The sequence below is a fragment of the Chryseobacterium defluvii genome (assembly GCF_014204415.1).
Taxonomy (GTDB): domain Bacteria; phylum Bacteroidota; class Bacteroidia; order Flavobacteriales; family Weeksellaceae; genus Chryseobacterium; species Chryseobacterium defluvii_A.
In genome coordinates, this window is the sequence record NZ_JACHLE010000002.1 from 115344 (window position 1) to 230686 (window position 115343).

General features: G+C 38.1%; 94 protein-coding genes and 3 tRNA genes (2 of these 97 cut by a window edge). 54 read left to right on the top strand and 43 right to left on the bottom strand.

Annotation, left to right across the window (positions count from 1 at the left end):
• Positions 1-2091, bottom strand: partial view of a putative LPS assembly protein LptD gene (locus tag HNP38_RS09000; RefSeq protein ID WP_184188041.1) — the 5' portion only. It extends 498 nt beyond the left edge of the window; the window shows 2091 of its 2589 coding nt (coding positions 1-2091); its start codon is at positions 2089-2091; its stop codon lies off the left edge, out of view.
• Positions 2092-2144: 53 nt separating this feature from the next.
• Between HNP38_RS09000 and HNP38_RS09005 the strand changes: the two genes are divergently transcribed.
• From HNP38_RS09005 to HNP38_RS09030, 6 genes are all read left to right on the top strand, one after another.
• Complete coding sequence (locus HNP38_RS09005) at positions 2145-3434, top strand: N-acetylmuramoyl-L-alanine amidase (protein WP_184188044.1); 1290 nt, start codon at positions 2145-2147, stop codon at positions 3432-3434.
• A gap of 57 nt (positions 3435-3491) precedes the next feature.
• A tRNA-Glu gene (locus HNP38_RS09010) sits at positions 3492-3563 on the top strand.
• Positions 3564-3576: 13 nt separating this feature from the next.
• Positions 3577-3897: a hypothetical protein gene (locus HNP38_RS09015; RefSeq protein WP_184188047.1), complete on the top strand. Its 321-nt coding sequence runs from the start codon at positions 3577-3579 to the stop codon at positions 3895-3897.
• A gap of 67 nt (positions 3898-3964) precedes the next feature.
• On the top strand, positions 3965-4219 hold the full coding sequence (rpsT, locus tag HNP38_RS09020) for a 30S ribosomal protein S20 (protein ID WP_100377227.1): 255 nt from the start codon (positions 3965-3967) through the stop codon (positions 4217-4219).
• Positions 4220-4229: 10 nt separating this feature from the next.
• Positions 4230-4301, top strand: a tRNA-Glu gene (locus HNP38_RS09025).
• A 105-nt stretch (positions 4302-4406) separates the two neighbouring features.
• A tRNA-Glu gene (locus HNP38_RS09030) sits at positions 4407-4478 on the top strand.
• A 258-nt stretch (positions 4479-4736) separates the two neighbouring features.
• Here HNP38_RS09030 and HNP38_RS09035 read toward each other — a convergent pair.
• Genes HNP38_RS09035 through HNP38_RS09050 form a run of 4 tightly spaced genes read right to left on the bottom strand, consistent with a single transcriptional unit; the run spans position 4737 to position 19172 of the window.
• Complete coding sequence (locus HNP38_RS09035; RefSeq protein ID WP_184188050.1) at positions 4737-5303, bottom strand: hypothetical protein; 567 nt, start codon at positions 5301-5303, stop codon at positions 4737-4739.
• A gap of 10 nt (positions 5304-5313) precedes the next feature.
• Positions 5314-5883 (bottom strand): hypothetical protein, encoded by a 570-nt coding sequence (locus HNP38_RS09040; protein ID WP_184188054.1) that lies wholly within the window; start codon positions 5881-5883, stop codon positions 5314-5316.
• Positions 5884-5903: 20 nt separating this feature from the next.
• Positions 5904-18605, bottom strand: a complete 12702-nt coding sequence (locus HNP38_RS09045) for a hypothetical protein (RefSeq protein WP_184188057.1) — start codon at positions 18603-18605, stop codon at positions 5904-5906.
• A gap of 12 nt (positions 18606-18617) precedes the next feature.
• Positions 18618-19172: a hypothetical protein gene (locus HNP38_RS09050; RefSeq protein ID WP_228461019.1), complete on the bottom strand. Its 555-nt coding sequence runs from the start codon at positions 19170-19172 to the stop codon at positions 18618-18620.
• A 480-nt stretch (positions 19173-19652) separates the two neighbouring features.
• Between HNP38_RS09050 and HNP38_RS09055 the strand changes: the two genes are divergently transcribed.
• On the top strand, positions 19653-20504 hold the full coding sequence (locus tag HNP38_RS09055) for a helix-turn-helix domain-containing protein (RefSeq protein WP_184188063.1): 852 nt from the start codon (positions 19653-19655) through the stop codon (positions 20502-20504).
• A 71-nt stretch (positions 20505-20575) separates the two neighbouring features.
• Here the strand turns inward: HNP38_RS09055 and HNP38_RS09060 are convergent, their stop codons facing one another.
• The 14 genes from HNP38_RS09060 to HNP38_RS09125 all read right to left on the bottom strand — a co-directional run bounded on the left by HNP38_RS09060 (position 20576) and on the right by HNP38_RS09125 (position 35405).
• Complete coding sequence (locus HNP38_RS09060) at positions 20576-21250, bottom strand: superoxide dismutase (protein WP_184188078.1); 675 nt, start codon at positions 21248-21250, stop codon at positions 20576-20578.
• Positions 21251-21277: 27 nt separating this feature from the next.
• Positions 21278-21958: an SCO family protein gene (locus HNP38_RS09065; RefSeq protein ID WP_184188083.1), complete on the bottom strand. Its 681-nt coding sequence runs from the start codon at positions 21956-21958 to the stop codon at positions 21278-21280.
• Complete coding sequence (locus HNP38_RS09070) at positions 21945-22220, bottom strand: YHS domain-containing protein (RefSeq protein ID WP_184188086.1); 276 nt, start codon at positions 22218-22220, stop codon at positions 21945-21947. Before HNP38_RS09070 ends, HNP38_RS09065 begins: the two co-directional genes overlap by 14 nt.
• An 85-nt stretch (positions 22221-22305) precedes the next feature.
• Complete coding sequence (locus HNP38_RS09075; RefSeq protein ID WP_184188089.1) at positions 22306-22665, bottom strand: hypothetical protein; 360 nt, start codon at positions 22663-22665, stop codon at positions 22306-22308.
• Between the two features lie 180 nt (positions 22666-22845).
• Complete coding sequence (locus tag HNP38_RS09080) at positions 22846-24801, bottom strand: heavy metal translocating P-type ATPase (RefSeq protein WP_184188092.1); 1956 nt, start codon at positions 24799-24801, stop codon at positions 22846-22848.
• A gap of 44 nt (positions 24802-24845) precedes the next feature.
• A complete protein-coding gene (locus HNP38_RS09085) occupies positions 24846-25265 on the bottom strand; it encodes a Fur family transcriptional regulator (protein WP_184188095.1) in 420 nt (139 codons plus the stop codon).
• Positions 25266-25276: 11 nt separating this feature from the next.
• Positions 25277-26494: an efflux RND transporter periplasmic adaptor subunit gene (locus HNP38_RS09090; RefSeq protein WP_184188098.1), complete on the bottom strand. Its 1218-nt coding sequence runs from the start codon at positions 26492-26494 to the stop codon at positions 25277-25279.
• A 1-nt stretch (position 26495) separates the two neighbouring features.
• Positions 26496-30860, bottom strand: coding sequence for a CusA/CzcA family heavy metal efflux RND transporter (locus HNP38_RS09095; protein WP_184188101.1), 4365 nt, complete (start codon positions 30858-30860; stop codon positions 26496-26498).
• A 210-nt stretch (positions 30861-31070) separates the two neighbouring features.
• Positions 31071-31394 carry a DUF6660 family protein gene (locus HNP38_RS09100; RefSeq protein ID WP_184188104.1) on the bottom strand — a complete coding sequence of 108 codons (324 nt, stop codon included), beginning with the start codon at positions 31392-31394 and terminating at the stop codon, positions 31071-31073.
• Between the two features lie 365 nt (positions 31395-31759).
• Positions 31760-32080, bottom strand: coding sequence for a helix-turn-helix domain-containing protein (locus tag HNP38_RS09105; RefSeq protein ID WP_184188107.1), 321 nt, complete (start codon positions 32078-32080; stop codon positions 31760-31762).
• 50 nt (positions 32081-32130) lie between these two features.
• Complete coding sequence (locus tag HNP38_RS09110; protein WP_184188110.1) at positions 32131-32568, bottom strand: transposase; 438 nt, start codon at positions 32566-32568, stop codon at positions 32131-32133.
• Positions 32565-33146 (bottom strand): sterol desaturase family protein, encoded by a 582-nt coding sequence (locus HNP38_RS09115; RefSeq protein ID WP_228461020.1) that lies wholly within the window; start codon positions 33144-33146, stop codon positions 32565-32567. The genes HNP38_RS09110 and HNP38_RS09115 overlap by 4 nt, the downstream gene beginning before the upstream one ends.
• 320 nt (positions 33147-33466) lie before the next feature.
• Complete coding sequence (locus tag HNP38_RS09120; RefSeq protein ID WP_184188117.1) at positions 33467-34762, bottom strand: hypothetical protein; 1296 nt, start codon at positions 34760-34762, stop codon at positions 33467-33469.
• A gap of 115 nt (positions 34763-34877) precedes the next feature.
• Positions 34878-35405 (bottom strand): hypothetical protein, encoded by a 528-nt coding sequence (locus HNP38_RS09125; protein ID WP_184188120.1) that lies wholly within the window; start codon positions 35403-35405, stop codon positions 34878-34880.
• A 215-nt stretch (positions 35406-35620) separates the two neighbouring features.
• On the opposite strand from HNP38_RS09125, the gene HNP38_RS09130 reads away from it, so the two are divergent.
• Both HNP38_RS09130 and HNP38_RS09135 read left to right on the top strand, forming a co-directional pair.
• Positions 35621-36610, top strand: coding sequence for a helix-turn-helix domain-containing protein (locus tag HNP38_RS09130; protein ID WP_184188123.1), 990 nt, complete (start codon positions 35621-35623; stop codon positions 36608-36610).
• 29 nt (positions 36611-36639) lie between these two features.
• The gene (locus tag HNP38_RS09135; RefSeq protein ID WP_184188126.1) at positions 36640-37050 is read left to right on the top strand and encodes a type II 3-dehydroquinate dehydratase; all 411 of its coding nucleotides are present in this window, start codon (positions 36640-36642) and stop codon (positions 37048-37050) included.
• A 110-nt stretch (positions 37051-37160) separates the two neighbouring features.
• Here HNP38_RS09135 and pckA read toward each other — a convergent pair whose 3' ends face one another.
• The 9 genes from pckA to HNP38_RS09180 all read right to left on the bottom strand — a co-directional run bounded on the left by pckA (position 37161) and on the right by HNP38_RS09180 (position 51432).
• A complete protein-coding gene (gene pckA, locus HNP38_RS09140) occupies positions 37161-38783 on the bottom strand; it encodes a phosphoenolpyruvate carboxykinase (ATP) (RefSeq protein ID WP_184188130.1) in 1623 nt (540 codons plus the stop codon).
• A 127-nt stretch (positions 38784-38910) separates the two neighbouring features.
• The gene (locus HNP38_RS09145; RefSeq protein WP_184188135.1) at positions 38911-39816 is read right to left on the bottom strand and encodes a GYDIA family GHMP kinase; all 906 of its coding nucleotides are present in this window, start codon (positions 39814-39816) and stop codon (positions 38911-38913) included.
• A 10-nt stretch (positions 39817-39826) separates the two neighbouring features.
• Positions 39827-40702: an ACP S-malonyltransferase gene (gene fabD / locus HNP38_RS09150; RefSeq protein ID WP_184188139.1), complete on the bottom strand. Its 876-nt coding sequence runs from the start codon at positions 40700-40702 to the stop codon at positions 39827-39829.
• Positions 40703-40765: 63 nt separating this feature from the next.
• Entirely contained in the window at positions 40766-42691 is a 1926-nt protein-coding gene (locus HNP38_RS09155) for a LysM peptidoglycan-binding domain-containing protein (RefSeq protein WP_184188142.1), read from the bottom strand.
• Between the two features lie 38 nt (positions 42692-42729).
• Entirely contained in the window at positions 42730-44316 is a 1587-nt protein-coding gene (bshC, locus tag HNP38_RS09160) for a bacillithiol biosynthesis cysteine-adding enzyme BshC (RefSeq protein ID WP_184188145.1), read from the bottom strand.
• A gap of 13 nt (positions 44317-44329) precedes the next feature.
• A complete protein-coding gene (locus HNP38_RS09165) occupies positions 44330-46270 on the bottom strand; it encodes a putative porin (protein ID WP_184188148.1) in 1941 nt (646 codons plus the stop codon).
• Between the two features lie 145 nt (positions 46271-46415).
• Positions 46416-47216 (bottom strand): hypothetical protein, encoded by an 801-nt coding sequence (locus HNP38_RS09170; RefSeq protein ID WP_184188151.1) that lies wholly within the window; start codon positions 47214-47216, stop codon positions 46416-46418.
• A gap of 24 nt (positions 47217-47240) precedes the next feature.
• Positions 47241-48653, bottom strand: a complete 1413-nt coding sequence (locus tag HNP38_RS09175; RefSeq protein ID WP_184188154.1) for a RagB/SusD family nutrient uptake outer membrane protein — start codon at positions 48651-48653, stop codon at positions 47241-47243.
• 13 nt (positions 48654-48666) lie between these two features.
• Positions 48667-51432, bottom strand: a complete 2766-nt coding sequence (locus tag HNP38_RS09180) for a SusC/RagA family TonB-linked outer membrane protein (RefSeq protein ID WP_184188157.1) — start codon at positions 51430-51432, stop codon at positions 48667-48669.
• 133 nt (positions 51433-51565) lie between these two features.
• On the opposite strand from HNP38_RS09180, the gene HNP38_RS09185 reads away from it, so the two are divergent.
• Together HNP38_RS09185 and HNP38_RS09190 are read left to right on the top strand one after the other, a co-directional pair.
• On the top strand, positions 51566-53479 hold the full coding sequence (locus HNP38_RS09185; protein WP_184188160.1) for a S8 family serine peptidase: 1914 nt from the start codon (positions 51566-51568) through the stop codon (positions 53477-53479).
• Between the two features lie 37 nt (positions 53480-53516).
• Positions 53517-54161, top strand: coding sequence for a hypothetical protein (locus HNP38_RS09190; RefSeq protein WP_184188163.1), 645 nt, complete (start codon positions 53517-53519; stop codon positions 54159-54161).
• A gap of 107 nt (positions 54162-54268) precedes the next feature.
• Here HNP38_RS09190 and infB read toward each other — a convergent pair whose 3' ends face one another.
• The 3 genes from infB to rimP form a co-directional block, all read right to left on the bottom strand.
• Positions 54269-57199: a translation initiation factor IF-2 gene (gene infB / locus HNP38_RS09195; RefSeq protein WP_184188166.1), complete on the bottom strand. Its 2931-nt coding sequence runs from the start codon at positions 57197-57199 to the stop codon at positions 54269-54271.
• Positions 57200-57279: 80 nt separating this feature from the next.
• Positions 57280-58515, bottom strand: a complete 1236-nt coding sequence (gene nusA / locus HNP38_RS09200) for a transcription termination factor NusA (RefSeq protein ID WP_184188168.1) — start codon at positions 58513-58515, stop codon at positions 57280-57282.
• Positions 58516-58531: 16 nt separating this feature from the next.
• Positions 58532-58999 (bottom strand): ribosome assembly cofactor RimP, encoded by a 468-nt coding sequence (rimP, locus tag HNP38_RS09205; RefSeq protein ID WP_184188171.1) that lies wholly within the window; start codon positions 58997-58999, stop codon positions 58532-58534.
• Between the two features lie 215 nt (positions 59000-59214).
• On the opposite strand from rimP, the gene HNP38_RS09210 reads away from it, so the two are divergent.
• The 32 genes from HNP38_RS09210 (at position 59215) to HNP38_RS09365 (ending at position 90904) form a co-directional block, all read left to right on the top strand.
• A complete protein-coding gene (locus HNP38_RS09210; RefSeq protein WP_184188175.1) occupies positions 59215-60540 on the top strand; it encodes a UDP-glucose dehydrogenase family protein in 1326 nt (441 codons plus the stop codon).
• Entirely contained in the window at positions 60527-61450 is a 924-nt protein-coding gene (locus HNP38_RS09215; RefSeq protein WP_184188178.1) for a glycosyltransferase family 2 protein, read from the top strand. Before HNP38_RS09210 ends, HNP38_RS09215 begins: the two co-directional genes overlap by 14 nt.
• A gap of 1 nt (position 61451) precedes the next feature.
• Entirely contained in the window at positions 61452-62711 is a 1260-nt protein-coding gene (locus HNP38_RS09220; RefSeq protein WP_184188182.1) for a hypothetical protein, read from the top strand.
• A complete protein-coding gene (rfbB, locus tag HNP38_RS09225; protein ID WP_184188186.1) occupies positions 62708-63787 on the top strand; it encodes a dTDP-glucose 4,6-dehydratase in 1080 nt (359 codons plus the stop codon). Before HNP38_RS09220 ends, rfbB begins: the two co-directional genes overlap by 4 nt.
• Before the next feature lie 13 nt (positions 63788-63800).
• Positions 63801-64661 (top strand): glucose-1-phosphate thymidylyltransferase RfbA, encoded by an 861-nt coding sequence (gene rfbA / locus HNP38_RS09230; protein ID WP_184188189.1) that lies wholly within the window; start codon positions 63801-63803, stop codon positions 64659-64661.
• A 25-nt stretch (positions 64662-64686) separates the two neighbouring features.
• Complete coding sequence (locus HNP38_RS09235) at positions 64687-65874, top strand: UDP-N-acetylglucosamine 4,6-dehydratase (protein WP_184188192.1); 1188 nt, start codon at positions 64687-64689, stop codon at positions 65872-65874.
• 4 nt (positions 65875-65878) lie between these two features.
• A complete protein-coding gene (locus tag HNP38_RS09240; RefSeq protein WP_184188195.1) occupies positions 65879-67027 on the top strand; it encodes a LegC family aminotransferase in 1149 nt (382 codons plus the stop codon).
• On the top strand, positions 67027-67668 hold the full coding sequence (locus HNP38_RS09245; RefSeq protein WP_184188197.1) for an acetyltransferase: 642 nt from the start codon (positions 67027-67029) through the stop codon (positions 67666-67668). The genes HNP38_RS09240 and HNP38_RS09245 overlap by 1 nt, the downstream gene beginning before the upstream one ends.
• Positions 67665-68495: a hypothetical protein gene (locus tag HNP38_RS09250; protein WP_184188200.1), complete on the top strand. Its 831-nt coding sequence runs from the start codon at positions 67665-67667 to the stop codon at positions 68493-68495. Before HNP38_RS09245 ends, HNP38_RS09250 begins: the two co-directional genes overlap by 4 nt.
• Positions 68492-69550 carry an N-acetylneuraminate synthase family protein gene (locus tag HNP38_RS09255; RefSeq protein ID WP_184188203.1) on the top strand — a complete coding sequence of 353 codons (1059 nt, stop codon included), beginning with the start codon at positions 68492-68494 and terminating at the stop codon, positions 69548-69550. The genes HNP38_RS09250 and HNP38_RS09255 overlap by 4 nt, the downstream gene beginning before the upstream one ends.
• Positions 69550-70593 (top strand): nucleotidyltransferase family protein, encoded by a 1044-nt coding sequence (locus tag HNP38_RS09260; protein WP_184188206.1) that lies wholly within the window; start codon positions 69550-69552, stop codon positions 70591-70593. Before HNP38_RS09255 ends, HNP38_RS09260 begins: the two co-directional genes overlap by 1 nt.
• The gene (locus tag HNP38_RS09265) at positions 70590-71027 is read left to right on the top strand and encodes a YhcH/YjgK/YiaL family protein (protein ID WP_184188209.1); all 438 of its coding nucleotides are present in this window, start codon (positions 70590-70592) and stop codon (positions 71025-71027) included. The genes HNP38_RS09260 and HNP38_RS09265 overlap by 4 nt, the downstream gene beginning before the upstream one ends.
• Entirely contained in the window at positions 71020-71826 is an 807-nt protein-coding gene (locus HNP38_RS09270) for a cytidylyltransferase domain-containing protein (RefSeq protein WP_184188223.1), read from the top strand. The genes HNP38_RS09265 and HNP38_RS09270 overlap by 8 nt, the downstream gene beginning before the upstream one ends.
• Positions 71819-72802, top strand: a complete 984-nt coding sequence (locus HNP38_RS09275; protein WP_184188226.1) for an N-acetylneuraminate synthase family protein — start codon at positions 71819-71821, stop codon at positions 72800-72802. Before HNP38_RS09270 ends, HNP38_RS09275 begins: the two co-directional genes overlap by 8 nt.
• Positions 72799-73446, top strand: a complete 648-nt coding sequence (locus HNP38_RS09280; protein WP_184188229.1) for an SGNH/GDSL hydrolase family protein — start codon at positions 72799-72801, stop codon at positions 73444-73446. Before HNP38_RS09275 ends, HNP38_RS09280 begins: the two co-directional genes overlap by 4 nt.
• Complete coding sequence (locus HNP38_RS09285; RefSeq protein WP_228461021.1) at positions 73439-74281, top strand: ABC transporter permease; 843 nt, start codon at positions 73439-73441, stop codon at positions 74279-74281. The genes HNP38_RS09280 and HNP38_RS09285 overlap by 8 nt, the downstream gene beginning before the upstream one ends.
• Positions 74282-74301: 20 nt before the next feature.
• On the top strand, positions 74302-75543 hold the full coding sequence (locus HNP38_RS09290) for a polysaccharide ABC transporter ATP-binding protein (RefSeq protein WP_184188232.1): 1242 nt from the start codon (positions 74302-74304) through the stop codon (positions 75541-75543).
• A gap of 7 nt (positions 75544-75550) precedes the next feature.
• Positions 75551-77032, top strand: a complete 1482-nt coding sequence (locus tag HNP38_RS09295) for a hypothetical protein (RefSeq protein WP_184188235.1) — start codon at positions 75551-75553, stop codon at positions 77030-77032.
• Positions 77033-77041: 9 nt separating this feature from the next.
• Positions 77042-77752, top strand: a complete 711-nt coding sequence (locus HNP38_RS09300) for a CatB-related O-acetyltransferase (RefSeq protein ID WP_228461022.1) — start codon at positions 77042-77044, stop codon at positions 77750-77752.
• A gap of 21 nt (positions 77753-77773) precedes the next feature.
• On the top strand, positions 77774-78622 hold the full coding sequence (locus tag HNP38_RS09305) for a glycosyltransferase family 2 protein (RefSeq protein WP_184188241.1): 849 nt from the start codon (positions 77774-77776) through the stop codon (positions 78620-78622).
• A 71-nt stretch (positions 78623-78693) separates the two neighbouring features.
• A complete protein-coding gene (locus HNP38_RS09310; RefSeq protein ID WP_184188243.1) occupies positions 78694-79662 on the top strand; it encodes a glycosyltransferase family 2 protein in 969 nt (322 codons plus the stop codon).
• A 27-nt stretch (positions 79663-79689) separates the two neighbouring features.
• Entirely contained in the window at positions 79690-80358 is a 669-nt protein-coding gene (locus HNP38_RS09315; RefSeq protein ID WP_184188246.1) for an NAD-dependent epimerase/dehydratase family protein, read from the top strand.
• Between the two features lie 11 nt (positions 80359-80369).
• Complete coding sequence (locus HNP38_RS09320) at positions 80370-81290, top strand: glycosyltransferase family 2 protein (RefSeq protein ID WP_184188249.1); 921 nt, start codon at positions 80370-80372, stop codon at positions 81288-81290.
• Between the two features lie 82 nt (positions 81291-81372).
• Positions 81373-82290: a glycosyltransferase family 2 protein gene (locus HNP38_RS09325; RefSeq protein WP_184188252.1), complete on the top strand. Its 918-nt coding sequence runs from the start codon at positions 81373-81375 to the stop codon at positions 82288-82290.
• A complete protein-coding gene (locus HNP38_RS09330; protein ID WP_184188255.1) occupies positions 82280-82969 on the top strand; it encodes a GNAT family N-acetyltransferase in 690 nt (229 codons plus the stop codon). The genes HNP38_RS09325 and HNP38_RS09330 overlap by 11 nt, the downstream gene beginning before the upstream one ends.
• Complete coding sequence (gene rffA, locus HNP38_RS09335; protein ID WP_184188258.1) at positions 82956-84080, top strand: dTDP-4-amino-4,6-dideoxygalactose transaminase; 1125 nt, start codon at positions 82956-82958, stop codon at positions 84078-84080. Before HNP38_RS09330 ends, rffA begins: the two co-directional genes overlap by 14 nt.
• A 9-nt stretch (positions 84081-84089) precedes the next feature.
• Positions 84090-84875 carry a class I SAM-dependent methyltransferase gene (locus HNP38_RS09340; RefSeq protein ID WP_184188262.1) on the top strand — a complete coding sequence of 262 codons (786 nt, stop codon included), beginning with the start codon at positions 84090-84092 and terminating at the stop codon, positions 84873-84875.
• Positions 84876-84878: 3 nt separating this feature from the next.
• A complete protein-coding gene (locus tag HNP38_RS09345; protein WP_184188265.1) occupies positions 84879-86456 on the top strand; it encodes a hypothetical protein in 1578 nt (525 codons plus the stop codon).
• Positions 86457-86462: 6 nt separating this feature from the next.
• The gene (asnB, locus tag HNP38_RS09350; protein ID WP_184188268.1) at positions 86463-88259 is read left to right on the top strand and encodes an asparagine synthase (glutamine-hydrolyzing); all 1797 of its coding nucleotides are present in this window, start codon (positions 86463-86465) and stop codon (positions 88257-88259) included.
• Positions 88259-89197, top strand: a complete 939-nt coding sequence (locus tag HNP38_RS09355) for a glycosyltransferase family 2 protein (RefSeq protein ID WP_184188272.1) — start codon at positions 88259-88261, stop codon at positions 89195-89197. The genes asnB and HNP38_RS09355 overlap by 1 nt, the downstream gene beginning before the upstream one ends.
• 8 nt (positions 89198-89205) lie before the next feature.
• Positions 89206-89934, top strand: a complete 729-nt coding sequence (locus HNP38_RS09360) for a DUF1796 family putative cysteine peptidase (protein ID WP_184188275.1) — start codon at positions 89206-89208, stop codon at positions 89932-89934.
• A gap of 25 nt (positions 89935-89959) precedes the next feature.
• On the top strand, positions 89960-90904 hold the full coding sequence (locus HNP38_RS09365) for a glycosyltransferase family 2 protein (RefSeq protein ID WP_317166717.1): 945 nt from the start codon (positions 89960-89962) through the stop codon (positions 90902-90904).
• On the opposite strand, the gene HNP38_RS09370 is transcribed toward HNP38_RS09365, so the two are convergent.
• The 12 genes from HNP38_RS09370 to HNP38_RS09425 are packed head-to-tail and all read right to left on the bottom strand — an operon-like array spanning position 90901 to position 102256.
• The gene (locus tag HNP38_RS09370; protein WP_184188278.1) at positions 90901-91824 is read right to left on the bottom strand and encodes a hypothetical protein; all 924 of its coding nucleotides are present in this window, start codon (positions 91822-91824) and stop codon (positions 90901-90903) included. The genes HNP38_RS09365 and HNP38_RS09370 overlap by 4 nt on opposite strands.
• Positions 91825-91826: 2 nt before the next feature.
• The gene (locus HNP38_RS09375) at positions 91827-93242 is read right to left on the bottom strand and encodes an MBOAT family O-acyltransferase (protein WP_184188281.1); all 1416 of its coding nucleotides are present in this window, start codon (positions 93240-93242) and stop codon (positions 91827-91829) included.
• Positions 93243-93270: 28 nt separating this feature from the next.
• Positions 93271-93984 (bottom strand): SDR family NAD(P)-dependent oxidoreductase, encoded by a 714-nt coding sequence (locus HNP38_RS09380; protein ID WP_184188284.1) that lies wholly within the window; start codon positions 93982-93984, stop codon positions 93271-93273.
• Positions 93981-94379 carry a MaoC/PaaZ C-terminal domain-containing protein gene (locus HNP38_RS09385; RefSeq protein WP_184188287.1) on the bottom strand — a complete coding sequence of 133 codons (399 nt, stop codon included), beginning with the start codon at positions 94377-94379 and terminating at the stop codon, positions 93981-93983. The genes HNP38_RS09380 and HNP38_RS09385 overlap by 4 nt, the downstream gene beginning before the upstream one ends.
• A gap of 1 nt (position 94380) precedes the next feature.
• Positions 94381-94617, bottom strand: coding sequence for an acyl carrier protein (locus tag HNP38_RS09390; RefSeq protein WP_184188290.1), 237 nt, complete (start codon positions 94615-94617; stop codon positions 94381-94383).
• A 13-nt stretch (positions 94618-94630) separates the two neighbouring features.
• Positions 94631-96373 (bottom strand): HAD-IIIC family phosphatase, encoded by a 1743-nt coding sequence (locus HNP38_RS09395; protein ID WP_228461023.1) that lies wholly within the window; start codon positions 96371-96373, stop codon positions 94631-94633.
• A gap of 48 nt (positions 96374-96421) precedes the next feature.
• Positions 96422-97363 carry a hypothetical protein gene (locus tag HNP38_RS09400; protein ID WP_184188294.1) on the bottom strand — a complete coding sequence of 314 codons (942 nt, stop codon included), beginning with the start codon at positions 97361-97363 and terminating at the stop codon, positions 96422-96424.
• A gap of 3 nt (positions 97364-97366) precedes the next feature.
• Positions 97367-98800, bottom strand: coding sequence for an MBOAT family O-acyltransferase (locus HNP38_RS09405; RefSeq protein WP_184188298.1), 1434 nt, complete (start codon positions 98798-98800; stop codon positions 97367-97369).
• Positions 98801-98812: 12 nt separating this feature from the next.
• Positions 98813-99043 (bottom strand): acyl carrier protein, encoded by a 231-nt coding sequence (locus tag HNP38_RS09410; protein ID WP_184188301.1) that lies wholly within the window; start codon positions 99041-99043, stop codon positions 98813-98815.
• A gap of 17 nt (positions 99044-99060) precedes the next feature.
• A complete protein-coding gene (locus HNP38_RS09415) occupies positions 99061-100026 on the bottom strand; it encodes a hypothetical protein (RefSeq protein ID WP_184188304.1) in 966 nt (321 codons plus the stop codon).
• Positions 100027-101460, bottom strand: coding sequence for an MBOAT family O-acyltransferase (locus tag HNP38_RS09420; RefSeq protein ID WP_184188307.1), 1434 nt, complete (start codon positions 101458-101460; stop codon positions 100027-100029).
• 25 nt (positions 101461-101485) lie between these two features.
• The gene (locus tag HNP38_RS09425; protein ID WP_317166718.1) at positions 101486-102256 is read right to left on the bottom strand and encodes a class I SAM-dependent methyltransferase; all 771 of its coding nucleotides are present in this window, start codon (positions 102254-102256) and stop codon (positions 101486-101488) included.
• A gap of 100 nt (positions 102257-102356) precedes the next feature.
• Between HNP38_RS09425 and HNP38_RS09430 the strand changes: the two genes are divergently transcribed.
• From HNP38_RS09430 to HNP38_RS09480, 11 genes are all read left to right on the top strand, one after another.
• The gene (locus tag HNP38_RS09430; RefSeq protein ID WP_184188313.1) at positions 102357-102899 is read left to right on the top strand and encodes an acyltransferase; all 543 of its coding nucleotides are present in this window, start codon (positions 102357-102359) and stop codon (positions 102897-102899) included.
• Between the two features lie 7 nt (positions 102900-102906).
• Positions 102907-103746, top strand: a complete 840-nt coding sequence (locus HNP38_RS09435) for a glycosyltransferase family 2 protein (protein ID WP_184188315.1) — start codon at positions 102907-102909, stop codon at positions 103744-103746.
• 1 nt (position 103747) lies between these two features.
• Positions 103748-104902, top strand: coding sequence for a glycosyltransferase (locus HNP38_RS09440; protein WP_184188318.1), 1155 nt, complete (start codon positions 103748-103750; stop codon positions 104900-104902).
• The gene (locus tag HNP38_RS09445) at positions 104899-105462 is read left to right on the top strand and encodes a DapH/DapD/GlmU-related protein (protein ID WP_184188321.1); all 564 of its coding nucleotides are present in this window, start codon (positions 104899-104901) and stop codon (positions 105460-105462) included. The genes HNP38_RS09440 and HNP38_RS09445 overlap by 4 nt, the downstream gene beginning before the upstream one ends.
• A gap of 3 nt (positions 105463-105465) precedes the next feature.
• Complete coding sequence (locus HNP38_RS09450) at positions 105466-106614, top strand: glycosyltransferase (RefSeq protein ID WP_184188324.1); 1149 nt, start codon at positions 105466-105468, stop codon at positions 106612-106614.
• Positions 106615-106625: 11 nt separating this feature from the next.
• Positions 106626-107180 (top strand): serine acetyltransferase, encoded by a 555-nt coding sequence (locus tag HNP38_RS09455; protein ID WP_184188327.1) that lies wholly within the window; start codon positions 106626-106628, stop codon positions 107178-107180.
• Between the two features lie 424 nt (positions 107181-107604).
• Entirely contained in the window at positions 107605-112218 is a 4614-nt protein-coding gene (locus tag HNP38_RS09460; RefSeq protein WP_184188330.1) for a T9SS type A sorting domain-containing protein, read from the top strand.
• A gap of 333 nt (positions 112219-112551) precedes the next feature.
• Positions 112552-113220 carry a carbonic anhydrase gene (locus HNP38_RS09465; RefSeq protein WP_184188334.1) on the top strand — a complete coding sequence of 223 codons (669 nt, stop codon included), beginning with the start codon at positions 112552-112554 and terminating at the stop codon, positions 113218-113220.
• A gap of 20 nt (positions 113221-113240) precedes the next feature.
• Positions 113241-113540: a hypothetical protein gene (locus HNP38_RS09470; RefSeq protein WP_184188337.1), complete on the top strand. Its 300-nt coding sequence runs from the start codon at positions 113241-113243 to the stop codon at positions 113538-113540.
• 144 nt (positions 113541-113684) lie between these two features.
• Entirely contained in the window at positions 113685-115277 is a 1593-nt protein-coding gene (locus HNP38_RS09475; protein ID WP_184188340.1) for a SulP family inorganic anion transporter, read from the top strand.
• A 42-nt stretch (positions 115278-115319) separates the two neighbouring features.
• Positions 115320-115343, top strand: the 5' portion of a protein-coding gene (locus tag HNP38_RS09480; protein WP_184188343.1) for a carbonic anhydrase. The gene runs 612 nt beyond the window's last position; the window shows 24 of its 636 coding nt (coding positions 1-24); it begins with the start codon at positions 115320-115322; its stop codon lies beyond the right edge, outside the window.

The following is a 115343-nucleotide window of genomic DNA, read 5'->3' on the forward strand; positions in this document are numbered from 1 at the left end:
GAAATCCTCGGTACGGATCCCCGTATCCTGTCCCGGAAGGTATATGGTCTTATAAGGATCCAGTGACAATCTTGTATTGACACTTAATTTATTATCAAAAAAGGAAGACTGTCCGTTAAGGGTGATCATAGACCACGGATGGTCTTTAGCCGCAAAGTTATAATTCGCATTTAAAGTCAATGACTCGAAAAGTTTTATTTTCTTCATTCCTGTAGAGTCTTTTTTAGACTTCACCTTCATTTCTACATTATTTCCTATCGTCAGCCCTAATGCTCCCATCATACCGCTGGTCGGGCTGCCTACAATTCCCTTTTCAAAAATCGAATAAGGGGTAAGCTCTCCATTGGCATTATAATAATTCCTGTAGTATCCGAACTTGGAATCCCCAAAATCCGGTGAATAGGTAAAGCTGATCCCCGGTGTCATCATATGGCGTACGGCTTCTATTTTGGAACCTTTTTTAAATTTAAGCATTCCATATAGTGTCGTCTGTATGCTTGCCGATGTAGAGAACGTGGAATATCCTGATATATTTTTGTCCACCTCATCTACCACTGCACTTTTCACAGGGTCATAATACCTGTTCAGGGTTTTTGTGGTTAATGCATTGTCTATATTGGCTCCCAAGCTGAACGTGAAATATTTTGCAACTGTAGTATTGGTATTCAGGCCGATATTGTTTTTAAGGCCGGTCTGCATTTTCTCCCACATTTCTTTTTTGAAAAGCTCACCTTCTTCCGTATTTACAAAGTTGGTCAGGTTAAGCCCGGTATTTACAGTAATATTCTCCAAGAGCCCCTGTCTCATACCTGTTTTCGATTTGAACAGATAAAACTGATTGATCGCTACGTTCATCTGAGGGAGACGCAAATCTGCAAAACCCGTAGCAAAGTTCTGGGAATAGGAAGCAGTACCTGTGATCGTTGCCGGCAGCTTCAGGAATCTTTTGGTCACTGTCACCGTAGAATTCTGCTGGGTATTCAGTACATTCTGATTGAATATATAATTATTATTGATAGTATTATTATAGAACTTTGTGCTTACAATATCCACCGAAGCTGAAAACGTCAGAAAAGGATTGGCCTTGGTATCCTGAGTGTGTCTCCAGGCAATTCTGTAGGTTCTGTTTTTGGTATAATCATCCAATCCTTTTATTCCCCGTACCGTGGTTCCCACATCTGCTGCAAAGTTCCCGGAATAACGGTATTTTTTCACATAATTCATTTCCGGCCTTAAATTCCAGCTTCCTTTGGTATAGATGTCTGCAAGTACTTTGAGGTCAAAATGTTCCCCTATTGGCTGGTAATACCCCAATCCGTTCAGGAAAAAGCCTACATCTTCCCTCTCACCAAAACTCGGGATCAGGATTCCCGCAGATCTTTTGTCTGAAAACGGCAAAATAGCAAAAGGCATAATTAAAGGAGTAGGTACTCTTTCTATATACATCTGTATGGGGCCTGTAACGACCTGGGTCTTGTTCTTCCCTTTGATCAGTTTAATATTAGATGCCAACAGATGGTAATCAGCAGCGGTATCTTTTTTCTTGATGAAGTATTCGTCCGTAGTATATATACCGTGCCTCATGGCAAAAACAGAGTCATTGTATTTTTTGGTTTTGTTGGCTACGATTACCCCTTCGCTTTCTTCCGTCCTTGCATTATAAGCAATCGCCTGTCTGGTTTTGGTATTGTATTGAAACTCGTTTGTTTCGTATTTTTTACCGCCTTGTGTGGTAATCACCGGTTCTATTATTTTTCCAAGAGAATCCAGCTTACCCCGTGCATAGATCAGATTTTTGTTATCATCTATAGAAATATAGTCTGCATCAATCTGCATGTCTTGGTATTTCACCTGGGCATTCTTAATCAGGAATGTCATTCTTTTAGGAACATCTCTCCTCTGGTCATCCGCTTTTGTACGCAGTATATCTTCCAGTGCTTCTTTTTTTACAACAATGGTATCCTTTTTGGAAATAGTATCATTAATTACCAGATTTTCACGCAATTTTTCAGGAGTTTTCTGTGCTAAAAAATTGTTAAAAATTAGGATAATTAAAATTTGTAATATATTTTTGAAGACGGTTTTGTCCAATGTTATTCTATATAATTAAGGCTCAAAATTAATATAATTTTTAAAACTGTAAGATGTACAAACAAAATTTTAAAATAATTTTATCATTTCTCCTTATATTTCTTAACACTATTGTTTTCTCACAAAAAAAGTTTACAATCGTTCTGGATGCGGGACATGGGGGAAGTGATCATGGTGCCAATAGAACTTACAGCGATATTGGGCGAATTGCCGAGAAAGACATCACTCTTGCTATTGTCCTTAAAATAGGAAGAATGCTTGAAAAAAATAAAGACTTCAAAGTGATCTATACCCGTAAATTTGATGAATTTCCTTCTCTTTCAGACAGAACCAATCTGGCGAACAGAAGCAAAGCAGACCTTTTTGTTTCCGTGCACTGTAATTCATCTGTAAGGCCTACCGCTCAAGGAACCGAGACATATGTACAAGGGCCTGATCAGAATGACACCAATCTTGAGGTGGCCAAAAGGGAGAATGATGTGATCTACCTGGATGAGAAAGATAAGCAGACCTTCGGATCTTATGATCCCAGCTCACCAGAGTCTTTAATTGCGTTAAAACTGCAGCAAAGTAAATATCTGGAATCCAGCCTTTTGTTAGGGGGCCTGGTAGAAGATTATTTTGTGAATAAAGACAAAAGACTTTCAAGAGGGGTTTTCCAAAAAAACCTGCATGTTCTACGTATGAACGCAATGCCTTCGGTTCTTATAGAGACCGGCTTCATCAATCATCCTGAGGAAAGCCATTACCTGGCTTCCGAAAAAGGCCAGGATGAGATTTCCGAAAGTATCTTTAATGCGATCATAGATTATAAGAAAGCTGTTGACAGAAAATCAGGCGGAGCTATTGCTACGAAAAAACCTGAGCCTGAGAAGCCCGTAGAAGTTCCGTTAAAGAATGATTTCAGGATCCTGCTCATGAGCTCTCCTGTGAAACATAATGACAATGATCCTGCCCTGAAAGGTTTAAATTACATTCTGCCTATCAAAGAGAACGGACAGTATAAATACTATTATGGGGTAACGAATATGGCCTCGGTGAGGGATATTAACCTTAAAACGGCCAAAGATGCGGGATTCAGGAATGCTTTTGCCGTTGGTTTTATGCCTAATCAGAAGCTAAGCAGCGGTTATTATACTATTGAAGTTGCTACGGGTAAGGATAAACTCAGCAGCAATTCTTTTATTCTCCAGACTTTAAAAGATGTGGAAAGGACAAAAGAAAACGGCATTTTCTATTATACCTACGGAAAAGTCTATACCCTGGAAGATGCGGTAAGGCTTCAGAAAGACATGGAAAGTAAAGGCATCAAGGATACTACCATTCAGAAAGTTTATAAATAACGGATAAATAATTTTGAACTTCAAAAGTTTATCATTACTTTTGCGTCCTCAAAATTCGGCCTATTCGTCTAGTGGTTAGGACTCAAGATTTTCATTCTTGCAACAGGGGTTCGATTCCCCTATAGGCTACTAAATTTGTATCATGCCGGATTTAAAAATACAGGAAGCAAAATTGCTTTTTAATAAAATCCACTCTAATCCAAAAAGTTATGATTTAAAAATCAATGGGGATGGTATAACAGGCAGGGATGATAAAATTAGTTTCAGGTTTTATAGAAGTGGAGAAAGAGGAACTTTCGAGGTTACTATTGATGGACTTACTTTCACCAATACTACTGGAGAATGGAACAATGCTATGATCATGTTAGAAAACACGATCAGAAAAATAGAGAAAGAAAAAGAAAATTTAAAAATAGAACAAGCAATCGATAAACTTAGAAAATACCTGTCCGAAGAAAATTAATTTTTTAAAAAAATAAATTTGGCAGATAAAAAAAAAGTTTGTAATTTTGCACTCACATTTGAACGATATGGCAAATCATAAATCAGCATTAAAAAGAATTAGACAAAACGAGGCAAGAAAACTTCGTAACAGATACTACCACAAGACTGCTAGAACAGCTATGAAAGTATTGAGAAATGAAGAGGATAAAGCTGCTGCTGCAGAACAATTGCCAAAAGTGATCTCTTTGTTGGATAAATTAGCTAAAAAGAATATTATCCACAAAAACAAAGCGGCTAACTTAAAAAGCAAATTAACTAAGCACGTTAATAAATTAGCGTAATAGTATAGTAGGCCCGTTCGTCTATCGGTTAGGACCTCAGATTTTCATTCTGGTAAGAGGGGTTCGATTCCCCTACGGGCTACACAATTAAACCACAAGATTATATGTGGTTTTTTTTTAAGAGTTGTTAAACTTATTAAAAACAAAAAACTAACACACTAAGATTAAAATTAGTGGAATGGTAGAGGGCCCGTTCGTCTATCGGTTAGGACCTCAGATTTTCATTCTGGTAAGAGGGGTTCGATTCCCCTACGGGCTACGGAAGAGTTATGAATATTCATAGCTCTTTTTTTGTTTACTGAATAGTATCATCCTCTGATCAGATACTCCAATAATTCTGCTTCAATAAGGAAAGCTCAACTCAACATGTGTGATCATTGAATAAAGACCGGAATATAAGAAGTTTCACGTGTATTTTAGCGATAATTATTTATTTCATGACTTCTAACCCTTAAAACAAAAGTGAGCGGGTTTTCACCCGCTCACTTCTTATTTACATCAATTATTCTATTCTCTATTATTTTACTACAAATAAAACATTAATATGCGCACAGCTTCCCGGTGCTGTATTTGAATCATAGGTGAGAACCCCTGCGGAGGTTATTGCCAGATTGGTCAGGGAACCATCCGTATGGGTCACAAAATAATTAAAATCACTACTGCCGTAGGGAACCAAGCCTGCAGCAGACGGATTGTGCAGGACAGCCATAGCTGATGCATCACTGAACTGCTGCTGATACACCTGATACAAATCTATGGAGCCATTCGTCCCTCCTGTAACAGCTACTCCGGGAGCATAATAGTACCTGGTTATAGGCTCTTTCATATTTGATACGGCTTCCCAGCTTCCCGAAACATACTGATAGATCGTATTTACATCCGTATCATATACCATCAGGCCTTCTGCCGGTGTGGCAATGAGATTTCTGTCTGCAGTGCTTAAGCGTGGGAACAATACTCCTTTATCATTCACATTTACATGCAACAGAGCACTGGGATCACCTGACGGTGCACCTATTGTTACCTGTGCTGCGATATTGCCGGAAATAATAATTCCTATAAGGGTTGCGATATATTTTTTCATCTTTTTAAAATTATTTGACTTCAAGTACTACGGTTATAGATGCACAACTTAAGCTCCCTGATGCCAGCGGAGTATAAGTAATGATACCGGTATCACTGATCCCGTCAATAGTAATTTCCGAGGAATCGTAACTGACAATATAATAATTCAATTCATTCACAGCATAAAAAGGAACCGAAGCTGCTGCTGAAGGGTTTTTCACTGCAGGAGCATTCAACAATGCCTGATACTGATCATAAATATTATACGTTAACTGGGTAGACCCTGTAGACGGAAGAGCAATACTGGGTGCATAAAAATATCTATTATGCTTATTAGAGGTCAGACAATTCCAATCAGGAGTTGTAGGGTTACCCAGATTAATCTCAATACACTTTTTACTGGTATTGTAAACCAATAAACCTGTTGCAGGGTTTGCAACTACTGTTCCTGAAGCCACTCTCGGCAGTAAAAACCCTAAGGTAGTGCTCGTCATGTCCAACGAAGCTGACGCATGAGGAGTGGCAGTCCCTATGCCGGTCTGAGCCTTAAAAATGCTAAAACTCATCATCAGTACTGCTATGGTAATTATATTTTTCATTTTATTGATCATTACGGCAGTTATTTTATTTTTCTGGTCAAAGAAGGATTAGTAATAATACATTTCGGACCACAGCTGAAATACAATGCTTCTACAAAGTCATAAACACCATTTCCGTTTAGGTCTAAAGGAGTTTTGTATGCGTTACTGTTCGGTGTAAAGATATTTCCGTTGGCATCGCTTATCACTATACCCTGCGTATTTACTGTTACAGCTCCGTTTCCTAATCTTCCGTTACCATCCATATCTGTGAATCCTGCTTCTGTAACGTCCGAACATCCGTCATTATCACTGTTAAGGTCTATATAATCAGGGTTGTCTGTAGCATCCGTATTCGGAATAGCTGAAAGAGGTTTTGCCCCTCCTGCTACTGAACCTGAAGTTGTGCTGGAGTCTATTGATGACAACAATCCGTCATAGTCTGCTTCATTACCGTCTGCCCTTCCATCATTGTCGGCATCTTCATTAGAGGCTTTATTGTTATCCCCTTCCAATACATCATAAATTCCATCGTTATCAGAGTCCAGATCCAGATAATCCATGATACCATCACCATCTGAGTCCACCGGAGTGATTCCTGATCCCGCCACAGTGGAAATACCATTAGGCTGGGCCGGTGATTCGGCATTAATGATGATACCCACCTGTGCTCCTGAATCTGCCGCGATCACTGCTGCATTTCCACCTTCCAACAGGTCACTTATTCCATCATTATCGGAGTCAAGATCTATCCTGTTATACATGATATCGTTATCAGAATTCAGGTTCGAAGGATCAGGTCCTCCTTCCAGAGTATCAAGTATTCCATCATTATCATCATCAAGATCTATTTTATCAAAAATACCATCTTTATCAAAGTCCGGACAGTTGCTAGAGCTTGCTGCTACAATTGCATAGGTATTATAGTTAGTCAGATAATTAGTGATGGCCACTCCGCTATCCGGGGCTGTTTCCAGATGGTCCGCAAAACCGTTGGTTCCATAAGGGCCTGCTGCCTGTGGGAAGCTGTTTCTTCCGTCATTTGGAGGGTAAACATTTGCTTCTGATAAATCAGGACATAGCAGATAGTTAGGTGAGTTATCAGGAGTATCACTATCCAGGTCAAATCTATTTACGATACCGTCAGCATCATCATCACAATCTATCGGTAATTTAATATTGATAGCGTAAGCAACCGTATTAGCAATAATTCTTGATAGGTTTCTGGTAGCCAGATCTGCATTGGTAACATTGAGTCCTGACATTCCGGCTCCTCCAGGAAGCACACTGTTATTAATCTGTGTAGCATCACTCAGAATAATATCATTATAAGGAATAGATCTTGAGATGGAAGATCTTCCGTAATAATCATTAAATAGTACGTCTAATCCCGCTCCACTGAATGTATTCTGTATTGTACCCTGCTGGTCAAACGTAGTAACTTCACCAAAGTTGGATCCCGTACCATAGAGAGAGAATCCGTTAGCTATTTTCACGTTACTGTTCACATTATTGTCATTCACATCAAAATCATAGAACCATGCCGCATTCTGAACTGAGAACACCAGGTTATCCACTTCATCATCCGACCAGTCTAAAATAGCACCCATCTGTGCTGCTGTCGCTGTTTCTCCCGCAGTACAATCTGTAGAAGGTAAGCCAGGCAAAGGTGCGTTAGTACACGGACTTGCACTTGAACCTATAAAAATCATATCTATATTCTGAGCAATAATATTTGCTTTTGTTACAGGATTGATTGCTACCCATTGTACTGTATATTTCATTGTACCGCTTGCTCCGAAGTTTCTTGGATCCAAAGTTACATTCTGCATATTGGTTAAGCTATTCAATGGTACTGTACCTGCCACATAACCTATTCTGAAGACAGAACCTCCGCAATGCTGGCTTTCTATAACATCTAAAATACCATCATTGTCATCATCAATATCAAGTACATCAGGAACACCGTCTGCATCAAAGTCAAGACATTTAACGAATTGAGACTTATTGGCATACAGGTCATACGTTTGAGAGTAATTAATGATACCGCTGTCTACTGCTGTCTCAACAGAGTCAGCCAATCCGTTTGCACCATAAGGCCCCGGAATAATTGAAGTTGAAGGGGTTGCTCCGGTTACATTGGATTCAAAAGCATCACTACAATTATCATCATCGCTGTCTGTATCTAATAAATTAGGACTTCCACAGGTTGGTTTAGGGTGTTCTCCCGGAACATACCCTCCAAATACCGGTACAATTTCCTGCATTATGTTGGTCGTTGTAGTTCCTGTTACTCCCAAAACTCTGTATTTAAAATATGAGGTTGTATTACTCAATGCGTTGATGACAATACTGGTGGTTCCTATCTGGCCCTGTGTATTATTATCAGTTGGCGTTGTCTGGGATGTTACTGTAACATTTCCTGTTAAGTTTACCCAGTTTATACCATTCCATCCGTCCAGGTGAACAATTGCTCCCGCACTTAGGAAAGACTGTCCTGCCACATCCATTGGGATTACCAATCTGGTAATGGCGGCTGTTGTAACCAAGTCTATTTCAAATATTGTTAGTCCTGCAATAGAGGTGCCTGCAGTCGTAAAGTTACCTCCCACAGTAGGTGTTGTATCCGGGAATCCTGATGACCCGTTTTCATAGATGGTATTAGACAACCTGTCTTTATTAGTAATAGGGAAATCAGAAAGGATCTGCGTAGGCTGTATTACTTCTACATAAGAGTAGAAACATTCAGGAGATTCAACACTATCCGGAACGCCATCATTATCATCGTCAAGGTCTTTTAAATCTCCTACGTCATCATTATCTGAGTCTATACATAAGTTACCTACCGCAGATAATGCATATGCTGCGTAAGTAGGCAAGAAATTGATTACTCCGCTATCCGGTGCAGATTCTAAACTATCTGATAATCCATTGGTTCCAAAGCTACCGTCAGCCAGTGTAAATGTTTCTTTGGTTTTAACAGTGGTTGCACCACCTTCATAGGAATCAAAACATCCATCCCCGTCACTGTCTGTATCTCTGTGGTTTACATTTCCATCATTATCCTCATCTTCCGTACACGTAGGTTTAGGGTGCTCACTTGCAATATAATTGATTATCGTATAAGTTATTTCCTGCATAGTGTTCGCAGAGCTATTTGCCGCGCCACCTAATCCATACAGCCTGTATTTAAAATAATTACCCATATTTATAGCTGGGGTAAAGATCTCAGCATTACCTGTAGCCGTTGCATCATAAGCTGTAGGTACAGTAAGGTCTATCCAGGTATATCCGTTCCATCCCTGCAATTTAGCCTGAGAGCTTGCTGTAAAGAAACTTGTAGTACTCGACATACTTACTGTTATTGTTCCTATCTGTACTGCATCAGGGAATGATAACTCAAAGATGCTTTTATTGGCTAATAACTGTGCTCCGGTAAAGGTTGCTGTCGTAGCAGGATTACTATCCATTAAATTGGCCAGTGTTCCTGTACTGAAAGTAAGTACCGATGATAAGGTAGGTAATAACTGATCTGAAGAATAAAAACAGTTTGTAGATTCTACAAAATCCGGAATACCGTCATTATCATCATCTATATCTTTACCATCCGCTATACCATCAGAATCATAATCGCCGCCGCATAATGTAATGCTTGACTTCAATGCATAAGTGGCATAAGTGGAAGTATAATTAATAATTCCATCATCAGCAACGGTTTCTAAAGAATTATATAAACCATTGGTTCCTACTGTTCCTGCAGGTAATACATTACTTGTAGTTGCTCCGCCTTCATAAGAATCCAGACATCCGTCGCCATCACTATCAGTATCCAGAGTATTGATAGTTCCGTCACTATCCGTATCCAGTGTACAGGTCGCTTTAGGGTGTGCTGCAGGATTATAAGGTGTAGATAATACCGGCACTATATCTCTCATATTATCCGTATTATCATTGCTTCCGGAAACACCAACAATCCTGTATTTAAGATATTGAGCTATATTCTGATTAAAGATCAGATTAACCTGGCTGTCTGCTTCCGTAGCTGTTGCCACGTAATTAGATGACATTACACTTACCCACTGATTGCCATCCCATCCTTCTACTTTTAAATTCGCCCCTGCATTGAAAGGATTGGCAGTAGTATTTAAATTGATATTAAGTTGGGACAACTGTATATAAACAGGGAATGTAAGTTCAAATATTATATTATTTATATATGTATTTGCTGTCGAGAAGTTAGCCACCGAAAGGATATTTCCATCGGTAAGGTTTACTAAACTTGCATTATTATTATTGGCTGTTGATGAAGCATATGCAAATGTATAAGGACTGGTTAATGTAAATGCTGTTGCTTCTTCCTGTAAATAATAACAATCTGGAGCTTCAATATTATCAGGGATACCATCATTATCATCATCAACATCTTTTAAATCTCCTACACCGTCCGCATCTGTATCTGTACATAGGTTTAAGGAAGATAAGTTAGCATAATGACCATAAGTAGATGCATAATTGATCGTACCGCTATCCGCTGTTATTTCCAAAGTATCTACCAATCCGTTAAGGCCTACTGATCCTGTAGGTAAAGCATTGCTTGTTGTAGCTCCTGCTTCATAAGAGTCTAAACATCCGTCACCGTCACTATCAGTATCCAAGGTATTGATGGTTCCGTCACTATCAGTGTCTACCGTACAGGTTGTTTTAGGATAATCCGATGCATTATAATTAGTAAATACCGGAATTAAATCTGTAATGTTATCGGTAGCATCCATTGAGCCTGATACCCCAAAGATTCTGTATTTCGTATATCTTCCTTCGTTTTGATTGACAGTATAAGTAACAATTGCATCTGCTTCAGCATTGGCAACAGGATTGTAATTAGCTGTCATTAAACTAACCCATGAGTTTCCGTTCCAGCCTTCCAACCTGGTCACTGAAGACACCGCCTGGCTGGTAATAAAGAATGGATTAGCTGTACTCAGTAAGTTCACATCTAATGCTGAAAGCTGAACGGCTGTAGGGAATGTAAGCTCCAGTACTGTGTTACTATTTAATACCTGTGCTGCTGCCAGATTCATATAAGTAGCAGGATTTCTATCGGCTACATAAGAAACGTTACCTCCCGCTACCGGTACGAAATCCCATGCATAATCACTGACTACCGTGAAAGCTGAGGCTTCGGCCTGCGTATAATAGCAGTCAGGAGCTTCAACAGCATCAGGAACCCCATCATTATCATCATCAATATCCTTTAAATCTCCTACTCCGTCTGAGTCACTATCCGCACATCCGCTTAGTGAAGCAAACAATGCTATTGTATCGTATGTTAAACTGTAATTACCTATTCCACTGTCTACAGAAGTTTCCACAGAGTCTGCCAAACCATTAGCTCCTACAGCTCCTGTCAACAATACATTGGTGTTGGTAGCTCCTCCTTCATAAGAATCTAAACATCCGTCACCATCACTGTCCGTATCCAAATGATTGACTGTTCCGTCACTGTCCGTATCATTCGTACAGGTCGGTTTAGGATAATTGGAAGAATGATAAGGAGCAAACGTAGGTACCAGTTCTGCGAAGTTGGTTCCGTCTGCCAATCCTGATACTCCGTAAATTCTGTACTTTATATATCTTCCTGCATTGGTCGTTACTGCATAATTCACTGTTCCCGCTGCATCACTCGCAGGGTTATAGTTTGTACTTAAAGGCAGCCATGCACTTCCATCCCAACCTTCTAATCGGGTGATTGAGGATATCGCAGGACTCGTTACATAGAATGGATTCTGGGTAACATGCACGACAGCCAGGTTAGACAATTGAACAGGGGTTGGATAGGTCAGTTCAAAGAATGTTTTACCTGTTACACTAACTGCTCCGGCAGGGCTAAATGCGGCATACGTAGCGGCATTGTTATCTTTCAGGTTGGTATCCAAAGTACCGCCGCCTCCGGTAAAGGTAAAGCCGAAACTACTGGTCGTTGTATATACTGAGGCTTCTGCCTGGGTGTAGAAACATCCCGGAGACTCATGATGGTCTACAATACCGTCATTGTCATCATCAATATCAGTATAATTATTTACTCCGTCAGTATCTGTATCTATACATTTACTTAATGTACTGATCAAAGCTACTGAGGTGTAAGTGGAATTGTAATTCAATACTCCGCTGTCTGCAGAGGTTTCCAATGTGTCGATCAATCCATTAACGCCTACTGATCCTGCAGGTAAAGCATTGCTTGTTGTAGCTCCTGCTTCATAAGAGTCTAAACATCCGTCACCGTCACTATCAGTATCCAAGGTATTGATAATGGTATCTCCGTCTGTATCAACAGTACAAGCGGTAGATTTAGGATATTCTGAGGCATTGTAGCTGGTAAATACAGGAACCAGATCTGTAATGTTTTCAGTATTATCCATTGAACCGGATAAACCGAATATTCTGTATTTTACATATTTTCCTGCATTCTGATTAACGGCATAGGTAATAACCATATCTGCCTCACCGTTTGCTGTTGGATTATAATTGGCCGACATCAGACTGATCCATGCATTTCCGTTCCAGCCTTCCAATCTCGTTACGGAGGAAGTGGCCTGGTTGGTCACAAAGAAAGGATTGGTGGTGGTATTCAACAGGTTCACATCCAATGCTGAAAGCTGAACGGCTGTAGGGAATGTAAGCTCCAATACCGTATTATTATTTAATACCGGTGCAGGAACTAAATTCATATAAGTGGCCTGGTTGCCATCTGCTACGTAAGAAAGGGCTCCGCCTGCTACAGGAACAAAATCCCATGTGAAGTCACTGGTAACCGTGAATGCCGAAGCTTCTGCCTGGGTGTAATAACATGCCGGCGCTTCTGTAGCATCAGGAACTCCGTCGTTATCATCATCAAGATCTTTCAAATCTCCTACTCCATCCGAATCGCTGTCAGGACAGGCATTAAGGGTTGTTAAAAGAGCAACGGTATCATAAGTGGATGTATAATTTCCTATTCCACTATCTACAGAAGTTTCCACAGAGTCTGCCAAACCATTAGCTCCTACAGCTCCTGTCAACAATACATTGGTGTTGGTAGCTCCTCCTTCATAAGAATCTAAACATCCGTCACCATCACTGTCCGTATCCAAATGATTGACTGTTCCGTCACTGTCCGTATCATTCGTACAGGTCGGCTTAGGATAATTGGAAGAATGATAAGGAGTAAACGTAGGTACCAGTTCTGCGAAGTTGGTTCCGTCTGCTAATCCTGATACTCCGTAAATTCTGTACTTTATATATCTTCCTGCATTGGTCGTTACTGCATAATTCACTGTTCCCGCTGCATCACTCGCAGGGTTATAGTTTGTACTTAAAGGCAGCCATGCACTTCCATCCCAACCTTCTAATCGGGTGATTGAGGATATCGCAGGACTCGTTACATAGAATGGATTCTGGGTAACATGCACTACGGCCAGGTTAGACAATTGAACAGGGGTTGGATAGGTCAGTTCAAAGAATGTTTTACCTGTTACACTAACTGCTCCGGCAGGGCTAAATGCGGCATACGTAGCGGCATTGTTATCTTTCAGGTTGGTATCCAAAGTACCTCCGCCTCCGGTAAAGGTAAAGCCGAAACTACTGGTCGTTGTATATACTGAGGCTTCTGCCTGGGTGTAGAAACATCCCGGAGACTCATGATGGTCTACAATACCGTCATTGTCATCATCAATATCAGTATAATTATTTACTCCGTCAGTATCTGTATCTATACATTTGCTTAATGTACTGATCAAAGCTACTGAGGTGTAAGTGGAATTGTAATTCAATACTCCGCTGTCTGCAGAGGTTTCCAATGTGTCGATCAATCCATTGGTTCCTACTGATCCTGCAGGTAAAGCATTGCTTGTGGTGGCTCCTGCTTCATAAGAGTCTAAACATCCGTCACCGTCACTATCAGTATCCAAGGTATTGATAATGGTATCTCCGTCTGTATCAACAGTACAAGCGGTAGATTTAGGATATTCTGAGGCATTGTAGCTGGTAAATACAGGAACCAGATCTGTAATGTTTTCAGTATTATCCATTGAACCGGATAAACCGAATATTCTGTATTTTACATATTTTCCTGCATTCTGATTAACGGCATAGGTAATAACCATATCTGCCTCACCGTTTGCTGTTGGATTATAATTGGCCGACATCAGACTGATCCATGCATTTCCGTTCCAGCCTTCCAATCTCGTTACGGAGGAAGTGGCCTGGTTGGTCACAAAGAAAGGATTGGTAGTGGTATTCAACAGGTTCACATCTAATGCTGAAAGCTGAACGGCTGTAGGGAATGTAAGCTCCAATACCGTATTATTATTTAATACCGGTGCAGGAACTAAATTCATATAAGTGGCCTGGTTGCCATCTGCTACGTAAGAAAGGGCTCCACCTGCTACAGGAACAAAATCCCATGTGAAGTCACTGGTAACCGTGAATGCCGAAGCTTCTGCCTGGGTGTAATAACATGCCGGCGCTTCTGTAGCATCAGGAACTCCGTCGTTATCATCATCAAGATCTTTCAAATCTCCTACTCCATCCGAATCGCTGTCAGGACAGGCATTAAGGGTTGTTAAAAGAGCAACGGTATCATAAGTGGATGTATAATTTCCTATTCCGCTATCTACAGAAGTTTCCACAGAGTCTGCCAAACCGTTGGCTCCTACTGAACCTGATGGTAATGCATTACTTGTTGTGGCTCCTGATTCATAGGAGTCTAAACATCCGTCGCCATCACTGTCCGTATCCAAATGATTGACTGTTCCGTCACTGTCCGTATCGTTCGTACAGGTTGGCTTAGGATAGTAAGAAGCGTTAAAAGGTGCAAAGGTAGGCACCAGTTCTGCGAAGTTGGTTCCGTCAGCCTGTCCTGATACTCCATAAATTCTGTATTTGATATATCTTCCTGCATTGGTCGTTACTGCATAATTCACTGTTCCCGCTGCATCACTCGCAGGGTTATAATTTGTGCTCAACGGTTGCCAAGAGTTTCCATCCCAGCCTTCTAATCGGGTGATTGAAGAGTTTGCAGGACTGGTTACATAGAATGGATTCTGGGTAACATGCACTACGGCCAGGTTAGACAATTGAACAGGAACAGTATATGTTAATTCAAAAAATGTTCTTCCCGTTACATTGGTAGCACCTGCGGGGCTAAATGCGGCATACGTAGCGGCATTGTTATCTTTCAGGTTGGTATCCAAAGTACCTCCGCCTCCGGTAAAGGTAAAGCCGAAACTACTGGTCGTTGTATATGAAGATACTTCTGCCTGGGTATAAAAACATCCCGGAGATTCTATCGTATCATTTACTCCGTCATTATCGTCATCAATATCTATAAGATCGCTCACTCCATCAGTGTCTGTATCTATACATTTATTAATGGTATTGGACAGGGCTACGGTAGTATAGGTGGAATTGTAATTCAATACTCCACTGTCTGCAGTTGATTCTACCGAATTATCAAGACCATTTGTCCCAACTGCCCCTAAAAGCAATGCATTAGTGTTGGTAGCACCTGCTTCATAAGAATCCAGACATCCGTCACCATCACTGTCGGTATCCAGATGATTTACCGTTCCATCACTGTCGGTATCATTAGTACAGGTTGGTTTAGGATAATAAGCAGGCACATAAGTTGAATAAACCGGTGTTACTTCTACAAAATTAGCTCCGTCAGCCAACCCTGAAAGACCTACAATTCTATATTTGATATATTTTCCCGCATTGGTACTTACATTGTAATTACGCGAAGTATCTGCTGTATTATTGGCAGGTGTATAAGTAACACTTAAAGGCAGCCAGGAATTTCCGTCCCAGCCTTCCAGTCTGGTCACCGAAGTGGTTGCTGCTGTTCCTGCAAAGAACGGGTTTCCTGAAGCTCCGAAAACAACATTTACATCAGATAACTGAATAGGAATGGTATAGGTTAATTCGAAGAAAGTTCTGCCTGTAACATCCACGTTTCCTGCAGGATTAAAGGTGGCAGTAGTAGCCGTATTGTTATCTTTAAGGTTAGTATCTAAAGTAGCTCCTCCTCCCGTAAACGTAAAGCCAAAACTACTGGTGGTGGTATAAGAAGATGCCTCTGCCTGGGTATAGAAGCACCCAGGAGACTCCTGATGGTCTGTAGAGCCGTCATTATCATCATCAATATCGTCATAATTGTTTACTCCGTCTGAATCCGAATCTATACATTTGCTGATATTGTTTTGTAAAGCAAGCGGAACATAAGTAGAATTATAATTTAATACTCCACTATCTGCAGCTGTTTCTACTGCATTGTCAAGCCCGTTCGTTCCAACAGTGCCCAATAATAATACATTGCTGCCTGTAGCTCCTGATTCAAAAGAGTCTAAACATCCGTCCCCGTCACTATCTGTATCCAGATGGTTAACTGTTCCGTCGCCATCTGTATCATTGGTGCATGTAGGTTTTGGGAAAGCTGTTGGAGAAAAGGCGCTCATTGTTACAACAATATCTGAGATCGATATTCCATCTGCCATTCCTGAAATACCATAAATCCTATATTTGATATATTTACCGGCATTGGTTGTAACGGCATATGTCTGTGTTACGGCTGTATTATTAGCAGGATTATAAGTGGCACTCAAAGGTAACCATGAATTGCCATCCCAACCTTCTAATCTCGTTACTGATGAAACAGCTGCACTGGTTATATAGAATGGATTTCCGGTAACCATTACCACACTTACATCTGATAATTGCACCGGAGTAGCGTAGGTAAACTCAAAGAAAGTTTTCCCTGTAACATTAGTAGCTCCTGAAGGGCTAAACGTAACATAAGTTGCAGTACTTCCGTCTTTAAGATTGGTATCCAAAGTTCCACCACCGCCTGTATAGGTAAAATTAAAATCACTGGCTGTGGTATACTGAGAAATTTCTGCCAAAGTATAGAAACAGTTTGGAGACTCCTGATGATCTGTGGCTCCATCGTTATCATCATCTATATCATTATAATCGCTCACCCCATCATTATCTGTATCTGTACATTTATTCACATTGGCAGTCAGAGCAACTGAAGTATAGGATGAATTGTAGTTTAATATTCCACTGTCTGCAGATGATTCTACTGCATCATCCAGTCCATTGGCTCCCACTGTACCGGAAAGCAATACATTGGTGTTAGCAGCTCCTGCTTCATAAGAATCAAGACATCCGTCACCATCACTGTCTGTATCTAAATGGTTCACTGTTCCGTCACTGTCTGTATCATCGGTACAGATAGCTTTCGGGTAGTTACTGGAATTAAAATTGGAGGCCATTACTGGTACAACATCCGTAAAATTGGCCCCGTCAGCTAATCCAGAAACCCCTACGATCCTATATTTTATATATCTTCCTGCATTGGTGGTTACTGAGTAACTGCGAGAAGTATCCGAAGTATTATTTGCGGGTGTGTAAGTAACACTTAAAGGCAGCCAGGAATTTCCGTCCCAGCCTTCTAATCTGGTTACTGATGTAGTAGGAGTAGGTGTTGTATAGAACGGGTTTCCGGAGGTTCCGAAAAGAACATTCACAGCCGATAATTCAACCGGTATATTGTATGTTAATTCGAAGAAAGCTTCTCCCGTTACATCTACATTTCCTGCCGGACTAAAGGTAGCGGTCGTCGCTGTATTATTGTCCTTAAGGTTAGTATCCAAAGTACCTCCACCTCCTGTGAAGGTGAACGCAAAATCACTGGTAGTAGTATATTGTGCAGCTTCTGCAGGGGTATAAAAACAGTTCGGAGATTCCTGATGATCCGTAGAACCATCATTATCATCGTCAATATCTGTAACATTATCTACACCATCACTATCTGTATCTGCACATTTGTTTATGCTATTTGATATAGCTACCGGAGTATAGGTGGAGTTGTAATTAACTATTCCGCTGTCTGCTGAAGTCTCCAGAGAATTATATAAACCATTGGTTCCTATAGTTCCTGAAGGCAAAGTATTGCTTGATGTGGCGCCACCTTCAAAAGAATCCAGGCAGCCATCATTATCACTATCCGTATCTAAATGGTTTGGAGTTCCGTCCCCATCGGTATCATTGGTACAGGAAGGTTTCGGGTAAAGACTTGAATTAAGCGGGGAAAGAACAATATCTTTAAAAACATTGGCTGTAGTGTTTGTTGAACCCAATGTTCCGTAAACTCTGTAAAATTTATATTTTCCCTGATTCTGATTGACCGTGAAATTCACAAAATAATCAGATTCCGTTGTGGTAAGGAGATCTCCTACCAGGTTGAGGCTTGTCCACGAGGAACCATTATTTGAACCTTCCAGCCTGAAAGTACCGTTAAAGTTTGATGCTGTACCTACAGTATGGATATTAATTCCCGTAAGTTCAACAGGGGTTACAAACTCCAATGTTAAAACTTCTGAAGGAGACGTCAGATAATTGGCATGTGCTACAGAAAGGTTTCCTCTGGTATTATCTTTTCCATCGGTTAAGTTTGTTGCCGCACCTGCGGACAGTCCTATGGAACTTGTAAGGATAAATGCTTTCAGTTCTGCCTGTGAATAAAAGCAGCCCGGGCTTTCTACAGCATCCGGTATCCCGTCATTATCATCATCTATGTCATTAACGTTCAATATTCCGTCTCCATCAGTATCTTGCGCATAAGAAAAGCACGGAGTCAACAATAGTAACAGGAAAATAAAACACACAATACTTCTGTGGGTTCTAAAAGAATGTTTCTCTTTCATTTCATTTGGTTTTTATTTGACTACAAAAAGCACGTTAATGACTGAACATTCCGTAACCGAGTTGCCAATCACATTATAAGTCAGGACACCATCATCTGTAAGCGATAACCCGCTCATGAGATTAGAATCGTAGTTAAGGACATAATAATCCAGTTCTGTCTTCGCATAAACGGGGATTGTTCCTCCGCTCGTGGCTGAAGGGGAACCAAACTGGTTTAAATATTGCTGATACAGATCTACCTGCTGATTATTTGCAATAACAGATAAATCAATCGCTATGCTGGGAGCATAAAAGTGTTTTAAAACTTTATCTTGCCGAGACAACACACAGTTCCATACGGGACTGGTATCTGTTCCTGAATTTTGCTCCATGCACTGGTTGTCTCTGTTCCAGATCACCAAGCCATGTGCAGGGCTTGCAATGAGGTTTCTCTCGGAAGTTAGCATTCGGGGAACCAATACTCCATGATTTTTTGCGGGATCTGAAATTGACTTTTCAGAGACATGTAAAGCGGCACTTGGATCAGGATTATTAGTTCCTATTCCAATCTGAGCTTGGACATTCAACAAAAAAAGGAGTGTGAAAAAAAGCAGTAAATTTCTCATCATATTTGAACCTTAGGGTTAAGAAGTTTTTGAATAAAATGTTCATTTTATTTAACATAAAATATAGCATCTCTTATTCTATGCATTAAAATTACATTGAAAGGATTGAATAATTGTTGAAAGTTTAAAGCATTTTATAAAAATACCACTCTACAAACAAACAGTTCTGAATTACAATACTTTACATATAATAACTCTAAAAAACGCAGTGTTAAATTCAGTATTTCAACTTATTTTATTTTTGTTTCAGTTTATTTTATATTTTTGTTTGGTAAGCACTTTAATTGAGTAAACTTAAAAAAACACAACCCTCAAATGTCAGTAAAAGAGCAAATACTACAAGAGAAATCCAGCTACAGATACAATTATCTACTGTCTATTCTGTCCATTTTTTTCTGTTGTTCCGTAGTAGCTTATATAAGTAATGAGAAAATAGTTGCCTTGAGTATACTCATTGGGTTTCTTTTAATCATCGTTCTTTCATTTTTAGTCGTAAACAGTGAACATACTTATGATATATCAACAAGCAAACGTTTCTCCGTCATATTAAATATAATACTGCTGTTCTATATCATTAACTGGTGGAATGATATCCCGGTACTGATGGTATTTTTTGTAATAGCATCCTCCAGCTATGTAAGTATCTACTCTTTTAAAACCACTGTATTATTAACAGCTGTTCATTGTATGATCATGATTTTTCTTCCTGTACTGGATACATTTTATGATCTGAGAATACTTGATGAATACGCTCCTCTTGCCCCGTCATTCATTAAAATACAGACCATACTTATTTTAATATTTTCAACGGGATTATTGCTGTTAAATATTTACCATTATACAAGAATATACAGGCTGGAGATCTTATTGGAAATAAAGGGAGACCCTTCTAATGAGGAAGAGAACACACCCTTTCAGCCTATAGAAAAAATTGAAGATCCGAAATTTGATCTTATCTATAATGAAATCCTGAATTATTTTGATACTTACAAGCCTTATCAGGATCCCGATTTTAACCTGGCAAAACTGGCAAGAGCCGTCAGTTCCAATACCTATTATGTATCTGTGGCCTTAAATCAAAAATCAAAAATGAATTTTAAATCCTTTTTAAATACCTACAGGATAGAGCAGGTGAAGGAAGAACTCAAAAACAGTAAGCATAAAAAATTCACTTTAAAGCATATTTATACAAAAGCCGGATTTACCCATCAATCTACATTTAACAGGATATTTAAACAAATTGAAGGAATTTCTCCCAATGAATTTATAAAACAAATAGAAATCGCCGGATAATTTCACATCACTCATAAAAACAGCACGGCTATTACATTAGCGTGCTGTTTTTTGATTTACAAATGGAATATTTACTTTTTAGATAAGGCCTCTTCGTACCTTTTACTTACCTCTTTCCAGTTGATCACGTTCCAGATCGCAGCAAGGTAATCTGCCCTTTTATTCTGGTATTTTAAATAATAAGCATGCTCCCAGACATCTATTCCCAAAACCGGAGTACCTTGTTCTTCCACAACATCCATTAATGGGTTATCCTGATTAGGGGTGGAAGAAACAAATAATTTCCCGTTTTTATCTACGGAAAGCCATGCCCATCCCGATCCGAAACGGTCAGCTCCTGCTTTACCCAGTTTTTCTTTAAACGCTTCTACACTTCCAAAGGAGTCATTGATGGCCTTTGAAAGCTTTGCGGATGGCTGTGTATTTTTTTCGGGGGTAAGGATAGTCCAGAAAAGTTCATGGTTATAATGCCCACCGGCATTATTTCTAATCGCAGGGCTCAAAGTGGAAACCTTAGAGAGGATCTGATTTAAATTTTCTTTTTCCTGCGGTGTTCCTGCAACAGCCTTATTGAGATTAGACGCATAGGCTGCTCCATGCTTTGAATAATGAATTTCCATAGTCTGGGCATCAATAGAACCTTCCAAAGCATTATACGCATACAGTAACGGTGCCTGTTTAAACTGAGCAAAAGTAAATTGCGCTATAAATACCGCGCTTAAAGCAGCTACTTTCAAAATATTCATACAATTTTGTTTTATGGTTTAACAATATTATTTTAATAATTTCCTGATGTCCTCAATCAGGGTTTCTCTGTCAGGATGATACTTTCCTGTAAGTTTGGGTATTTTTCCTTCCGGGTCTTCATAATTCAGTCCTGAATAATACAAGATCGGCGTATTGTCTTTATTATATCGGCAACGGATATTCCCGTCTTTATCTACAAGAGCGATCATCCCGCTATGATTAAGACTTTCTCCTTCATCTTCTTCATCCCCTACATAAATATTAAAGTTATCGGCAAGGTTTCCAATATACGTTCTGTCTCCGGTCAGGAAATGCCAGTTAGATGATTTTACTCCTATTCTTGCGGCGTGCCGACGTAAAATTTCAGGAGTGTCATTCTGCGGATCAATACTGATGGAAATTATCCCGAAATCATTGTCATTGATCTCCTTTTCTATGGCTTTCATATTGGTATTCATTACCGGACAGATCGTAGGACACTGACTAAAGAAAAATTCTACAAGATATACTTTTCCCAACATATCCTTATTGGTGATTTTCTTATTATTCTGATCTGTAAGCTCAAAATCCGGAATTTTCATTACAGTATAAAGACTTTTTTTAAAATAGCGCATTCCAATACCAATTCCCAGAAAAATAAGGCCAAAAACCACAACCGGGATCATTATTTTAAGCTTCGTATTGGCTGTCTTTTTATTTTTGGACATATTTTCCGGGGGTTTTCCTGAATTCTTCTTTGCAATAGGCACTGCAAAAACCATACACTTTATTTTTATATACAGCAGTATCTTTTAAATATTCAGCCGTTTTCATATGGCAGATCGGGTCTTCCGAATTCACTGTTCTTACGTTTTTTATATTCCCTTTGGATGAATTCATAGTCTGTTTATGTTTTACTTTAGGTGTTTCCTGAGCACAGGACATTAGTGATACAGACAGCAACACCATCAAAATGATTTTAGATTTCATTAAAAATGATAATTGAAATTAATGATAAATGAATGTGAGTTCCTGATTCTAAGATCAAAAACCGAAACGTAAATTAAATATCTACCTAAACTAAAGGAGGATGAAATATCTGAGAAGAATATTCCGAAGTATAGAAATAAAAATAATCCGGAGTTGAAGTTCTTATCAGGTAATCAAAATTTTCATTAGTAAATGATAGGATGTTCTCCGAAAGGAATGTATCTAACCCTATCATTTTAATCGTTTGAGGAGTATTGGATTGCTTCTCTGCCTGAGCCAGCTCTTTTTCAACATAACATTTCCCATTACATGTTGATTGGGGTCTGCTCCTGTTCTCACAGAGATTTTTAACAATATATTCGTAATTCACCACGTAATTCACTAATGGCAGCACAGGACGTATTGCGATCATAAAAATGATGAATATGGAAATGAAAAACTTCAATGTTAAGTTTTGTATTACAAATATAACCTTCAAAATTATTGCATACTTCATTTATGATGAAAGTCATTGATATCTTTTTTTGAGTTACCACAGATTACACGGATTAACACAGATGTTTATGTTTTATTTTTGATTTGTGAAAATCTGTGTAATCTGTGGTATGTATATAATTCTTTATATTCAAAACTTCATTCTTTGAATTCTTACAGCATTTAAAATAGCCAGTAAGGCAACTCCTACATCAGCAAAGACGGCTTCCCACATCGTTGCTAAACCTCCTGCTCCCAGGATCAATACAATTCCTTTGACAACAAAGGCTAAAATGATATTTTGCCATACAATCTTCTTGGTCTGCTTACCGATGTTAATCGCCATTGGTATTTTGCTCGGCATATCATCCTGAATCACTACATCTGCGGTTTCAATAGTAGCATCGCTCCCCAATCCTCCCATTGCAATTCCTACATCACTTAAAGCTACAACAGGAGCATCATTCACTCCGTCGCCTACAAAGACAACACTTTGATTTTTCGACTTAATCTCTTTTACTTTATTTACTTTATCTTCAGGAAGTAAATCTCCGTAAGCATTCTGAATTCCCAATGCATCTGCAACGTATTTTACTACGGAAGATTTATCTCCGCTTAGCATTGTCGTTTTTACATTGAGTCCTTTCAGCTTATTTATGGTTAATTGCGCATCTGTTTTAATACGATCTGCAATGGTAAGATAACCTATAAACTTCTTATCAAAGGCCACCGCTATTAAAGTATAAACAATATTCTCAGGCTTCATATCATAGCTGATATTAAATCTATCCATCAGCTTAAAATTTCCTACCAACAATTCTTTTCCATTAATACTTGCCTTTAAACCATGTCCTCCAATCTCCTCTACATTTTCCAATGGAACAGTGTGATCTATTTCTCCGACATAATTATGAATAGCCGTAGCAACCGGATGGGTGCTTTTACTCTCCAGGACATTCACAAATTTCAGTATTTCATTCTTATCAAATTCATTTTTGAAATTTACTTCCTGAACCTGAAAAACGCCTTCCGTCATGGTTCCTGTTTTATCCATCACCACATTCTGAACGTTTGCCAATATATCTAAGAAATTGCTTCCTTTAAATAAGATCCCATTTCTGCTTCCGGCACCGATTCCTCCGAAATACCCTAGCGGAATAGAGATCACCAAAGCACACGGACAGGAAATCACAAGGAAGATCAATGCTCTGTACAGCCAGTCTTTAAACTGGTAATCAGCTACAAAAAAGTAAGGCAGCAAAGCAATTCCAATCGCCAGAAACACTACGATCGGGGTATATATTTTTGCGAATTTTCTGATGAACAGCTCCGTTGGCGCTTTTTGTGCCGTTGCATTCTGAACCAATTCCAAAATTTTACTCAGCTTACTGTCCTGATAAGCTGTAGTCACTTTTACCTGGGAAATGGTATTCAGGTTGATCATTCCGGCTAAAACAGTTTCTCCTTTTGACTTCGTATCAGGCTTGCTTTCCCCGGTAAGCGCAGCAGTATTGAACGATGCGGTTTCAGATAAAAGCTCTCCATCTAACCCTAATTTTTCACCGGATTTTAATTGAATAATCTCTCCGACATTCACTGCTTCTGCCTTTACCGTCTGCGGCTGTCCGTCTTTTATAACGGTAACCTCATCGGGTCGCTGATCCAGCAATGCCTTGATATTACTTTTTGCCCTTGTAACAGCCATTGCTTGGAAAACTTCTCCTACTGAATAAAAAAGCATGACAGCAACACCTTCAGGATATTCTCCAATGGCAAATGCCCCGATTGTGGCAATTCCCATTAAGAAAAATTCTGAAAATACATCTCCTTTAATGATACTTTGCCCGGCTTCTTTTAATACAGGGAAACCTACCGGAGCATAGGACACTAAATACCAAATCAAACGTACCCATCCTGAAAACCATTCCTGCTTTATATAATTGTCCAAGGCAATTCCTATCAACAACAACCCTAAAGAAATAATTGCCGGAAGAAACATCTGAAACGCAGACTGTTCTCCGGTATCATGAGAATGGTCATGATTATGGCCATCACCTTCAACATGGTTATGTTCTTTTTTCGGTTTTGTATTACAACATTCTTCCATAATTGATAATTTTCATTAAATTTAGTTGTATCATAAATGCAATGCTATTGCAAACTTTCCAGACAGTTTTCACAAATCCCTTTCGCAAAAAGCCTGATCTCATCAATCCTGAAATTCGTTTTAATGTTTTCCGGGAATGAAATATCTTCTTTACATGTCGTCTGCTTACAGATCTTACAGTAAAAATGCAGATGCCAGTCTTTATGGGTCTGCTCGTCACAACCATCATGGCAAAGTTTATATTTTGTGGTCGTATTTTCCTGTATACTGTGGACAATCCCTTTTTCTCCAAACGTTTTCAGTGTCCTGTAAATGGTGGTTCTATCAGCATTTTCAAAATGGTTTTCTATTTCGGAAAGCGATGATGCCGCTTCCTGGGAACTTAGAAAATCATACACCAGGATTCTCATACTTGTTGGTTTGGTGTTTTTATCCATCAGTTTATTTTCAATGTCTTTTTTCATGATTTCAAGTATTAATGTTCATGACCTCCGGAATTTACCAGCTTAGCATTAATAAAAAATGCTCCTTTTATGGCAATTTTAGCCCCCTGAGGAATGGTTTTCACAGGTGTAATGGCAGTATATCCCATTTCCGAAGTACCTCTTACGACTTCTATTCTTTCAAAGTTAACGGTTTTTCCGTGGGATTTTTCTTCTTTTGAATGTTGTTCTTCCGAATGTTCCTCTTTATTGCTTACAAGGAATATATAATCTTTTCCGTCTGCGCTTGTAATGGCACTGTTCGGAACAGCGGGCATCAGTTGATTGCTTAAACTTACAACCGCTGTAGTATTCATCCCGTCGATCAGGTTCGTTTTATTTCCTTTAACTTTACAATGGATAGGAACTGTTTTGCTTTGATTTTCAAATGCACTTCCAATGCTGTACACCTCAGCATCATATTCTTCAATGGGATTATTCGTTAAGGTAAAATGAATCTTCTGACCTACTTTTATCAATGGAAGATCTTTCTCAAAAACCTGCAAATCCAGGTGTAATGAGCTGTTATCTACAATTTCGGCAACTGGTGTGGAAACGTCTATGTAACTTCCAATCTGCAGAAAAACATTGCTGATTGCTCCACTGATGGGAGCTGTAACAGCAAGACCGGATCTAAGGTTTTTATTGGAAATTCCGGCAGGACTTATTCCCATCATCTGAATTTGCCTTTGAAGGGAAGCTCTTCTTGTTCTTAATGTTTTTAATTCTGCTTCTGCATTTTGGAGGTTCTTTTTGGCACCTGCGTCATTATCAAAAAGCTCTTTCTGTCTTCTGTATTCCTGCTCTGCAAAGGTGATACGGCTTCCTGTTGTGAGATAATCTTCCTGCAGCTGTATGAATTCAGGATTGGCAATAGTAGCAATTACCTGCCCTTTCCTCACAAAATCTCCTACCTGAACATTTAATGTTTTGATTACCCCTCCATAGAGAGAAGTGGCATTGGCCTTATTGTTATTGGGAACACTCAATGCTCCGTTGGCTTTGATGGTTGCTGTAAGTTCTTTCATTTCGATCTGTCCTAAAGAAACACCTACTGCATTCATTTGCTCCTGAGTAAGTGCTGCCAATTCTGAATCCTCATGCTTCGAATGTTCTTCTGCTTTTTGTTTTGTTTCCGTTACACTTTCCTTCTTTTCACAACTTACAAGAAATAAAGCCAGAAAAGCCAGGATAATTATATTTAATTTCATTTTACCTGTTAATTAAAGAGTTAATATTGATCACAGTCTGGTTAACCTGCTGAATGGATTGAAGATATTTCAATTCTATATCCGTAGCTGTCTGAAGAGCAAACAAATATTCCACATAGGAGATTTCTCCTGTTCTGTATCCCAACTGAGCTGCTTTCACAATACTTTTGGCATTGGGAACAGCCTGATTGAGATAATATTGGTACTGCTGAAAATCCTGCTGATACTGAATCAACGAATTCTTTAGTTGAACCTCCAGTTGCTGCTGTTGAAATCTTGCATTATTTTCTTCCACCTGCTTTTTATATTCCAAAGATTTTATCCTCGCTTTTGTAGCACCGAATGTCAGGGGAATGGCAACTCCCACATTGAAGGCATTGAACCTGTTTCCTGCTCCAAAGTATTTTTCCTGCCCGTTCAAAGTATGGAAGCCAATGAGTGACTGATTGGTGTATCCGATACTGAAATCCGGTAAACCTTGTGCTTTTTCAACATTTTTATTTTTTTCCAGCACTTCCATATTTTGTTTGAAGATCTGCACGGAGGGATGATTGGCTACTGTTTCGCTATCAAGCAGATTATCGGCTTTTAAAGGTTCATAATTTTGAGAATAAGGGATGGAAATTTCTTCATCCGTATTCAACAGAACTTTTAAATTTTTATAGGCATTATCCAAATAGATTTTATTCTGCTGAAACAGAAGATTGATCTCTCCTTTTTGGGTTTCGGCAGTATTGATCTCTATTTTTTTAATGTCCCCTGCTTTAAATCTCACGGTTGCAATTCTTATGAAATCCCCGTACAAACTGTCCAGATATTTAAGTTTGGCCTGATTATATTGCAAATATTCTATCTGGTAAAAGTAAGTCCTGATCTGTTTTACCAATTCATTTTCCGTTACCTGTTTTTCAATTTTTCTGATCTTGATCTCTTCCTGTATTAATTCTTTTCTGGCTTTGAATAATGTGGGAAACGGAATGCTTTGGGAGATTGAAAAAGACTGGTCAAATTTCGGGCTGTTATATTGTCCCAGCTGTGCATTGAAATCCAGTTTCGGGAGTTCTTTTGCTGTTGGCACTAATGCTTCTGATGACTGGATGTTCAGATCCTTCGCTTTTACGGAAGGATTGTTTTCCTGCATCATTTCTATAGCTTCCTGCAATGATACTGTTCTTGTATTTTGCGCTTTTACACCTTGTCCCAGAAATAAAAATCCAAATAAAGCCAATAGGGTTAAAGACTTTATGTTCAATTTATTTTTAAAATTAATTTTAGAATTAAAGATAATGTACAACATGGGCAGTACGAATAAAGTAAGGAATGTTGCGGAGATCAGCCCGCCTATTACTACGGTTGCCAAAGGTTTCTGAACTTCTGCACCTGCACTTGTACTGATCGCCATCGGTAAAAATCCGAGAGAGGCAACAGTAGCTGTCATTAAAACAGGACGTAATCTTGTTTTTGTTCCTTCAAGAACCCTTTTTATAACATCTGAAACGCCCTCTTTTTCCAATTGATTGAAGGTTCCTATCAAAACTATTCCATTCAATACCGCAACACCGAACAATGCAATAAATCCTACTCCTGCACTGATACTGAAAGGCATTCCCCGCAATAGAAGCGCAAGTACACCTCCGATAGCACTCATCGGGATGGCTGTAAATATTAATGCAGCCTGTTTAAAAGAATGAAATGTAAAGTATAATAACATGAAAATAAGAAGTAATGATATGGGAACTGCGATCATAAGGCGCTGGCTGGCTTCTTTCAAATTTTCAAACTGACCGCCATACGTAAAATAATACCCCGACGGAAGTTTTACTTCTTTTGCCAGTTTTTCCTGAATATCTTTTACTACACTTTCCACATCTCTGCCTTTTACATTAAAGCCTATAACTATTCTGCGCTTGCCTGCTTCACGGCTGATCTGAGCAGGACCAAGCTTGTATTCTATATTCGCGACCTGTGATAAAGGAACCTGTGTTCCGGTATTGGTAGGGATCATCAGATTGCTTACATCATTAATATTACTTCGGTAAATACTGTCTAATCTTACGACCAGATCAAAACGTCTTTCATTTTCAAAGATCTGACCGGCGGTTTTTCCGGCAAAAGCAGTGCTTAAAACGTTATTGACGTCTTCAACATTGAGTCCGTAATTCGCAATCCTCGTTCTGTCATAGGTCACATTGATCTGTGGAAGTCCACTTACTCTTTCTACCTGAGGAGAAGTAGCTCCATCGACACCTTGGATGACTTTGTTCACTTTATCTGCATAGATAGAAAGGGTGTCCATATTTTCCCCAAATATTTTTACGGCTACATCCTGTCTTATCCCGGTCATTAATTCATTAAAACGCATCTGGATCGGCTGATTTTTTTCAAAGAAAACTCCCGGAATAACTTCAAGCTTCTCTGTGATCTCCTCCGCAAGTTCTGCATAAGATTTTTTGGATTTCCATTCATCCTGAGGTTTCAGGACGATAATTAAATCGGTAGCTTCCGGCGGCATCGGGTCCGTAGGAACTTCGGCGGATCCTGTTTTACCAACTACCATTTTTACCTCATCAAATTGCCTGATAATTCTTGAAGCCTGCATAGAGGTTTCGATACTTTGGCTTAATGAGCTTCCCTGTGGCAAAATACAGTGGAATGCGAAATCTCCCTCCTGCAATTGCGGGATAAATTCCCCTCCCATCCTGCTAAAAATAAGGGCGGAAATACTGAATAAAACAATGGTAATTCCCACTACCGCGTATTTTACTTTGATGGCTTTTTGTAATAACGGCTGATATTTCTTCTGTAGCCAGTTCATCATCCTGTCTGAGAACGTTTCTTTGTGCGATGTTTTCTTCGAAAGGAATAACGCACACATCATAGGAATATAGGTCAGTGAAAGAATTAATGCTCCCAGAATTGCAAAACCTACTGTTTTAGCCATTGGTGAAAACATTTTACCTTCAACACCTGCTAAAGTAAGGATCGGAATGTATACGATAAGAATAATAATTTCTCCGAATGCCGCACTTCCCCTGATCTTTGAAGCTGATAAAAACACTTCTTCATCCATTTCCTGCTGAGTAAGCTTCTGCATAGATTTTCGTAATCCCAAATGATGTAAAGTAGCTTCAACAATGATCACCGCTCCGTCTACAATCAATCCGAAATCTATTGCGCCCAAACTCATCAAATTGGCACTTACCCCGAAAACATTCATCATTCCTAAAGCAAATAACAGTGATAAAGGAATAGCCGATGCAACGATCAATCCGGCTCTGAGATTTCCGAGAAATATAACCAGAACGAAAATAACGATGAGCGCACCTTCTACAAGGTTCTTTTCTACTGTACTTATAGCACGATCAACCAGGTCTGTTCTGTCCAAAAACGGCTCAATTATGATATCTTCCGGTAAAGATTTCTGAATAGTCGGGATCTTTTCTTTGATCCTGCTCACCACATCATTACTGTTGGCTCCTTTCAGCATCATGACGACTCCACCTACTGCATCGGTTGTTCCATTGTAAGTCATTGCTCCGTAGCGGATTGCATTTCCAAAACGGACATCGGCTACGTCTTTAATAAAAACAGGAACAGTTCCCGTATTTTTTACGGCAATATTTTTAACGTCTTCTAATGAGGTAGCCCAACCAATACCGCGAATAAAGTAGGCATTTGGTTTTTTATCTATATAGGCTCCACCGGTATTCTGATTGTTTTTTTCAAGGGCTGTAAAAATATCGGTAACACTTACTCCCATCGCTTTTAAACGATCAGGACTTACGGCAACCTCATATTGTTTTAATTCCCCCCCGAAACCGTTTACTTCTGCGACTCCTTCTGTTCCATAAAGCTGCCTGGCAACAATCCAGTCCTGCATAGTACGAAGGTCTTTCGCGTTGTATTTATTTTCACTTCCTTTTTTGGGATGCAAAATGTATTGGTAAACTTCACCAAGCCCCGTACTCACAGGAGCCAATTCAGGAGTTCCAATTCCTTTCGGGATATTTTCTTCTGCTTGTTTTAGTTTTTCGTTGATCAATTGCCGGGCGAAGTAAATGTCTACTTTGTCTTTAAAAACAACAGTAATTACTGATAATCCGAATCTTGAAATACTCCTTGTTTCTTCTATATCGGGAACATTGGCAATGCTTTGCTCGATGGGAAAGGTAACAAGCTGCTCCACTTCCTGTCCTGCTAATATGGGACACACCGTAATAATCTGTACCTGATTGTTGGTAATATCGGGTACGGCATCAATAGGCAGCCTGGTTGCACTCCAGGTTCCCCAAATGATGAGCAACAAGGTCATTATACCGATAACGATCTTGCTTTTGATACTGAATTTTATGATTTTATCTAACACAAATTGTGATTTAATTTGTGATTGCTTTTTGCCACCGCTCCTTGTTTTTAAGATTACAAAGGCTCCTGCTTGGCAAGGTTAAAAAAAGCAACCATTAAAATGTTATTGAAATATTACTTAACTCTCATTAAAAAATGACAGCTTGCAAAAATATCATGAAGAACCGTGCAACAGTATTGCAAAGTTTCAGATATAAAAAATCAATATCAATTAAATCTTAGGGGGTTGCCAGATATGATCGTAAACCTGATAGGCAAAGTTATTTTTCTGAAAAAGAATCTTCTTCGAAAAATAGGTTTGAATTTGTAAGGGAACTTTAATCAGAGGTTCCATTTTAAATGCTGTAACAGTCATCTGACAGCAATTACAGATGCATAATGGTGAACAGATATCTCCTTTGTCTTTGGAATGTGACTCGTCAATATGTATAGACAATTCTGTTTTACCTGAACCTGATTGTTGATGCACATCTGCACATGGTATTAAAGATAATACCATGAAATAGAATGCCAAAATCAATCTGAACATGTTCATATGGACAAAGGTAGAGTTTTTTTGTCAACGAAAGTCCGGTTTTGACCAATTTAAATTTAAACCTGTTTAAACTTATCAAAAAGAATTGACCACAAAAGGCATGAAAGTTTTTTAGACACTTAAGTTATATTATAAAAGGCCCAAAAAGTGTATTTAAATATGTATCAGTTTTTGAAAATCTTTGATTTTCTTCTTACATGAAGTTTTCTTTAAGCTCATTTAAAAACTTTTGTGACTTTTGTGGTTTTAAAATGAAAGCCACTGCATACTCATACAGTGGTTTTCCGGGATTAAAAAATCATATTTTAAGATGATTTTCTATTTATTTGCACGGAACGATGAACAACTATACCTTTGATCAGCATTTATACAGTATATAGTTTTTTCCATTTGGCAAGGGAATTTCTGCTTAGCTTAAACTGATTGGCAACCTGCATGTTACTTAATTCATTTTTCTTCTGATATTTTAAAATTTCCAAAATGGCAGACTGATCATAAGAACGGTGCTTCTGATTAGACCGCAATTGATCTTTATATCCGAAAATGAGGTGATTCAATTTAATGATATCTAAACTGGACAGATCATGCTTTTGCAATATCATATTGCAGTTATCCAACTTTTCAGGATATTTTTTCAGGATCATATCTGTATAGATTCTTCTATAATCCGGGATTAATTTTTCCATAAGACTATTCTATTATTTGTTATTTTAATATTAAGAGTCGAATACCGTTATTATTCATTCCTATTTTTTTGATCGTATTTGCTTATCCATTTATACAAGGTGGTTTTGGGGATCTTATATTCACTGATGACCTGCTGTTTTGTTTTTTCGCCGGTGTTCAGCATTTCCAAAACAAAATCAATGATCTCCATGGTATATACATTTTTGCGGAATTGCAGCGGAGCTATTTTCCTGGGCTTGGAAATATGATTGCCCGGCGGCGAAAAAAGGATGAGATGCTGAGAGTATATCCTGAAAAAATCATATTTCAACAGCTTGCTCCATTTGAGAACAATTTCAGTATTCAGGCTTTTCTGATCATACATTAACTCGATCTCATTTTCTGAATCCTCAAAATAGTTACATATCCGGTCTGTGGAAATCCCCCGTTCTTCCACCATCTTTTTTATACATTTTCCAATGTGAATATCTTTAAAATCAGATTTCATTGTGTTTTTTGATTATCAAACCTTTTACTTTGAATTTTATCATACTCTTCCTCATAGGAAGGATTCTCAGTCTTCATGATCTTGTCCCAGAATCTGAAATACAATCCGTAATTTCCACGGAATTTACTGTGATGCAGGTTATGGTACACTGAAGAATTAAGTACCTGGAAAAGAAATGAGTTTCTAAACCATTTCGGGGCAATCTCATACCCTAAATGCCCGTAAGCATTAATTAAAAACCCTGCCACTATAAAGCAATAAAGGCTTATAGGATGAAAGGGAATGATAAATAATAATACGGGAACAATCAGCCCTTCTCCTATCGCTTCCAGAAAATGAAAGGAATACGATGCAAACGGGCTGGGATTATGGGACTGATGATGTACAAGATGTGCATACCTGAATATTCTTCTGTGGTGCAACAACCTGTGAAGCCAGTAAAAATAGGTATCATGAATAAATATTCCCGATAATATGCTCAAGGGAAGCCACCAGACCGGATAGTCCTGAATGTTTTGATACCATTGAGTATACTTCACCCAATCCGACTCCAGTATAATAAAAATTATAACTGACATTATAACCGAGGCCAAAACCGAATGCCTTATTTCCCTCTTAATATCTTTTCCTACAATTTCCTTATTCTGTATCCTAGCATTTTTTAAAGTTTTCTTGTATAAAATATAGCAGACAACGTAATAACTCCCCGCAACAATAAAGTACTTTGAAATACCAAAAATGCTAATACTAAAAAATTCTTTTATTGAGTCCATTTTGTGATAATTAGTTTGTTTTTATCTTATTTCATGGTAATCAGACTTTAATTAAAACTGGAAAGAGCGGTTTATATAAACTACCCTTTTCCAGAAAATCAGTTATAATATGAATGTTTAAACGGCTAATACAGTCTTTGGATGGATAAATATATATCCCTTGTATCATCCGCTGTTGCCGCAGTATTTTTATTATCTACAATCGGGAAATAATATATCCTGTACCATCTGCCATCTAATGAAAGGTCCATAGTAAGTACCTCCTGGTTTGCACCCGCCCCGCTGCCTGTAACCCTAGGTGTGGATACTCCTACTATATCATTAAATCCTAAATTATAATAAATACCGTTATCCAGTTCTAAATAAGCAGAAGGAGCAAGAGAGGTCCCGGAGCCGGTAGGCGTACTGGGTGCCAGCAAATAATTACCGGCATTGAACCTGTCGACTGTGGTTAAGGCACTAAACCATAATTTCACAGGTGATGATGAAGTATTTACCAATCTCGGATACATGGTAACACTACCATCACCCTGACTGGAATTGACATTAAAATAAGCATCCAGCCTCAACTTGCCCCTTAAAACAGGCAAATCCAATGCATAAGCACTTAACCATACCCCCGAAGGGTTTGAAGGAATGCTTGCCCTATAGTATATTAATTCCCCCAGCTTAATATCATCTCCAGCCCCTACTGTAGCATTACAGGTTTGCCCTCCGATATTCAATGGGAATGTTGTAGTCGTCGGACTGCTCACTGTGGGTGTTCCTGATATGGTGTAAGTAAGAGTACCTGCCCCTGAATTAAAATTTCCCGCGGACAATGTCGCTGTAAGTCCATTTACAGGCCCTACAGTTTGTGAAGCATATACTCCGCCATTTCCTCCTGTGTATGGAACGTTCATTGTTCCTACATAAGGCACGCCGGCGGTATAAGTTCCTGCAGAAAGGGTAACACCATTACAGGTAATTCCGCTTACAGTGCCGGGAGCAAGAGAATTATTGTTAAGGGCTCTCCATTCAGTTCCGTTCCAGAATACATACCCATTATAGGCAAGCCCTCCGGTACCTAAATTATACACCAGCAATCCTGTGGCCGGTGAAGGTATGGTCACCTGGTCTGTTTGGGAACTCAGTGCGGCTTTAGGACCCAGAAACCCTTTCTTATTGCCTGAGGCAAGCCCGTCTACATTCACATCCAGAATGGCTGAGGTATTGGGGAGATTAGTCCCTATGCCTACACTTCCATTTGAGGTCACAGTAAAATCATTGGCTTGTTGTGCAGTAGTAGGAATTCCTGTTACGGCATTATCTTTAGATCCGTCTACATTAAAAATCCCCTGTGGATTTGCAGTATTGATTCCAACCTGAGAGTAAGCCGAAGTAAAGGCTATACACGTAATTAATAATATTATTTTCTTCATTTGTAACAGTTTTAAAAGTTTTATAAATTGGAAAGAGGTTTTATAAGGATCTCTTTCAAAAAGTATTTCATTTGTGAGTTTATTAAGAGATTTGTGTTTTATTTTGAATATATATTTAAATCCGTGGCGGAGGCCTGATAAAGGAGGTTTCATCAATAAAAAAAACACATCTGCTCTTTTCGAATGTCTTAATGATTTTCTTCTTTTCTAAGAATAGCCGGATTGGCAGGTGGTAGTCAACAATATCTGAATAATTTGATTTATGCTCGTTTTCAGCTATTGCCTTCAGCTCTTTGGAAAAGCCGAATGAATATTTTTCTTTCGTGCCCTTATCTGATAGCTCAGTTTTCTCCCCCGCAGGCTGTCGGGAATTTTTTAGTTGATCCCGAATCTTAGCGGCTCGTTTTTCGTATTTCTTTAAAAACTTTTTTTTCTGAGCTCTGTAAGTATTCCTGATATTTTTTTCTTCTATGATATCCAATCTTACATCTGGTATTTTTTCAATCCCTGAAATAACAGTTCCTTCTGCAATAAAAATCGTAGATACTTTTACATTTTTTTCAATACTTTTGTTATCTGATGAATCGTTCCTCTTCACGGCCTGCATAAAAAAGAATGCTGCCACCAATAAAGTGCAGGACATTTTTTTTATTATAAGAGGACAATTCATTAATTCCATTTTTTGATAACTTCTTACATGCAAAATTATTTGTACTGATAAATCAAAAAAGAACCGGATAAATGAGAATCCTGAAAATGATTTAAATCTTATTATAAAACTGAAAATGAATTAATTACAAAAGTCATTTACAAAAATTCACTGATATTTCCCTAACATAAATGATTTAAACGCCTGAATTGAACACAAAAGAAATACAGATAGAAAACCTAAAGCAGGAATTGATGGACAGATATACAATTCTGATGATCCTTATTTTAGGAATTTATACCATCATTTTTACTTTCTTTATTGATGATAAGATAATGCTCTGGTATCTGATTGGGGGGATTGTTTTTATCGGCTACAGCTATACACTTATGCGGAGAAGATATTCTAAAAACCTGATCGTTCATTCTTATTTAATTATTGCTCCTTTATATAACTTTTATGTGATGCTTGCTTTTTGGGACAACTCTGTGGCAAGTTTCTGCTGGCTGTTGCCTATTCCATTAGGAGCTTATATCTTTTTTTCTAATAAAACCGTATTATGGTATATTACCTATACGTTTTTACTTATTGTTATCGGTTATATTATAGCCAATACCTTTTCATTTGACTTCCCGAAACATTCTCAGAAAGAAGTAATATTTACGGATACTATTCTGATCATTTCCAACATCCTGGTCGTTTCCCTGCTGATTTTTTACAAAGACAAAATCAGAAAGCTGGAAATATTATCACAGTTCGAGCAAAAGGAATTGAAAAAGATCCAGAAGAATAAAGGCGATGAAGCAGAAGTTTCTTCGGACAATAGCGAGCAGGATTCTGAAAATATGGAAAAACTATTTACCAAGATAGAAACGGCCATGACAGAAAGAACACTCTTTAAAGACGAGAACTTTAATCTGGCAAAGCTAAGTGTAGCCCTGAACATTAACAGCACGTACATTTCCAAAGCTATCCGCTTTAAGGGATATCCTAATTTCAACAGCTATCTTAATACCTACAGGATCAGCCATGTAAAAAAGCTGTTCATGGAAACAGATTTCGAAAAAGCAACCTTAATGTATGTTTATACGGAAGCGGGGTTTTCTAATCAGTCTACGTTCAACAGGGTATTCAAACAGATTGAAGGCATTACTCCTTCAGAATATATTCAGAATCTGCATAAGAATACAGACCAATAAAATTATTAAATTTGAATAAAATCTCTTTCATGGAAATACTGATCATCAACGGACCAAACCTCAATTTATTAGGAACCAGAGAACCTGAAATCTATGGTACTATTTCCATGGAAAACTATTTAGATGCACTGAAAGCCGAATTCCCTGCTCACCAGCTCCGGTATTACCAGTCTAATGTGGAAGGAGAGCTGATTAACCGGCTTCAAAAAGACAATTTTGATGCTGTCATTATTAATCCAGGCGCGTTTACTCATTATTCTTACGCTATTGCCGACTGCCTGAAAAATATTCAAAAGCCTAAAATTGAAGTTCATATCAGCAATATTTATAAAAGAGAGGAATTCAGGCAAAAATCAGTGACAGCAGCATGTACAGATGCTGTATTATCCGGGTTTGGTATGGAAGGATATAGATTAGCTATTTTAAGTTTAAGATTTTAACCACAGATCACACAGATGTTTGGGTTTTATTTCTGATGTGTGAAAATCTGTGTAGCCTGTGAGAAAAATGAATAATATAAAAAAGCCTCATCGCTGATGAGGCTTTTGCTTTATTTAATAATTGTTTGTTCTTGTAACTGAGGTCCTGAAGTAACCAGTTTTTTACCTTCTTCAGTATCACAATACTGTTCAAAGTTCTTGATATATCTTGAAGCAAGATCTTTTGCTTTTTCTTCCCATTCATTAGCATCACCATATGTTTCTCTAGGGTCTAAAATTCCTTCGGAAACATTTGGTAAAGAGGTAGGGATCTCAAGATTCATGATCGGGATTCTTGTTTTCGGAGCGTTTTCTATGGAACCATCAATGATAGCATCTATAATCGCTCTCGTGTCTTTTAAAGAAATTCTCTTTCCGGTTCCGTTCCATCCCGTATTTACAAGATATGCTTTGGCACCGTGCTCTTTCATTTTTCCGATCAATGTTTTAGAGTACATTGTAGGATGTAATGTAAGGAATGCCTCACCGAATGCAGGTGAAAAAGATGGTTCCGGTTCTGTAATTCCTCTTTCCGTACCTGCTAATTTGGAAGTATATCCACATAAGAAATGGTACTGTGCCTGGTTTTCATCCAAAATAGAAACCGGAGGCAATACTCCAAAGGCATCGGCAGAAAGATAAACGATTTTCTTAGCATGCCCGGCCTTGGATGGCAGAACAATTTTATTAATATGATAGATCGGGTAAGAAACTCTCGTATTTTCAGTGATAGATCCATCCTTATAATCGGAAACCCCATTGTTCACCACCACATTCTCTAAAAGCGCATCTCTTTTGATTGCTCCGAAAATATCCGGCTCTTTTTCAGCAGACAGATCAATTACTTTGGCATAGCATCCTCCTTCATAGTTGAATACCCCGTTGTTATCCCAACCGTGCTCGTCATCCCCGATCAGATATCTTTTTGGATCAGCTGACAAGGTTGTTTTTCCTGTTCCGGAAAGACCGAAGAATAATGCTACATCGCCTTCTTCTCCTACGTTGGCAGAACAGTGCATAGAAGCCATTCCTTTTAACGGAAGATAATAGTTCATCATCGCGAACATTCCTTTCTTCATTTCTCCTCCATACCAGGTACCCCCAATGATCTGTAGCTTTTCAGTAAGATCGAACATGATGAAATTTTCAGAGTTGAGTCCCTGGGCTTCCCAATCAGGATTGGTTGTTTTGGAACCGTTAATTACCGTAAAATCAGGTTCACCAAAGTTCTCCAACTCATAATGAGAAGGGCGGATGAACATATTGGTAACGAAGTGAGCCTGCCATGCAACTTCTACGATGAATCTTACTTTAAGCCTCGTATCTGCATTTGTTCCGCAGAAAGCGTCCACTACATAAATCTTCTTTGCTTCAGAAAGCTGATTCAACACTAATCCTTTACAAGACTGGAAAATTTCCGGGGTTGTAGGCAGATTTACTTTCCCGTCCCAGAAAATTGTATCTCTTGTAACATCATCCTGAACAATATATCTGTCTTTAGGAGAACGACCTGTGAAAATTCCTGTTTTTACTGATACTGCACCAGATTCTGTAAGCTCAGCGCTCTCAAAGCCTTGATTTTCAGAAGATACTTCAGCCTGATATAATTCTTCGTATGAAGGATTATAAATGACCTGGTAATCTCCTTTAATCCCTAATTTTTGTAAATCCTGGACGATTTTAGCGTTTTTCATTTTACTTATATTTTCTATTTCTTTTTTGGGTTCAACAAAATTAAATATTAATTAATTGTTAAAGGTGGTTAAATATAATGATATAAGTCAGAATCACAAAGAAAAAAACAGGGATATAAACAACTGACTACAAGCTAATTATATCATCCCATTCAAAAACAGTGGTAAAACCTTTTCCCCAAAAATAGTCTCTAAAGCCTTCAAATTTGGCACTCATTACAAAATCTCCGCCCCATGCTCCCAGACTTTTGACAAAAGAGGGGCAATCTTCAAAAAACCGACTCTTAACTGTCGGAATTTCAAGAAAATCAGATATTTTTTGCTCATGAATCATCATTAGCTCCGAAAATTTTTCTAATTCATTACAAAATAAAATTTTCATTGTAAGATTTGAAAACTCGGAAACCAGCTCCCGGGACTTTTCTTTGGATCTGTAAAAACCAATTCCTTCGCGGCTGTCCTGTTTCTGATTTAAATGGATAAAGATCAGCTCATTTTTGAAAGCAGGGCTAAAATCTGCTTTCTGGTATCTGATCTCAGGTTTGTTTTGATAAAGAACGGCCGTCTTTTCTTTTGCGACTGCAATATCATAACCACTCCCGCCTAAACTGGCTTCATTGAGATGAAAGGGATCTATCTCTGCCCACTCGGCAAGATTATTCATCAGTGTAGAACTGCTGCCTAAACCATAATCGGCGGGAAACTGAAGATTGGTTTTTAAATGATAGGTAAAAGTATTTTTGAATTTAGTGTCTGAAAGCTGCTGAACATTTTTTAAAGTTTTTACAATAAATTCAGCATTTGCGGGAAGATTGGCCTCTATAATCTGCCAGGTTTTATAATCAATGACGGCTTCCAGCCAGAATTTGTTTTGATGATAGGCCTTCCAGAAAATTAAAGATCTACCATCATCCGTTTCTTCATAGAAAAACTCTTGTCCCAGCCTGGTAGGTACCGCTAAGACAAGAGCTCCGTCTATTGCGAAATATTCGGAAGTAAGCATCAGCTTTCCTGGTGAAAATATTTCGCCCATATTGTTTTATTTAGATAGCGGAAGCAACTTCTGCAACACTGTCAATTTTTTTGATCAGCCCCTGAAGTGTTTTTCCCGGCCCTACTTCCACAAAGTTGGAAGCCCCGTCTTTGATCATATTCTGCACAGATTGTGTCCATTTTACAGGACCTGTAAGCTGCGCAATAAGATTCTGTTTGATCTCATCAGGGTTTGTAACTGCTGTAGTTGTAATATTCTGGTATACGGGAATCGTTGCTTTTCTGAATTTAGTCTTCTCAATAGCCGCCGCCAGTTTTTCTTGTGCCGGCTGCATTAATGGAGAATGAAATGCTCCGTTCACAGGCAGCAATAAAGCTCTTTTTGCCCCGGCTTCTTTTAAGAGCGCACAGGCTTCTTCCACTGCTACAGTTTCTCCGGAAATAACCAATTGACCCGGGCAGTTATAATTGGCAGGAACCACAATTCCGCTGATCTGCGCACAGATCTCTTCAACTCTGGCATCCTCCAATCCTAAAATGGCAGCCATAGAACTTGGGTTGGCATCACAGGCTTCCTGCATTGCTTTTGCTCTTTCGGCAACCAGTTTCAATCCGTCATCAAAGGATAAAACACCGTTGGCAACTAATGCTGAGAACTCTCCTAAAGAGTGTCCTGCAACCATTTCTGCTCCAAGACCGTTTATTGCCTTAAGAGCTGCTACTGAATGTATAAATATTGAAGGCTGTGTAACCTCAGTTTTCTTAAGATCCTCATCTGTTCCGTTAAACATGATGGAAAGTATATCGAAACCTAAAATTTCATTGGCAGATTCCATCATGTCCTTTACATCCTTTCGGGAATCATATAATTCTTTTCCCATTCCAACGAACTGAGAGCCTTGGCCAGGAAATACTAGTGCTTTCATGTATTAATTTAAAATATTATGCAAATATAAATATAATGTTGAAATATATTAAGCAATTTATCACTACGGGACTAATCTGATGACACGGAATCCGGTATTTACATAGGCTCCGTTAGCTTTAGATTTTACAAACTCAAATTTGGTAGCCAACTGAGTCTGAACTTTATTTATCTGCTTAAAGATTTCTCCTTTTTTGTTTTCTCTGGTTAACATATCATTGACCACATCAAAACCTATAATGGCATATTTAGGAGGTGTTTTGCAGTATTTGTTTTTGTAGGCGGCAAGAATTTCTTTTTCAAAGCTTCCGTCCGTATTAATTTTTCTGTCCATCAGGTACACCAGGTTAGCCTGGCTGAGGTCATCTACTTTTTTCTCAAAGCTCGGAACATAATACATGCTGAATGCTTTTACACCCTGCACTTCTTTGGACAAGGCAATGATCTTATTAGAAAATGCTTCGCCGGCTGTATCATTATCGCTTGCCAGGATAGCAATTACCGGAGCAGACTGCCCGGTCATCATATTCTGATCCAGCTGAATATCTGCCGGAGAATTTACAATCATCACATTCGGATTCTTAACTGCTTTTTCAAGGCCTGCCTTTATGTAATTGGCATTTTCTTTTCTGTTGTCTGCAACGATATAGATCTTCTGATCGGAATATACTGTTCTGACCTCATCGACAATCTTATCTGCATAGGTCTGATCATTGGTTTCGATAATTATAAGATTGCTGTAGTTATACAATTCCGGGGAATTGGCAAACGGGGCAACAACGGGAATTTTCTGATTTTTGGTAAAATCCAGTACATCTACGACATTGGACTTGAAGAAAGGCCCTATAATAAGGTCGGTATTATTAGGATTTATCTGGGTTAATGAGTTTTTAAATGTCGCCTCATTCCCGGAATCTACAATCTTTATATCCAGTTTTTGTCCGTTTCTGGCATTCCTTTCAATGGCTAATTTAGCGCCGGTTAAGAAATCTGTTGCCATACTTCTGTATTGTGTTTCATTGGTACTATACCCGAAAGGAAGCATTAATACAACACTTAAAGCGTCTCCGCTTTTCTTTACATAGGCAGGATCAAGCTTTTTAATTTTTAAAACCATGCCAGCCTTAAGACCGTTTGATAATTCCGGATTAAGGGCAATAAGTTCATCGATGGTTATCCCGAACTTATTGACAATGGAGAACACTGTATCTCCTTGCTGAACGGTATAGTTTACATATTCATCAGCAGAAATATTCCCCGATGAAGCTGTTGAATGAGTTTTTTCCGTTTCAGGATCTATTTTCGCTTTCGTACCAGTTTCTTCAGTAACTGTTTTCCCTGGGTATTTTTTAATTTTAATGGTTTCTCCCGGCTTCAATCCTCTTTCTTCCAATCCCGGATTAAGAGCAAATAGTTCCTGCTGGCTGATCCCAAACTGCTTTGAAATTCTGTAATAATTATCCTTGGACTGAATGATATAGGTTTCTCCGTCCGAAGAAGGAGTTGTGGTTTCTATAGAAGTTACGGCCGGCTTTGCATCCGTTGTGGCTAATTGCTGAGCACCTCCATATTTCCTGATATTCTCAAGAGGCAAAGTAATTTCATCCCCTATTTTCATGTGGGAATCCAGTTCCGGATTAAGTTTTCTAAGATCGGTTTCAGAAATATGGTATTGTTTGGTGATCCCATAAACAGTCTGTTTAGGCTGTAAAATAATTTTTCCCACCTGAGAACCCATAGGTTTAGTTTCAGATACTGTAGGCTTAATCCCTGATACAGCTTTTTTATCAGATTTAATTGTAAGAACGTCCCCGATTGCCAGCTTCCCGTCTTTAAACTTTGGATTCATTTTCAGCAATTCATCCACGGTCATCCCATATTTTTTGGCAATATTGTAAGGATTATCTCCTTTCACAACGGTGTGAGATTTTTGGGCATACACTCCCAAAACCATACATAAACCGGATAAAATAAAAAACCTTTTTATCATTTTCGATAATTATAATGTACAAAAATACTCCTTTAAAATTAAATGGCAACAATTATTAATCTGGATTCCTGAGCCACCATCTCCTCTAAACAAGTTTCAAGCCATGAATACCCTTCATCGGCAAAAAATACACTAAAATTATAAATTCTTTCCTGCCACGTTCTGGAAGGATGCATATCTAAAAAAAGATTTTCGAGTCTTTGAAGCAACTCGTTTTGTTTTATCTTTTCCGCATGCAGAAGACGCTTTTTCATTCTCCCGAAAGATTTAAGCTGACGTACTTCTTCTGCTTTCACCATATTCCCAAAGGATTTTTCAGTAGTTTCCGCAACTGATCTTAGTTCAGAAAAATTATGAACAAGCTGATTTTCCTTTTCTTCCAACAGTTTCAGAACTGCACTGTCATTAAGGATCTTATTATTGATAATGGTTGTAAAGTTCCCGAAGAAGTCTTCTATTTTCAGATCCAGCTTCTCCATTTTCTTCAATGTTTTTTCCTTTACAAAAAGCATTGAGTTTCTTGGGATAAGAATGGGAAACGGAATATTAACGGCCGAAAAGTAGTCTTTCAGCTCCAGCCAGTACATAATTTCTGCATTTCCCCCGATGTATGCCATATTGGGTAGTATTTTTTCCTGATAGACCGGGCGCATCAGGGCATTAGGGCTGAATTTCTCCGGATAGTTTTCCAACTCATATAAGATCTCATCCCGGGTGAACTGAATGTCTTTATCTACCACAATGTATCTTTGCCCGTCAAAATCGATCCTGTCTCTTGTTTCTGAAAGATAAAACAGGTTTATTTCTCTTGGATTCACCTGAACCTTGCCATACTGCCGGGCCAGAAGTTCTACTTTTTCTTTTGAATTTTTGTATAACCCGGAATGAAGGAGCTCTTCTTTGAAAATATCCCGGATCCCGGATTTCAATTCTTTAGAATCACCATCGAGGATCAGCAGGCCAAGATTTGAAAAAAGCCTGTTCACAAGGGTTTTTATAGCTTCCGAGAGGGTATATCCTGCTTTATAGGCTTCCTTGAGCATTAAAATAAGCTCTGTTCCGAAAACAGAATCTTTAAATTCTTTTTCGAATTCTGAAATAAAAAAGGTATCTGTAATCTTTATCCTGCCAACAGGCCCGCCGGATCTTTCATTAAACTCGTAATATCCGTTTTCCGTTTTAAAATGATTGATCTCTGCAAAATCATGGTCTTCCGAAGCCATCCAATATACCGGAACAAAATTAAAATCCGGAAAATTTTCTTTCAGATAGGTACAGGTTTTTATGGTCTGCAGGATCTTGTACACAAAGAAAACCGGCCCTGAAAATAAATTGAGCTGGTGCCCGGTGGTAATGGTAAATGTATTGTGCTGTTTTATATTTTCCAAATGTTCTTTCTGCCTGGCAGAGAGGGGAAGAGATGAAAGCTGTTTTTCAAAAGCGTTATGTAAGGTCTCTCTTTGTTCTAATGCAAAAGCTTCCTGTTTGAGATAAATCTGCTTTCTAAAGTTTTCTAAGGAAAACGTGTGCTCTTCGAAACCCTCAATGTTATGATCCAGAAAATCTTTGATCAATTGAGGTATGCTTTCTATATCATTAAATGATATTTTATTAATTGTTTTCAACCCTGATCTGCTTTTAGTTGAACAAATACCATACAATTCCGATATTCAGCCTGAAATCATATACCGGATAATGCGGAAATGCATATGCCTTATTATGGGAAAGAAGCGTACCTATCTGCTGCCCTTCTATGAAGAAGAACATTTTTTTGACTTTCATATTGAAGTAAACATCCACAACAGGCTGCCCGCCAATGGAGAATGAATTGGCATTGGGAAGTATGTATTCGTTAAGTACCGGGAAATAATCCCTCGACGCAAATTTGGAAAAGTAATATACTTTTATCCCTGTCTGAATTTCCGCAGCCTTTTTAAATGCCTGAGCCTGGTAGAAAATATTGGCTCTTCCGATAAAGCCCGGCATTGGATATAGCTCTTTATTGCTTAAAGCATTCTGGAACTGCAATCTTGTATTCAAATGAAAGTTGCCATAGCTGAAAGTAGCATCTCCTCCGATTTGGGAGATATTTAAAGAGCTTTCGCTTTGCCTTGGCATAGCGCTACTGTCAAAATAAGTATAATTGTCAATTCTGAAATAATTGGCAAACAGTTCGGTTTTAAACCATTTCAGGTTGATACTTCCTCCTATTTCAGTAACGGACTGATTTTTAGCACCCTGTAAATAGTAATTGAAATTTTTATATACCGATGTATTAAGCAGGTAATTGAATGTAGGATACACACTCTGGAAGTTTACTTTGGCATTCACAAAATATTCCTTAATCGGTTCGAATTTCAATTGATTGGTTGTTTTCAAGTAGTTTCCGAACTGGCTCCCGTTTGAAAATTCAAGAAATGAGTTCAGCCGTACCTTATCCCATAATTTCACCTGCAGGTTTCCTAATGCTCCCAATCTGTTTTCCTTAAGCTCGGTGGGATATGGAACATCATTTACAATAACTCCTTCTTCAATACCGAACTTCAGCATCTGATAGCGAACTCCCGCATCAAGTCTTATTTTTTCATTATCTAAAACAAGGCTAACGGTATTGCTTAAGTTATCAGAATATTTCTTTGTAGAAAGAGGAAATCCGCCTATCAATTCATTCTGATTAGTGTACCAATAAGGCTCTAAACCGTCCTGACTGTAAAAGTATTTATTCCCCTGATGAAAAATGGTATGCCTTATCCTAAAGGGAAATTTTTCCGAATTGAAAGGGGTAAACTGATGGCTCAGATAATATCTTCTATAGGAAAACTGGGAACTTGTGGAAGCCAGGTTAACCTGGGCATTCTGCCTGTTCCTGTAATCACTGTCCCCGCTTTGGAAAAGATCGTCTTCAAGAATCCCACCATTTTCCTGATTGTTTACATTCTGATGCAAGTAGTGGGCAAAAATCTCATAATTGCCTTTTTTTGTAATATAATGCCCTGAGAATAATGTATTATTATTTGAAGCCAGAGAATTCCTGTAAAGCCCCTGTGAACGGAGTCCCATATATTCCACTGCAAAATTGAACCTTTTCCCGATATTTTGCGTGTAGGTTGATTTCAAGGTAGCACCGTTTCTCATAGAGTTATGATAAACAAATGCTGCCGTCGGAGTTTTTACATCGTAATAAAGGATGTCATTTACTCCCAAAATCCCATAAGATTTATTGGTGGGAAGCAAGGCCAGATTCTGTTCAGCATTGGTCTCATAAGACAGCGGGTTGAATCCCGATCCTACATTGGCAAATTGGATCCTGCCAAAATTATCCCTGTTATTATACTGTGAGAAGATGTACGTCTTATCAAAGGTCATTACGGTATCGAAAACCTTCTTTTCAGAAAACTGGGTCTGATATTTATAATCTTCAATTGTCGGTTTAAATATTTTTAAGGAATCTTTTTTACCTGAGTCTATGACTAAAGTATCTTCTAATTTCTGCGCAATTTTATTTGAGTCTGTTTTATTTACGACTTGTGCATTGGCAATAAGGCCAAAGAAGATTGCTATAAGAAATATGTATTTCATGTGTTCATGTATATCATTCAAAAAAGTCACATGGAGCCTTAAGATTCCATTATCAAATTTTGTAAGGCAAAAATAAGAAATAAAAGGAAAATAAAAAGCCCCGTCTAGGAAACGGGGCTTTTATTTTAGAAAGAACTATTAATTATTATATTCCTTGGAATACTTCTTTTTGATTACCGAATGTTCCTGCAGGAACATAGTAGTTCATATAAACAGTCAGCTTTCTGGTACAAGGATTGAAACTTGAAACTAAAGCACCATCAGTAGAAGATTTAACTTTAATCATTCCATAGGAAGGGTGAATATATCCTGTTTCCTGACCTTCAGGAACACTAACAGCAAAAGTTGTAGGATTATAGTTTAAAATTAGATCATACCCAACATCAAAGAAATCATCAATGATTAACTGATTTGCAACACTAGGATTCTCTTTTATTTCAAATTGTCCACCAGGAGCATTATACCACCAAGTTTCAGTATTATCAAATATACCTACAAAATTGGCGATAGGGCATGTTAGAGACATATTCAATTTATATGTCTGATCAAAACCGGCATTTGGTAAAGAACCTGACTGTAATTTAAATGTTGCTGTTTTTCCATCCTGAGTTGCGGGAGCCTTATAAATTCTAATGGTAAACTCACCACCAGTTTCACCTGCTCCTAAATCATCAGTATCATCCAAAATATCAAAATCAGTTCCCAGAACAGCTGTAGATTGGGTAGCATCAAATACTAACTTAACCTGGTGGCTTCCTTCAACAGCCTTGATACTTCCATAGCTTATTTTATAATCACTATAAGTTTGGGAATTAAGTACAAATCCGTTACCAGCAACTCCTTTGTTAAAGTTTAACATGGAATCACCTTCATAATTATCTGCCTCAGCTTCTCTACAAGCAAAAAACATTAAGCAGCCTATTAGTAAAAACAATATTTTTTTCATTTTATACAAATTTAAGAATTAACATTAGTATCCAGGGTTTTGCTGAATATTTGGATTAGCCTGAGTTTCAGCCGTGGGGATTGGATAAGTATATCTGTTTATATCACTCAAAGTCGCAATTGGATTCAATGGATATATATCAACACCTTGTCTTGTAATAAGTTTTCCATTTCTCTTTAAGTCAAAGAAACGTGATCCTTCCCATGCAAATTCCTTATATCTTTCATCTAAAATTTTAGTAATTGCATCATTCTGATCTGTAAAAGCTACTGAAGTTCCAGCATTTCTAGATGTTCTTAGGGTAGAATATGCAGTGAAAGCAGCAGCAAGATCAGGAGATGCTTTTCTTGCATTTGCTTCAGCTAAGATCATATAAAGATCTGCTACTCTGAAAACTTTAGCATTGTTTACTCCATAATTCCCAGTAGTACCTGGATATTTATTAACTATAAAATTGTTATATGGGCTTGCTGCTGTCCCTGCAAAATATCTTGACCTTCTAAAGTCAGTAGCTGTAAATTTACCATATAATGTTACACTTGGACTCCAGTAAATTCTTCCTCCACTCGCTACTGCATTTGTAGTAAATAATGTTCCCGGAGCAGAAGAAGCTGAATTAGGGATATTAGTTTGGAAGAAAATCATTTCCGTTGTGTTAGTATCTGTCCATATTGCCTGAACTGTAGCTGCAGTATTCGCTAAGGTACTGTTAAATGCCAATGCCTGATTTGCATAGGTAATAGCCTGATCAAAATTATCCATTTCAAGAGCTATATATGCCTGTAAAGTTCTAATAGCACCCTGATTAAATCTGTTCTTAACAGTGACGCTTGCTAATAGAGGATAAGCAGCATTACAATCATCTATAATGGCCTGATAAGTAGCCTGCATTGTAGGCCTAGATGGCTGAGCATAAATATCGTCAGTAACTACATAAGGTACTCCTAAAGCACTTGGGTTATATTTCGGAGAAAATGATCTCACTAATAAAAAGTGATTAAATGCTCTAAGAGCTAATGCTTCTCCTTTTAATTGATTTTTTAAATCTATATCTGCGGGAGTAGTAGCCTGAATTTTATCAAAATTCAGTAATAATTTATTTGCACTTGATATAGATCCATATGCTCCGTACCAAACACCTGCAAACTCACCTGTTCCTGATGTGAAAGTCCAAGAATGAACTTCTTTTCCCTGTCCATCATTATTAATACCAAATTTTAATTCGTCAGTAATTAATGCTTGAGCATATATATTAGAGCCTAACGGCATTTTTGAATACGCTCCTAAAATAACCTCTTCAGAATGTTTAACAGTTTTAAATACATTCTCCTCAATTACTCCATCAGGATCTAATTGATCTTCAACTAAATTGGTACAACTGAACATACATAATGATGCTATACCTACTAAAAAAATTCGTATCTTATTGTTTGTCATAATTTTTCAGATTTTAAAAATTAAATTTACATCCAAATGTAATTGTTCTTGAGAACGGATATTCATAAGAACCTATATTGTTACTATCGTCCGGATCTAAGCCTGTCCATTTTGTCCATGTATATAGATTGTTTCCAATCGCAAATATATCTATCCCGTTCATAAATCCTAAGAAATTCCCTGAAATATGATAGTTTAATCTTACTTCTTGTAATCTTAAGAATGAAGCATCTTCAATATCTTTGGAACTAAACTGTCTAGGGAACTGGTAACTTTGAACATCAGTAACCTGACCAGGAGTAGTCCACATATTGTTCATTACAGTAGATTGGTTATACTGCTGTGCAAAGTTTGGATTTTCCATGAAATAAGACTCATTATTGAATCTAAAGTATTTAGCTTTGTATCTGAAGTTTGCAGTAGCTGTAAACCCTTTGTACTTAAATTCAGCACCAAATCCACCAAATATTTCAGGTTTAAAAGATCCCCAATTTGCAGTAGCATTAGAATCAGAATATACATTCGTTACATTTCCATTAGCATCATAGTATAATGGTTGTCCGTTCGAAGAATCTACTCCTGCCCAACCTACTATATAATGAGACCCATATGGAAGACCTACACGAATAATTGATGTACCCTGTTCAAACTCTGTAACTCCTCCTAAAGAAGTAATTTTGTTCTTAACTTGGCTAAAGTTTCCAAATAATGATAATGAAGTATTTTGAGTACGTAAAACATTTAAATTAAGGTTAATTTCATACCCTTTATTCTCCATTTCTCCTCCATTATAGTTCTCAATAGTTCCGAAACCTGTTGTTCCAGACAAACTATAGTCTATATATAAATCTGAAGTTTTTCTAGTATAGTAGCTCAAACTACCTGAAACTCTATTATTCCATACTGCAAAGTCTAAACCAAGGTTCAATTCTTTTGCAACCTCCCATTTATAATTATCATTTCCAGGAACAGTTGGAACTAAAGTAGAACCTCCTGCATAGCTACCACTACCGTAGTATTGTGAAGTCTGATATGGACTTATTTGTTCAATATCAATTTGATTTCCAGCCTCTCCATAAGTAATTCTTGGTTTCAATTCATTTATAAATCCAATTGAACTCATAAAGTTTTCTTTATGCATTAACCAAGCACCTCCTATACCATAAAAAGTACCCCATTTAAAATTGGTTCCAAAGTTAGACGCACTTTCTCTTCTTATACTACCATTGAATGAATACTTTCCATCATAAACATAGTTCACATTTCCCATGAATGCTACTCTGTGATAATTTGTTTTACCTCCTGTTACAGTTGGAAGGAAATCAGCAGAAACTAAAATAGCTGCCGGGCTATTATAATATAAATCATTTAATCCAAATCCTGTATAACCAAAAGTTCTTACTGTTTTAAAGAAATATTCATAAAGAGCTGTTGCCGCTAAATCATGCTTTTCACCAAAAGTATTTTTATAACTTAATGAAGTATTATTAATAATACTTGAAATCTGGTTATTTGCTCTTCCTAATGATCCTCTATTTCCAGTTACTCCATTCATTCCTAAATATGTATTAGGATCAACAAATGTTTCTGTATTATAAGATGTATGGTCAACACCAACAAATTGTCTTGCAGAAAGGTTTTTGAAAATCTGATAGGTTCCAGTTAAGCTTGATACCAATTTCAACTCTTTTCTATTACCAATTCTGGTATTCATCGTTTGTAGAGCATTACCCCCAACATGTGAAGCACCAGTGTTATATTGACCGTCTGGTAAATATGGATCATCACTAGGAGGAGCAAGGAACATACCCACTACCGGGTTGTTCAAGTTTATAGCACCTTCCGAACTAACCGTATTTCTATCCCCATAAGCAAAAGTATTATTAAACTGTAAAGTAAACTTTTCGCTTGGTTTAGCAAATAAATTAATCACTGCAGAAGTTCTTTCATAATCAGATTCTCTGATAATACCTTCCTGATTTAAGTATCCTATTTGAGTAAAGTAATTGAATGTATCTGAACCTCCTGTTACAGCAAAATCGTGCTGACTGAATGTTCCATTTCTAAATATTAATTTTTTCCAATCAGTATTCTTTGTAGAAAGTGCAGCAATTTCCTGATCTGTATATGGAGCATTTGTATAAATATTATTTAATCCCATACTTCTTCGGAACGTATGCCATTCATTAGAATTCATCAAAGAAACTTTATCGTTAGCTCTTGTAGAAACTCCATACTGACCTGTATAGGTAACCAATGCCTTTTGTCTAGCACGACCTTTTTTACTGGTTAAAAGTACAACCCCAGCACCTCCAGATGCTCCATATTGAGCAGCAGTAGCAATATCTTTAATTACACCAACTTCTTCAAAAGAGTTAGGATCTAACAATTGGAAAGCATTTGATGAAATCGGAACTCCATCTAAAACATATAATGGTGTAGTTGTTCCATTGATAGTGTTCGTACCACGAATATCAACTCTAAAATTAGAAGAACCTGGCTGACCTGAACCAAAAGAAATGTCTACCCCAGCAAGCTTTCCTGTTAAGGCCTGTTGAACTGTAGCACCTGGAGTACTCTCAATATCCTCCGCTTTTACGGAAGCAACATCACTCGTGGTATTTTCTTTCTTCATCTTCGTGTAACCTAAATTTACGATTACTACCTCTTCTATATCTTTGATAGTATCTTTTTTAGGTTTTGTTTTTTGAGCGGTAACCAATTGCCCTCCAATAAAGAACAAGACACCCGCACTCAGCATACGTAATTTAACATTCATATTAACAAATATTTAATATTATTTGGTGCAAATATGTTAATAATTATTAAAACAGCCAAATTTTTTAACTTTTATTTTGCTATAAAATATATAATAAGAGAATTTATATATATTTGCTTAAATTTGTATTAAAATGAAAAAATGTGTTTATTTATTAGGAAGTTTGTTAATCATTCCGTTTTTTTCGAAAGCCCAAACTTTGGAGGATCGAAGAAAAATAGCATCCTATTCAAATCAGATTGAAAATCAAAAGCTTTTAAAGTATCTAAGTACAGAAGATAATCTACGTAAAATCAGATTGGAAAATTTTCTAAACGAAAACCCGGATTTTAAAAAGACCATTATATCAAGGAACAATGGAATTCAAGAATTAATGGATGTTTTGCTTACTGGTGAAAAAGTATATGCCAGAACTGATAATTTTGGTGCCTCCATTACAGCTAGAGCAGATAACTTATATAATGGAGGAAGTCTAGGAATAAATATCCAGGGTCAGAATATGACAGCAGTTGTTTGGGATGGAGGAAATGCTAGAGATACTCATCAGGAGTTCATGGTAGGGGGTGTGAGCAAAATTACATTGGCTGATGGTATTAATTATCAAGATCATCCAACCCATGTCACCGGTACCATCTGTGCACAAGGAATTAGTTCATTAGTCAGAGGACTTGCATTTAACTCATCTGTAACATCATATGACTGGACTTCTGATTTAAGTGAAATGTTAACGGAAGCATCAACAGGTTTATTAGTTTCTAACCATTCATATGGCATTGGACAACTTGGTAGTGTTTGGTTTTATGGAGCTTATGATAGTAGAGCACGCCAAATGGATAATATATGTTATAATAACCCATATTATCTTCCTGTAGTTTCCGCAGGAAATGATCGTAATTCTACTGATGCTCCCGGTTCTACTCAGATTGTAAACAAAGGAGGTTATGATATGATCTTCGGTCATGGAAATGCCAAAAATGTGATAACAGTGGCAGCTGTAGGTCAAGTTTCAAATTACACGGGACCATCAAGCGTAGTTATGTCTTCGTTTAGTAGTTGGGGACCATCTGATGATGGAAGAATCAAACCAGAGATATCTATGAAAGGGGTTAGTGTAAGATCTACATTATCTACTTCAGATACCGCAACAGGTATAATGTCTGGAACATCTATGGCTTCTCCAGGTGTCACAGGTGTTGTTTTACTTTTACAACAATATTATAATCAGCTTTATAGTGGCTTTATGAAGGCTTCAACTGTAAAGGGCTTAATTTTACATACAGCAGATGAGGCAGGAGACTTTATAGGTCCGGATTACCAGTTTGGATGGGGACTTATTAATGCACAAAAAGCAGCGATTGCTATTCGGGATAGAAATAATACCTCGGGTACAAAAAGCATAATACAAGAATTAAATTTAAGTAATGGAGCCACTTATACTAAAACTATTACAGCCAGTGGTATAAATCCATTAAAGGTTTCAATTTCATGGACAGATCCACAGGCAACCACTTCTAATAATGGTACCACTGATCCTTCCACAAAATATCTGGTCAATGATCTTGATGTAAAGGTTACAAAAGAATCAAACACCTATTATCCTTGGAAATTACAGGGAATGGGAGCTCCTTATGATTCCGCAAGCAATACTACAACTAATGATGTTGATAATTTTGAAAGAGTAGATATAGATAACCCTTCAGGAACCTATACTATTACTGTAACTCATAAAGGTTCATTATCCGGTGGAAGCCAAAACTTTTCGTTAATTACGACTTCTGATAACCTTACCAGTTTATCAACGGTAGAAACAAGTCTTCTTGAGCAAGGAGTAACTTTTTACCCTAACCCTACTAAAGACTACATCAATATCAATGAAAAGGATAAAAACTTAAATATATTTGTTTATGATGTTTCAGGAAAATTAGTGATTAATTCAATAGTTTCTGACAATAAGATTAATGTTAGCAAATTATCTAAAGGGAACTACATACTTAAATATACTGATAAGGAAGGAACAAATAAGACCTTCAAATTCATTAAAGAATAAGTGGACTAATAATTGATAATTTAAAAAAACTTATTTTATGAAAAATATATTTTATTTATTTCTACTGGTAAACTCTCAGCTTTGTTTTGCTCAAATTGGGCTAGGAGTTAATGCACAATCTTTTTATGAAAGACTTTATTTTAAAAATAATCAGTATGATTACAAGGATATTAAAGGGAGTCCATACTTAAACACTGAATTCCAATTAGCCCAAATAGGTGATTATAAAGATATCCCTGCAAGGTATAATAGCTATACGGATTCTTTCGAATTCAAAAAAGATGGGCAAACTTATATTGTTCCAAAAGAGGATAATCTTGGTAAGATTGTTTTTCAGAATTCGGCAAAAACTTTCGTTCTTTTGAATTTAGATGGAGTCAAAACATATTTAGAAGAAGTTGATAAAGAAGTTGTTTTATTAAAAAAAATAACCACAACGTTTAAAGATTTTAAAAAAGCATCTACAAGCTATGAAGAAGACGTTCCTGCCAGTTTTGTTCAACAACCTCCAAAATATTTTCTGTTAAATGATAGAAGATTAGTAGAAGCTACAAAGAAAAGCCTAAGCAATAGTTTTCCGGAAAAAGAAAAGTCTTTAAAGGATTTTGTCAAAAAAAAGAATCTTAGCTACGATAAAGAATCTGATCTTATCAAGATTGTATCTTTTCTAAAAGATAAGTAATTGGTTCTGAATAAAATAATAAAGCCTGCTCTTATAAGAGCAGGCTTTATTATATAAAATATCTAAAATTTTCACATAAATAATAGTTGAAGAAGAGTAACTATTATTTATTTCAGCTTTTTCTTAACAGCTACCTCTTCATAAACTTCAAGAATATCCCCTACTTCAATATCATTATATCCTTTCAGATTTAACCCGCATTCGTACCCTTTCGTTACTTCTTTCACATCATCTTTGAAACGTTTTAAACTTTCCAGTTCTCCATCGAACTTCACGATTCCGTCACGAAGCACCCTCACTTTTGAATTTCTGGTCACTTTTCCTGAAAGGACCATACACCCTGCAATTGTTCCAACTTTAGAAATCTTGAATATTTCCCTGATCTCAACATTTCCGATCACCTGCTCCTTGATCTCAGGAGAAAGCATTCCTTCCATTGCTTCTTTTACTTCTTCAATGGCAGCATAGATTACAGAATATGTTCTGATCTCAATTTCTTCCCTGTCAGCCAGATCTTTAGCATTAGCACCGGCTCTTACGTTAAATCCGATGATAATTGCATCAGAAGCCGTAGCTAGGTTAACATCAGATTCCGTGATCTGACCTACTCCTTTGTGAAGAATATTTACATTGATCTCTTCAGTAGATAACCTTTGCAACTGATCGGATAAGGCTTCCACAGAACCATCCACATCCCCTTTCAAGATGATATTCAATTCTTTAAAGTCACCAAGAGCAATTCTTCTGCCCAGTTCTTCAAGTGTCGTATGCTTTTTAGTTCTGATGGAAAGTTCTCTTTGAAGCTGCTCTCTTTTATTGGCAATAGATTTCGCCTCACTTTCATCTTCATAAACCTTGAATTTATCACCAGCCGTAGGAGCGCCATCCAAACCTAAGATCGTAACAGGAATTGACGGTCCGGCCTCTTTAAGATTCCTTCCTCTTTCATCCAGCATCGCTTTTACCTTACCATGATTTTTCCCTGCCAATACATAATCCCCTACTCTCAGAGTTCCTGTTTGCACCAATACGGTAGAAACATATCCTCTACCTTTATCCAATGAAGCTTCAATAACAACACCCTGTGCGTTTCTGTCCGGATTGGCTTTCAATTCTAATAATTCTGCCTGAAGCAATACTTTTTCCAATAAAAGATCAACATTATTACCAAATTTAGCAGAAATCTCCTGAGACTGAACATTACCTCCCCATTCTTCAACAAGGATATTCATCCCGGAAAGCTGTTGACGTACATTATCCGGATTAGCATTAGGCTTATCTACCTTGTTGATTGCAATAATCATTGGTACTCCGGCAGCCTGAGCGTGAGAAATCGCTTCTTTGGTTTGAGGCATCACATCATCATCCGCTGCAATCACAATAATTGCAATATCCGTGATCTGTGCACCCCTTGCCCTCATCGCCGTAAAGGCCTCGTGACCCGGTGTATCCAGGAAGGTAATCCTTTGCCCGTTTTCTAGTTTCACGTTATAAGCACCAATGTGCTGTGTAATTCCTCCGGATTCCCCGGCAATTACATTTGTTTTTCTGACATAGTCAAGCAATGAGGTTTTACCGTGGTCTACGTGCCCCATTACGGTTACAATCGGAGCTCTTGATACAAGATCCTCTTCATTGTCAACAGTTTCTTCTGTTTCTGATTCTTCAAGATCGGCATCAGAGAACTCGATTTTATATCCGAATTCATCAGCTACCAGTAATAAAGTGTCTGCTTCAAGCCTCTGGTTCATCGTTACCATCACTCCTAATGAGAAACAGGCAGAGATCACCTCGGTTGGCGAAACATTCATTAAGCTTGCCAACTCACCTACCGTGATAAACTCAGTAACTTTTAAAGTTCTGTCCTGAGCTTCAAGCTCCTGCTGGCGCTCATCCTGTTCTCTACGGAAAACCCTTTTGTCTTTTCTGTGTTTTGCAGATTTGGATTTACCTCCTTTATTGGTAAGTTTCTCAAGGGTTTCCTTGATTTGGTTTTTAACTTGCTCATCAGTCAGTTCAACAGGCATAACTCTTTGTCCTGGCCTGTTATTCTGACCTCCTTTCTTGAATCCTCCTCCCTGACCCTGCGGGCGGTTTCCCTGATTATTGTTTCCGAAACGATTTCCTCCCTGACCACCTTGACCTTGCGGACGGTTTCCCTGTCCGCCTTGTCCCTGTGGACGATTTCCCTGGTTTCCTCCATGAGGACGATTCCCCTGGCCTCCACCCTGGTTGTTATTGTTTCCTCCTTGCTGGTTAGGTCCTGTATTTTGGTTAGGCCCTCCAGGCTTCTCAATTCTTTTTCTTTTTTTCTTAGCTCCGGAGCTTGGTTTTGGAGCAAATTGAGTCAAATCAATTTTCTCTCCGACAATTTTAGGACCGTCAAGTTTTTGATATACGGTCTCAATTTTCTGGGGCTCCTGAGACTCATCCGCCGTCTTTTGAGGTTCCTGCTTTACTTCAACAGGTTCAGCTACGGCCGGTTCAGAAACAGGCTGTGGAGTTTCTTTAATAACCTCCGCAGGTTTTTCTTCTTCTTTTTTCTCTTCAGCCTTAGGCTTATCTTTTTTAGCAGGCCTGTTTCTATTTTCTATCTGAGACAGATCAATTTTATCCAGAACTTTGAATTCCTGTTTTTCTGGGGCCGCCTTCTCTTCCGGAGCAGATACAGCTTCCTGTTTCTCTTCAACAGGAGCAGGAACTTCTTCGGTTTCAGGTTTTTTAGTTTCTAAATCTATTTTACCTAAAATCTTAGTTTCTGGTTTTATATTAGCTTTAGCTCTTATTACTTCAGGGGTTTTCTTTTCTTCGATCTCCAGTTTTTCTTCCGGTACCTTAGTGATCACCACCTCATGGGAAGCTTTACGTTGTTCGCCATCCTTGGCAAACTCAGCCTCCAATGCAGAATATGCCGCTTCTTCCAATTGAGCGTTAGGGTTGCTTTCAACCTCGAAGCCTCTGGATTGTAAAAACTCTACTAATCTGGACATCGAAATGTTGAATTCCTTAACCGCTTTATTTAATCTAATTTTTGGCATCTATATTATTTACTATTTTTTTTAATTCTTAAAATTAAAGTATTTCTTTTTTACTGTTTATTAAAATTTATTCAAAAATCTTAATCTTCAAATTCTTCCCTCAGAATACGTTTTACATCTTCGATGGTTTCCTCTTCCAGATCCACCATATTCAAAAGACTCTCCGTCTCCTTATCCAATACGGATTTAGCAGTAGTAAGACCTACTTTCTTAAATTCATCCAAAATCCACTCTTCAATATCATCATTAAATTCTTTCAATTCAACATCGTCATCCTCGCTGGATTCTCTGTATACATCAATTTCATATCCTGACAACCATGAAGCTAATCTGATATTCTGCCCCTGCTTTCCGATCACTTTGGAAATCTCTTCAACCGGGGTATATACCAATGCATAGCTGTCTCCCTCGTTGATGTCAATTTTATTGATGGTAACATTTCCTAGAGCTCTTTTTACCAGGATCTCAGGGTTTTTAGACCACTGAATAACATCGATATTTTCGTTTCTCAACTCTCTTACAACGCCATGAATTCTGGATCCTTTAACACCCACACATGCTCCTACAGGATCTATTCTGTCATCATAGGCATCTACTGCAATTTTCGCCTTTTCCCCGGGAATTCTCACTACTTTTTTCAGCATAATAGTCCCATCCTGAATTTCAGGAATTTCCAGCTCCAACAGCTTCTCTAAGAACTTAGGTGCAGTTCTGGAAATAATAATCTGAGGCTTAGAGCCTTTAAAGTCTACTGTTTCTACAATAGCTCTGATATTTTCACCCTTTTTAAAGAAATCGGACGGGATCTGATTTTCTTTTGGCAAAATGAATTCGTTCCCTTCATCATCCAGCAAGATAACATGCTTGTGACGGATGTGATGGATCTCCCCTACTACAATCTCCCCGATCCTGTCTCTGAACTGCTCATACAACATGGCATTGTTATGCTCCTGTAGTTTTGTAGCCAAGATCTGTTTCAGGGTAAGGATATTTCTTCTTCCCAATTGAGCCACAGGAATTTCCATGGTATACTCTTCCCCTACTTCGAAGGTAGGATCTATTTTCTTGGCTTCAGAAATTTCAATTTCCAGATCATCGTCTTCAGACATTTCGTCTTCAACGATGGTTTTATTTAAAAATATCTGAAAATCTCCTTTGTCCGGGTTTACAATCACATCAAAATGGTCATCTGAGTCAAATCTTTTTCTTAAAAGAGTTTTCAGTGAGTCTTCAATAATTGCCATAAGATCAATTTTACTGATCCCTTTTTCGTCTTTAAAATCACCAAAGGATTCAATCAACGCTATATTATCCATCTATTCTTTTTTCTTTTTAAAATTTAATTACTACCAACGCTTTTTTAATCTCCGTGTAAGGAATTTCTTTTTCCTCTTCCACATCTATTTTACCTTTTCCGATATCTTTTGGTTTTCTGTATCGTAAGATAAGTGTGATCTTCTCTTCATCCACTTTTGACAACTCTCCTTCAATTTTGGAAGAATCCTCAAGCAGAACTTCAATATCCCTTCCTATGTTTTTGCTGAATTGTCTGGGAGTTGCCAATGGTTCGCTCAATCCTGCAGACATTACCTGAAGGCTGAAATCATGTTCTTCGCGGTCCATATTAAATTCTATGGCGCGGCTTGCATCCAGACAGTCCTGTAAAGAAACCCCATTGTCTCCATCTAAAATTACCGTAATATCATCCCCGGCTGAAATCTTTAAATCAATCAGAAATAAATCTTTTCTTGTCTCAAGGAACTCATTTAACAGCTCTTCAATTCTTTTTCTAAACTCCATAAATTTATTCTGGTTTACCTGTACGAAAAAAGGCTTTCTTCCGAAGCCTTCTCATTTTTTTCCGTAAATCCAATGCAAATATACGCCTTTTTTCTGAAAATACAAAAATCATCTTAATTATCAGACCAATAAGCTAAATTTTATTTATCATAAAATTAAAAAACACCTTGAGAGTATTTTTATTATTTTTGCCAAGAATTTATAAAACATACATTTTGAATATAACGATTGTAGGTACAGGTTATGTAGGTTTAGTTACAGGAACTACTCTTGCAGAACTTGGCAATTCAGTATACTGTGTAGATATTGATGAGAAAAAAGTAGAAGGTATGAAAAACGGCATTGTTCCCATATATGAGCCGAACCTTGAAGAAATGTTCTTAAGAAACATTCAGGCCGAAAGGTTATTTTTCACTACCGATTTAAAAGAGGCTTTGGATAAAAGCGAAGTGGTATATCTTGCCCTTCCCACTCCTCCGGGAGAGGATGGCTCTGCAGACCTTTCCTATGTGCTGCAGGTAGCGAACGACATTGGGGAAATTATGACAGAGTATAAAGTCATTGTTAATAAAAGTACTGTTCCTGTAGGAACCGCAGACAGGGTAAGAGAAGTGATCGCCTCCAAAACCAATATTCCTTTTGACGTGGTCTCCAATCCTGAGTTTTTGAGGGAAGGTTTTGCTGTAGAAGACTCTATGAACCCGGCAAGGGTAGTTGTGGGATCCAGCTCTGAAAAGGCTAAAAACATTATGGCAAAGATCTATCAGCCATTTACCAATACGGGAATTCCTATTATTTTCATGGATGAGAAATCATCTGAACTTACAAAATATGCAGCAAACTCTTTCTTAGCGGTTAAAATCACGTTCATGAACGAAATTGCCAACTACTGTGAAAAGGTAGGCGCTGACGTTGACAAGGTGAGGTTGGGAATGGGAAGCGACGACAGGATCGGGCACAGATTCTTATTCCCTGGCATCGGATATGGCGGAAGCTGCTTTCCGAAGGATGTAAAAGCATTAATAAAATCCGGGAAGCAGGAAGATTTTAGCTTCCAGATCCTGGAGGCTACGGAAAATGTAAATACGGCTCAGAAAGTAATCCTTGTATCGGAAATTGAAAAATTCTTCGGAGGCAATCTCGAAGGAAAAACCATTGCTATGTGGGGGTTGGCCTTTAAAGCTAATACGGATGACATTCGTGAAGCGTCTTCTTTAGATAATATAGATCTCTTATTGAAAAAAGGGGCAAAAATTGTGGCCTATGATGCTGTGGCCGAAAGTAATGTACAAAGGCTTCTGGGAGACAAGATAGAATATGCAAAAGGTATGTATGATGCCCTTGACAATGCAGATGCTTTATTCATTGCTACAGAATGGCCTGAATTCAAGAATCCGAATTTTGAACTTATGGCTAAAAAAATGAAGAACAAAGTGATCTTCGACGGAAGGAATATGTATCCACTGGAAATTCCCGAGCAAAACGGATTTTATTATAAGAGTATCGGACGAAAAACAATTTTTGCTGATGGAGTCTCCTAAAATAGCTGTACTTGTTCCCTGCTATAATGAAGCTTTAACTATCGGAAAAGTTGTAAAAGATTTCAAAACCTATCTTCCCAATGCTGATATTTATGTCTACGATAATAATTCGAAAGATGAAACCGTAGCCATTGCAAAGCAAGCGGGAGCTATTGTACGCCACGAAAAAAGACAGGGAAAAGCCAATGTGGTATTCAAAATGTTTCGGGAGATCGATGCAGATATGTATATCATGATCGACGGTGACGACACTTATCCTGTGGAATGTGTTCAGGAAATGGTAGACCAGTTTGTTGAGAACAACTGTGATATGCTGGTGGGTGACCGCCTTTCCAATAACAGTTATAAGAAAGAAAACAAAAGGGCTTTCCATAATTTCGGAAATAATTTGGTAAGAAACCTCATCAATGTATTTTTCGGTTCTGAGCTGAAAGATATATTGTCCGGATACAGGATATTCTCAAAGAAGTTTGTTAAAAATTATTCCAGTTCCATCAAAGGGTTTGAGCTGGAGACCGATCTTTCCATCTATTCACTGCATTATGGTTTGGCCATTGAAGAATATTCGATAGATTACAGGGACCGGCCAGAAGGAAGTGTTTCAAAACTTAATACATTCTCCGACGGGTTTAAGGTGATCAAACTTTTTTTCAATCTGGTAAGGCTTTATAAACCGCTGCTATTTTTCGGAATGTTGTCTCTCGTATTGTTTATTGTCGGTTTACTATTCATGATCGTTCCCATCAGAGAATACTTCCAATATCAATATGTGTACAAAGTTCCTACCCTTATATTTTCAATAATGCTGACCATTGTAGCTTTACTTTCTTTTACAACGGGACTCATTCTGGATAATATAAGCATCATCGACAAAAAGAATTTTAAAAGACGATATAACAACACAAAGTAACATGAAAGAAAAATTTATTTTTCTTCTATTCACTGTTTTATTTTTCTGTAGCACCCAGTTCAATCTGTTCCATCTGATCCCAAAGGAAAGGTTTGAATACAGCAGGGTTGAAGTTTCCGAAACCCTGGTTATCGGCAAACTTTTAAATTCACAACATGGAGCTATATTTGATGATGGCGGGTTTACGGGTACTTTTTATTGTGATGAGGACTTTTCTAATAGAATGAAAGCCGGAAAAAAGTCCTATTTAAAGTACATTAATAATGAACGTCCTGAAAAACACCTGTATGCTCCTTATAAATCTCAGATTGGAGGGCAAGCTATATTATACAGTGTTTTTGACAAGGTCTTTAATTTGGACAACAGTGTAAGTATTTTTATTTTCAGGGCAATCAACTCCTTATTGCTCAGCATTGTACTGACCGGATTTTTATTATGGGTAAAGAGAAAATTTGGTTTAATGACCAGTATCACGGGCTTCCTCCTTTTATTTTTTAATTATTGGATATTTCTTTACGGAAAAAGCACCTGGTGGTGCAGCTGGGTTTATTTTTTACCCTTTGTGTATTCCCTTTCATTTTTTGAAAAGTACGGGGAAACGCCCAATATCAGGAAGTATATTGCCGGAATGTCATTTTTATTTTTATTGAAGTTCTGGTTTACTGGCTTTGAATTTATTACCGTATTCCTGATCGCATCAGCCATTCCATATATTTATTACCGGTTCGAAAATAAGCTTTCCTTCTATTTTCAATTTATCGGAAGGCATTTTTTGATCGTGATTATTCCACTTATCATCAGCATTTCATTCCAGCTGTATCAGTTCAGGCTTTTGACAGGCAATTTCAATGACGGAATATCGCATCTTCTGGATGCTTATACAAGAAGAGCCAACGGAGCTTATTCTTATAACGGCGAATATAGTTACCTGAACACCTTGAAGCAATACCACCTGGATATTGTTACCCGGTATATCGGAGGATCATTTATCAGTGAGGATTTCATTAAGCTTCCTTTTATCATCATTATTGGTCTGGGGATTGCATGTTCAGTATTTTTATATGTTAAAAACATTGAGCGAAGACTGATTGCCGTAACCTGGTTTTCCGTAACGGCACCGCTCAGCTGGCTCATCTTATTCAAAGAACACGCACACATCCATCCCCATATCGATTTTTTCATTTGGTATTGTCCGTTTCTTTTATTAGTAATACTTTTAATATCTTTGACACTTAACTTTTTTTTCAAAACATTAAAATGAAAAATATAATCATCACAGGAGGTGCAGGATTCATCGGTTCCCATGTTGTAAGAGAATTTGTAAAAAACAATCCTGACACAACGATCATTAACCTTGATGCCCTTACATATGCAGGCAATCTGGAAAACCTGAAGGACATTGAAAATGAGCCTAATTATGTTTTCGAAAAAGCCGACATCACAAGGCCGGAAGAACTCAGAAAAATATTTGAAAAATATAATCCGGACGCTGTAGTACATTTAGCTGCCGAAAGCCATGTAGACAGAAGTATTACAGATCCTATGGCATTCATCAATACAAATGTGAACGGAACAGCCAATCTTCTCAACCTCTGCAAGGAGTTCTGGACATTGAATCCGGATCACACTCATGGAAGGTTCCCGGACGAGAAGAGAAATAATTTGTTTTACCATGTTTCTACAGATGAAGTGTATGGAAGCTTGGGAGAAACCGGTTTCTTCCTGGAAACAACTTCTTATGATCCGCAGTCTCCGTATTCAGCTTCCAAAGCAGCTTCCGACCATTTGGTAAGAGCTTACGGGAATACCTATGGGATGCCTTTTATTGTTTCAAATTGTTCCAATAATTACGGGCCTAATCATTTCCCTGAAAAATTAATTCCGCTTTGTATCTCAAATATCATCAATGAAAGGCCATTGCCCATTTATGGTGACGGAAAATATACCCGTGACTGGTTATTTGTAATTGATCATGCAAGAGCTATCCATCAGATCTTCAATGAGGCTAAAACCGGAGAAACCTACAACATCGGAGGGTTCAACGAATGGCAGAATATTGATCTGGTGAAGGAGCTTATTAAACAAATGGACGCTAAACTCGGAAAACCGGAAGGGCATTCTGAAAAGCTGATTACTTTTGTAAAAGACAGACCGGGACACGATAAGCGATATGCCATTGATGCAACTAAACTAAACAGTGATTTGGGATGGAAGCCTTCTGTAACTTTTGAAGAAGGCCTTTCAAAAACGATTGACTGGTATCTTGAAAATAAAGAATGGCTTGAGAATGTAACAAGCGGAGATTATCAGAAATATTACGATAAACAGTATAACTAATTCAATACACAAGATGAAAGGTATCATTTTAGCCGGAGGTTCAGGAACAAGGCTTTATCCACTTACCATTGCGGTGAGCAAGCAACTAATGCCTGTTTATGATAAACCAATGATTTATTACCCTCTTTCGACTTTGCTTTTAGCAGGGATCAAAGATATCCTGATCATTACTACCCCTCATGATCAAGAGAGTTTTGTCAAGCTTTTGGGAGATGGCTCACAGATCGGCTGCAATATAGAATATACGGTACAGCCAAGCCCTGACGGACTGGCTCAAGCTTTTATTCTGGGAGATAAATTTATCGGGGATGATTCCGCGGCTTTAGTATTGGGGGACAATATTTTTTACGGTTCCGAAATGGGAACTTTGCTAAAAAATAAGACCAATCCTAATGGCGGAGTTGTTTTTGCTTACCACGTATCAGATCCTGAACGGTATGGTGTGGTAGAGTTTGACGATAATTTCAAAGCGGTTTCCATAGAGGAAAAACCTTTAAAGCCTAAATCAAACTATGCTGTTCCCGGGCTTTATTTTTATGATAATGAAGTGGTGGAAATTGCAAAAAACATACAGCCCTCTGCAAGAGGAGAACTTGAAATTACAGATGTAAATAATGTCTATTTAAGTAATGGCAAACTTGAGGTGGGTGTTTTGGACAGAGGTACAGCATGGCTGGATACGGGAACATTTGATTCCCTTCATGATGCGTCCGAATTTGTAAGCGTCATTGAAAAAAGGCAGGGCTTTAAGATTGGGTGTATTGAAGAAATTGCTTTCAGGAATAAGTTCATCTCTGAAGAAAAACTTCTTGAAACGGCATCAAAATATGGGAAAAGCGGATATGGTGAATATCTGAGAAACCTTATTCATTAAATCTCCAACTATAATATAGCTAATAATGGATATTCTGAATTTAATAGGCAGAAACCAGGAATTATTCCTTACTGATATTTCGGGGAAGGAAAAAGAACTCAGGGAGATCATCAGAGACTCCTCATTTCTTGTCATAGGAGGTGCCGGTTCCATTGGGCAGGCAGTGACCAAAGAAATTTTTAAAAGAAACCCGAAAAAACTTCATGTTGTAGATATCAGTGAGAACAATCTGGTGGAACTCGTAAGGGACATCAGAAGTTCCTTGGGGTATATAGATGGTGATTTCAGGACATTTGCCCTGGATATAGGATCGGATCTTTATGATACGTTTATAAAGATGGACGGGAAATATGATTATGTTCTTAATCTTTCCGCCCTAAAACATGTAAGAAGCGAAAAAGATCCATTCACATTAATGAGAATGATTGATGTGAATATCTTCAATACGGAAAAAACGGCACAGCAATGTATAGAAAACGGCGCAAAAAAATATTTTTGTGTTTCTACGGATAAAGCCGCCAACCCGGTGAATATGATGGGAGCGTCAAAAAGGATCATGGAAATGTTCCTGATGAGAAAAAGTAAAGAAATCAAGATTTCTATGGCAAGATTTGCCAATGTAGCTTTTTCTGACGGTTCCCTTCTTCATGGCTTTAATCAGAGAATTCAGAAACTGCAGCCTATTGTAGCTCCCAATGATATTAAGCGGTACTTTGTGATCCCGAAGGAATCAGGGGAACTATGCCTTATGTCTGCTATTTTCGGTGAAAACAGGGATGTTTTTTTTCCTAAGCTGAGCGAAAACCTGCATCTTATAACATTTGCCGAAATTGCTGAAAGATATCTTGAACAGTTAAACCTTGAACCTTATCTGTGTGAAACAGAGGAAGAAGCAAGAGGTAAAGTTTATGAACTGGCAAAGCAAAAAAAATGGCCGTGTCTGTTTACAAAAAGTGATACAACAGGAGAAAAAGATTTTGAAGAATTCTATACTGACAATGAGACTCTGGATATGAGCACCTTCAAAAATTTAGGTATCATTAAAAACGAACTTTCCGTTGAGGAAGAAAAGCTGAATATGTTCACTCAAAAGATCAACGGCATGAGAGCTTCCGGAAACTGGGACAAACATGAAATTGTAGATCTGTTCAATGAAATGATCCCTAATTTCAACCATAAGGAAACCGGTAAATACCTGGACTCTAAAATGTAATCGGATGGAAAAATACAGTTCTTTAATCAGTTTCATCAGAAAAACTTTCAATTCAGAGGATTTTATCCCTTTACATACTCCCTACTTTGGAGGAAATGAAAAAAAATACCTGATCGAAACCATTGACTCTACCTTTGTATCTTCAGTAGGAGAGTTTGTCAACCGTTTTGAAGAAGATATTGCCCGATATACGGGTGCCCGATATGGAGTTGCCATAGTAAACGGAACCAATGCCTTACATATGGCCATGCTGGTAGCAGGAGTAGAAAGGAATGATGAAATATTGTCACAATCTCTTACCTTCATTGCTACCGCTAATGCAATTTCCTACATAGGTGCCCATCCCGTCTTTATAGATGTAGATAGGGACACTATGGGGATGTCAGCTAAAGCCCTTCAACGTTTTCTGGAACAGAATGCAAGGAAAGAAACAGACGGTTTTACGTACAATCTTTCTACCGGAAGGAAAATATCCGCATGTATTCCTATGCATACGTTTGGATTGCCGTGCAGGATAGATGAGATAGCAGAAATATGCAATGACTGGAATATTGTATTGATAGAAGACGCAGCCGAATCTCTGGGAAGTACCTATAAAGGAAAGCATACAGGTGGATTTGGTACAATAGGGACTTTCAGCTTCAATGGTAACAAAACAATTACCTGCGGCGGAGGCGGTGCTTTGATCACGGATGACGAAACCATTGCTAAAAGGGCAAAACACCTTACCACACAGGCTAAAATACCTCATCGCTGGAAGTTCCGGCATGATGAGATAGGTTATAATTACAGAATGCCTAACCTGAATGCAGCTCTTGCCTGTGCACAGCTGGAACAGTTGGATCATTTCCTGGAAAACAAAAGGCAATTAGCTGATTTATATAAAGAGTTTTTTAAGAATTCTGAGATACAGTTTGCTGAAGAAATAGAAAATGCAAAAGCTAATTACTGGCTTAATGCAATCATTGTGGAGAACGAAGAGGAAAGAGACCTTTTCCTTACAGAGACCAATGATGCAGGAGTCATGACACGCCCGATCTGGGATCTTATGAATTCTTTACCCATGTTTGAAAACTGCCAGAATGACGGATTGGAGAACAGCATATGGTTATCTGAAAGAGTTGTAAATTTGCCCAGTAGTTTCAGACCTTAATGAATAAAGAGAAAATCATATTGATAGGAGGCGGAGGCCATTGCAGATCCTGCATTGACGTAATAGAGTCTGCCGGAAAATATGAAATTTTCGGAATACTCGATCTGCCGGAAACTTTCGGGGAGAGAACTCTGGGTTATCAGGTAATCGGTAATGATGATGATATAGAAAGATTCCATAAGGAAGGATTTTCTTTTCTGATTACTTTAGGGCAGATAAAGTCTGCGGACAGAAGAAAAAAGATTTTTGAATTTTTAGAGGAAATCGGAGCTAAAATACCGGTAATCATTTCTGCCAAAGCGACTGTTTCCCAACATTCGGCCATAGAAAAGGGTTCCGTCATCATGCATGGAACCATCATAAATGCACAAGCTAAAATAGGAAAGAACTGCATCATCAATTCAGGAGCTATTATAGAGCACGACGCCGAAATAGGAAATCATACTCATATTTCCACACAGGCCGTTATAAATGGTGATGCAAAAGTAGGCAATGAGTGTTTTGTGGGCAGCAGCTCATGTATTTCAAGCCAGGTAAAAATAAGCGATAAGAGCATTATAGGAGCAGGAAGCCTTGTCCTGAACAATATTTCGGAGGAAGGAACGTATGTGGGATCTCCGGTAAAAAAACTTAATAAATGAAAAATGCTATTGTAACATACATATACCCTAAAGCAGTTCAGTTTATTGAAGTTTTTATTGAAAATATTAATAAGATACCTACTCAGGATATACAGTTAATTATTTTCAATGACGGATTAATATATGATGAGAAGCTATTTTCAAAGCTTTGCATTCCCTATTGTATTATTCCGACAGGAGGGACAATAAATGAGGTAAGACATCACTCTTTTGAATATTTGTATGAAAATTTCACGGAGATAGAGAATATGATCTTTCAGGATATTGATGATGTATTCAGCGAGAACAGATTTGACATTTTAATTGAAAAGCTAAGATACAATAAGATCGTCTGCAATGACCTTTCTTCATTAGAAAACGGACGCTTAAAAGACCTTTCATTATGGGCAGGCAGACTGGGTAATGATTTTGAATTTGACCATCATTTTATCAAAAATAAAAATATCTTGGGACTCGGAAATACCGGTATGAAAAGAGAAGTACTAAATATTAAAACTTTTCTCAGCAATCAGCCTGCAGCTTATGACTGGTTTTATTTTTATCAGATCCTTAAGCTGGGAAACATAAAAGCGTCTTTTACCTCTGAATGCCAAACTCATTATATGCAGCATACAGATAATATTGCAGGGGTAAATAAAGAAATGACAGCTGACCAGCTTCAGCATATTATAACTGTCAAGAAAAAACAATATGAAAGTTTAATCGATTTAAACTTTAATGAACTGGAAGAAGAATTAGACAAATTAAACAATATAAAAGATATTAATCCATCTAAAATACCCGCTCAAAAAAACTTTTTTTGGTGGGAAGAAACCGAAACGCTATGAAGAAAATAACAATAAATCAAAAGGAAATTTATAATTATTCTGCACCTTATATCATTGCAGAAATCGGGGCCAATCATAACGGTGATATGGAGCTTGCAAAAATAATGATAAAGTCTGCCAAAGATTGCGGTGCCGATTGCGTAAAATTCCAGTCCTGGACTCCCACATCTTTAATTGCCAAAGAGGAATATGACCGAAACCAAAAATATGACGATTCCCCTAAAAAACATTTCGGTTCTTTAAAGGAAATGGTAGAAAAATACTACCTGAGAGAAGAACAGCACTTTGAGCTTAAAGAATACTGTGATTCTTTGGGAATTGATTTTTGCTCTACCCCGTTCTCTTATGCGGAAGTTGACCTTCTGGATAAGTGTGATGTTCCGTTCTACAAAATAGCATCAATGGATCTGAATAATTATCAGTTGTTAAATTATGTCGCTGAAAGGAACAAGCCCATTATCCTGTCTACCGGAATGGCCACTCTGGCAGAGATCGATAATACTGTGAATTTATTGTACAAAAAAGGGGTTGAAAATATTGCACTTTTACATTGTATCTCTATTTATCCTCCTAAAAACAAAGACATTAACCTACATAATATTCCAATGCTACAACAAGCTTTTGGCGAGATTCCTATTGGGTTTTCAGACCACTCTTTTGGGTTTTCGATCCCTTTGGCCAGTGTTGCATTAGGTTCATGTATTATTGAAAAACATTTTACAACAGACAAAGATCTTCCGGGATGGGATCATGAGATTTCCGCAGACCCTTTTGAAATGAAGATCATTTGTGAGGAAAGTAAAAAGATCTCAGAATCATTAGGATCATTTAAACGTATCGTTTCTGAAGATGAACAGGCTAAAAAAGATAAGTTCAGAAGAAGCCTTGTTACTACAAAAAGCCTGAAAGCAGGGCATGTCTTATCAGCGAACGACCTGACGTCCAAAAGGCCAGGAACCGGTATTTCTCCGGACCTGATAGAACAGATCGTAGGAAGAAGTTTAGTAAAAGATGTGGAAGAAGACATTGTTATTAAATGGGAAAATCTCCAGTAATGAAAGAAAAGCACCTCATTAAAAAAGATGAAAAGGTAAGAAATGCACTTATAAAACTCAATGATTTAAGTGCAGACGCTATCCTCTTTTTGGTGGATGACCATGACAGGCTGGTGGGTTCCCTCACAGACGGGGATTTACGGAGAGGGTTTATAAAAGGACTGGGTTTTGAAGACTCTATACTCAATTTTATCCAGGAGAATCCCAGGTTTATTTATGAAGACGAATATGATCATAATAAGCTGGAAGACTTCAAAAAAAAGAACTTTAAAGTCATTCCTATCCTGAATAAAGAAAGAGAGATCATAGATATTCTGAACTTCAGGACAAGGACAGCCCTTATTCCTGCCGATGCGGTTCTGATGGCCGGAGGTGAAGGAAAAAGGCTTCGCCCTTTAACGGAAAACACACCCAAACCATTGCTTAAAATAGGTGATAAACCGATTATAGAATATAATATTGACCGACTTATCAGTGTAGGCATCAAAAATATCAACCTAAGCATCAATTATTTAGGAGACCAACTGGTAGACTATTTTAAAAATGGTGAAGAGAAAGGAATCGGCATACATTACATCCGCGAAACCTTTCCTTTAGGGACGATCGGATCTGTTTTACTGGCTGAAAGCTTTGAACACGATGATATTATCGTGATGAACAGCGACCTTCTCACCAATATAGATTTTGCAGATTTCTTTAAAACCTATAAGGAATCCGGGGCAGATATGGCAGTTGCCGCAACCAGCTATCATGTGGATGTTCCCTATGCTGTTTTAGAAACAGATGATGTTCAAAAAGTAAAATCTCTAAAGGAAAAGCCGAGATATACTTACTTTTCCAACGCAGGAATATATATCATCAATAAAAAATTACTGAACCTTATTCCTCAGAATAAACCTTTTGACACGACCGACCTGATGGAAAAGGTGATCGAGCTAGACAATAAGATCATTACCTACCCTATCAACGGATACTGGCTGGATATCGGCAAGCATGAGGATTTTAAAAAGGCACAGAACGACATAAAACATTTGAAGTTATGATCCTTGACTCATTGAATAATCTAAAAAATTATATTGGAGAAGATCTTTCACCGAAAGTAAACGAATTCCTGGAAACACCTGTAAATAAGCTGGTTTTCGGCAATTGGGCAGAACTGGATGAAAATGCAAAACTAATTGTACTCAACACCTCCGGTTTTAAAGAGAACACGTTTGAAATTCACAAAAATTATATTGACTTTCATATTCCCATTGAAGGTTTTGACACCATCTATTTCGGATCCAATGAAAGCAAAAAAGCGGTGAATGAGTATGATGAAAAACTGGATTACCAACTTTTCTCAAGCACAGCATTATCGCAAATCACTATGGGAACAGGCTGCTTCATAAAAATAGACCCTTTGGAACTGCATACCAATCAATTAAATTCTGAGAATGCAGTTAAATTAGTATTAAAAATTAAACATAATGGCTAAAGTTGTTGCCTGCATTATTGCCAGGACCGTTTCAACGAGGCTTCCTTTAAAAGTTTTAAGAGATTTATTACCCAATAAATCAATGATAGAATTTTTAATTGAAAGGATAAAATCCGTAAAAGCAGTTGATGAAATCTATCTATGTACTTCAAAAGAGAATGTAGACGATATATTTGAAGATATTGCTGCAAGGAACGGCGTAAAAATATACAGAGGATCGGCAGACGAGGTTACGGAAAGATTGATCAGCACAGGTGAGCTTGAAAATGCGGATTACATCATCAGAATTACCGGCGATAATCCGTTTACGTCTGTAGAATATCTTCCTAAACAGATAGAGTTCGTTATACACAATGATCTGGACTATGTAAGAGTTGTTGATGTCCCTATCGGTGCAACCCCTGAAATCATTAAGCTGGACGCCCTGAAAAAATGTCATGCAGAAATGGATCCGAAGGTAAGTGAATACCTTATGCTGTATTTATTTGAACCCGCCAATTTTAAATGCGGCATCATCAAACCTTTTTCTCAGGATTTTTCCCACTTTACCGTTACTGTGGATACGAAAGAAGACCTCTTAAGAAGCAGAAAAATAATAAATTTACTGAATGAAAAGCCGGAAAGTATTCTTCTTTCTGATATCATATCGGTGTACATCAATGAAAAAATAGAAAATTCTACAATTTCCGGTGGCGGGATGATCAAGCTCCCTTATGATAAAATGATCCCATTTGAAGAATTTAGCTTTGATATGGAACGAAGAAAGTCAAATTCCAAATTACTGAAACTCTATGAATAATCCTACCTATCTGTATACAGAAACCGCTTTTCACCACGAAGGCAGCTATGATTACCTAAAACAACTGATTGATGAAACAAAAAGAATCGGTGCCAATGGAATAAAATTTCAGGTGCTTACCAATACCAATGATTTTATCACCAGTAAGCATAAGGATTATAAACTGCTTTCAGATTTTTGTTTAAGTTATGACGAATGGAAAGATATTTTTACCTATACTCAGGAAAGCGGGCTTGATATCATTCTGATGCCTTTGAATATTGAAGCAATGGAACTGAGCCATTTTGCCAGATACATTGATATTCATTCCGTTTCATTTAATGACAGTGATCTTTTAGATAAAATCAACACTAAGGATTGCGAGATCATTATAGGTGTTGGCGGCAGAACGGAAGAAGAGATCGATCATTTAATCAGGTTTTTTGGAGAAAAAGTAAAAATACTGATGGCAGGGTTTCAATCCTTTCCGTCCGATTTGAAAGATGTAAATCTTGGTAAAATTTCATATTATAAGCAGAAATATCCTACCCTGGATATTGGGTATGCAGACCATTCATCCTATAAGGACCCTTTTGCCGTATTAAGTAACGATTATGCCAGACTACTCGGAGCGACAGTTTTTGAAAAGCATATCACCATACACGAAGGCGAAGAGAAAACCGATTATGCCTCTGCTGTTTCCGGTGATAAAATAAAACAGATCATTGACAATCTGAATTTCATCAATAATTATGTTCTCAATGGAAAGTATGACCAAATGAGCCAACCGGAAAAAAATTACCGGAACAGGCAATTAATAGGAGTAGCTGCAACAGATTTGCCAGCAGGAACTGTTCTGGAAAAAAAGGACATTTCATTAAAGCTTCACCATGAATTTGAAAACCATTATACTACAATAGAATCATTGGTAGGAAAAAAGTTATTGGTAAATCTCGATAAAGATGCTCCGTTTAATACTAAAAGTCTGCAGGAATGAAAAAAATTCTGATTTTTTCTGATTCTCTTCCCTTAGCCAGGGATTTTCCTGAAACAACCCTCTTCAACGAGACATGGCCGGAGCTTCTAAAAAAAGAAAATTATCATATCCATCAGGTCTCTATTGGGGCTGCGACCTCATCAGATATTTTGACGCAGGTTCATTATCATAAAACATTCAATCCGGATATAGTGATCATCCAGGTAGGTATTGTTGACTGTGCACCAAGGTTTGCAACGAAATTCGAAGTTGAGATCCTTAGAAGAATACCAAGATTAGGTTCTAAAATTCTGCGTAAGATCAATAATCCGGAATTAAGAGCCAAAAGAAATATCAGTTATGTAAGTCTCAGCGCCTTTAAAAATAACTTAAAAAATATAAAAGCTGTTTTTAAGTGTGAGGTGGCATTTCTTACGATCCTGCCTGCAAATGATGATTATGAAAAAATACTTCCGGGTGTAAAAGAGAAAATACACCATTATAATCAGGCCATTAAAGCATATGATCATATTGATCTGAATGATATGCCGGGAGATGGTATCATGTCCGACCATTTCCATATCAATCCAAAGGGACATTTATTTATCCTTACTAAGATAAAACATTTTTTATCTTTGCAAAAATTTACAAAACACGATGAATGACAATGTAAAAGTATATGAGCCCAGTAATAGCAACAAAAATTTGTTCTCTATTCTCCGGGATATGTTTACAGATCTTTTCAGTTCCAAAGATTTGGCATATCGCTTATTCATTCGGGATAAAAAGGCGGAGTACAGCCAGTCTATATTCGGAGTACTCTGGGCGTTTTTTACTCCACTGGCTACCACAGTAACATGGATTTTCCTGAGTGCTTCCGGAGCGGTAAAAATACAGGCTACCCATGTTCCCTATCCTGTATATGTATTTTTAGGAACCATGCTTTGGTCTGTCTTTGTGGAAAGTGTGATGACACCTCTTACACAGACACAAAATGCAAAAGATATTCTATCCAAAGTTAATTTTCCGAAGGAAGCAATTCTTCTGTCCGGACTATTTAAAAACGGTTTTAATATCACCATAAAGCTTATCCTTATAGCCGGAATGCTGATCATCTATCAGGTAAAAATAGACTCCGGAATATTTCTGCTTCCACTGCTTCTTTTATTGCTGGTTTTTTTGGGATACAGTATCGGATTGCTCGTTACACCCATCGGAATGCTTTATAAAGATGTGAGCAGAGCACTGCCATTGGTTTTTTCATTTCTCATGTACCTTTCTCCCGTAGTATATAAAGGAGGAATAAGTGGTAAAATGGCAAAGCTTATCGAGATCAATCCCCTTACTCCATTAATTAACTCTGCAAGAAATGTACTCACAGCTTATCCTGTCGAAAATCCGGTCTATCTGGCCTGCATTTTTGGAGTTTCCTTAGTATTATTTTTCATCGGCTGGATGTTCTACAGAGTATCGGTTCCGATCATCATAGAAAGAATGTAATTAACTTTATTTAGTAAAAAATGTCAGAAGTTTTAATAAAAGTAGAAAATGTTTCCAAAAAGTTTTGTAAACAGCTAAATAGAGGGTTATGGTATGGCGTTCAGGACCTGGCAACAGGTATTGTGGGCAATTCCAAAGAAAGAGATCTGAGAAAAGCCGAATTCTGGGCAGTTAATGATATAAGCTTCGAACTTAAGCGGGGCGAATGTCTTGGCCTATTAGGTCATAACGGAGCAGGAAAAAGCACACTTCTCAAAGTCCTGAATGGGCTGATAATGCCGGACAGAGGCAGAGTGGAAATGCGGGGAAGAGTAAATGCACTGATAGAATTGGGAGCCGGCTTTAACCCTATCCTTACCGGACGGGAAAATATTTATAATAATGCGGCTGTTTTAGGGCTATCAAAAGCACAAACCAACAATAAATTAGACGAAATTATTGCCTTTTCGGAACTGGAAGAATTTATTGACACCCCTGTTCAATATTATAGTTCTGGAATGAAAGTTAGGCTGGGATTCTCCGTAGCAGCTCATTTGGAACCGGATATACTAATACTGGATGAAGTATTGGCCGTAGGTGACGCAGGATTTAAGATCAAATCTTTCAATAAAATGATGGAACTGATGAAAACTGCTGCGGTGCTTTTCGTGAGCCATTCTATGCCCAATGTGGCACGGGTGTGTAATAAGGTGATCTTTATGCAGCATGGCAAAGAATTATACTTCGGTGAAGATATCCATAAAGGAATAGAAATGTACTTTGATGAATTTTCGGGAGAAAGCTCTATGATAGAAAATGACAAAGGCGCGTCTATTTCCAATTTTAAGATCAATTCTAAGCCCGCAGACAAAATTGAAAGTAAGGATAATATAGTACAGGTAAAATATGGTGATGACCTGGTTGTAGAATGTGAAATTGAAATTAAAGATCCAACGGTCCAGGAGTACTACATTCTTATGTCCATCACAGATAAAGACCTTAAGATTGTAGCTAATTTTATAACCAATAAGTTTTCACCCACCTTTAAAGTAAAAGATAAAAACCATATTAAAATGGTTTTTCCTGAAATGCTGTTGATTGACGGAGAATATTCGATAACCTATTTTGTAATGTCAAATAATGGTAACGAAAACCAGTATACTTATCTGGCCAACTACAGAAACTACACAAAATTTAAAGTTACGGGACTGAAAGAAAATGTATATGCTTCCATCTTTTTAAAAGGAGACGTATATCAAAACGGTGAATTACTTGTAAAATAAATCCGGCATGCAGATCAGCGACAGGAAAGATATAAGGGATTTTATTGTTGACATTGAAAACAGGTTTCAGGTCAATGACTGGAAATTTAATGATATCCATATCTGGCCTTTGCTTAGATTCATGCTTTATTTCCATCTTATTTTTAAAACGGAACAAAGTGATCCTGAAGAAAAAACCTTCAGCTCACCGGAGCCGTCTGCACAAAAAATCAATCCGGTAAAAAAACTGTATTATTATCTGCAAACCTCAAAACTGTTCTTTCGTTGGCTTTCTTCGCTACGTAAAGTCAGATATTTATTTGTGGGGGCTTTTGCCCATCGTGCCGAGCTTGAAGGTGTATTTTACAATAAATTCTACGACCCGTTGATCCAGAAATATAACCTGACCGATTTTTCCTTATTGGAATATACCGAGAATAAAGAAAAGAAGATCAATCATTCCGAAAAGTCCATTCAATTTCTTTACGGGTTCAGGCTATTCACGTATTATTATAAGCTTACAAAGCCTTTTAATAAGAAAAATAAAATAGAACTGGAAGGCTATCCAGAATTCACAGATTTTTTAAAGACGAATGAATTAACGAAGGATTTTGCAGAAAAAAGAAGCAGGGAACAAGTAACAGAATATCTGAATAATCATCTGGATATCCGTTACCGGTTTGTACTCATGGTCATTAAAAAGATCCGGCCTGAATATCTTTTCATCTTATGCTATTATACCGAGTTTGGAATGCTTCTGGCTGCCATAGCTAATCAGTATAAAATTAAAACTATCGAAATGCAGCATGGCCCGCAGACAAACATACACATGGCTTATTCAAACTGGAGCAACCTGCCGGATAAGGGCTATGACATGCTTCCGGGAATGTACTGGAACTGGGATAAAAGTTCTGCAGAAGTCATTAATTCCACATTTAAAAACAATAGCAATTATTCTGCTTTTGTAGGCGGAAATCCCTGGTTTGATTTTGATTTCAGAAAAAAAGCACCGGAAGAACCTTTCATTTTCTATACCATGCAGCCAAGCCCTGTAGAAATATCCATGCTTCTTTCTTCAAATATTATAGAAGCTATAAAGCGTTCTAATTATCAATGGTATCTCAGATTCCATCCCAGACAAAGTGAGCAGGAAAAAGAAGAAATATTTAAAATCATACAGGAGAATTCACTAGACGATAAAGTAGAATTTGAAAAAGCAAACAGCTATCCTCTGCCTTTACTGTTAAGAAGCTGCCTTTTTAATGTTACCCATTTTTCCGGAACCATTATAGAAGCTGATATGCTTAATAAAAAAACAGTCCTTTTAAACAAAATAGGCAAAGAATCCTTTGAAAGCAGGATAGAAAACGGCATGGCTGTTTATATAGATTATGACCGGCATGATTTTCAGGATCGTTTTTCGGAGTTTGAATCCCGGCTTAATGATCATTCTGAAAAAAGTGAAAGTAAGATTGACACCCATTTTATAAATACAATTTTTAATTCATAATTAAATCCTATGTTCCGAAAAATATTGAATATACTAAAAGGCAGGAAGGAAAAACAGCCCGATAGTTATGAATTAAATTACCCGAATATCAAGAACTCCCGGGTCGACAAGTATGACCTGATATCACCATCTGCTCATATCATCAATTCTTTCGTCTATGGAGACGTAAAAATCGGAGATCATTGTTATATTCCGGAAGTGAAGCTGGGAGGTACTATAGAAATAGGAAGATACACCAGCATCAATGGCCCTAATACCCATGCCCAGGCTGTTATCAACGGAATACGAATCGGCAGTTTCTGCTCTATTGCAAGCGGGGTTATATTTCAGGAAAACCTGCACGATTATGAAAAGCTGACCACTTATTTCATAAGACAAAGGGTCTTTGGAGAAGCTTTAAGGATAGACAGCTATTCAAAAGGAGATATTGTAGTGGGAAATGATGTATGGATCGGGGCACAAAGCATTATTTTATCCGGAGTTTCCGTTGGTGACGGAGCTGTAATTGCAACCAACAGTGTGGTCACTAAAGATGTTCCGCCTTATGCCATCGTTGGCGGTTCGCCGGCTAATGTCATTAAGTACAGATTCTCTGAAGAGATCATCAATAAGCTGATGGAAATAGAATGGTGGAACTGGGACATTGAAAAAATAAAAAAGAACAGGCATCTGTTTGTAGAAAAACTGACCCTGGAACATTTAAGCAATATCATAGATTAAATCATATCATTGAAACACATCATGAACCATCAATCCCCTCTTTTCAGCATACTGGTCGCCAATTATAACAATGGCCGCTACTTTAAGGATTGCTTTGAGAGTATTATATCCCAGACCTATCAGAATTGGGAGGTCATTATTGTCGATGACTGCTCTACCGATAATTCCGTAGAGATGATAAGGAAGCTCATTGAGCATGATGAAAGGTTCAAAATCTATGTGAATGAGGAAAATAAAGGCTGTGGTTTTTCCAAAAGAAAATGTGCGGAACTTGCCGGAGGAGAGATCTGTGGTTTTTTAGATCCTGATGATACTATTACGTCCAATGCTTTGGAACTCATGGTCAACGCTCATGCCCAATATCCGGAAGCTGCACTCATTCACTCAAAATGCTATATATGTGATGATAACCTAAACATTTTAAAAGAGTATACCAACGGTAAAAATGTTAAGAGAAGAGATGATTTTTTAAATTTGGATGGCGAAATTTTCGTTTTTGCCGCCTATAAAAACTCCTTTTACAAAAAAACATCCGGAATTGACTCCTATTTTCAGCGTGCCGTTGATCAGGATCTTTACCTTAAACTCTATGAAGCAGGAGAAACAGTATATCTGGATGAATTCCTATATCTGTACAGGATCCATAACGGAGGTATTTCTACCAATACTAATATGAGAAAAGCAGAATATTGGCGTTGGGTGGTGAACATGAAAGCTGCAGAAAGAAGAAATATCAATATTGAAACGGTCTTTACGGACAATTTTGCTCAGATGCGGGAGCTTGAGCATTTTAAGCAGAAATATTATTCGTTAAGGAAATTTGAGGCCGTACAGAATTTTTATCTCAGAATTAAAAAAATATTCAAATGAAATTTAAATACCGCCCTCTCTGATTTAATGTTTTTACATTATTTTTGACGGCTGGTAAAATACACTGTCTGATGGCATTGATGGAAGAGCAACACAACAATACAGTCCCTTTGGTAAGCATCTGCATTACCACTTACAACCACGAAAAATACATAGAAGAATGCCTTAACAGCATTTTTTTACAGAAATTCGGTGGGTTGTACGAGATCATTATCTGTAATGACAACTCTTCGGATCATACGGAAGCCATTGTTCAGAAGATTATGTCTGAACATCCGAAAGGAAATACGATCAGGTACTTTAAAAATGTACCCAATCTGGGATATGTTAAAAATACATTATTCTCTTTTTCGAAAGCTTCGGGAAAGTATATTGCGATATTGGACGGTGACGACTCCTGGATCAATGATTCAAAATTGCAGCAGCAATACGATTTTTTGGAAGCAAACCCGGACTTCTCCTCTGTAGGTACGGATTCCAAAGTAATATATGAGGATCTTCCCCTTCCCAGTCACTCCTTCTCAAAGCATGCAGGTCAGGTACTTACCCGCGATCATCTGACGGATCTTAAAATATGCCAGACCTCAACCATCTTTTTCAGAAAAGAAATCCTGCGAGAAGATTTTCCTACCGATATCATCTCTGCAGACCGATGTTTATACTTACTGGCAGGATGTTTTGGAAAATTGAAGGTTTTGCCGGAGCAAATGGCCACTTACAGGCAGTTCAGCTCCAGTATTTCAAAAAACGTCACATACGAGGTCATGAAAAAGGATTTCGCCATTATCCCTTTTATTAAAAAACATAATCCCGAATACAGTACCTTAAAATTGAAAACCTATTTTTATTACACGCTGATGTCTTATTCAACGGTCATTTCAAAATCAAATTTTTACAGGGCAGGCATCGGGTACTTTTTTTATAATGTACTGTCAAAGTTTTCATTAAATCCCCTAAAGCTCTATTCAGCTATGAAGTGGAGCAGGCATACCATTAAGCAGAAGTATGAAATTAAAAAACAAAACCATAGTTTTGTTTAAATTATAACATTAAATAGTAACACAAGTATGATAATAGGTTCCGGACTTATTGCCAATTCATTAAAAAATATTGACTCGGAAGATATGCTGTATTTTGCTTCAGGAGTATCCAATTCTCTTGAAACCAGAGATTCAGAGTTTGAAAGGGAATTCTCTCTTTTGAAGCAGTGTATTGAAGAATACGATGGAAAAAAATTAGTCTATTTTTCTACACTCAGCATTTATGACCAGTCTAAACAGGACAGCCACTATGTGCTTCATAAGCAGGAGCTTGAAAATTATATCAAAAACAATGTTGAGGCTTACCTTATCCTGAGAGTCGGGAATATTGTCGGCAATGGAGGAAATCCGAATACGCTGTTCAATTTCCTTAAAAATCAGATCAGCAGCAATAATACCTTTGTATTGCACAAAAAGGCAAGAAGGCTTTTAATAGACATCGATGATATTGCTAAGTTTTTAGCGCACAATTGCACGGAAATCCATAATCAGACCATTAATCTGGCCTTTCCTTACTACTACGACCTGAAAGAGATCATCGATGCCGTAGAAAAGCAGATCAATAAAAATGCCGCATACAATGAAGTGGATGAAGGCGATTTTTATAAAGTAAGTTTTGATGAAAACATTGACCGTTTCTTCTCGGAAATAACTCCTCCGGAATATATCAACGCTTTGGCTAAAAAATACATCTAAAACAGACACCCATGCCTGAAGTTTTCTTTATAATAGTGACCTACAATGCCATGAAATGGGCTCAGAGATGCTTTACAAGCTTAAGGCAGTCTTCTGTTCCCTTAAAATGTATTGTCGTTGACAACGGCTCTACCGATGGGACTCAGGAATATATAAAGACCCATTTTCCCGAAGTAGAGTTCATCCAGTCCAAAGAAAATCTAGGTTTCGGGAAAGCCAATAATATCGGGATAGAAGAAGCCTATAAAAAAGGGGCGGATTTCTTTTACCTGATGAATCAGGACGCCTGGTTGTATGAAAACAGTCTTGAAAAATTACTGGAGGTGTACAATAGCCATCAGAATAAAGAAGAGATCGGGATCATAAGCCCGATGCATATTGACGGAACAGAAAAGCAGCTGGACATTTTTTTAGATAAATATATTGCCACTAATTTTGAAAAAACAAGGCTTATTTCAGATTTGTATTTTCAAACATTGAAACCTTACTATGAGATAAGTTTCATTAATGCAGCCCATTGGTTCCTGCCTAAAAAAACCATAGAGATCGTTGGTGGGTTCAATCCCTACTTTTTCCATTATGGTGAAGATAATGAGTATGTGAACAGGCTTCATTTCCATAAAAAGAAGATCCTGCTTGCCCCGGGAAGTAAAGTGGTGCATGACGGAAAACAGACATTGGGTAAAGTAGACTATAATAAGTATAGGGACCTCTCCATAGAGACCAAAATATTAAACCCTAATTACCCAAATGCCCTACAGCAGGAAAAAAACGCATTGAGGCAAAGCCTCATCAAAAATGCATTAACCGGAAATATCAGCCAGGCCAAAAACCTGCTTCAGCGTTATAATGAAATTAACCGAAATAGTGCCGAGCTGTTAAAAATTAAAGAAAAGATAACAAAGGAAAAGCATTCCTTTCTCAATTTATAACAAAAAGACTTATTTTTATAGTTCCTAAAAACAAAAATGATTATCATATCTTTGAAAAATTTATTACCCATATCAACAATTCATGATCAGCATTGTTAGCCCAGTATATCGAGCAGAAAAAATACTCCCTCTTTTGGTTTCTGAGATCTCTCATGCCGCTGAAAAAATAGGGGAAGATTATGAGATCATCCTTGTGGATGACAGAAGCCTTGATGATTCCTGGGAAGTGATGAAATCTCTGGCTAAAGAAAATGCTCATGTAAAAATATACCGCTTAAGCCGTAATTTCGGCCAGCATCCAACCATCATGGCCGGCCTTAGCAAGGCAACAGGAGACTGGGTTGTAGTAATGGATTGCGATATGCAGGATCAACCTAAAGAGATTGAAAAGCTGTATAAAAAAGCAACTGAAGGATATGATGTGGTTCTTGCCAGAAGAGAGATAAGAATTGACTCGGCACTAAAAAAGCTTAGCTCCAAAATCTTTTATAAGGTTTTCAATTATCTGGCGGGCATAGAAATCAATAACGAAATAGCCAATTTTGGAATATACAACAGAAAAGTGGTTCAATCCATACTGAAGATCAATGATGCCATAAAATTTTTCCCGCTGTTTGTTAACTGGGTCGGATATAAAACGACCACGGTTTCCGTAGAACATGCATCAAGGGAAGAAGGAAAATCCGCCTATAGCCTTTCAAGGTTAATTTCTCTGGCATTCAATGTTATTATTTCCTTTTCAGATAAGCCTTTAAAAATATTCGTAGGTTTTGGTTCCGTCATATCTTTGCTTTCCATTCTTGTCGCTGTTTTTTTTGCCGTACGGTATGTTGAAGGAAAAACTACTGAACCCGGTTTTAGCTCACTCATACTCTCTATCTGGTTCTTGTCCGGAGTGATTATCAGCTGTATAGGAATTGTGGGAATATATCTGGGGAAAACATTTAACCAAACCAAAAACAGACCTGTTTTTATAATCGATGAAGCTTATGAAAATTAATTTCTTACCCTGGGACAGTGATTTCTTCAGCAAAAAGATAGGAGATATCACCTTAGATCAGGAAGAGCCTGTAGATACTGAAAATTACGATCTTATTGTAGTAAAGCAACTCTCAGACTTTCTCATAGATTGGGAAGGCTATGATCTTAGCTTTAAAGAAACAAAAGTGAACTTCATAAAACCCCTGGATCATCTTCACAATATAGGATCAGGACTGGTTAAAGACTCTGACAACGAGGAAAAAGAAGAAGATTTCTTTAAAGAACTGGCCTATGAAAGCGGCAAAATGAGCCGTTTTTTACTGGATAAAAGCTTTGGTGAGGCCAAATTCAAAGAGCTGTATGATAGGTGGGTGATCAACAGCCTTAACAAAAAATTTGCCGTGAAAACCTTCTATATTGAAGAATCCGGAAAAGCGATCGGCTTTGTGACCGTTCAGAAGTATGATGATCTGGGAAAGATCGGGCTCATTGCTACCCATCCTGAATATCAGGGAAAAGGATTCGGCAGAAAACTCTTGCAGACAGCAGAAAACTTTTGTCTGGATAATGGAATGACCCATCTGGAGATCCCAACACAAAAAGAAAACATTCAGGCCTGTTCATTTTACAAAAAACAGGGCTACGAGATAAAAGACGAAATAATTATAAAACACTACTGGAAAAATGATTCCCTTTAACAAACCCTATCTTACAGGAAAAGAAACCAAATATATAGAAGAGGCCGTAGCCTCAGGAAAAATTTCCGGGAACGGTATTTTCACCCAGAAATGCCAGAAATTCTTTGAAGATACCTATGGCTTTAAAAAAGCTTTGCTCACCACCTCATGTACAGATGCCCTGGAAATGTGCGCCTTACTGGCCGATATCAATGCCGGAGATGAAGTCATCGTACCCAGCTATACCTTTGTATCATCCGCACTGGCATTCGTAAGACAGGGTGCCCGCATTATATTCGCAGATTCTTATCCCGATAATCCTAATATTGATGCTGATAAGATCGAAAAGCTGATCACTGAAAAAACAAAAGCGATCGTGGTTGTTCATTATGCAGGAATTGCCTGTGATATGGAAAAGATACTGGAGATTGCAGAAAAATATAACCTCATCCTGATAGAAGATGCAGCTCAGGCCATTGACAGCTATTACACCTTTAAAGACGGAACTAAAAAAGCATTGGGAGGTATCGGGCATTTGGGTGCTTTCTCTTTCCACGAGACTAAAAATATTATCTCCGGAGAAGGAGGAATGCTTACCGTGAATGATGACCGCTTTATTAACAGGTCAGAAATAATCTGGGAAAAAGGAACCAACCGCTCCATGTTTTTCCGAGGTGAAATCAACAAATACGGCTGGGTAGATACGGGCTCTTCATTCTTACCCAGTGAAGTGATCTCTGCCTTTCTTTGGGCCCAACTGGAAAATATTGATGATATCCAGCACAACAGGCTGAAAATATGGAACAGGTATTACGAGGGGTTAAAAAACAATCCGAAGATCTCTTTACCCGTTATTCCTGATTTTGCCACGAATAATGCCCACATGTTCTATATCGTCTGCAACGAACTGGAATCCAGGACTGAACTGATCAAAAGACTGAAGGAAAACAATATTTTAGCAGTTTTCCATTACCTTTCCCTTCACAAAAGCGAATATTATCTTCAGAAACATGATGAAAGAGCACTTCCGAATTCCGATCATTTTGAAGACTGCCTTCTGAGATTACCGCTATTTTATGAACTATCAGAAGCCGAGCAGGAAAAAGTAATCCGCATAATCAATGAATTTTAATAATTTTCCATGAAAGAAGTTAATCCAGAAATATTTAAAGACGAATATCAGGTAAAAAATGGAAAATATATTTTCATTCCTGTTCAGGAAGAAGTTGTCACCGACTTTCTTGATAAAATAAAATATAAAATAAAGAAATTCAATAAGGTATACAGCTCGCTCATCGAGATCATAAGCCCTGTTTATCCACAGCCTTTCTTTGATGCCAAAAGGATCATCCGTAACGAGATCAAAGGAAAAAAAGTGGTAGCCCTTAATCTGGGAAGCGGAAATTCCGATTTTGGAGACGATCTGCTGAATGTAGACCTTCTCCCTTATGACAATGTAGACGTTATATGTGATATCGAAAAAATACCCTTTAAGGATAACTCTGTAGATTACATCATCAATATTGCCGTTTTAGAGCATGTTCCTAATCCGCAGAAAGTCATTGCAGAGATCCACAGGATTTTAAAACCTGGCGGGAAGATCTATTGCTTTATTCCTTTCATGCAGCCTTTTCATGCTTCACCGTATGATTTCCAGAGGTTTACCTATGAAGGGATGAAACATCAGTTCAAAGATTTTGAAATTTTAAAGCTGAAACCGATAGGTCCCACTTCGGGAATGCTTTGGGTGGTTCAGGAATGGTTTGCACTGGTTTTCTCTTTCGGGATAAAGCCGCTTCATACGTTCCTGTATTTGCTTTTCATGATCCTTACCTTCCCGATCAAATTTCTGGATGTTATTTTACAGTATTACCCGATGAGTAAGAATATGGCTTCGGGCTTCAGCATCTGGGCACAAAAAAAGTAACTCATGGATAAAATTCAGTACAAATATGAAAACCTTTTAAGCCTGGTCTTTTTAATAGGAGCATTGTTTACAGGGTATATCGTCTATTCTAATCTGGATAAAGGTTTCATTTTCAATGATGAAGCCTTCTATTTATTTTTCTATAGAGATCATGAAACTTTACCTACAATAGATGCTACCAATTTCTACCGTATCTTTCATGTTTTCTTTACAGAAAATATTTATCTGTTCCGCTGTATTACTTATGGGCTTTTAAATATCTCCACATTTCTGCTCTTCTTTTTTATCAGCAGGTATTATAAGTTAAAAGTCAATGCACTTCTGATCGGTTTTTTAGGAGTGATGATCAATTTCCTTACCTGGCGCATCAGTAATATTGTCCTCCATCAATATATCGGAAATACGATCCTTATCAATATTTCCTTAACATGTATTTTACTATTCCTTATTTACCGGAAAGTATTCCCGCTTCCCATTGCAGGTTTTACATTAGGCTTGCTTTTGTTTGACGGTATTCCGCATACATTGGTTCTTATTCCGATCGCTGCTTTCCTTTTATTCAACTTCTGGAAAAACTCAAAAAAAACGATCATTTATATTGTTGCAGGCGGAATATTGGGGATCGCATTTTATTTTACCTTTATTGAAAGCTTTTCCAAGTTCATTTCCCAGCTGGAGTGGATCAAAATATATAAAGAGTTCCATACCAAACAGCATCCGAAACGTTTTTATATCTTCTGGATCCTTAAAGTAGCCGGATTTGTTTTTGCTCCTGTGGCAGTTTTAACAGGCTGGCTTCACTGGTTCTCAAAGAATAAGATCCGCGACCTGAATTATATCCTTATTATTCTTGCTGCTGTTTTCATTATTTCGAACTTCTTTTTCAGCTCCATTTATATCAATTATGTATTACTGGCTCTTCTGATCTACAGATATTGCCTGGAAGATATCAGCAATGAAAAAAAATCAATGCTCATTGTACTTTTTCTGATCCCGTTCGGGTTGTCATTCGGATCCGGAGCTTATTTTGAGGTCAGAGGGATGCTGTATAACATTTACTATTATATTGCTTTGGCGGTCATTATCCTTTCCCTGTATCAGGTAAGGTATTTTATGATCTTTGTGATCCTGCTTGCCTATCAGTGTTTTATATTTCCTAATATCTTAAAAGAAAGAGGCTGGAAAGATTTCGTCTTTACGGAACAGACGGAAAAGGTAAACATAGGCGGCCATGATCTGTATCTGGATAAAGAAAGAAAAAAAGATATTGAAGACCTCCGTCCTTACCTTCAAAATCAGCAAAATATCATCTACTCTAGCAATCATTTAATGGGCTATTTATATATTCTGAACGCAAAACCACCTATTTACTATTATTTTGCTTTGAAGAACTATGTGAGCTTCATTATAAAGAAAACCGGGAAAACGCCGGACGACTTCATTTATATAGAAAGTGACGATTATCCTTTCAGTCCGAAAGAAATTGTACCTTTGCAGTTTGTAAGCCAGCCGGAAAAATACAAAACAGTAAAAGCCGGAAGATTTACATTACACCTTCCCTCCCATTACCAGAAAAAATAAAAACACATGTGCGGAATAGCCGGAATAATAACCAATAACGCCCGAAATTACCAGACTATCATTCAGAAGATGACCGATGCCATGTCGCATCGCGGGCCGGACGCTTCCCATCATGAGTTTTATGAGAATGCTGCTTTAGGCCATCGAAGGCTATCAATCATCGATCTATCCGAAAATGGAAAACAGCCCATGTTCTCCAATACCGGAAAAGAATGCATTGTCCTGAATGGTGAGATCTATGGCTATCAAAGCATTAAAAATCAATACGCAGAATACCCTTACCGTGGAAGTTCAGATACAGAGGTGATTCTTGCTATGTATCAGAGGAAAAAGGAAAAACTCATCCATGACCTTCCGGGAATGTTTGCCTTTGCAATATGGGACGAGGAAAAGCAGCAATTGTTCTGCGCAAGGGACCGATTTGGAGAAAAGCCGTTTTATTATGCCATCGGTAAAAACAATGAATTTATTTTTGCATCCGAGATCAAGGCGATTTTAGCGTCGGGATTAATTCAGCCTCAGGTAAATAACGAAGCCCTTTCCCACTATTTACAGTATGGCTATGTGAATGCCTATCAAAGTATTTACAGCAATATTTTTACTTTACCACCTGCGCACCAGCTGATCTGGAAAGATGGTAAAGTGACCGTTTCAAGATATTACAGCCTTCCGGCAAAGGATCGGCACATAAGCTTATCCGATGCTAAGGAAGAATTTACCTATCTTTTAAAGAATGCCGTAAAAAAACAGCTTATTGCTGATGTAGAAGTAGGAAGCTTCCTGAGCGGTGGACTGGATTCCTCTTCTGTTGTGGCACTCGTTGCCGAATTCTTACCTCATCACACCACGATCAGTTTCGGGTATGACCACGAAGACAGTGAACTGAAATACGCTAAAGAGATCGCAGAGAAATATCATACCAATCATGTTGAGATACATGAACAAAAAAAAGATTTAGCGACCTCTCTTCTGCATGTCACTCCGTTCCTGGATGAGCCTTTCGCAGACAAGTCATTTATTCCTCATTATGAGATCTGTAAAAGTGCCAGAAAAAATCTCACCGTAGTGCTTTCCGGAGACGTAGGCGATGAATTATTCGGCGGGTATAATTTCTACACTATTGAAAATAAGCTGAAGAATCATTTCAGCTATAAAAATATAATGGCCCGATTCGGCATGAAGCTGTATCAGAAGATCAGGCAAACCTCTTTTATCACTCAAAAGAATCTGGAGTATGATAACATCCTGGATTTCCACCAGAATTTTGTAAGGAATTCCTTCAATAAGGAAGAAAGGATTGCATTAGGCATCACAGCAGATTATAAGCAGCCTTACAGCTTCACTCCTGATCCTGATTCCCTGAACGATATTATGCGGACAGACCTGGAAAAGTATGTTCCGGGCAATATGATGGTGAAATCTGACCGTATGGCGATGGCCAATTCTCTGGAAGTAAGGACTCCATTTCTGGATATAGATTTTGCGGAATTCTGTATCCAGCTCCCAGAACAGCTGAAACTGAACACAGAGAACGATAAGATCATCCTTCGCGAAGCCATGAACTCTTATTGGACGGAAACCATTCGTAACCGTCACAAGCAGGGCTTCGGAATGAGTGCTGCAGGTTGGTTTCAGGAAGAGAATTTAATGAAGCTGTCCAATGACCTGCTTAATGATAAGAATCAGAAAGTTTTTAATATCATTGATTATCATGCCGCTCAAAAGTTCCTGAATAAAGACCAGAAGCACTGGAATCTTTTACAGCTGGCACTTTGGGCACACAATAACCAATCTTTTTTATAATGTTTGAAGTTTCTGTAATCATCCCGGTTTACAATGCCTCCGAATTTTTAGAAAAGGCGGTACAATCTGCTTTGCAGTTCGGGGAAGTAAAGGAAGTTATTCTGGTTGAGGATCAGTCGACCGATAACTCATTGAAGATCTGTGAAAAGCTGGCTTCTGAAAATCCGCGGGTAAAATTATACCAGCATCCCGATAAAGGGAATCACGGAGCCGGGGCTACCCGGAATCTGGGGCTGGAGAAGGCTCAATCCGAGTTCATCGCCTTTCTGGACTCTGATGATTATTATCTGCCTAACCGGTTTGAAGCGGAAAAAGAGATCTTTAAAGACCCGAAAATTGATGGGATTTTTGGCGCCATTGGCGTTGATTTTCTGTCTGAAAAGGGAGAACAGGAGTATAATAAAAAGTTCAATTCCTCAAAACTGACTACTGTCAACTACCCTGCTGAAGGGCATGATGTGTTTAAAGGGCTTATCAATATGTCTGAAAAGCCTTTTGGCGTGTTTTTTCACCTGAACGGATTAACGATAAGAAGGGAAGCTTTAGTTAAACATTTACTGCAGTTCAATAAAAATTTAAGGGTTCACCAAGATTCGGATTTTATTGTGAAGTTGTCTTATCATACGCATCTTAAATCAGGAATTATTGATAAAGCTATTGCGATGAGAGGCATCCATGACAACAACAGGATCACTAAAATAAAAAAATTCTCTCCCGAGTTCGACAGAAGACAGTTTCTTCTCAGACAATCCTTATATGAATGGGCAAAAACCACCAATATGGACCCAAAGTACCGGGAACATATTTATCTTTTCTATCTTACATTTAGAATCGCTCGAAAAAAAGGTGTCTCAAAATTTTTTAACTTTGTATCTGCAATTCTGAGCAATCGCAATATTGTAAAAACGAGATACAGATATTATTATCTTCATAAATAACTGCACTGATGAAAATACCTTTGATATATGTTCCAAGAACCAAGTATAAATATTTCCTGGAAATCAATAAAAAATACCGATCTGAAAAATATATCATCCCTATCGGCAGGGACTGCCATGCCGCACATTCCCTCGATATCCTGAATATCCGCGAGCAGAGCCTTCCGTATGACTGGATCCGCCTGAAACCGATCCTGGGGCTTCAGATTGTAAGCAATAATATTAAGGAAAAATTTAAATATTTCCTTCAGGACCTCAAAAAAAATGAGGAAGGAAACACATACGCCGAAAAATATCCCAATGCCGAGTTTACCCATGCCAAAGCAGTATTGGACAATCCTGATCTGAGGAAAACTTTTGAAAAACGCTGCAAAAGATTGCTTGACCTTATCGGAAGCAAGCCTGTAGCTTATTTATATATTCTGGAAATAGATGACTTCAAGGGTTCTGAAGATGTGGATTTCTTTTATGATACGGTGATCGGCTTTACAGAGATCCTCAAACCAACCGATTCTCTCCATATATACATCAGGTTTGATGAAACGGTAGAGGAAAACCCTGAGATCTGCAAGCAGCTTATCGATAAAATACAACCTGTCAATCAGGTTTTTATCACTTCCTACATCCGCGAAAAAGAAAAATACGGGATCTGGGGAAATGAAAAAGCTTATCCTCAACTATATAAAAGCTTAAATCTCGACATTAAGCAGATCTTCCCGAAAATATTAATAAAGTAATAATTCCGTTTTTTTAAATCATATTGTGATAAAGGTTTCCGTAATAATTCCTGTCTATAATGCTGAAAAATATGTCTCCCAAGCCGTAGAATCAGCGCTGAATCTTGAGGATGTATATGAGGTTATTTTAGTAGAGGATAAGTCCCCCGACAATGCCTTACAGGTGTGTCAGGAACTTGCGTCCCGATATGACCGGGTAAAACTTTACCAGCATCCGGACAAAGGAAATCACGGAGCCGGAGCCACCCGGAATCTGGGACTGGAAAAAGCGACCGGAGATTTTATTGCCTTCCTTGATGCTGACGATTATTATCTTCCCAACCGGTTTGATGCCGAAAGAGAACTTTTCAAAACCCCCGATGTGGAAGGTGTATATGGAGCTTTAGGCGTACATTACTATTCCGAAAAGGCTAAAGAACAGTATTACAGTTTATTTCAGGATCATTTAACTACTGTTTACAAAAACCACCCTCCTGAAGATGTCTTCCCGGGGCAGATCCATATGAAAGGAAGCTTTGGCCTTTTCAGCATTGATGCCCTGACTATCCGCAGGGAATCTATGATAAAGAAGCTCAATCCCTTTTTCAAAACCCATTTAAGGCTTCATCAGGATACGGAATTCTTATTCCGCCTGTCCTACTACCTGAAACTTTATCCGGGTATCGTGGATAAGGCTGTGGCCATGCGAGGTGTTCATGAGGATAATAGGATTACTCAAGTGGACTCCAGAAAGGTAAAGCCGTCTTCAACCCGGGTTTTGCTCTGGAAAGAAGTAAATCATTGGGCACAGGCAGAACAAAGCATTCCGGGGAATATCAAGCTTCATATCGAAAGGATGTACCGCAGCTTTGAAATAGCCAATGCTCCGCTTTTAAGAAAATGGAGTATGATCTTCAGATACCTGATCACGGATTTTCAGAGTATACGTTCCGGGTTATATAATATTAATTTCCGAAAAGATCTTTTTTAGTTCGGTTTTTTATTCTGAAGAATAGAATCAGCGATCTGCGCGGTAAATACTTTGCCGGACTCTTTGTACATATGGTTTCCATCTGTATAAATGTATTTACCCATATCCGAAGAGAAATCAAAAAACCTGACTCCGTTTTTTTTTGATATTTGACGCATCTTCATACTGAAATCAGACGCGTATGAATGTTCCAGCTGCATAAGCCTTTCCGAAGCCGGAATTCTTACCAGATATACCTCTCCTTTCCCTTTCAGATAACCGATCATATCTTCCAGAGCTTTTATACGATCCTGCGAAATAACCTGTTTTGAGGCAAAACCAATATATTCCTTTACCTTTTTATCTTCCCTTTTTCTGATGGTATCCGGAGTAATATCTACTGAGACTTCCATCCAGCCGTTCTTATGAAGGTAGGTATTGGATCTGGCCACTGCCTCCCTATCCCTGTATATATTGAACCAGCTTTTACTGAAATTCCTGATAAGGTATTCGTAGTTGGGATCCATATCATAGAAGATCATGCTGTTCAGTGAAGAGACTTTCTCCGGGAAATCTTCCACACTTTTGATATCCTTACTGACTGATAAATTCCAGGGATCAACCGTCAAAATAAAGATCCCGTTCTTTGTATCAGGATTAATCTTTCTTTTTAAAGCTTTAAGGTAAACCGGACCGTAGGGAGAATCCCCGATATTAAAAGCGAAATTATTGAATGTTCTGCCTTTAAATTTGCCATCCAGAACGTCCGGAACAACAGCCTGCACACCCCTGGAATCCCCTAAGATCATATCCGATGGTTTCGGGCCGGTAAAATGCCTGTAATTATCATCCGTATTCCCATCAGCAAAACTGCCCAGATATAATAACACGGCAATGATCCCAATAATGTATAGTGATATTTTAAATAAAAACTTTTTCATAATCAGAACTGTTCATAAATGAAATTACCATTACCAAAAACCCCAAAGTACATAATCATAAAGATAAGGAAAACGTAAACCCCTCTTCTGATCCACGGATTATACCTGCTGATCTCAAGCCCGTGTTCCTGGTCTTTATTCAGCCAGTCGATCAAAAGCAGAATTCCTATTAAAGCTAAGATCTTAAGCTTGATAAACTGTGGAACGGAAAAGAAAGACAAGCTGAATACCCTGCCGTACATTCCCACAGCATCCGTAAGAGTAGGTGCCGTAAAAAGAATGAAAGCGAAACACACGATCACCATGGTCAGCAAGACATTCCCCAATTCCTGAAAAGTTGGAATCGGCTTGGTGAATTTTTTCTTTTTGTTCAGTTTATTGGTCAGAATTAAGGGAATATAATAAAGGCCGTGAAGCAATCCGAACAGAACAAAAGTATATTTTGGCCCGTGCCATGCCCCGATCAGGATAAAATTCAGGATAATGGCGGCAATAAGCCCTTTTTTCTCATAATCCCGGAACTGGATCACCAAAGGGGTGAAAACATATTCCGTGAGCCATGAAGTGAGGGAAATATGCCATTTTCTCCAGAATTCCGCAATGTTCTGGGCAAACAGGGGAAAGGCAAAGTTTTTGGTGATATTGAATCCTAAAAGCCTTGCAAAACCGATTGCCATATCCGAATACCCGGAAAAATCCGCATAGATCTCGAACAGGAACAAAATGGCCCCGAAAGCAACCGTACTTCCAGAAAGGTCTTCATAATTCCGGAATATATTCTGCGTGATCGGCGTAATACTGTTTGCTACCACTAATTTTTTGAAGGCTCCGTACAGGATCTGCCTGGCTGCATCTGAACCGGTTTCCACTGTGAAAACCCGTTCTTTTTTCAATTGGGGAAGCAGTAGCCCGCCCCTGTCTATCGGGCCCGAGGTCATACTTGGGAAGAAAGCGATATAATTGAAAAACGTCACAATATCAGTCTCCGGTTTCAGCTTTTTGTTCTTGATATCAAGGAAATAACTGATGATCCTGAACGTGTAAAAGCTGATCCCCAACGGTAAAATGATCGTCAGGGTAAGCGTATTTTGTATATTGAACAGCTCTGCAAAAGAGTCAATAAAAAAATTGAAGTATTTAAAATAAAATAGGGTTCCTATGGCCAGAATGAGTCCCAGATTGAGGAAAATCTTTTTGTTCTTCCCTTCACTTTCACCAATCTTCTGCCCTAAAAAATAAGCGGCTGCCGAACTTCCGATAAGAAGTGCCAGAAACCTCCAGTCCCAGTACCCGTAAAAAACGAAACTGGCAATGAGCAGCAAAAGATTCTGTAATTTCAGATTCTTCCGGAATACGAACCAATACAGCCCAAAAAAGACAGCAAAAAAGAGGATAAAAACAATAGAGGTAAACTGCATCAGCTTTTATTTATAGATTCAATTGAGGTTAATAATGTGAAGCATCCAGGAAGAGATGGTTCCCGTTAAAATGTTTTCCTCCGTTGATGCAGAGATCGATCATATTGGATACATCCCTGCTTTCAAGTTTATCTTTCAGCGGATAGCCGGAAAGTATGGTTTCTTTCATCCTCTCATCCATATTTTTATGAAAATCCGTAGGAATAAAAGACGGAGATATGGAATTGCAGGTGATCCCGAATTTCACATTTTCTACCGCCCAGCTTTTACTCATCTGAAGCAGATAAGCCTTATTGGAATTATAGGCGGATGTTCCCATCGCCGGTGAATTGAGTGACGATGAAAGAATATTGATGATCCTTCCGTATTTTTTCTTCCGGAAAACATTGATGCATTTCTGGGTAACCTGTAAGGCAGGCATCACATTGTTCTTAAAATCATTCAGGAACTTGTCAGCGTCCGTTTTATGAAAATACGTATCTATGAAGGTTCCGTTATAATAGTTGTTGATAAGGATATCCGGATCAAAAGTCTCAATTTCTGCTAAAAAAGCCTCTAATTGCTCAGCAGATGTAAGATCTACCTGAAATGCTTTTGCATTGGCAAATCGGGCCTCTATTTCTTTGGCAGATGCTTCGGAATGACAATAGGTGAATAATACATCATACCCTTTTTCCAAAAGGTATATATTGATCTCTTTCCCTATTCCGGATGAACCTCCGGTTAAAACTACTCTATTCACGTCAATTCTTTTATATGTATTTTCCCTGAGGCTACAATCTTATTGTCCGTATTGATAAATCTGAACTTGAAAGTATTGACCTTTACAGCCTCGGACTGGTCGGCGACCACCGCTTCAAAATTCAGGATATCATCCAGATAAACAGGATTTTTATAATTTATGCTTTGTGAAATGATCATTACTTCTTCCGAAGGTAAAAGTTCACCAATGAAATAAGAGAGAAAGCCATTCAGAATATTCCCGTGCATCACTTTTGCCTTAAAGCCTTTACTCCGGGCAAATTCATCATCAACATGCAGGGAATTCCAGTCATCAAAAATATGGAGGAAACTGTTATAAGTACTTTCATCAACCTTAAATTGATGCTGAAATTTCTGATTAAGCTTTAGGATCATCTTATTTTGTCAATATACAGTCGATCATTTCTCCAACATTGTTCCAGCTTTGGATCTCTGAAGAGGTAAAACGTACCCCGAAGGCTTTTTCTACCGCTACAATCAGCTGAATATGGGAAAGAGAATCCCACTCTTCAATATCTTCCGCTGTTGTTTCGAAGTTTAATACGATTTCTTCATTATCCAGTTCTTCACGAAAAAGCCCGGTCAGTTTTGTTAAGATTTCATTCTTGTCCATAATGTATATTATTTTAATTGTTTATTAATTGTTCTGTTTTGCTCACAATGTAGACTTCTTTATGCTGATATTCTTCTACATTAAGCACCCATCTGCCTTCTTTACCTTCAAATCCCAGTCTCTCATAATGATCCTGTACCATCTGGTTTTTTGCCGTCGGGAGATACTCTCCCACTACATATTTATACCCGTTCTTTCTGGCGGTCTCTACAATGGTATTCAATGTAAAGTCTTCCATTCCTCTTTTTAGAACACGGCAGCTCATCAACCAGGTATCAATGAAAAGGGTTTCAGGGTCTTTCTTTTCGAGAACGATAACGCAGATCAGCCCGTTATCACCATATTTATCTTCCAGCGTGAAAGAAATGGTGTGGTGATTCTCCGAACTCATAAGTGTTTCGACTTCCTGTTCCGTATATCTTATCGTTCTCAGGTTGAACTGATTGGAGCGCTGGGTCAACTGGGAGACTCTCGGTTTGGAAAAGGTATTGAATGACTGAACATCGGAGACCATATTCATGCTTTTAAGGAAATCTTCCACATTGGTAAAGCTGTCAAGGGCAATGGCTCTTTGAGCTTCTACCTGATATTGCTTTGTCCTTTCGGCATCATTTTCAGAGAAACTTGCCGTCTCGAAAAGATTTAAGCTGTATAGATATTCCAGGTATTCTGCAGGATCTTCAGGAAGTTCGGGAACGCAAACATCGGGAAGGTTTTCTCTTACAAGGTTTCTTTCGAAAGGGTTATCATCCAGGAAAACCATGGAATCAAAGCCAATATTCAATATGTTTTGGATCTTTCTGATGTTATCTGCCTTGTTTTCCCAATTGGCTACAAAAACGGCAATATCATCCATTCTAAGGACCATATCAGGATGCTTCTCGAAAGGTTCTTTCGCTTTATCTTCATCATTCTTGCTGCAAACTGCCAAAATAATACCTCTCTTTTGTAAAGATTTTACCCAATACTGGAATTCCGTAAAGGCTTTTCCTATACCCAGGCTTCCGATCTGGATCTTTTCAAGGCCGTCATCACCGATAATTCCGCCCCAGGTCGTATTATCCAAATCCAAAATAAGGCATTTTTTAAATTTACCTTCAATGGAAGATACAATGCTTACCACATGGTGGGCTACGATAGGCAAGGCATCAATAGACAATACCATTTCCGTGTTCACATAAATGCTTGGGGAAAACATGAAGTTTCTTCCCCATTTATTTTGAATGGAAGCCAGATCGGCGATAAAAAGATTGTTTTTTTTAACAGCCAGTTCTGATAACAAATAGTTGAGCTTATTCTGCTGATAAACGAAGGATGATTCCACCTTACTGGCAAAATTCCCAAAAACCTGATTATCAATCCCGGAGAAATTAGCATATATCACTTTACTTTTGATCCTGCTTTGGATGGTCTCATACAGCTCTTCTATATAACTGATCTTATTCTGGGCAAAAACATGCTGGGAATTATAATTCTTATAGTACTGGGACAGTAATTTGTGCGAAGATTCAAAAAGGATGGTATAATCCGCATTGAATTCATAATATTCGGAGGTAGGATCCAAAATCTGACGGGAAACCTGCCCGAAATCGGCTTCAAAAACTTCCAGATCGAAGCCTTCGTCCACAGCAGCACCCTTTAATGCAAGATTTAAAAACTGGGTAGCCGTATCACCCAACAGGGCTACTTTAATTTTCTTTAGTCCTTCCGGTTTTGTCTTTATGTTTTTCTTTAGTTCTGTAAATGTCTTCATCATAAGTTTATTAGAGGGTTCGAAAATACGATTAATATAGCTTATTAGCAATCAATTAAGGGATAATATATCCTGTGCAACAACCGCCGAAAATCTATTCATAGATTCCGGCTCCAGATGTACCTCATCTGTCCATTGGTAATTATTTGACGTGTCATTATAGTTAACGTAATGCACTCCTTCTTTGGCCGCAATTTCGATCATTCTCTTATCAAAATCGGGGTAATATTTATTCTCTATGGCATATGGCACTTTATTCACCGGCATCCTGACCATGAAAACCTTTCCATGATTTTTAAGAAATTCTATGGTCCTGGAGAGGTAGGCCAGCCTGTTCTCCGAAATTTTCAATCCCTGTACCCTGTATTCAAGTTCCTTCATTTTCCCGGCATTGATCCTGGCCTGCTTTTCCGGTGAATTTCTTTTGATGATCTTCCCGTTTACTTTCCCGTTATCCAGGATCTCCACTTCTGCGATCACATTTTTAGGCGGACGGATCTTTTTATTGATCTCGTTCGTAATGGAAAAATTATAGTTTTCCAATAAATACTCAATATTCGGGTTAATCGCCACCAAAGAGGTTTGTGCTACGGATTTATCATTTTCGACATAGTATTCCGCTTCATCCGGTTGCGTCTTATCCACCATCAGAGCAGTTGGTTCAACGGTTACGATGAACACCCCGTCCTTAGTATCCGGATCTGTTTTCTTTTCTATGGACTCCAGGTATTTTGGTCCGTAAGGTGAATGCGCCCAGGTGAAGGCATAATCATACAGGTCTGCATTGGGATATTTTTTATGGATAATGTTATCCATGATTTCAGGATTCATGGAAGCAGCCCTGGAACTTCCCAGGATCAGGGAGTTTTGCTGCGGAGAAGTAAATCTTTTATAGAAATCATCCGATTTTTCTCCTGTAATGTATATGGCATACCCAATAAACAATAAAGGGAGTATGGAAAATGCAGTTAATCTTAATAGTGATTTTTTCATGATTTAAAATTGTGCATAAATAAACCCTTTAGGAGCTATATAAAACAAAAATACCAAAAACACCAATACGTAATAGAATCCCCATCTCAGAGCCACATTCTGCTTCACCAGCATTTCTTTGATGGCATATTCCTTATCTCTTCCGATCCATTCCACAATAAGCATGGAGATGATAAGAAGCACGATCTCTTTCTGAACCGGATAATTCGGAAGCTGGAAAAAAGAAAGTGAGAAAATCCCTTTGTAATAGTTGACCGCCATTTCCATATCTTTTACAAAAAAGAGGATCATCAGCAGGGTGAACAGTACAAAGGTTACCGGGATATTTTTCAGCTCTTCTTTAGTAGGAATAATATTATTTGAGCTTTTCACTTTCTTATTCATTTTTCCTTTCCAGATCAGGGGAATAAACATAATTCCGCTGACAATGCCATGAAATATATAATGCCACTCGGCCCCATGCCAGAAACCCACCACTAAAAAGTTGACCATAATAGCCATGATGAGTCCGTATTTATCATAATCCCTGAATGTAATGGACAAAGGCGTAAATACATATTCCGTTAACCATGAAGTAAGTGAAATATGCCATCTCCGCCAATAATCCGCAACATTTTGGGCAAATAAGGGATAATTGAAATTCTGCTGGATCTTAATGCCCAACAGCTTTGCAATCCCCATCGCCATATCGGTATATCCCGAAAAATCCGAATACAATTGTATGAAATACAGCATTGCTCCTATGAATAAGGCACTGCCATTCAACGTATGATACGATTCAAATAAAGGAGAGGTAATCGTGGCAATATTATCTGCGATCACGAGTTTTTTGAATAATCCCCATAAGATCTGCTTCAGGCCATCTGTAAATTGAGTGGAAGAAAAATCTCTTTTATCTTTTATATTATTTAAAAAAGGCGTTGCCCGGTCTATAGGCCCTGCAATGATGCATGGAAAGAATGCAATAAAAACCGAGTAATTCAGAAGTGACGGAATTTCTTTCAGTTTATTGTTCCTGATATCCAGTAAATACCCCATCATCCTGAATGAGTAAAAACTGATCCCTATCGGGAAAAGAATATTCAGGAGCTTCATCCTGTCCCGGATCCCGAATAAATTTAAAAGCTCGTTGAAATTTTCAATAAAGAAGTTAAAATATTTAAAATACAGAAGCTGGATCAGGATGAGGAAAACACCCAATCTTAACCAATGGACCTTCGATTTTCCTTCAGCACTTTTTATCTTATTTCCTATGAAGTAAGTAACTCCAGTGGAAATGATAAGCAACGATAAGAATTCCCAACTCCAACTTGCGTAGAACACATAGCTCCCTATGAGTAAAAATACGTTCTGGATCTTCGAATTTTTCCCCAAAAGGTAATAAACCAGAAAGAGTATGATAAAAAAGGCAATGAAACTGTATGAATTAAGCAGCATAGATTCTAATTCTTATTTAGACATAATGGTCTCCACCATTTCTCCTACATTATTCCAGCTCTGGATCTCTGAAGAAGTGAAACGCACACCAAATGCTTTTTCTACTGCTACGATCAGCTGAATATGAGAAAGGGAATCCCATTCTTCTATATCATTGGCTGTAGTTTCCGGGGTGATAATTATTTCATCATTATCCAGTTCTTCCCGGAAAATGCCTGTAAGTTTATTTAAAATTTCATCCATTGTATATATATTTTTCATTACTTCTCCTGTAAAGCTTTTTCCAAAAGCGGAGCTGTTTTTTCTGAAATGATCTTTGAACCTCTTGCATTAAGGTGCCCATAGTCCCATCTGTTCTCATACAGATAAAATTCCGGGTAAGCATCCGGGTCTGCCAGGCTGATCACCGGAACATTTAATGCTTTCTCATAAATTTGTAGTTTTTTGGCATCAGGCTCTACCGGCCCCGGAATAAACATAATGAGATGAATACCTCTCTTTCTGCATTTTTCCGAAAGTTCACTGATCTTTTCAATAAAAGCTTTGTTGGGAGTGTACTGACGCTTATCTGCATGATAGTATTCCAGCCTTTCTTTAATAGCAGCCTTCAGTTTCTTTTCCTCTGTTCTTGGCACCATGCTCTTTTCCAACGGAAAAAAACCATTATTTTCAGAAATCAAGAGATTGGTCTTTTCCCGCACCTCTCTTTCATCAATGCATTTATTAAAATGAAAAACATTCAGAATAAAAGACCCCAGTGACAAAGCCATTTGCTTATAGTCTTCTGCCTCTTTATGGAATTTCATAGCGAAAAAGGTGTTTTCATAGTTGAAAGCACCAAAGCTCCGTTCTGTTTTGAAGTTGACTTTTGTTATTTTTATTTTATCCTGAAGTTCCAGCACAATATATTTTGGCCTAAAATCGGGCTTGCTGAGAATATATTCCAGGGTTTGGAAGTTCTCCAGGTCAAAACCTGCATTAGCTCCTAAATTATAAGATTTTATTCCCTTGATATTTTCATCAATCACCTTGCAGTCGATCTGATCATTGATCTTCGAGCTTCCTATGAAATACATATTGTATTCCGGATGTTTTTTCAGGAATTCCAGCTTTGCATTCAGAAAAGCATAAGAATAATTGCTGTTCGGGCTAAGAGCCAGCTTTATCAGGCCGATAATGAACATGATCGCTATAAATAAAGATAATATGGAAATAAATCTTTTCATTTAAAACTGGAAATAAATAAATTCATTACTGCCGAAATTAGCAAAATTCAATATCAGATAGGCTACTAAAATATAAATAACTCTCTGTAAAACAGGTTTTTTATCCTGTATCTTCAATCCGTAATCATGGGTTCTGTTCATCCATTCCGTGATCAGCATAAAAGCGATCAGCGCAAATAATACACCCCTGAACTGTGTAGGGAATGCAAACAGGCTGTCGTTAAAAATCCCTTTAATATATCCTATCGCATGGGAAACGCTTTCTGCCCGAAAGAAGATCCATGCAAAACAGGTAAGGGTAAACGTTATAATGATACTGAAAGTTTCCTTTAATGAGGGAATGATCCTGTTCATGGCCACCACCTCCAGGTTATGCCTGTTCTTTTCAGCGATCAGCAATGGAAGGAAAAATAAGGCGTTAAGGCCGCCCCAGATAATAAAGGTCCAGTTGGCGCCATGCCAAAACCCACTCACTAAAAATATGATAAAAGTATTCCTTATCTTCATCCACATTCCACCCTTGCTTCCTCCCAAAGGAATATAGAGATAATCCCGGAACCATGAAGAAAGTGAAATATGCCACCGTCTCCAGAATTCTGCAATATCTCTTGAGAAATAAGGGTAAGAGAAGTTTTTAAGCAGCTCTATTCCAAATAGTCTGGAAGTTCCCAAGGCAATATCGGAATATCCTGAAAAGTCTCCATAGATCTGGAAGGCAAACAAAACAGCGCCTAAAACCAGATTACTGGCACTTTCCGTATGATAATTGGTGAAAATTTCATTGACAATAGGCGCACAGTTATCTGCGATCACCATTTTTTTAAAGAATCCCCAAAGGATCTGGGCCATTCCGTCCTTTGCCTTTTCGTAATCAAAAGTTCTTTTTTTCTGGATCTGCGGAAGAAGATGGGTGGCCCGTTCGATAGGCCCCGCAACCAATAATGGAAAATAGCTCACAAATACGGCATAATCCACATAATTTCGCTCTGCAGGGATCCTTTTTTTATAAACATCAATCACATAAGACAATCCGTGGAAAGTGTAGAAAGAAATTCCGACCGGCAGGATGATCTTAAGTACCCACATGTTAACTCCAAATCCGAATGCATGAAGTAATTCCGCAAAGTTCTCTATGAAAAAATTATAGTATTTAAAAAAGCCTAAGAAGCCAAGATTGATCACAATACTTAAGGTAAGCCAGAAGGTTGCCTCTTTTTTGGTTTTACTGTTTTCAATTTTAATTCCTGAAAAATAATCCAGTCCTATGGAAAACATCAGAAGAAACAGAAAACGCCAGTCCCAGCAGCCATAAAAATAAAAACTGGCTACCAAAAGAAGCATATTCTGATACTTATAGTTCTTATTGCATACCTGCCAGTATAAAATAAAAACTATAGGAAGAAAAATGAGAAAAGCAATAGAATTAAAGAGCATAGAATTTCTTCAATGTAAACAAAAATTACTTTATAAAAACTCCAATGTACTTCCCCTCGTACTCTACAACGGTTGTTTCGATGTTATTTTTTTCGCAAAAATCCTGATAAGCCGAATTATCACCAATATCATCACTGATGAAAGCTCCGCCTTTTCTTAAATGCTTATAAAGCTCATTATAAGCCCAGAATCTTCCGTTATAGCTTTTATCCGAATCATAATGAACGACATCAAAATCTGTATTTTCCGCAAAGATCTTAGGTAAGGATTCCTTATCGGCAAATCTGAACAGCTTCCAGCTATTCTTAAGATATTCAGGAACTACATATCCTACATATCTGTCCCCGTCCTGAGCCAGATAAGGCATATCTGAACTATATAGTGTTCCGCTTCTTTTTTCTAAAGACAAAAGAGCAGCCAGTGAAGACCAGCCATAAGCAACACCTGTTTCCACCACATTCCCGGCATGGGTAAATTCACAGGCATAATAGATAAGCTCCAAGGCACCTGCACCACCCATTTTCACGGGACATTCGACTTCTTTTTGCTGTGCCGTTTTTAAAACTTCCTGAAAACTGTTACGGAAATTGGATATTTCCAATCCGAAAAGACGGGAAACCGCTTCCTGCTGAGAAACTGCTTTAGAAGCAGCCCAGGAATTCGTTTTTTCTTTACCCTTAAAGGCATTATTCCTGTTAATAGTGTTTTTAATAATTTTCCTGCCTAATTCGGGATAAAGATCCGGCCTTTTAAGGTAGGCGATAAATGTTTTGAGAACCCTTGTTATTTCGCTCACTGTGTCGGTTTTAAAGGCACAAAAATAAGATTTTTTTTTGATTTCCATAAAAACAGGGTATCTTTGTGACAATCAAAGGATAAAATTTAATATTCAATTTATGTTCTATAATTTCCTTGAGAAAATTAACAGAAAAATTCAGCTTTCTATTCTTAAAAAGCATCCTAAAGTATTTTTTAAAAATATCAGATTGGGTGCCGGTGCCGGTTTTGTCCTTGATAAAGACCTGGAAAAGTTAAGTATAGGCCATTCTGCCGATTTTAGAAATTACATCAGCATTCTTGTCCTGAAAAACGCAACATTGGAAATAGGAGACCGTTTTTTCATGAATAATTTCTGTTCAATCAACTGTATGGAATACATTTCAATAGGCGACAACACCTTATTTGGTGAAAATGTGAAAATTTATGACCATAATCATGCTTATGAGACTACCCCGGTATTCAAAGTGCATTCATCAGAATTCACCAAAGCTCCCGTAAAAATAGGAAGCAACTGCTGGCTCGGAAGCAATGTGACGATTCTAAAAGGGGTGACAATAGGTGACAACTGTATCATAGGCGCCGGCTGCACGATCTACAAAGATATTCCGGCCAATACCCGCGTGATCAATAAACAGGATCTAACCTTCACTCCGCTTTAAAATTATCATGAAATTTTCAATACTTATCGCCCATTATAATAATGCGGCACTCTTTAAAGACTGTTATGAGTCCTTACTGAAGCAATCCTATAAAAACTGGGAAGCCGTTATTCTGGATGATGCGTCTTTAGAAAAGGAAAAAGAACAAATTAAACAGATCATAGCAGGAGACGAAAGGTTCAGGTTCTTTGAAAATGAGAAGAACTCCGGTGTAGGCGTTACGAAGAGTAAGCTTATTGAGCTTGCAACCGGCGATATCTGTGGTTTTGTGGATCCCGATGATGCCATCCTTCCGACAGCCATTGAAAAATCAATCAGTATATTCAGGCAGAAAAGGGATGTAGTGCTGGCTTATTCACAGTTTATGACCTGTAATAAAGACCTTCAGCCTGTTTCTCCGTTCAAATCCGCAGCACAGGTATTGAATGATGACCCTTATTTTTTTAATTATCCTATTCAGATCGCCCATTTCGTAACGTTCCGGAAAGATATCTATGAACAGACCGAAAAAATGAATGCCGACATGAAAATCGCGGAAGACCAGGATCTGTATCTAAAAATGTATGAAAAAGGGAAAGTTCAGTTCATCAATGAGCCTAACTATCTTTACAGGACCCATTCCGGCGGGATTTCCCAGAACGATAACAGGCCCAGATCAAGAGAATATTTTGCACAGGTTATTTTTAATGCCATGAAACGCAGGGGCCTGAAAACAATACATGGCAAGACTGTTCCGGACAGCTATACAGATCCTAAGGAAATTTTTTCCTTATTGGAATATCAAAACAAGGTATCCTACAGAATTAAAAAGAAATTGAGAATATATATAGAACAAGTCTTTGGATAATATGAATAATCATAAAATAAAAGTTCTTTTCAGGCACCGTTCTATGGAAATGGGAGGTGTGGAAAAGGTTATTTTAAGTATGCTTCAAAATCTCGATCGTGAGAAATTTGCTTTTACGGTATGCCTGAATATGAATCAGGGAGCCTTGCGCAATGAATTCCCGGAATATGTAAGAAAAGTACACATTACGGACGGAAAGGAAGATTTTTCTAAAAATTCTGTTATTCAGAAACTGCAGCTTGCCAAAAGAAGGTTAAAACTAAAACAGGCCGAAAAAAGCCCCAAAATTGCAGAAAGCCTTCTGAATGAAAAGTACGATGTGGAAATTGCCCCTACCTATGCTGCCTTCTCATCTGTTTTAAATTCAGGTAACAAAAGCTCAAAAAAGATCGGATGGTTCCATTCGGATATTACCATACCCAAGATCCAGCCGCTGGTTCCTGAAATTTTAAGGCAAATTCCCCAATTTGATTATTTCATTTTTGGTTCCCAACAGACAAGGGATATTCTGGTGGAAACGTATCCTGAATTAAAATTACCTGAGAATCAGGTAGTCCTGAACGCTATTCCTATTGAAGAATTAAAACAAAAAGCAACAGCATTCAAGCCCGAGCTTCCCAATAAACCCGTTTTTGTATCCGTCGGAAGACTGCACAGCAGAAAAGGGTTTCACAAATTAATGGAAGCCCACGCTAGGCTGCTGAAAGACGGATTTGATCATCACATCATTATTATAGGTGATGGTGAGGAAATGGAAAATTTAAAAAAGCAGGCCGAAAACTTAAAGGTTACCCATAGTTTCGAATTACTGGGATCTATGATGAATCCGTATCCTTATGTGAAAAATGCCGACTTTTTTATCCTTCCCTCTGAGTCGGAAAGCTGGCCGCTGATTATCGCAGATTCGCTGATCCTTCAAAAGCCCATTATTTCGACCAATGTGGGTGGAATTCCGGAAATGATCGTCCATGAGAAAACAGGCTACCTCATCAACTACGAAACAGATGAAATGTACGATGCCATGAAAAAATTCATGACCGATCCTGATCTGATTCCCGGGATAAGAGAAAATCTCACTACTATTGAAGAACAATTTGATAATCAGAAGATATTCGATGCCGTAGAAAATATAATCTTAAAACTGACACAACAATGATGCTATTATACCGGATCATCATAAAAATCCGTACCATGTACCAGGAGATGATCAAAAATATTACCATAAAGATTGCCATAGACAATGGATTAAAGGTTGGAGACAATTTATATGTACAGGGTATCCCTAATTTTGGCTCCGAGCCTTTCCTTATCGAAATAGGAGACAATGTAACGATCGCCGAAGATATTTCCTTCATCAATCATGGCGGAGATGGGCGGGTAACCAAAAGAATTGAAGCCTACAAAGACGGCAGAACCTTTGGAAGGATCAAGATCGGCAATAATACTTTTATCGGAAAAGGAGCGATCTTATTACCTGGGGTTTCTATCGGGAGCAACTGTATCGTTGGATCTCTGAGTGTTGTAAGCAGTTCCATTCCGGACAATACCGTTTATGCCGGTGCGCCTGCAAAATTCATTTGTACGATTGAAGAGTATGGCGAGAAATTATTGGCCAATAATACTGTATACCCCCGCGAACTGGAAGCAAACCGTCCAAAACTGGAGGAATATATTGCCAAAAACCTCCCTCACACTTACAAACCTGTAAAAAAGTAAATATTGAAAAAAAAGAAAATCCTCATTCGTATAGGTTCTTTGCGTCATGGTGGTGCAGAAAAAGTCCTGGTTACTTTTTTAAAGAATATTTCTCCGGACAAATATGAAGTTGATCTGCTGATCAATCTTTATTCGGGAATTTATATCAAAGAGGTGCCTTCCTGGGTCAATGTTTATTATCTGCTTAAGGGTGAGATGATCACTACCAACAGACCGCAGGATATTCCCGTAAAAGCATTCAGGGTATTGTATCAGAAGATGTTTCTCTGGTTTCCTGCCCTGCTGTACAGATTTGTATTAAAAAATAAAAAATATGATGTGGAGCTGGCAGCCATTCATGGTATGTACAGAGAGATCTTATCAAGTCCGCAAAAGGATTCGAAAAAGATTATCTGGGTGCAGAACGATATTTTTAATTTGAAAGAATATACTCCCGAAGTGATCCGAAAGTTCTTTAAATTTGACAGGATCTTAGTAATCTCCAACAAGTTAAAGGAAGAAATGCATAAACTTGCCGGAACCGAAACTGAAAAACAGTCTGTAATCAAGATCTTCAATCCTATTGATAAAAAAGACACCCTTGAAAAGGCAAATGCATCTATTGACGATTATCCTTTTAACAATGGTATTCCGACATTTATAAGCATAGGAACTGTGTATCCCCAAAAAGGCTATGACCGGCTATTACAGGTTCATAAAAAGTTATCGGATGAAGGACTGAAACACCAGCTTATCATCATCGGGGATGGGTATGATCTAAATAATATACAGGAGTTGCTCAATAAATTGGAAGTACAGGAAACAGCCAAATTACTAGGTTTCAGGAGTAATCCTTATCCTTACCTGAAAAAGGCAGATTTCTACGTCATGTCTTCCAGGCATGAGGGATTCCCTACCATTATTGCGGAAGCACTTATTTTAAACAAACCCATTTCTGCAACGGATATTTCAGGAATTAAAGATCTGCTGCAGGATGGAAAATTAGGAATGATTACGCCTAATTCGGAAGACGGGATCTATGAAGGAATGAAAAAGTTTCTTATAGAAAAAGGTCTTGCAGAGCATTATAAAAAAGAAATAGAAAATACGGATCTGCCTTTTGTACTGGAAAAATCCGTGCAGCACCTTCAGGAGATCATTGATGAAGTTTAAACCTTATCGCCATGTCAAACTATTCTACACTACAAAAAGATTTTTACCGGGAAAGCGGGAAATGGCTTTCAAAATTTGAGATCTGGGCAAAATGCGTCAATCCGAATCTGCATTTTATCTATATTCTGAGAAAAACCCAGCATTATAAGAAAAAATCGGTAATGGGAATGTTCTGGCGAATGGTTTTGAGGCATCATCAAATAAAATACGGCTATCAGATCTATCCTGAAACCGAGATCGGGGAAGGTTTTTATCTGGGACATTGGGGAAGTCTCGTGATCAATCCAAAAGCAAAAATCGGTAAAAACTGTAATATTGCTCAGGGCGTAACCATCGGTCAGCAGAACAGAGGCAAATATGAAGGTTTTCCGGTCATTGATGATGAAGTCTGGATTGGCACCAATGCCGTCATTGTAGGCGGAGTACATATTGGCAGTAACGTTTTGATCGCTCCGAACTCTTATGTCAATTTTGATGTTCCTGCCAATTCAGTTGTTATGGGTAATCCCGGAAAAATTTATCCCAAAGAAGATGCCACCGAAGGATATATTAATCATAAAATATAATATTTTCTGTTTGAATTTATAAATTCGTACAATCTATTCCCCCCTATTCATCGGCTATAGCTTATTTTTTATAGTCACTTTTTTTTGACTTATTTTTTTCGAATATTTTTTTCAATATGTTTGTGCTATAATAAAACAAGCTGGTTTGAGACTTTGGAATTTTCATGAAAAGTCTCTGCCTGCATCAGGTTTCTTTTATTCTTTAAACAGTAAAAGGGCCACAAAAAAACACACTTCAATAATATTTAAAAAACACAATGATGAAAAAAATTCACTTTTGCACCTAAAGGATTTTCTTCCTTTAATTTTAAGTTTCCATCCTATCTCAAAACCTTAGCTCCGTTTTATCCGGGAGGGAACTATTATGATTTCTCGTATCTGATATTTAAATATCTGAAAAAAACATTTTAATTTTTTAACACGTATGAAAAAAAAATCGACCCTAATGATTTTTGCTGCGGTATTTTGTACTGCATCAATTCATGCTTTCTCAAAAACAGTCCCCATCCCGGGATTTCATGAAAAAGCGTCTGAAGCCGGATTTTCCAATCCCGCGCCTCCGTATGTACACGATCTGGATCCTCTCATTGTCGTTTCACAAAATGTAAATGAAAAAGGACTGGTGGTGATGAGCGGCCAGCTGAACAAGCCTTTCACAAACAGCAACATCCTGCTTTCCATTAAGTATCAGAATGCTCTGGGTGAATGGGTTACAGGCTGGTGCAAAACATTATACTCCTATAACCAGTATAATGAGACCCTTAAAGCAGTTTTTGAACTCCCTGCTTCTGCAGGCAGCAGCTACAATTTAAAAGTTGAACTCAATTCAGACTCTTCAGCTGATTTTACCAGTGTTACATGGAACAAGACAGTGAACCACTATAAATTAAGTGATTACACTGCTGTCAATTGTGACCTGGACGAGAATGAATATACCATGCTTTTAACTCCTAAAAAAGACGGTACTCTCATTACAGATGCCAACGGAAAAGTTACAGGAGTAAAAGACAGGGTTACTTCAGCCCATTCCTGGAATAAGCTGAGCAATGTGCTGATGGATAATAAGAAGAACGATGTGGTTCTCTCTCCTGCCAATCCATCAGATCTGATCACTGAAACTAATGGCAAAAGTGTAAAGCTGGTGAATACCGGTTCTATTACCGATTTACTGGCTTCCACTCCTGAATTCATCTACAATGAGGCAGCGGGACACCCGATCCCTTACCTCTACAGTTATGATGATCCGGTATATATCTTTGCGGGCAAGTTCTCTGTCAATGGATTCTTCATGAAGTTCAGCCAGTGGCCGGGAGATGCTAACGGGCCGGGATATTATAATTTTAAAGATCCAAACCTTCTGGAAAGCCGGTATTTTAATTTATATAACAGGACATGGAAGACCCTGTCAGAAATTATTCCTGACCAGGAACCTGTAGTTATTGTATCCAGTATCGCAACAGGCCTGAGAATATATAAGAGTGACGGTACCTATGTGGATTTAACCCCGAATAGCACAAGTAACTATGGAGCTCCTTATTTCGGATATACCAACTATGTAGCGAGAAGGGGCCCAGGTTCTGAGAATCTGTCCATTTCCGATACTTCAGAAATGAGCCTTTATGGTGTGGGTACCTTGAGAAATGACGTTACCACCTCCTACCAGACAAAAAGATCGTTACAGGATATAGAAAGGGAAATTTCCAAATTCATCAAGTATACGGGAGTTTTTGGAAATACAACTGCTTATAAGAATGATGCTTCCGAGTGTTCCGTGGAGTGCTTTGCCGTAAATGCCGGTGCTACTCCGGATAACAGTCCGAAAGACTGGACAAAAGCTCCGAACAGTTATATTTTTACCGGAAAAGATGATGACGGGAATAGTGTGGACGGATTATTAATTCCTGTTAAAAAAGCCTATGCCATGTGGAAGAACGGAAACCATATGGGAGGCATGACGGATCTGCCTTCCGGTCCGGTAACCGCTGACGTACTGTGGGAAGATAATCCCGGCCTAATCAGGTCAGGAGCAAGCTATGCTCTTGAAATAACAGGAAGCGGGGAAACTGCCAAAATAAAAGTACCTGTTAACAGTACAAAAGAAGGAAATGCCGTAATTGCTTTCAAAATCAATGGAGAAGTATACTGGTCATGGCATGTATGGGTGACAGACAACCCAATCAATGGTACAACATATAAAAGCTTTGACGGTGTTAAAAGACAAAAAAACGACGGTACGGTAGAATTAATTCCGGATTCCGAATGGAAATGGATGGACAGGAATTTAGGAGCTTTGAGCAACACCATTACCGGAACCGAGTATAATAAAAATGGAGGTTTATTATATCAATGGGGAAGAAAAGACCCTATTCCACCATTGGTGTATAAAGGAAATGATTTTTATGAGGCTTCCGGGTCAATTGGCAGAATAAGGCATAAACATGCAAGAAATATGACCAATGCCCTGGAATATGATACCCAAATAAAATATGTTACTTTATCAAATGCCAATGTAAGAGATAATATCAGGCTATCTGTAAAAAATCCGCTCAGCATTATCTATGTAAATAAAGATGATAACTCCGGAGCAGCAGTATATCCTGGTGTTACTAAACCTCCGGTTAACTGGTTTGGAAATTCGCCTACTTTGTCTCCAGACAGATTATCTGAACTTAATCTTTGGTCTGATAACTCCAGAGGATTAGCTACTCCTAATTATAATGATGACAATGCAGCCCAACCTTATAGAGATAAATCCTCTTATGACCCATGCCCGAATGGCTGGAGAATTCCTTCCAACTTAGTTGCCAATGCGGTAAATAATATCCGTGTAGATTTTAGCCCATTCGGGATAAAAAATAGCATAAAAAGTAATGAATTAGGCCAGATACAGCTTTCTTCCAGTACTTTAACCGCTTATCCTGTAAAACCTAATGATTCTAATACTCCTGATCCTTTCAAAGGATTTAAGGCATATTATAATACAGGTTTTGATATGTCAGGAGTAGGTGGAAATAATATGGGTATTTACCCTGGTAACGGAGCGCTTTTCAGAGCTTTTCACACAGGAGAATATACAGATCAGCACCACGTTGGTGTCTGGAGTGCTACTATGGCAAGATTTGGTGATGCTACGCCTGCCACAGGCTCTAGCCTTCTTCAGATGGTTCCTGACAGGGATCAGCCGTATGTGATGGATTCTTCATTATCTAATATTTCCGGATTATTTTACTATAAGCCGCTTGCAGATGCAGAAACCAGTTATACAGCAGCTTGCAGATGTATAAAAGATCCGTTATATATGGTTGATAATTATAATTTCCCACCGGATTATATCACCCCGACTTTGGAGTATAAAGAGGGAATTAATAATCCTAACTCTTATCAGGTTGTAAAAAATCCTACCTCAGTCACCAGAATAGAAATACCTGTAAGCAAAGCGTTTTCTGTTCAAAGTGAGCTTTTAAACAATAAGGCTATTTTAGAGACTTCAAATTTCAGCAGCCTGAAAGCAAATGTATTGTGGGCTTCCAACAGCCTTATCAGTGCAGTTACTATTCAGAATCCTAGTCCGGCTAATGTTTCACAGCTGTCCAATTCTAAGATACTGGTAGATATTAAGGCAAATACCAGTGGTAATGCCGTAATCACTTTACATAACGGAAGCGTTACTAATCCTGTATATTGGAGCTGGCATATATGGGTGACAGATACCCCGGTAGGATCCAACATCTTTACATCGGAACTGCCAAATCAGGAAGCAACCAACTATGTAAACTATCTTAAAACCGGTGAAGTAATAAAAACTGAAATAATGGATAGGGATCTGGGCGCTAACCAGGTTATCGTGGAGGCTAACAAAACATCTGCAACGACAGGATTACATTATCAATGGGGAAGAAAAGACCCTCTGCCTGTTTTTGTGAATGCTAATAGAAGCTCAATACCAGTAGGTTTGGGAACCGTACAGGCTAATGGTTCGGTGACTTACTCCTCGTTGAGTTCTGTAACTTATTATTCAGATACTTATATAAGAAAGTTCAATGATTATGCAGCTCAATCCAATGTATTGCCAACTGATAAAACTTCGGATAAAATAAGCAAAGTCCTGTCTTATTCTGTGAAGAATCCATTAATGTTTATGGTTCCAAGCACATTAACTTCTAAAGCAGCAAATACAAATCATACCAATGGCTCCGACTGGCTGGCTAATGAACCTAATTTAGCCCCGGACAGATGGGGAAGAGGAGGTAAAAAATCACCTTTTGACCCTTGCCCGGATGGCTGGAGAATACCGGATGTAACAGGTGTTCAAAATGCAAGTGCAGGTTCATCTCCTTTTTATAAGCCAACCTCGGGAATTAGTATTCCGACTAACTATGGAGGAGTAAGAATCACTCGATCTTCAGGTAGTGCGGCGGCTATCGGCTATATATTTGCCAATCCGTCTTATAACATCGGAAGTTTTGCAAACTCAGGAGTCAGGGGAGGAAGAAATACAATCGAATCCTTACCTGGAGTAACGCCGGATTATAATGCTATTGATTATACGTATGGTGGTTTCTGGTTAGGAGCTCTCCATGCAAACTATACAGGAAGGGCTTTAAGGGTAGAGATACAGCATAATGGAAATTATTTAATGCCATTTACCAACAATGCCGACCCATACTTTGGTCAAAGCTGCCGTTGTGTAAAGGTAAAATATGATGAAGACGGAAATGAACTAGGGCCTATTCCCAGACTACAGGTAACTACCACTGCATCCTGGAAAGCAGCCAATGTTCTGGAGCAATCAGTAATTGAAGAAAAGATTGCTCAGAAGAAACTTGAGTTCTTCCCTAATCCTGTGAAGAGTATACTATACATCAAAGGTAATGAGAGTGTTAAAGATTACTATTATCAGGTGTATAACATGTCTGGCCAGCTTGTGAAATCAGGCAAGTTCGAAAATGAACAAACCGATCTTTCAGGTTTAACAAAAGGTGCTTACCTGATCAGAATCAACAACTCCGAGACAGTAGTAAAAATTATTAAAGAGTAACTTTTTTAATATTCATAATAACCATGTTCATGGGCGGCCTCCTGCGGAGGCCGCTCTTTTTATGAAAATATAATTTAAGGATATTTTAATTTTCAGATATTTTTTTCTCATTTATACTTTGTAATTTTATCCTGGATTTAAAACTTCAATCATATTTTGCTGATGTTTTAAGGGGAAATCATATGATTTTGAACATGTCTCCATATTAAACTTTGTTAAAAGTGATTGATTTTTCTGCAAAAATTATATTTTTGCATGATTATTGATTTAGTCTATTGAATTTGGAAATAATTTTAACGAAATAAATAATTATAAACTTTTTAAATTTAGATTATGTTACAATCGTACGAAGTTATTTTCGAAAACAACAAGAAATGGGTTGAGTCTAAAGTCTCACAAGACCCGGAATTCTTTAAGGAGTTGTCTAAAACTCAGAATCCTGATTTCTTATATATCGGATGTTCTGATAGTAGAGCTACTGCAGAAGAAATCATGGGAGCTAAACCTGGAGAAGTTTTTGTTCTGAGAAACATTGCCAATGTGGTAAATACCTTGGATATGAGTTCAGCAGCCGTAATACAATATGCTGTAGAACATCTGAAAGTAAAGCACATTATTGTTTGCGGACATTACAACTGCGGTGGTGTAAAAGCAGCGATGACTCCTCAGGATTTAGGATTATTAAATCCTTGGTTGAGAAACATTCGTGATGTTTACAGATTGCACCAAGTAGAATTAGACACCATTGAAGATGAAGAAAAACGTTATGACAGACTTGTAGAACTGAATGTTCAGGAGCAGTGCATTAACGTGATCAAAATGGCTTGTGTACAGGAAAGGTATATTTTAGAAGAGTATCCTGTTGTTCATGGCTGGGTTTTTGACCTTAGAACCGGTAAAATTATTGATTTGGAGATTGATTTCGAAAAAACATTGAAAGACATTCAAAAAATTTATAATCTTACAGATTCTGATTGGGTAATGAGTAGAAAGAAAAAATAATTTTTTCAACTGTTGGTAAAATGAAATTCTGGAGTATTATTACATTAATGGTTTTTCTAAACTTTACAGCACTGCCGAGTATTGCTTCAGTGTTTGGTTGGGAATTGATCCAGACCAATGTAATAGTGAATGAAGAGGAACAGCATTCTCACCCTACATCTTTTACTGTTTACGAAAAGACACTTCCGAAGACTTTAGATGTCTATGACTATTTGAAGTTTTTTGTGCCTGATTTGGAAGGCAGGTCTTTTATTCTGATAGATGATTCCTTTCATCTGTCCCCTTTTCTCACTATATTTTCTCCGCCTCCGGAAGCTTAATTTTTTAACACTGTTAAGTTATCACTATTCATATCTGATCTGATATAGGATACATATGTGCTTTTAAATTAAATTTCCAATCTTTTATAATTGATTTACATTAGATCAATCAGTTATAAGTATAAGTATTTTTCAAAAAATATCATGAAAAAAACATCATTAATAGGCGGAATTAAAGAAAATTTTCCTTCAGGACTCGTTGTATTCTTAGTGGCTCTTCCTTTATGTTTAGGAATTGCCCTGGCATCGGGTGCCCCGCCGTTATCCGGGGTTATTGCCGGTATTGTAGGTGGGTTAGTCGTAGGATTCATCAGTAATTCAAATATCTCAGTATCCGGACCTGCTGCAGGTTTAACGGCTATTGTTTTAACAGCTATTACGGATCTTGGCGCATTCGAGCTTTTCCTTTGTGCCGGGATCATTGCAGGCCTTATCCAATTAGTATTAGGGTTCATTAGAGCCGGAAGTATTTCCAATTACTTTCCCAATAATGTTATCGAAGGTATGCTTGCCGCCATCGGTATTATCATTATCCTGAAACAGATCCCTCATGCTCTTGGTTTTGACAAAGACTATGAGGGGCATGAATCTATCTTCGATAAAGGATTGAATTTCGGCTACTTTTCAGAACTGTTCGGGGCTATTCATCCCGGGGCTATCCTTGTAACTTTAGTTTCTGTAGCTATTCTTTTAGCCTGGGACAAAATTCCGGTTTTAAAAAGAATGAAAATGCTTCCCGGTGCATTGGTAGCCGTAGTTGCCGGGATCGTCCTCAATGAGATATTCAAGGCGACCGGAAGTGCTTTGGCCATCGGTTCTGAGCATTTGGTATCCTTGCCGGTTCCAAAATCTGTCGAGGACCTGAAAAACCTTGTTACTTTACCTGATTTTTCAGGTTTTACCAATTCCAAAGTATGGATCGTAGGAGCAACTATTGCCATTGTTGCATCCATAGAAACATTGCTTTGTATAGAAGCTTCGGACAGGCTGGATAAACAAAGAAGAATAACGGACACTAACCTTGAGCTTAAGGCGCAGGGTATAGGAAACCTGGTAAGCTCTTTTATCGGCGGACTTCCGATGACCTCCGTTGTTGTAAGAAGTTCTGCCAATGCCAATGCAGGCGCTACTTCCAAGGCTTCTGCTATCATTCATGGTGTATTGCTGTTGGTTTGTGTGCTTTCAATACCGTTCTTATTGAACTTAATTCCGCTGGCAACCCTTGCTGCCGTACTGATCCTTGTCGGGTATAAACTGGCTAAGCCGGCTACATTCAAGCATTTCTGGCATCTGGGAAAATTCCAGTTTATCCCTTTTATCGCCACAGTAGTGGCTGTAGTGGCTACGGATTTATTAAAAGGAGTAGGAATCGGCTTGGCTATTTCCATTTTCTATATCCTTCAGGGGAATATGAAAAGGGCATATTATTTAAGCAGGGAAAATCTGGATGATGCCGATGAGATCAATATCAAGCTGGCTGAAGAAGTATCTTTCCTGAATAAGGCTGCCATTAAAAAAACACTGAAAAATATCAAGCCGAATTCTACGGTAATCATTGATGCAAGAGGAACTTCCTATATTGCGACGGATGTTCTGGAGATGATCCAGGATTTTGCTAACATCCGGGCAAAGGAAGAAGACATTAATGTGGAACTTTTAGGCTTCAGGACATCCTATAGGGATTATGAGGAAGATGAAGACTCTCACATCCTGATTACTCACAGGAGGGCTATGTAATTAGCATAAACAAACTTTTTATTAAAAAAATAAACAAATTATATGAAAGCACATACATACGAAACT

Bases quoted from the DNA above. Each gene is read 5' to 3' on its own strand.
- HNP38_RS09060 (WP_184188078.1), bottom strand. From the start codon at position 21,250: ATGAATATTTTGAAAGTAGCTGCTTTAAGCGCGGTATTTATAGCGCAA.
- HNP38_RS09420 (WP_184188307.1), bottom strand. From the start codon at position 101,460: ATGCTCTTTAATTCTATTGCTTTTCTCATTTTTCTTCCTATAGTTTTT.
- HNP38_RS09345 (WP_184188265.1), top strand. From the start codon at position 84,879: ATGGATAAAATTCAGTACAAATATGAAAACCTTTTAAGCCTGGTCTTT.
- HNP38_RS09045 (WP_184188057.1), bottom strand. From the start codon at position 18,605: ATGAAAGAGAAACATTCTTTTAGAACCCACAGAAGTATTGTGTGTTTT.
- HNP38_RS09235 (WP_184188192.1), top strand. From the start codon at position 64,687: ATGGATATTCTGAATTTAATAGGCAGAAACCAGGAATTATTCCTTACT.
- HNP38_RS09245 (WP_184188197.1), top strand. From the start codon at position 67,027: ATGAATAAAGAGAAAATCATATTGATAGGAGGCGGAGGCCATTGCAGA.
- HNP38_RS09180 (WP_184188157.1), bottom strand. From the start codon at position 51,432: ATGAATGTTAAATTACGTATGCTGAGTGCGGGTGTCTTGTTCTTTATT.
- HNP38_RS09455 (WP_184188327.1), top strand. From the start codon at position 106,626: ATGTCAAACTATTCTACACTACAAAAAGATTTTTACCGGGAAAGCGGG.
- fabD (WP_184188139.1), bottom strand. From the start codon at position 40,702: ATGAAAGCACTAGTATTTCCTGGCCAAGGCTCTCAGTTCGTTGGAATG.
- HNP38_RS09090 (WP_184188098.1), bottom strand. From the start codon at position 26,494: ATGAAATTAAATATAATTATCCTGGCTTTTCTGGCTTTATTTCTTGTA.
- HNP38_RS09165 (WP_184188148.1), bottom strand. From the start codon at position 46,270: ATGAAATACATATTTCTTATAGCAATCTTCTTTGGCCTTATTGCCAAT.
- HNP38_RS09035 (WP_184188050.1), bottom strand. From the start codon at position 5,303: ATGAAAAAATATATCGCAACCCTTATAGGAATTATTATTTCCGGCAAT.
- HNP38_RS09315 (WP_184188246.1), top strand. From the start codon at position 79,690: ATGATAATAGGTTCCGGACTTATTGCCAATTCATTAAAAAATATTGAC.
- HNP38_RS09260 (WP_184188206.1), top strand. From the start codon at position 69,550: ATGAAAGAAAAGCACCTCATTAAAAAAGATGAAAAGGTAAGAAATGCA.
- HNP38_RS09320 (WP_184188249.1), top strand. From the start codon at position 80,370: ATGCCTGAAGTTTTCTTTATAATAGTGACCTACAATGCCATGAAATGG.
- HNP38_RS09110 (WP_184188110.1), bottom strand. From the start codon at position 32,568: ATGAAATCTGATTTTAAAGATATTCACATTGGAAAATGTATAAAAAAG.
- HNP38_RS09270 (WP_184188223.1), top strand. From the start codon at position 71,020: ATGGCTAAAGTTGTTGCCTGCATTATTGCCAGGACCGTTTCAACGAGG.
- HNP38_RS09400 (WP_184188294.1), bottom strand. From the start codon at position 97,363: ATGAAAAAATCACTATTAAGATTAACTGCATTTTCCATACTCCCTTTA.
- HNP38_RS09305 (WP_184188241.1), top strand. From the start codon at position 77,774: ATGAACCATCAATCCCCTCTTTTCAGCATACTGGTCGCCAATTATAAC.
- HNP38_RS09125 (WP_184188120.1), bottom strand. From the start codon at position 35,405: ATGTCCTGCACTTTATTGGTGGCAGCATTCTTTTTTATGCAGGCCGTG.
- HNP38_RS09440 (WP_184188318.1), top strand. From the start codon at position 103,748: ATGAATAATCATAAAATAAAAGTTCTTTTCAGGCACCGTTCTATGGAA.
- HNP38_RS09265 (WP_184188209.1), top strand. From the start codon at position 70,590: ATGATCCTTGACTCATTGAATAATCTAAAAAATTATATTGGAGAAGAT.
- HNP38_RS09325 (WP_184188252.1), top strand. From the start codon at position 81,373: ATGATCAGCATTGTTAGCCCAGTATATCGAGCAGAAAAAATACTCCCT.
- HNP38_RS09385 (WP_184188287.1), bottom strand. From the start codon at position 94,379: ATGATCCTAAAGCTTAATCAGAAATTTCAGCATCAATTTAAGGTTGAT.
- HNP38_RS09080 (WP_184188092.1), bottom strand. From the start codon at position 24,801: ATGGAAGAATGTTGTAATACAAAACCGAAAAAAGAACATAACCATGTT.
- HNP38_RS09190 (WP_184188163.1), top strand. From the start codon at position 53,517: ATGAAAAATATATTTTATTTATTTCTACTGGTAAACTCTCAGCTTTGT.
- HNP38_RS09155 (WP_184188142.1), bottom strand. From the start codon at position 42,691: ATGATAAAAAGGTTTTTTATTTTATCCGGTTTATGTATGGTTTTGGGA.
- HNP38_RS09120 (WP_184188117.1), bottom strand. From the start codon at position 34,762: ATGAAGAAAATAATATTATTAATTACGTGTATAGCCTTTACTTCGGCT.
- HNP38_RS09175 (WP_184188154.1), bottom strand. From the start codon at position 48,653: ATGACAAACAATAAGATACGAATTTTTTTAGTAGGTATAGCATCATTA.
- HNP38_RS09370 (WP_184188278.1), bottom strand. From the start codon at position 91,824: ATGAAAAAGTTTTTATTTAAAATATCACTATACATTATTGGGATCATT.
- HNP38_RS09065 (WP_184188083.1), bottom strand. From the start codon at position 21,958: ATGTCCAAAAATAAAAAGACAGCCAATACGAAGCTTAAAATAATGATC.
- HNP38_RS09285 (WP_228461021.1), top strand. From the start codon at position 73,439: ATGAATGACAATGTAAAAGTATATGAGCCCAGTAATAGCAACAAAAAT.
- HNP38_RS09070 (WP_184188086.1), bottom strand. From the start codon at position 22,220: ATGAAATCTAAAATCATTTTGATGGTGTTGCTGTCTGTATCACTAATG.
- HNP38_RS09340 (WP_184188262.1), top strand. From the start codon at position 84,090: ATGAAAGAAGTTAATCCAGAAATATTTAAAGACGAATATCAGGTAAAA.
- HNP38_RS09275 (WP_184188226.1), top strand. From the start codon at position 71,819: ATGAATAATCCTACCTATCTGTATACAGAAACCGCTTTTCACCACGAA.
- HNP38_RS09395 (WP_228461023.1), bottom strand. From the start codon at position 96,373: ATGATGAAGACATTTACAGAACTAAAGAAAAACATAAAGACAAAACCG.
- HNP38_RS09085 (WP_184188095.1), bottom strand. From the start codon at position 25,265: ATGAAAAAAGACATTGAAAATAAACTGATGGATAAAAACACCAAACCA.
- HNP38_RS09220 (WP_184188182.1), top strand. From the start codon at position 61,452: ATGAAAGAAAAATTTATTTTTCTTCTATTCACTGTTTTATTTTTCTGT.
- HNP38_RS09465 (WP_184188334.1), top strand. From the start codon at position 112,552: ATGTTACAATCGTACGAAGTTATTTTCGAAAACAACAAGAAATGGGTT.
- HNP38_RS09005 (WP_184188044.1), top strand. From the start codon at position 2,145: ATGTACAAACAAAATTTTAAAATAATTTTATCATTTCTCCTTATATTT.
- HNP38_RS09185 (WP_184188160.1), top strand. From the start codon at position 51,566: ATGAAAAAATGTGTTTATTTATTAGGAAGTTTGTTAATCATTCCGTTT.
- HNP38_RS09300 (WP_228461022.1), top strand. From the start codon at position 77,042: ATGTTCCGAAAAATATTGAATATACTAAAAGGCAGGAAGGAAAAACAG.
- HNP38_RS09475 (WP_184188340.1), top strand. From the start codon at position 113,685: ATGAAAAAAACATCATTAATAGGCGGAATTAAAGAAAATTTTCCTTCA.
- HNP38_RS09170 (WP_184188151.1), bottom strand. From the start codon at position 47,216: ATGAAAAAAATATTGTTTTTACTAATAGGCTGCTTAATGTTTTTTGCT.
- infB (WP_184188166.1), bottom strand. From the start codon at position 57,199: ATGCCAAAAATTAGATTAAATAAAGCGGTTAAGGAATTCAACATTTCG.
- pckA (WP_184188130.1), bottom strand. From the start codon at position 38,783: ATGAAAAACGCTAAAATCGTCCAGGATTTACAAAAATTAGGGATTAAA.
- nusA (WP_184188168.1), bottom strand. From the start codon at position 58,515: ATGGATAATATAGCGTTGATTGAATCCTTTGGTGATTTTAAAGACGAA.
- HNP38_RS09430 (WP_184188313.1), top strand. From the start codon at position 102,357: ATGTTCTATAATTTCCTTGAGAAAATTAACAGAAAAATTCAGCTTTCT.
- HNP38_RS09390 (WP_184188290.1), bottom strand. From the start codon at position 94,617: ATGGACAAGAATGAAATCTTAACAAAACTGACCGGGCTTTTTCGTGAA.
- HNP38_RS09100 (WP_184188104.1), bottom strand. From the start codon at position 31,394: ATGAACATGTTCAGATTGATTTTGGCATTCTATTTCATGGTATTATCT.
- HNP38_RS09295 (WP_184188235.1), top strand. From the start codon at position 75,551: ATGCAGATCAGCGACAGGAAAGATATAAGGGATTTTATTGTTGACATT.
- HNP38_RS09280 (WP_184188229.1), top strand. From the start codon at position 72,799: ATGAAAAAAATTCTGATTTTTTCTGATTCTCTTCCCTTAGCCAGGGAT.
- HNP38_RS09310 (WP_184188243.1), top strand. From the start codon at position 78,694: ATGGCATTGATGGAAGAGCAACACAACAATACAGTCCCTTTGGTAAGC.
- HNP38_RS09115 (WP_228461020.1), bottom strand. From the start codon at position 33,146: ATGTCAGTTATAATTTTTATTATACTGGAGTCGGATTGGGTGAAGTAT.
- rfbB (WP_184188186.1), top strand. From the start codon at position 62,708: ATGAAAAATATAATCATCACAGGAGGTGCAGGATTCATCGGTTCCCAT.
- rffA (WP_184188258.1), top strand. From the start codon at position 82,956: ATGATTCCCTTTAACAAACCCTATCTTACAGGAAAAGAAACCAAATAT.
- HNP38_RS09375 (WP_184188281.1), bottom strand. From the start codon at position 93,242: ATGCAGTTTACCTCTATTGTTTTTATCCTCTTTTTTGCTGTCTTTTTT.
- rpsT (WP_100377227.1), top strand. From the start codon at position 3,965: ATGGCAAATCATAAATCAGCATTAAAAAGAATTAGACAAAACGAGGCA.
- HNP38_RS09145 (WP_184188135.1), bottom strand. From the start codon at position 39,816: ATGGGCGAAATATTTTCACCAGGAAAGCTGATGCTTACTTCCGAATAT.
- HNP38_RS09255 (WP_184188203.1), top strand. From the start codon at position 68,492: ATGAAGAAAATAACAATAAATCAAAAGGAAATTTATAATTATTCTGCA.
- HNP38_RS09330 (WP_184188255.1), top strand. From the start codon at position 82,280: ATGAAAATTAATTTCTTACCCTGGGACAGTGATTTCTTCAGCAAAAAG.
- HNP38_RS09360 (WP_184188275.1), top strand. From the start codon at position 89,206: ATGAAAATACCTTTGATATATGTTCCAAGAACCAAGTATAAATATTTC.
- HNP38_RS09415 (WP_184188304.1), bottom strand. From the start codon at position 100,026: ATGAAAAGATTTATTTCCATATTATCTTTATTTATAGCGATCATGTTC.
- HNP38_RS09240 (WP_184188195.1), top strand. From the start codon at position 65,879: ATGGAAAAATACAGTTCTTTAATCAGTTTCATCAGAAAAACTTTCAAT.
- rfbA (WP_184188189.1), top strand. From the start codon at position 63,801: ATGAAAGGTATCATTTTAGCCGGAGGTTCAGGAACAAGGCTTTATCCA.
- HNP38_RS09250 (WP_184188200.1), top strand. From the start codon at position 67,665: ATGAAAAATGCTATTGTAACATACATATACCCTAAAGCAGTTCAGTTT.
- HNP38_RS09040 (WP_184188054.1), bottom strand. From the start codon at position 5,883: ATGAAAAATATAATTACCATAGCAGTACTGATGATGAGTTTTAGCATT.
- HNP38_RS09290 (WP_184188232.1), top strand. From the start codon at position 74,302: ATGTCAGAAGTTTTAATAAAAGTAGAAAATGTTTCCAAAAAGTTTTGT.
- HNP38_RS09405 (WP_184188298.1), bottom strand. From the start codon at position 98,800: ATGCTGCTTAATTCATACAGTTTCATTGCCTTTTTTATCATACTCTTT.
- HNP38_RS09105 (WP_184188107.1), bottom strand. From the start codon at position 32,080: ATGGAAAAATTAATCCCGGATTATAGAAGAATCTATACAGATATGATC.
- HNP38_RS09445 (WP_184188321.1), top strand. From the start codon at position 104,899: ATGATGCTATTATACCGGATCATCATAAAAATCCGTACCATGTACCAG.
- HNP38_RS09410 (WP_184188301.1), bottom strand. From the start codon at position 99,043: ATGGATGAAATTTTAAATAAACTTACAGGCATTTTCCGGGAAGAACTG.
- rimP (WP_184188171.1), bottom strand. From the start codon at position 58,999: ATGGAGTTTAGAAAAAGAATTGAAGAGCTGTTAAATGAGTTCCTTGAG.
- HNP38_RS09215 (WP_184188178.1), top strand. From the start codon at position 60,527: ATGGAGTCTCCTAAAATAGCTGTACTTGTTCCCTGCTATAATGAAGCT.
- HNP38_RS09135 (WP_184188126.1), top strand. From the start codon at position 36,640: ATGGAAATACTGATCATCAACGGACCAAACCTCAATTTATTAGGAACC.
- asnB (WP_184188268.1), top strand. From the start codon at position 86,463: ATGTGCGGAATAGCCGGAATAATAACCAATAACGCCCGAAATTACCAG.
- HNP38_RS09435 (WP_184188315.1), top strand. From the start codon at position 102,907: ATGAAATTTTCAATACTTATCGCCCATTATAATAATGCGGCACTCTTT.
- HNP38_RS09355 (WP_184188272.1), top strand. From the start codon at position 88,259: ATGTTTGAAGTTTCTGTAATCATCCCGGTTTACAATGCCTCCGAATTT.
- HNP38_RS09470 (WP_184188337.1), top strand. From the start codon at position 113,241: ATGAAATTCTGGAGTATTATTACATTAATGGTTTTTCTAAACTTTACA.
- HNP38_RS09460 (WP_184188330.1), top strand. From the start codon at position 107,605: ATGAAAAAAAAATCGACCCTAATGATTTTTGCTGCGGTATTTTGTACT.
- HNP38_RS09015 (WP_184188047.1), top strand. From the start codon at position 3,577: ATGCCGGATTTAAAAATACAGGAAGCAAAATTGCTTTTTAATAAAATC.